General features: G+C 70.3%; 97 protein-coding genes and 6 pseudogenes (1 of these 103 cut by a window edge). 58 read left to right on the top strand and 45 right to left on the bottom strand.

The window, feature by feature from the left end:
- Positions 1–80, top strand: partial view of a mucoidy inhibitor MuiA family protein gene (locus ABT170_RS26660; protein WP_351871419.1) — the final stretch only. The gene continues 1480 nt to the left of window position 1, outside the view; the window shows 80 of its 1560 coding nt (coding positions 1481–1560); its start codon lies beyond the left edge, outside the window; the stop codon is at positions 78–80.
- Positions 81–155: 75 nt separating this feature from the next.
- On the opposite strand, the gene ABT170_RS26655 is transcribed toward ABT170_RS26660, so the two are convergent.
- Positions 156–563, bottom strand: coding sequence for a hypothetical protein (locus ABT170_RS26655; protein WP_329943538.1), 408 nt, complete (start codon positions 561–563; stop codon positions 156–158).
- A 220-nt stretch (positions 564–783) separates the two neighbouring features.
- The gene (locus ABT170_RS26650) at positions 784–1542 is read right to left on the bottom strand and encodes a TioE family transcriptional regulator (protein WP_351871416.1); all 759 of its coding nucleotides are present in this window, start codon (positions 1540–1542) and stop codon (positions 784–786) included.
- Positions 1543–1600: 58 nt separating this feature from the next.
- Between ABT170_RS26650 and ABT170_RS26645 the strand changes: the two genes are divergently transcribed.
- Positions 1601–2803, top strand: a complete 1203-nt coding sequence (locus ABT170_RS26645; protein WP_329943540.1) for an erythromycin esterase family protein — start codon at positions 1601–1603, stop codon at positions 2801–2803.
- A gap of 37 nt (positions 2804–2840) precedes the next feature.
- Here the strand turns inward: ABT170_RS26645 and ABT170_RS26640 are convergent, their stop codons facing one another.
- Positions 2841–3206: an iron chaperone gene (locus ABT170_RS26640; RefSeq protein WP_351871413.1), complete on the bottom strand. Its 366-nt coding sequence runs from the start codon at positions 3204–3206 to the stop codon at positions 2841–2843.
- 45 nt (positions 3207–3251) lie between these two features.
- Positions 3252–3842, bottom strand: a complete 591-nt coding sequence (locus tag ABT170_RS26635) for a hypothetical protein (protein WP_351871410.1) — start codon at positions 3840–3842, stop codon at positions 3252–3254.
- 336 nt (positions 3843–4178) lie between these two features.
- On the opposite strand from ABT170_RS26635, the gene ABT170_RS26630 reads away from it, so the two are divergent.
- Positions 4179–5297: a hypothetical protein gene (locus ABT170_RS26630; protein WP_329943543.1), complete on the top strand. Its 1119-nt coding sequence runs from the start codon at positions 4179–4181 to the stop codon at positions 5295–5297.
- Between the two features lie 125 nt (positions 5298–5422).
- Here the strand turns inward: ABT170_RS26630 and ABT170_RS26625 are convergent, their stop codons facing one another.
- The 3 genes from ABT170_RS26625 to ABT170_RS26615 form a co-directional block, all read right to left on the bottom strand.
- Positions 5423–6604, bottom strand: coding sequence for a serine hydrolase domain-containing protein (locus ABT170_RS26625; protein ID WP_351871407.1), 1182 nt, complete (start codon positions 6602–6604; stop codon positions 5423–5425).
- 206 nt (positions 6605–6810) lie between these two features.
- Complete coding sequence (locus ABT170_RS26620) at positions 6811–7533, bottom strand: response regulator (protein ID WP_329943545.1); 723 nt, start codon at positions 7531–7533, stop codon at positions 6811–6813.
- Positions 7530–8753: a sensor histidine kinase gene (locus tag ABT170_RS26615; protein WP_329943546.1), complete on the bottom strand. Its 1224-nt coding sequence runs from the start codon at positions 8751–8753 to the stop codon at positions 7530–7532. Before ABT170_RS26615 ends, ABT170_RS26620 begins: the two co-directional genes overlap by 4 nt.
- A gap of 346 nt (positions 8754–9099) precedes the next feature.
- Between ABT170_RS26615 and ABT170_RS26610 the strand changes: the two genes are divergently transcribed.
- The gene (locus ABT170_RS26610) at positions 9100–11331 is read left to right on the top strand and encodes an MMPL family transporter (RefSeq protein ID WP_351871403.1); all 2232 of its coding nucleotides are present in this window, start codon (positions 9100–9102) and stop codon (positions 11329–11331) included.
- 180 nt (positions 11332–11511) lie between these two features.
- On the opposite strand, the gene ABT170_RS26605 is transcribed toward ABT170_RS26610, so the two are convergent.
- From ABT170_RS26605 to ABT170_RS26595, 3 genes are all read right to left on the bottom strand, one after another.
- Positions 11512–11769 (bottom strand): LapA family protein, encoded by a 258-nt coding sequence (locus ABT170_RS26605; RefSeq protein ID WP_329943548.1) that lies wholly within the window; start codon positions 11767–11769, stop codon positions 11512–11514.
- A 199-nt stretch (positions 11770–11968) separates the two neighbouring features.
- Entirely contained in the window at positions 11969–12442 is a 474-nt protein-coding gene (locus tag ABT170_RS26600; RefSeq protein WP_329943549.1) for a hypothetical protein, read from the bottom strand.
- 188 nt (positions 12443–12630) lie between these two features.
- Entirely contained in the window at positions 12631–13167 is a 537-nt protein-coding gene (locus tag ABT170_RS26595) for a GNAT family N-acetyltransferase (RefSeq protein WP_329943550.1), read from the bottom strand.
- A gap of 237 nt (positions 13168–13404) precedes the next feature.
- Here ABT170_RS26595 and ABT170_RS26590 point away from each other — a divergent pair, with 237 nt between their 5' ends.
- The 3 genes from ABT170_RS26590 (at position 13405) to ABT170_RS26580 (ending at position 15662) form a co-directional block, all read left to right on the top strand.
- The gene (locus ABT170_RS26590) at positions 13405–14289 is read left to right on the top strand and encodes a hypothetical protein (protein WP_351871398.1); all 885 of its coding nucleotides are present in this window, start codon (positions 13405–13407) and stop codon (positions 14287–14289) included.
- Between the two features lie 265 nt (positions 14290–14554).
- Positions 14555–15073 (top strand): SMI1/KNR4 family protein, encoded by a 519-nt coding sequence (locus ABT170_RS26585; protein WP_329943552.1) that lies wholly within the window; start codon positions 14555–14557, stop codon positions 15071–15073.
- A gap of 409 nt (positions 15074–15482) precedes the next feature.
- Positions 15483–15662, top strand: a complete 180-nt coding sequence (locus ABT170_RS26580) for a hypothetical protein (RefSeq protein WP_266928529.1) — start codon at positions 15483–15485, stop codon at positions 15660–15662.
- 246 nt (positions 15663–15908) lie between these two features.
- On the opposite strand, the gene ABT170_RS26575 is transcribed toward ABT170_RS26580, so the two are convergent.
- Positions 15909–16886: a peptidoglycan-binding protein gene (locus tag ABT170_RS26575; protein WP_502970569.1), complete on the bottom strand. Its 978-nt coding sequence runs from the start codon at positions 16884–16886 to the stop codon at positions 15909–15911.
- 274 nt (positions 16887–17160) lie between these two features.
- On the opposite strand from ABT170_RS26575, the gene ABT170_RS26570 reads away from it, so the two are divergent.
- From ABT170_RS26570 to ABT170_RS26540, 7 genes are all read left to right on the top strand, one after another.
- Positions 17161–18129, top strand: coding sequence for a hypothetical protein (locus ABT170_RS26570; protein ID WP_351871396.1), 969 nt, complete (start codon positions 17161–17163; stop codon positions 18127–18129).
- A 90-nt stretch (positions 18130–18219) separates the two neighbouring features.
- Positions 18220–19173 (top strand): SDR family NAD(P)-dependent oxidoreductase, encoded by a 954-nt coding sequence (locus ABT170_RS26565; RefSeq protein WP_351871393.1) that lies wholly within the window; start codon positions 18220–18222, stop codon positions 19171–19173.
- Between the two features lie 142 nt (positions 19174–19315).
- The gene (locus tag ABT170_RS26560; protein ID WP_329943555.1) at positions 19316–20323 is read left to right on the top strand and encodes an aminoglycoside phosphotransferase family protein; all 1008 of its coding nucleotides are present in this window, start codon (positions 19316–19318) and stop codon (positions 20321–20323) included.
- A gap of 53 nt (positions 20324–20376) precedes the next feature.
- Positions 20377–20505, top strand: coding sequence for a hypothetical protein (locus tag ABT170_RS26555; RefSeq protein WP_351871430.1), 129 nt, complete (start codon positions 20377–20379; stop codon positions 20503–20505).
- Positions 20506–20553: 48 nt separating this feature from the next.
- A complete protein-coding gene (locus ABT170_RS26550) occupies positions 20554–22074 on the top strand; it encodes an AAA family ATPase (RefSeq protein WP_329943556.1) in 1521 nt (506 codons plus the stop codon).
- Between the two features lie 20 nt (positions 22075–22094).
- A complete protein-coding gene (locus tag ABT170_RS26545) occupies positions 22095–22925 on the top strand; it encodes a hypothetical protein (protein ID WP_329943557.1) in 831 nt (276 codons plus the stop codon).
- A 181-nt stretch (positions 22926–23106) separates the two neighbouring features.
- Positions 23107–23943 carry a PhzF family phenazine biosynthesis protein gene (locus ABT170_RS26540; protein WP_329943558.1) on the top strand — a complete coding sequence of 279 codons (837 nt, stop codon included), beginning with the start codon at positions 23107–23109 and terminating at the stop codon, positions 23941–23943.
- A gap of 191 nt (positions 23944–24134) precedes the next feature.
- On the opposite strand, the gene ABT170_RS26535 is transcribed toward ABT170_RS26540, so the two are convergent.
- A complete protein-coding gene (locus ABT170_RS26535) occupies positions 24135–24518 on the bottom strand; it encodes a VOC family protein (protein ID WP_351871389.1) in 384 nt (127 codons plus the stop codon).
- On the opposite strand from ABT170_RS26535, the gene ABT170_RS26530 reads away from it, so the two are divergent.
- The 9 genes from ABT170_RS26530 to ABT170_RS26490 all read left to right on the top strand — a co-directional run bounded on the left by ABT170_RS26530 (position 24517) and on the right by ABT170_RS26490 (position 40321).
- Positions 24517–24759 carry a hypothetical protein gene (locus tag ABT170_RS26530; RefSeq protein WP_351871386.1) on the top strand — a complete coding sequence of 81 codons (243 nt, stop codon included), beginning with the start codon at positions 24517–24519 and terminating at the stop codon, positions 24757–24759. The two genes, ABT170_RS26535 and ABT170_RS26530, sit on opposite strands and share 2 nt — an antisense overlap.
- A complete protein-coding gene (locus tag ABT170_RS26525) occupies positions 24756–25766 on the top strand; it encodes a LacI family DNA-binding transcriptional regulator (protein ID WP_329943559.1) in 1011 nt (336 codons plus the stop codon). The genes ABT170_RS26530 and ABT170_RS26525 overlap by 4 nt, the downstream gene beginning before the upstream one ends.
- Before the next feature lie 474 nt (positions 25767–26240).
- Positions 26241–29624, top strand: a complete 3384-nt coding sequence (locus tag ABT170_RS26520) for a CARDB domain-containing protein (RefSeq protein ID WP_351871382.1) — start codon at positions 26241–26243, stop codon at positions 29622–29624.
- 180 nt (positions 29625–29804) lie between these two features.
- Positions 29805–34091: a discoidin domain-containing protein gene (locus tag ABT170_RS26515; RefSeq protein ID WP_351871379.1), complete on the top strand. Its 4287-nt coding sequence runs from the start codon at positions 29805–29807 to the stop codon at positions 34089–34091.
- A gap of 495 nt (positions 34092–34586) precedes the next feature.
- A complete protein-coding gene (locus ABT170_RS26510) occupies positions 34587–36002 on the top strand; it encodes an extracellular solute-binding protein (RefSeq protein WP_351871376.1) in 1416 nt (471 codons plus the stop codon).
- Between the two features lie 145 nt (positions 36003–36147).
- Entirely contained in the window at positions 36148–37107 is a 960-nt protein-coding gene (locus tag ABT170_RS26505) for a carbohydrate ABC transporter permease (RefSeq protein ID WP_351871373.1), read from the top strand.
- Positions 37108–37122: 15 nt separating this feature from the next.
- Positions 37123–37998: a carbohydrate ABC transporter permease gene (locus tag ABT170_RS26500; RefSeq protein ID WP_329943564.1), complete on the top strand. Its 876-nt coding sequence runs from the start codon at positions 37123–37125 to the stop codon at positions 37996–37998.
- 70 nt (positions 37999–38068) lie between these two features.
- A complete protein-coding gene (locus tag ABT170_RS26495; RefSeq protein ID WP_351871369.1) occupies positions 38069–39718 on the top strand; it encodes a glycoside hydrolase family 13 protein in 1650 nt (549 codons plus the stop codon).
- A 39-nt stretch (positions 39719–39757) separates the two neighbouring features.
- The gene (locus tag ABT170_RS26490; RefSeq protein WP_351871366.1) at positions 39758–40321 is read left to right on the top strand and encodes a cysteine hydrolase family protein; all 564 of its coding nucleotides are present in this window, start codon (positions 39758–39760) and stop codon (positions 40319–40321) included.
- A 180-nt stretch (positions 40322–40501) separates the two neighbouring features.
- Here the strand turns inward: ABT170_RS26490 and ABT170_RS26485 are convergent, their stop codons facing one another.
- The 8 genes from ABT170_RS26485 to ABT170_RS26450 all read right to left on the bottom strand — a co-directional run bounded on the left by ABT170_RS26485 (position 40502) and on the right by ABT170_RS26450 (position 51010).
- On the bottom strand, positions 40502–40801 hold the full coding sequence (locus ABT170_RS26485) for a hypothetical protein (protein ID WP_351871363.1): 300 nt from the start codon (positions 40799–40801) through the stop codon (positions 40502–40504).
- Between the two features lie 67 nt (positions 40802–40868).
- On the bottom strand, positions 40869–42488 hold the full coding sequence (locus tag ABT170_RS26480) for a glycerophosphodiester phosphodiesterase family protein (RefSeq protein ID WP_351871361.1): 1620 nt from the start codon (positions 42486–42488) through the stop codon (positions 40869–40871).
- Complete coding sequence (locus ABT170_RS26475) at positions 42485–45028, bottom strand: S8 family serine peptidase (protein WP_351871358.1); 2544 nt, start codon at positions 45026–45028, stop codon at positions 42485–42487. The genes ABT170_RS26480 and ABT170_RS26475 overlap by 4 nt, the downstream gene beginning before the upstream one ends.
- 48 nt (positions 45029–45076) lie before the next feature.
- Positions 45077–46378: a hypothetical protein gene (locus ABT170_RS26470; RefSeq protein ID WP_351871355.1), complete on the bottom strand. Its 1302-nt coding sequence runs from the start codon at positions 46376–46378 to the stop codon at positions 45077–45079.
- Positions 46371–47579 carry a nucleoside phosphorylase-I family protein gene (locus ABT170_RS26465; protein WP_329943571.1) on the bottom strand — a complete coding sequence of 403 codons (1209 nt, stop codon included), beginning with the start codon at positions 47577–47579 and terminating at the stop codon, positions 46371–46373. Before ABT170_RS26465 ends, ABT170_RS26470 begins: the two co-directional genes overlap by 8 nt.
- 88 nt (positions 47580–47667) lie before the next feature.
- The gene (locus ABT170_RS26460; protein WP_351871352.1) at positions 47668–49338 is read right to left on the bottom strand and encodes a GMC oxidoreductase; all 1671 of its coding nucleotides are present in this window, start codon (positions 49336–49338) and stop codon (positions 47668–47670) included.
- Positions 49335–49859: a gluconate 2-dehydrogenase subunit 3 family protein gene (locus tag ABT170_RS26455; protein WP_329943573.1), complete on the bottom strand. Its 525-nt coding sequence runs from the start codon at positions 49857–49859 to the stop codon at positions 49335–49337. Before ABT170_RS26455 ends, ABT170_RS26460 begins: the two co-directional genes overlap by 4 nt.
- Before the next feature lie 2 nt (positions 49860–49861).
- Complete coding sequence (locus tag ABT170_RS26450; protein ID WP_329943574.1) at positions 49862–51010, bottom strand: HAD family hydrolase; 1149 nt, start codon at positions 51008–51010, stop codon at positions 49862–49864.
- Between the two features lie 745 nt (positions 51011–51755).
- Here ABT170_RS26450 and ABT170_RS26445 point away from each other — a divergent pair.
- Together ABT170_RS26445 and ABT170_RS26440 are read left to right on the top strand one after the other, a co-directional pair.
- Positions 51756–52010: a hypothetical protein gene (locus ABT170_RS26445; protein WP_329943575.1), complete on the top strand. Its 255-nt coding sequence runs from the start codon at positions 51756–51758 to the stop codon at positions 52008–52010.
- Between the two features lie 478 nt (positions 52011–52488).
- Positions 52489–53700 carry an MFS transporter gene (locus ABT170_RS26440; RefSeq protein ID WP_351871347.1) on the top strand — a complete coding sequence of 404 codons (1212 nt, stop codon included), beginning with the start codon at positions 52489–52491 and terminating at the stop codon, positions 53698–53700.
- A 158-nt stretch (positions 53701–53858) separates the two neighbouring features.
- Here ABT170_RS26440 and ABT170_RS26435 read toward each other — a convergent pair whose 3' ends face one another.
- Both ABT170_RS26435 and ABT170_RS26430 read right to left on the bottom strand, forming a co-directional pair.
- A complete protein-coding gene (locus ABT170_RS26435; protein ID WP_351871344.1) occupies positions 53859–54761 on the bottom strand; it encodes a PaaX family transcriptional regulator C-terminal domain-containing protein in 903 nt (300 codons plus the stop codon).
- The gene (locus tag ABT170_RS26430; protein ID WP_329943578.1) at positions 54758–55486 is read right to left on the bottom strand and encodes a GNAT family N-acetyltransferase; all 729 of its coding nucleotides are present in this window, start codon (positions 55484–55486) and stop codon (positions 54758–54760) included. Before ABT170_RS26430 ends, ABT170_RS26435 begins: the two co-directional genes overlap by 4 nt.
- A gap of 118 nt (positions 55487–55604) precedes the next feature.
- Here ABT170_RS26430 and ABT170_RS26425 point away from each other — a divergent pair, with 118 nt between their 5' ends.
- From ABT170_RS26425 to ABT170_RS26415, 3 genes are all read left to right on the top strand, one after another.
- A complete protein-coding gene (locus tag ABT170_RS26425; RefSeq protein WP_329943579.1) occupies positions 55605–56867 on the top strand; it encodes a DUF418 domain-containing protein in 1263 nt (420 codons plus the stop codon).
- Positions 56868–56932: 65 nt separating this feature from the next.
- Complete coding sequence (locus ABT170_RS26420; protein WP_351871340.1) at positions 56933–57679, top strand: YqeB family protein; 747 nt, start codon at positions 56933–56935, stop codon at positions 57677–57679.
- Between the two features lie 221 nt (positions 57680–57900).
- Entirely contained in the window at positions 57901–59562 is a 1662-nt protein-coding gene (locus ABT170_RS26415) for an AMP-binding protein (RefSeq protein ID WP_351871337.1), read from the top strand.
- Between the two features lie 56 nt (positions 59563–59618).
- On the opposite strand, the gene hemC is transcribed toward ABT170_RS26415, so the two are convergent.
- The gene (gene hemC / locus ABT170_RS26410; RefSeq protein WP_351871334.1) at positions 59619–60554 is read right to left on the bottom strand and encodes a hydroxymethylbilane synthase; all 936 of its coding nucleotides are present in this window, start codon (positions 60552–60554) and stop codon (positions 59619–59621) included.
- A 334-nt stretch (positions 60555–60888) separates the two neighbouring features.
- Positions 60889–61470: a GNAT family N-acetyltransferase gene (locus tag ABT170_RS26405; RefSeq protein WP_329943583.1), complete on the bottom strand. Its 582-nt coding sequence runs from the start codon at positions 61468–61470 to the stop codon at positions 60889–60891.
- Between the two features lie 313 nt (positions 61471–61783).
- On the opposite strand from ABT170_RS26405, the gene ABT170_RS26400 reads away from it, so the two are divergent.
- Positions 61784–62764: an Acg family FMN-binding oxidoreductase gene (locus ABT170_RS26400; RefSeq protein WP_351871331.1), complete on the top strand. Its 981-nt coding sequence runs from the start codon at positions 61784–61786 to the stop codon at positions 62762–62764.
- A 217-nt stretch (positions 62765–62981) separates the two neighbouring features.
- Here the strand turns inward: ABT170_RS26400 and ABT170_RS26395 are convergent, their stop codons facing one another.
- Positions 62982–63116, bottom strand: coding sequence for a hypothetical protein (locus ABT170_RS26395; protein ID WP_329943585.1), 135 nt, complete (start codon positions 63114–63116; stop codon positions 62982–62984).
- Between the two features lie 223 nt (positions 63117–63339).
- On the opposite strand from ABT170_RS26395, the gene ABT170_RS26390 reads away from it, so the two are divergent.
- The 8 genes from ABT170_RS26390 (at position 63340) to ABT170_RS26355 (ending at position 73470) form a co-directional block, all read left to right on the top strand.
- Positions 63340–64386, top strand: a complete 1047-nt coding sequence (locus ABT170_RS26390) for an NAD(P)/FAD-dependent oxidoreductase (RefSeq protein ID WP_351871328.1) — start codon at positions 63340–63342, stop codon at positions 64384–64386.
- Positions 64387–64488: 102 nt separating this feature from the next.
- Positions 64489–64830, top strand: a complete 342-nt coding sequence (locus ABT170_RS26385) for a thioredoxin family protein (protein ID WP_329943587.1) — start codon at positions 64489–64491, stop codon at positions 64828–64830.
- Between the two features lie 45 nt (positions 64831–64875).
- A complete protein-coding gene (locus ABT170_RS26380; RefSeq protein ID WP_351871324.1) occupies positions 64876–65760 on the top strand; it encodes a class I SAM-dependent methyltransferase in 885 nt (294 codons plus the stop codon).
- 276 nt (positions 65761–66036) lie between these two features.
- Positions 66037–67098 (top strand): GNAT family N-acetyltransferase, encoded by a 1062-nt coding sequence (locus ABT170_RS26375; protein WP_351871321.1) that lies wholly within the window; start codon positions 66037–66039, stop codon positions 67096–67098.
- A gap of 147 nt (positions 67099–67245) precedes the next feature.
- Positions 67246–67968 carry a GNAT family N-acetyltransferase gene (locus ABT170_RS26370; protein ID WP_351871319.1) on the top strand — a complete coding sequence of 241 codons (723 nt, stop codon included), beginning with the start codon at positions 67246–67248 and terminating at the stop codon, positions 67966–67968.
- Between the two features lie 165 nt (positions 67969–68133).
- On the top strand, positions 68134–70440 hold the full coding sequence (locus ABT170_RS26365) for a M20/M25/M40 family metallo-hydrolase (protein WP_329943591.1): 2307 nt from the start codon (positions 68134–68136) through the stop codon (positions 70438–70440).
- A gap of 324 nt (positions 70441–70764) precedes the next feature.
- Positions 70765–72240 carry an NAD(P)/FAD-dependent oxidoreductase gene (locus tag ABT170_RS26360; RefSeq protein ID WP_329943592.1) on the top strand — a complete coding sequence of 492 codons (1476 nt, stop codon included), beginning with the start codon at positions 70765–70767 and terminating at the stop codon, positions 72238–72240.
- Between the two features lie 246 nt (positions 72241–72486).
- The gene (locus tag ABT170_RS26355; RefSeq protein ID WP_351871315.1) at positions 72487–73470 is read left to right on the top strand and encodes an AraC-like ligand-binding domain-containing protein; all 984 of its coding nucleotides are present in this window, start codon (positions 72487–72489) and stop codon (positions 73468–73470) included.
- Between the two features lie 155 nt (positions 73471–73625).
- On the opposite strand, the gene ABT170_RS26350 is transcribed toward ABT170_RS26355, so the two are convergent.
- Positions 73626–74006, bottom strand: a complete 381-nt coding sequence (locus ABT170_RS26350) for a hypothetical protein (protein WP_329943594.1) — start codon at positions 74004–74006, stop codon at positions 73626–73628.
- Between the two features lie 672 nt (positions 74007–74678).
- On the opposite strand from ABT170_RS26350, the gene ABT170_RS26345 reads away from it, so the two are divergent.
- Positions 74679–75035, top strand: a complete 357-nt coding sequence (locus tag ABT170_RS26345) for a peptidase inhibitor family I36 protein (RefSeq protein WP_329943595.1) — start codon at positions 74679–74681, stop codon at positions 75033–75035.
- A gap of 1458 nt (positions 75036–76493) precedes the next feature.
- The gene (locus ABT170_RS26340; RefSeq protein ID WP_351871310.1) at positions 76494–77255 is read left to right on the top strand and encodes a hypothetical protein; all 762 of its coding nucleotides are present in this window, start codon (positions 76494–76496) and stop codon (positions 77253–77255) included.
- A gap of 95 nt (positions 77256–77350) precedes the next feature.
- Here the strand turns inward: ABT170_RS26340 and ABT170_RS26335 are convergent.
- Together ABT170_RS26335 and ABT170_RS26330 are read right to left on the bottom strand one after the other, a co-directional pair.
- A pseudogene (locus ABT170_RS26335) lies at positions 77351–78218 on the bottom strand (IS5 family transposase).
- Between the two features lie 249 nt (positions 78219–78467).
- A complete protein-coding gene (locus ABT170_RS26330; RefSeq protein ID WP_351871308.1) occupies positions 78468–79205 on the bottom strand; it encodes an alpha/beta hydrolase in 738 nt (245 codons plus the stop codon).
- Between the two features lie 566 nt (positions 79206–79771).
- Between ABT170_RS26330 and ABT170_RS26325 the strand changes: the two are divergent.
- Positions 79772–80630 (top strand): annotated as a pseudogene (locus ABT170_RS26325) (IS256 family transposase); the annotation flags it as partial.
- A gap of 49 nt (positions 80631–80679) precedes the next feature.
- Positions 80680–80859 (top strand): annotated as a pseudogene (locus tag ABT170_RS26320) (GNAT family N-acetyltransferase); the annotation flags it as partial.
- 8 nt (positions 80860–80867) lie between these two features.
- On the opposite strand, the pseudogene ABT170_RS26315 reads toward ABT170_RS26320, so the two are convergent.
- Positions 80868–81101, bottom strand: a pseudogene (locus ABT170_RS26315) (transposase); the annotation flags it as partial.
- 129 nt (positions 81102–81230) lie between these two features.
- On the bottom strand, positions 81231–81731 hold the full coding sequence (locus ABT170_RS26310) for a hypothetical protein (RefSeq protein ID WP_351871305.1): 501 nt from the start codon (positions 81729–81731) through the stop codon (positions 81231–81233).
- A 368-nt stretch (positions 81732–82099) separates the two neighbouring features.
- Here ABT170_RS26310 and ABT170_RS26305 point away from each other — a divergent pair, with 368 nt between their 5' ends.
- On the top strand, positions 82100–82297 hold the full coding sequence (locus tag ABT170_RS26305; RefSeq protein ID WP_329943599.1) for an XRE family transcriptional regulator: 198 nt from the start codon (positions 82100–82102) through the stop codon (positions 82295–82297).
- 38 nt (positions 82298–82335) lie between these two features.
- Here ABT170_RS26305 and ABT170_RS26300 read toward each other — a convergent pair whose 3' ends face one another.
- The 3 genes from ABT170_RS26300 to ABT170_RS26285 form a co-directional block, all read right to left on the bottom strand.
- Positions 82336–82587 carry a DUF7660 family protein gene (locus ABT170_RS26300; RefSeq protein ID WP_329943600.1) on the bottom strand — a complete coding sequence of 84 codons (252 nt, stop codon included), beginning with the start codon at positions 82585–82587 and terminating at the stop codon, positions 82336–82338.
- Positions 82588–82908: 321 nt separating this feature from the next.
- Entirely contained in the window at positions 82909–83871 is a 963-nt protein-coding gene (locus ABT170_RS26295; protein ID WP_329943601.1) for a phosphotransferase family protein, read from the bottom strand.
- Positions 83872–84315: 444 nt separating this feature from the next.
- Positions 84316–84738: a MerR family transcriptional regulator gene (locus tag ABT170_RS26285; protein ID WP_329943602.1), complete on the bottom strand. Its 423-nt coding sequence runs from the start codon at positions 84736–84738 to the stop codon at positions 84316–84318.
- A gap of 59 nt (positions 84739–84797) precedes the next feature.
- On the opposite strand from ABT170_RS26285, the gene ABT170_RS26280 reads away from it, so the two are divergent.
- Together ABT170_RS26280 and ABT170_RS26275 are read left to right on the top strand one after the other, a co-directional pair.
- Complete coding sequence (locus ABT170_RS26280; RefSeq protein WP_351871300.1) at positions 84798–85706, top strand: NAD(P)-dependent oxidoreductase; 909 nt, start codon at positions 84798–84800, stop codon at positions 85704–85706.
- A 197-nt stretch (positions 85707–85903) separates the two neighbouring features.
- Positions 85904–86323, top strand: coding sequence for a hypothetical protein (locus ABT170_RS26275; RefSeq protein ID WP_351871297.1), 420 nt, complete (start codon positions 85904–85906; stop codon positions 86321–86323).
- Here the strand turns inward: ABT170_RS26275 and ABT170_RS26270 are convergent.
- Positions 86320–86656, bottom strand: a pseudogene (locus ABT170_RS26270) (NF041680 family putative transposase); the annotation flags it as partial. The gene ABT170_RS26275 and the pseudogene ABT170_RS26270 sit on opposite strands and share 4 nt — an antisense overlap.
- A 157-nt stretch (positions 86657–86813) precedes the next feature.
- On the opposite strand from ABT170_RS26270, the gene ABT170_RS26265 reads away from it, so the two are divergent.
- Complete coding sequence (locus ABT170_RS26265; RefSeq protein WP_329943605.1) at positions 86814–87176, top strand: hypothetical protein; 363 nt, start codon at positions 86814–86816, stop codon at positions 87174–87176.
- Positions 87177–87460: 284 nt separating this feature from the next.
- Here the strand turns inward: ABT170_RS26265 and ABT170_RS26260 are convergent, their stop codons facing one another.
- Entirely contained in the window at positions 87461–88363 is a 903-nt protein-coding gene (locus ABT170_RS26260; RefSeq protein WP_329943606.1) for a LysR family transcriptional regulator, read from the bottom strand.
- Between the two features lie 171 nt (positions 88364–88534).
- On the opposite strand from ABT170_RS26260, the gene ABT170_RS26255 reads away from it, so the two are divergent.
- Complete coding sequence (locus ABT170_RS26255) at positions 88535–89368, top strand: EamA family transporter (RefSeq protein WP_351871424.1); 834 nt, start codon at positions 88535–88537, stop codon at positions 89366–89368.
- A gap of 160 nt (positions 89369–89528) precedes the next feature.
- On the opposite strand, the gene ABT170_RS26250 is transcribed toward ABT170_RS26255, so the two are convergent.
- Positions 89529–90959 carry a hypothetical protein gene (locus ABT170_RS26250; protein WP_351871294.1) on the bottom strand — a complete coding sequence of 477 codons (1431 nt, stop codon included), beginning with the start codon at positions 90957–90959 and terminating at the stop codon, positions 89529–89531.
- A gap of 307 nt (positions 90960–91266) precedes the next feature.
- Here ABT170_RS26250 and ABT170_RS40630 point away from each other — a divergent pair.
- Positions 91267–91706: pseudogene (locus ABT170_RS40630) on the top strand (hypothetical protein); the annotation flags it as partial.
- Positions 91707–91799: 93 nt separating this feature from the next.
- Here the strand turns inward: ABT170_RS40630 and ABT170_RS26240 are convergent.
- Complete coding sequence (locus ABT170_RS26240) at positions 91800–92174, bottom strand: hypothetical protein (protein WP_329943609.1); 375 nt, start codon at positions 92172–92174, stop codon at positions 91800–91802.
- A gap of 733 nt (positions 92175–92907) precedes the next feature.
- On the opposite strand from ABT170_RS26240, the gene ABT170_RS26235 reads away from it, so the two are divergent.
- Both ABT170_RS26235 and ABT170_RS26230 read left to right on the top strand, forming a co-directional pair.
- The gene (locus ABT170_RS26235; protein WP_351871288.1) at positions 92908–93423 is read left to right on the top strand and encodes a GNAT family N-acetyltransferase; all 516 of its coding nucleotides are present in this window, start codon (positions 92908–92910) and stop codon (positions 93421–93423) included.
- A gap of 413 nt (positions 93424–93836) precedes the next feature.
- Complete coding sequence (locus tag ABT170_RS26230; RefSeq protein WP_329943611.1) at positions 93837–94082, top strand: DUF8825 domain-containing protein; 246 nt, start codon at positions 93837–93839, stop codon at positions 94080–94082.
- A 487-nt stretch (positions 94083–94569) separates the two neighbouring features.
- On the opposite strand, the gene ABT170_RS26225 is transcribed toward ABT170_RS26230, so the two are convergent.
- Positions 94570–96930: a glycosyl hydrolase family 18 protein gene (locus ABT170_RS26225; protein ID WP_351871285.1), complete on the bottom strand. Its 2361-nt coding sequence runs from the start codon at positions 96928–96930 to the stop codon at positions 94570–94572.
- 520 nt (positions 96931–97450) lie between these two features.
- Entirely contained in the window at positions 97451–97747 is a 297-nt protein-coding gene (locus tag ABT170_RS26220) for a hypothetical protein (RefSeq protein WP_351871282.1), read from the bottom strand.
- 932 nt (positions 97748–98679) lie between these two features.
- On the opposite strand from ABT170_RS26220, the gene ABT170_RS26215 reads away from it, so the two are divergent.
- From ABT170_RS26215 to ABT170_RS26190, 6 genes are all read left to right on the top strand, one after another.
- Positions 98680–99552 (top strand): ABC transporter substrate-binding protein, encoded by an 873-nt coding sequence (locus ABT170_RS26215; protein WP_329943614.1) that lies wholly within the window; start codon positions 98680–98682, stop codon positions 99550–99552.
- A gap of 2 nt (positions 99553–99554) precedes the next feature.
- Positions 99555–100655, top strand: coding sequence for an amino acid ABC transporter permease (locus ABT170_RS26210; protein ID WP_351871279.1), 1101 nt, complete (start codon positions 99555–99557; stop codon positions 100653–100655).
- A 3-nt stretch (positions 100656–100658) separates the two neighbouring features.
- Positions 100659–101411 carry an amino acid ABC transporter ATP-binding protein gene (locus ABT170_RS26205; RefSeq protein ID WP_329943616.1) on the top strand — a complete coding sequence of 251 codons (753 nt, stop codon included), beginning with the start codon at positions 100659–100661 and terminating at the stop codon, positions 101409–101411.
- A 121-nt stretch (positions 101412–101532) separates the two neighbouring features.
- Positions 101533–102318, top strand: a complete 786-nt coding sequence (locus tag ABT170_RS26200) for an acetoacetate decarboxylase family protein (RefSeq protein ID WP_329943617.1) — start codon at positions 101533–101535, stop codon at positions 102316–102318.
- Positions 102319–102389: 71 nt separating this feature from the next.
- Positions 102390–103079, top strand: coding sequence for a GntR family transcriptional regulator (locus ABT170_RS26195; protein WP_351871275.1), 690 nt, complete (start codon positions 102390–102392; stop codon positions 103077–103079).
- A 44-nt stretch (positions 103080–103123) separates the two neighbouring features.
- Positions 103124–103930, top strand: a complete 807-nt coding sequence (locus ABT170_RS26190) for an SDR family NAD(P)-dependent oxidoreductase (protein ID WP_329943619.1) — start codon at positions 103124–103126, stop codon at positions 103928–103930.
- 239 nt (positions 103931–104169) lie between these two features.
- Here ABT170_RS26190 and ABT170_RS26185 read toward each other — a convergent pair whose 3' ends face one another.
- Positions 104170–105132: a phytanoyl-CoA dioxygenase family protein gene (locus tag ABT170_RS26185; RefSeq protein WP_351871272.1), complete on the bottom strand. Its 963-nt coding sequence runs from the start codon at positions 105130–105132 to the stop codon at positions 104170–104172.
- A gap of 114 nt (positions 105133–105246) precedes the next feature.
- On the opposite strand from ABT170_RS26185, the gene ABT170_RS26180 reads away from it, so the two are divergent.
- A complete protein-coding gene (locus ABT170_RS26180; RefSeq protein ID WP_351871269.1) occupies positions 105247–106221 on the top strand; it encodes a helix-turn-helix transcriptional regulator in 975 nt (324 codons plus the stop codon).
- Positions 106222–106425: 204 nt separating this feature from the next.
- On the opposite strand, the gene ABT170_RS26175 is transcribed toward ABT170_RS26180, so the two are convergent.
- Positions 106426–107031: a CGNR zinc finger domain-containing protein gene (locus ABT170_RS26175; protein ID WP_351871266.1), complete on the bottom strand. Its 606-nt coding sequence runs from the start codon at positions 107029–107031 to the stop codon at positions 106426–106428.
- 111 nt (positions 107032–107142) lie between these two features.
- On the opposite strand from ABT170_RS26175, the gene ABT170_RS26170 reads away from it, so the two are divergent.
- A complete protein-coding gene (locus tag ABT170_RS26170) occupies positions 107143–107934 on the top strand; it encodes an MBL fold metallo-hydrolase (RefSeq protein ID WP_351871263.1) in 792 nt (263 codons plus the stop codon).
- Between the two features lie 216 nt (positions 107935–108150).
- Here the strand turns inward: ABT170_RS26170 and ABT170_RS26165 are convergent, their stop codons facing one another.
- The 4 genes from ABT170_RS26165 to ABT170_RS26150 all read right to left on the bottom strand — a co-directional run bounded on the left by ABT170_RS26165 (position 108151) and on the right by ABT170_RS26150 (position 112175).
- Positions 108151–109425 (bottom strand): MFS transporter, encoded by a 1275-nt coding sequence (locus ABT170_RS26165; protein WP_351871260.1) that lies wholly within the window; start codon positions 109423–109425, stop codon positions 108151–108153.
- A gap of 81 nt (positions 109426–109506) precedes the next feature.
- A complete protein-coding gene (locus ABT170_RS26160) occupies positions 109507–110037 on the bottom strand; it encodes a carboxymuconolactone decarboxylase family protein (RefSeq protein WP_329943625.1) in 531 nt (176 codons plus the stop codon).
- A gap of 93 nt (positions 110038–110130) precedes the next feature.
- Positions 110131–110976, bottom strand: a complete 846-nt coding sequence (locus tag ABT170_RS26155; protein WP_351871257.1) for a DUF8832 domain-containing protein — start codon at positions 110974–110976, stop codon at positions 110131–110133.
- 485 nt (positions 110977–111461) lie between these two features.
- Positions 111462–112175 carry a TetR/AcrR family transcriptional regulator gene (locus tag ABT170_RS26150; RefSeq protein WP_351871254.1) on the bottom strand — a complete coding sequence of 238 codons (714 nt, stop codon included), beginning with the start codon at positions 112173–112175 and terminating at the stop codon, positions 111462–111464.
- A gap of 182 nt (positions 112176–112357) precedes the next feature.
- Here ABT170_RS26150 and ABT170_RS26145 point away from each other — a divergent pair, with 182 nt between their 5' ends.
- Positions 112358–113476 (top strand): serine hydrolase domain-containing protein, encoded by a 1119-nt coding sequence (locus tag ABT170_RS26145; RefSeq protein WP_329943628.1) that lies wholly within the window; start codon positions 112358–112360, stop codon positions 113474–113476.
- Positions 113477–113628: the final 152 nt, after the last annotated feature.

Raw genomic sequence — 113628 nt, 5'->3', positions numbered from 1 at the left:
TCACCCTTCCGCCCGGCAGCCGCCGAACGGTCACCCTGGTCTACGAACTGTCGGCGAGCGCCAAGGTCACCGGTCTGTGAGTCCGGCGGCCCGCTCCACGCCCCCGGGGGCGGGCCGGGCAACTGCGCGGCCCGCGTGATCGATTCCCTCCGGGATCAGTCATCCCGACCGGCACGCCGGAAGCGGAAGGGATCGCCGCCCCGCAGGCCCGTGGGAGTGGCCTCCAGGGTGTCCCCGTCGACCACGACCTCCAGGCTCACCGGAACGTTCACCGTGATGCACGAGGAACTGAACGCTATGCGGTACCGGGCGCCCGCGCCGTCGCCCTTGTCCTCGTCCCTGGCCGTCACCTTCGCGTCCCCGCACAGCCTCGTCGGGGAGGTACCGAGTACGGCCTTGCCCGCCTTGTCGACGCGGATCATCGCCCGGTCCGCGAAGTCGCTGAACCCCGGCGGCTGCGGCCCGTACGCGGCCCACTCCCCGGTGATCGGCTCCGATTCCTCGGAACACCCCACGAGCAGCAGTCCGACGGCGAGGGCGGTCACAGCGAGCGTTCGACGCATTCGGGTCTCCCGGTGACGGACGGCAGGCTGGGCTGCATTCAAGCAGATGCGGTGCGGGGCCGGCACACCTGAACGCGGGCGAGAGCGTCTTGTCCCGTACATGAGCTTCTCGACCACGAGGAGCTCGGACTCGAAGCCGAGGTCATGGAAGACGGCGTTGGTCCCCGGGACACACGTACATCGACGAGGGGTGACGGACCCGTCGTCGGACGGTGTCTCATCAGGTCCCGCTGAGATACGCCTCCAGTTCGGCGGCCCCGGTCAGCATCGCCCGCCCGCGGGTGTTCAGCCGCCCGCGCCAGTCGCACAGTGCTGCCTCCAGAGGCTCCAGCCCGCCGGCCGCGCGCAGTTGGGCGAGCAGCGGGGCGATCTGCTCCAGCGGATAGCCGCCCCGTCTGAGCTGGTGGGCCAGCCGGGCGTCCCGTACATCGTCCGCTCCGTAGACGCGGTACCCGGTCAGCGGGTCGCGACGTGGGCGGACCAGCCCGGCGCGCTCCCAGGCGCGCAGCGTCGCGGGCCGGATCCCCAGCCTCTGCGCCAGCGGCCCGATGAACATGCCGCCGGGCCCGGCCCCGGCTGCTCCGCCAAACCCCGGGCCGGACCCCGGGCCGGGCTCGGACACCGAGGTGGGCTCCAGGTCGCGGAGGGCGCTCTCCACGGCTTGGAGGGTCCGCCGGTCGTCGAGGAGTTGGGCGTGGCTCTCGTCGATGAGGTGGAACGCCCGCTCGACCGCGCCCTGGTTCACAGCCCGCATGATCGACGTCGCCGTCCGGTGACCGTGGCCGGACACCAGGGCGAGGAACGCGCGAAGGGCCCCCCTGTGCAGCGATGTGTAGGTCCGGTAGCCGTGGGGTGTGCGAGCGGCGGGCGGAAGGACGCCGACCGCCTCGTAATTCCTCACCGCCTGGGTGGACAGACCGTGCCCGCGCGCCAGATCAACAGGCCTGAGCCGTTCGGTGCTTTGAAGGTTTTTCCTCATGAGCCTGCCGTTGGCCTGAAAAAGTTTCAACCGAAGGTTCAACGATACCGTTGAAGGCATGGCTACCGACATCAAGGACACCACCCGGGCCGTCGATGCTGCCGCCGTCATGGGGCTGCTCCCGGCCCGGCCTCGGCTGCTCGCCCTCGGCGAGCCCACCCACGGCGAGGACGCGCTGCTCGACCTGCGCAACGAGCTCTTCCGGCAACTCGTCGAGCAGGAGGGCTACCGGACGATCGGGATCGAGAGCGACTGCCTGATGGGCCTGGTCGTGGACGACTACGTCACCTCGGGCACGGGCACCCTCGACGAGGCGATGGAACGCGGATTCAGCCATGGCTGGGGCGCCTCCGCGTCCAACCGCGAGCTTGTGCGCTGGATGCGCGCCCACAACGACGGCCGGCCCGCGTCCGACCGGGTCCGCTTCGCCGGTTTCGACGGCCCGCTGGAGACGGCCGCCGCCGCGAGCCCCCGGCAGGCCCTCACCGCACTCCACGGCCATCTCGCGGCCCGGGTGGACGCGGACCTGCTCCCGTGCACCGCCGGAGCACTCGACCGGCTCCTGGGCACCGACGACCGGTGGACCGATCCCGCCGCGATGAGGGACCCGTCCCGGTCCGTGGGGCAGTCGGCCGAGGCCGGCCGGCTGCGGCTGCTCGCCGACGATCTGGTGGCGCTGCTCGACGCGCACATGCCGCACCTGCTCACGGAGACCTCGCGGGACGAGTGGGACCGGGCGTGCCTGTACGGGCGCACCGCCACCGGTCTGCTGCGCTACCACCACTGGATGGCCGACACCTCACCGGCCCGTATGACCCGGCTGGTGGGCCTGCGGGACCAGATGATGGCCCACAACATCCTCGCCTTCGCCGAACGGGGCCCGGCACTCCTCCACGCCCACAACGCCCACCTCCAGCGGGAGAAGAGCACGATACGGATGGGCGGCGCGCGGCTGGAGTGGTGGAGTGCCGGTGCGCTGGTGAGCGCCCGGCTCGGCGCGGAGTACGCCTTCGTGGCCACGGCCCTCGGCACGATCCGGCACCAGGGAGTGGGCACCCCGGAGCCGGACACCGTCGAAGGACTCCTGTACGCCCTCCCGGAGGACCGCTACGTCGTCGACGCCCCGCGGCTGGCCACGGTCTTCGGCGACGCGCGGCCCGTACCCCGGGTATCGCCCTGGTTCGGCTACGCCCCGCTCGACCCGGAGCATCTGCCGGCCGGGGACGGCATCGTGTTCGTCAAGGACGTTCCGCAGACCTGAGGACTTCGCGGGGGACGGCGGCCACCAGGCGGGGCGGTCAGCGGATCCTGCCCGGCCCGGCCGCCGTGGCCCTGAGCAGATCCCGGAGAAGCGCGAAGTCGATCTTCTCCGGCCTGCGGAAGCGCAGGCAGCTCCTGCCCATGTCCTGATCCGCCAACCGCGCGGCGAATGCCTCGCGGACATCACCGCGCAGCAGATAGAAGGAGATGTACCGCTTCTGGCTCGCGAAGGCGATCTCTTCGACACCGTCGCGCTCGTAGGCGGGCATGCCGTACGCCATCACCTCGGTGAATCCCCGCAGTTCCGTACGGCAGAGCTCCCGCAGCCGGGTCAGGGCCTCTTCGCGTTCCTCGGGCACCTCGGCAAGGTAGCCGTCGACATCCTTCGCCTGACTTCGCACCATGAACCGAGCGTAGGCGACATTGTTCCGGGAACGGGCGGGAGCGCGTCAGCCGGCCGGGTCCGGCGGGGGCTGGGGCATCGCGGGCGGCTGCTGTGCCGTCGGGGCCGTGACCGCCGCTGGCGGGACCGCGGCGGGCGGAAGCACCGGCGCCGGGAAGCCCACCGGAGCCTGCTGCTCGGCCAGGATCAGGGCGCTGGACGGGACGGCGACGCGCAGTTCGTGCAGGCCCAGGAGAGCGGTGTGCAGATGTGCGGTGCCCTCGTACGCGTCGTGGGCCAGAACGAGCCGGGCGCGCGTCTCCAGGATCTGCCAGGCGTAGCGCCTGCGGAGGTTCGTCATGTGACGGGCGTCCGCCCGCAGGAACGTCGACCCGGCCGAGAATCCGGCGGCCAGCAGCGCCAGGACGGCCGCGGGCACCCGCGCCCCGGCGGAGGCCAGACCCGCCGCGCCCGAGATGCCGGCGAGGACCGCCGAGGGGAAACCCAGGCTCAGATAGGTCGCGTGCCAGAGCTTGGCGCGCCGCTGCGCACGCCGCGCACCGACCTGGGCCTCGGTGATGAGTTTCTCGACCTCGGCGCGCAGCGCGAGCAGCCGTGCGTCGCCGGCGGAGGCTTCGGCGGAGGTGCTGTCGGGCATGAATCCCCCGGTCTGGAGCGGTAGTTGGAGGTTCCGGCTCGGATTTTAGGGGCGGTGCCCAGGTGGACGGTAGGGGAAGCACTCGCGCGTTCTCGCGGCCCTCGGCCCAACTGTCCGGCATTCCGGTCCTCATCGCCCGGAGCGGGGAACGAGCCTTTTCGGGTGGGCGCAGAACCGCATCAAGTACCCGACGCGAGAGGTCAGTTGTACCCGAGGGCGTAGGGGCTGTGACTCCGGTCCGCGGCGCGCGTTAGACCTATTGTGTCGAAGACTGTATCGAGCCCCCGCAATGTCAGTGCTGCTCCGGCCGAAGCGCCTCAGCAACTGCCCTTCCTCTTGACGACCCGGCAGGGTGAGGCGGCGCGCGCGCTGCTCAGCTACGTGGCCTCGCTGGGCCTTCCCGACCCCGACGCGCAGCTCATGGCCGTGGTGGTGGCCATCCGGGCCGCGCGGGGCGGCATCGGCAACCTCTCCGGGGCAGACCTGTCCGCCTTGCGGCTGGGCGATGCGCGTGCGGCCGTCGACGCCCTTCGCGGCCTGGGCTGGCAGGTGGACGATGTGCTCCTCGACGGAGATCCGGCGACACCGGTCCCCATCAACGTCCCTGACCTGGTGGACGGAGCGAGCCACCCACTGCCCCTGGGGAAGAACATGCGCTCCCGGGTGTCCGGGTGGTCCACCCGGGCGCTGTCCGCCAAGCCGGTCAAGAAGCTCCCTCCCGCCGCGCGGCTGGCGAGCCTGTTCCTCGCCGCGCACAGTACGTCCCAGCTCCTCGGCCGGATCCCGTCCGAGCTTCCCGAAGCCTGCCGGGCCGCCCTGCCCGACCTTCTGCGGAAGGGCTATCTCGCCGAACTGTCCGAGGACCGTTGCCGCCTGGCCCCCGTGGTACGCCATCTGTCGGGCAGGCGCCCCCCCACCGAGGAGGAAGAGGCGGCGGAGCCCTCGGAGAGCGAAGGCGCCACCGCACCCGTTTCCACGCGGTTCCGGTTCAGCGAGGAGGCATGGGCCCGGTGGAAGGCCTCGGCCTCCCCCGCGCTGCGACGTCACGTCGAGGCTGTCGAGTACTGCGCGGTGTGCGCGCTGGAACCGGAGCGGGTGGCGGAGGCGTTCATGGTTCCCGGCCGCCCTCAGCCCTGCCCCCAGAAGACCAAGACCGCCTACGACGAATGGAAGAGCAGGCACCCGGACCGCGGCATGCTGGCGGCCGAGTTCACCGTGGCCTTCCGGGCCGAGCACGCACACGGCCCCTCGTACACCCAGCTGTGCACGGGCCTGAACTGGAAACTGAAGCGCGCGTTGCGCGGTCTTGTCGTGCGGCGCCTGCTCGCGAACGAGTGGCTGACGGACACGGCCCCCGTGCCGTGGACGTTGCGTCCGGGGCAGGCCGCCCAGGACCAGGGCGTCATGCTGCCCCGGGCGCGGGGCTCAGCGGCCGTCGCCCGCGCCCGGCCGTAGGCGATCGGAGGGGGCGGCCTGGGCTGCCCGGCCCCGCCGGAGTGGGACATCGGCCGTCGCCGGCGTGCACGACGACCCGGACGGGCCCGCGCACGCCGGTCCGTGGCCGTGGGAGTGTGAGCGGATCAGCCCGAGGGGGCCGGGGTGGGGCAGTACTCGGCCTCCATGATGCGGTCCGCAGGCCCCGCACTCCAGTCCCCGTTGCGGTTGTACGCGAGCTGGTGGAGGCCGTCCTCGGTGGTGACGGCCAGTGAGGACGACCCCACCATGCCTCCGCCGTGGCCCCAGACGGCCGGACCGCAGCTCGTCCGGAACCGGGTGAGGCCGAGCCCGTAGGACACATTGGGGCGGCCGGGGGCCGGGGTGGTGGTCTTCATGGCCTTGAGCTGTTCCGGCGGGAGCAGTTCGCCGCGCAGCAGGGAGCTGTAGAACCGGTTCAGGTCACCGGTGGTGGAGATGATGTCTCCGTCCGCCCAGCCCTGCGACCCGTTCATCGCGGTGACGTCGTCGACGCGTTCGGGGTCCGACGCGAACAGCTTGGCGTAGCTCCGGCTGCTGGGCCGGGGCAGGTGAACGCTGTTGCCGGGGTTGGACGTGTTCCTCAGCCCCAGCGGTTCGATGATGCGGTCGCGGACCTCGGCCTCGTACGTCCGCCCGCCCGCCTTCTCGATGATCAGCGCGGCCAGGACGTAGTTGGTGTTGGAGTAGGAGAGCTCGGCACCCGGGGTGAACAGTGGCTGGTGGGAGAGCGCCGCTTTCACCTGCTTCCAGGGCGGCAGGGTGTCGTAGCGGTGCCTGAGGAAGCCCTCGCCCCGCATGTACGTGTCGAGGTAATCCTCGTCGGCCAGGTAGTCGTACAGGCCGCTGGTGTGGTGGAGCAGCTGACGTACGGTGATCCTGCGTCCGTCGTTGCCGTTGCCCCGCACCAGGCCGGGGAGATGGCACTCCACGGTGTCGTCGAGACCGAGCCGCCCCTCCGCTTCCATCTGGAGCAGGACGGTCGCGACGAACGTCTTGGTGATACTGCCGATCCGGAACCGGTCGTTCTTGCCGCGCGGCGCGCCGGTTGTCAGGTCGCCGACGCCCGACGTCGACGTCCAGACGCCGCCGGAGTCGCGTACCTGGGCCGTGATGCCCGGGATGCCTCCCTCGACCTCCGCGTCCATCGCGCGCTGTGTCGCCCCGTGTCCCACGGTCGTGTGGGCGGCGTCCGACGAGGCGGGGGCGGGGACCGCGAAGGCGGCGGCCACCATCGCGGTCGCCGCGAGACCCACCGCGCCGGTCCGTGCGGTCTTCCGTAGCGTCATGCCGTACTCCTCCGGGATGCGGACGTCGGCCGGGGGCTCCCGGCCGGTCTCCAGACCATCACTCGCGGGGGCCGCCGGGCGTCGTGGCAGCGGATGATCCGGACCGGGGCCCCGGGACCCTGCCGGGCCCGTGACCAGGACCCTGGTCCTGGTCCTCGTACGGGCGTCGGCCCTCGTACTCCGCGGAACCGGCGTGCACGTCCCCGCTATCCGGCGTGCCCGTCGCCGGACGGATCGCCGGCTGTCGCGCGGGCGGTGACCAGTCCTGATTCGTAGGCCGCGATGACGGCCTGGGCGCGGTCACGGACGGCCAGCTTGTCGAAGATGCTGGTGATGTAGTTCTTGACCGTGGACAGGCTGATGTCCAGCGCCCGGGAGATCTCGGTGTTGTCGAGGCCGGTGGCCATCAGACGCCACACCTCGACCTCGCGGGGGGTGAGTTCACCCGGGTTGGCCGCGGGGGCGGGCCGAGCACCGCCCGGGGCCCGTACGTAGGTGGAGATCAGCCGGGTGAGCAGGCGCGGCGCGACGGCTGCCTCCCCGGCGTGGACGGTGCGGATCGCCGCGCTCAGGTCCTCCGGCGAGCTGTCCTTGGGCAGGAACCCGTACGCTCCGGCGCGCAGGGCGCCCACGACGTACTCGTCGAGATCGAAGGTGCTGAGGGCCAGGACCCGGCAGCCGGGCAGGGTCGCGGCGAGTTCCCCGGTCGCGCCGACTCCGTCGAGAACGGGCATCCGGATGTCCATCACCACGACGTCGGGGAGCAGCCGGCGGGCGAGGTCGACGGCCTGCGCGCCGTTCCCGGCCTCACCCACCACCTCGAAGGACGGGTCGGGGGAGAGGATCAGCGACAGTCCGCGCCGGACCAGCGGCTGGTCGTCCACGATCAGCACCCTGATCCTCTCCGGCGCCGGTCCGCTCCCGCTCATCGGTGTGCTCCCTCGTGCCGGCCGGCAGTGCCGGCCACCTCGTCGGCGGGCAGCGGCAGGTCGGCCACCACGGTGAACCCTCCGTCGGGCCGTGGGCCGGCGGCGAGGGTGCCACCGTGCAGGGCGACGCGCTCGCGCATGCCCATGAGTCCGTATCCGCCCGAGGCCGTCGGCGCCCCTTCCCGCGGCGCGGCGTTCCCTCCGTCGTCCCGCACCTCGATGGAGACCCGCTCGTGGTGGTACGTCAGCTGTACGGACGCGCGGGCGGACCCCGCGTACCTACGGGTGTTGGTGAGGGCCTCCTGGGCGATTCTGAACACGGTGAGACCGACGGTCGGTGGCAGCGGGCGTTCCGGCCCGCTGACGCCGAACTCGGTCGGAAGCCCGGCGAGGCGGGACTCTGCCACCAGTCGGCCGAGGTCGTCGACGCCGGGCTGGGGAAGCGCGGGGGCACCCTCCGGCTCGTCGCCGGCCCGCAGTACGTCGAGGAGCTGACGCATCTCGCGCAGCGCGAGCCGCCCGGAGGACTCCAGGGTGATCAGGGCGTCCCGGACCACCTCCGGTTCGGCGAGGTTGGCCCGAGCTCCGCCGGCCATCAGCTGCATGGTGGTGATGTGGTGGGCCACGATGTCGTGCAACTCCCGTGCGATACGGCGCCGTTCGTCGGCCACCGCGCGGTCGGCGAGCAGCCTGCGGTTGGCCGCCACCTCCTGCTGCCAGCGGTTGACCGCCAGGGCTCCGGCGACGACGATCAGGGCGGTGAGGGGCGAGTAGACGGCGTCCTGCCAGGCCGGAATCCGTCCGCCGCTCTGGCTCAGCAGTGTCAGTGACACTGTCGCGGCAGTCGCGGCAGCCGTCACCCGGCCGGGGCAGGCCCTGGCGACCGTGTACAGGGCGACGACCAGGACGGCGCCGAAGTGCCTGGGCAGCGGTACGGCCAGGGCGGCTGTCGCGTCGAGCGCCAGTACGGCGGCGAGCGCCACCACCGGGTGGCTGCGCCGGGCGAGCAGCGGCACGGCTGCCAGCGCGACGAGAAGGAACCCGGCCACTGTCACGTCGTGGCGGCCGTCGGGGTCGTCGAAGAACACGTAACTGAGCAGGTTCATCACGCAGGCACCGGCGGTCACGAGTGCGTCGTTACGGGTCCACGGCGGCTCGGCGCCGCCCGCGCGGGGCGCCTTGCGGGCATCGCCGGGGCCGGTGTGTCGGCTGCTGGGCATCTCTGTTTCTCCCTGTGTCCGGCCTCCCGGCCCCCGGGACAGGGTTGCACAGCACCCGCATCGGGCAGCACCGGCGGCGTCGAACCGCTGCCACCGCCCCGGGCGCCACCGGAGTGCCTGCCGGGTCCGCGACCAGGACCAGGGTCCTGGTCACGGACCCGGCAGGGTCCCAGGGCCCCGGTCGGGATCATCCGCTGCCACGACGCCCGGCGGCCCCCGCGAGTGATGGTCTGGAGACCGGCCGGGAGCCCCCGGCCGACGTCTCCGTCGCAGGCACGTCCCTTCCTGGCCGGACCTTCCTGTCCCGGCGGACGTCCGCATCCAAGTCCGTCCACCGGAGGACAGTGTGATTCGCGCCCTGACCGGATATTCCACCCGGCATCCGTGGAAGGTCATCTCGCTCTGGGCGGTGCTGGGTGTCGTGCTGAGCGCCCTGGCCCCGACACTGGTCGCCCACGTCACCCAGCACCGGAGCGGCGACTTCCTGCCCCGCGGCTACGACTCCGCCGCCGCGCTGCGGATCGCCCAGGAGCACTTCGGGGAGAACCCCGACGCCACCACGGTGACGTTGCTGGTCGCGCGATCCGACGGCAAGGCGCTCGGCGCCGCCGACCGGAAGCGGATCGAGGCCGGAGCGGCGGACCTGGCCCAGCGCCGGGTCACCATGCCCAGAGAAGACGACATGCCGGAGTTCCTGGTCCCGGACCGCTCCCAGACGCCCCGGATCGCCCCGGTGATGACGGCGCCCGATCGCAGTTTCGAACTGCTCTCGGTCCAGCTGACCGGGAACCCCTCGGACAAGGGGGTCCAGGGCGTCTACCGGACGTTCCGCGACGCCGCCCGGACGCAGTTCTCCGAGGTGGGGATGCGCACCGGGTTCACCGGCGGTCTCGCCGACACCGTCGACACCACCGATGCCCACGAGACCGCCACGAAGGTCGGGGGCGGTCTCGTCCTGGGGTTCATCGTTCTGCTCAATGTGCTGGCCTTCCGCAGCGTTCTGGCGGCTCTCCTGCCGCTGCTCGCGGTCGCCGTCATCGGCGGCGTGGCGGTGGGAGCCGTCGCGGGGGTCGCGATGATCACCGGGCACCGGCTCGACGCGAGCACTCCGGACCTGATCAACGTGGTCCTGCTCGGCATCGGCATCGACTACCTGCTGTTCCTGCTGTTCCGCTTCCGCGAACAACTGCGCGACCGGCCCGAGCAGCCCGCCCGCGAGGCGGCCGAAGAGGTCTCCGGCCGGGTGGGCACCGCGATCACCTCGGCGGCACTGACCATCGTGGCCGCGTTCGCCACGCTGGGCCTGGCGACCTTCGGACAGTTCCGCTCGCTGGGCCCCGCTGTCGCCGTAGCGGTCCTGGTGATGCTGCTCGGCAGCCTCACCCTGCTGCCGGCACTGCTCGCCGCCGCCGGGCGCAGGATGTTCTGGCCCTCGCGAACCCTGTGCCGGAAGCCGCGCGAAGGCCGTGCCGCCCGACTCGGCGCGCTGGTCACAAGACGACCGCTGATGATGCTGACGGCCTCCGTCGCCCTGCTCGCCGCACTTGCCTGCGGGTTGATCGGCATACGTATGGACTACGGTCAGGGCGACCGTGGCGACCGGACCTCCGCCGCGGACACCGCGGCCGAGATCTCCCGCAGGCTGCCGGCCGGAGTCTCGGACCCGACGAGTGTCCTCGTCACCGCCAAGGACGGCGGGATCCTCACCACGGCCGGACTCGACGGCCTCTCCCGGGCGCTCACCCAGGTCGGCGGCGTGGGCAGAGTCGCACCGACCGTCCTGAACGAGGACCACCGTGCCGCCAGGATCGACCTCTACCCGAACGCCGACCCGCGCAGCCGGCAGGCCCGCGACCTGGCCTCCGGACCGATCCGTGCCGCGGTCGCCCGGCACACACCCGCCGGGACGACGGCGCACGTGGGCGGGACCGCGGCGGTCTCCGCCGACATCTCCACCGCCGTCGACCACGACCTGAAGACCGTCTTCCCGGTCGCGGCCGCCCTCATCGCGCTGATCCTGCTGCTGCTCCTGCGGAGCGTGCTGGCACCTGTGGTGCTGATGCTCGCCGTCGGCCTCGGCTTCGCCGCCACCCTCGGCGCCGCCACCCTGCTGTTCCAGCACGGTCTCGGCGAGCCGGGCGTCAACTTCACCCTGCCCCTCGTGCTGTTCCTGTTCGTCGTGGCACTGGGCACCGACTACAACATCCTGATCGCCGACCGGATCCGGGAGGAGATGCGGCGACCGGGGCCGCCCCGAGCTGCCGTCGCCCGCGCGGTACGGCATACGGCACCGGCCATCGCGACGGCCGGGCTGGTGCTGGCCGGTTCCTTCGCCACGCTCGCCACCTCGCCGGGAAACGAACAGATCGCCTTCGCGTTGACGACCGGCATCATGCTCTCCGCGCTCGTCCTCTCGCTGGTGCTCGTCCCCGCCCTCGCCGCACTCCTCGGCCGGGCCGTCTGGTGGCCGTTCCGCCCGCGCCCCGTCATGCCGGTGGCGCATGAGGCGCCCCGGGACGAGCCGGGTACCGCCTCCGCGGCGCGCGACGGCGCACCCCGGCAACCCGCGTCGCGGTGAGAAGGCGGGTTCTCCGGGGAACGGCCGCGTCGTCCCACCGTCGTGATTCGCGGTGACATGGCGTACGCCCCCGAGCCGGTACTCACCGGTATGTACAGGTACTCACCTGTGTGTACCGGTGCTCACCGGACACGATGCGGGCTCGCGGACGGCCGCCCCGCCGCCCGGATGCCCGTCCGCTCAGCGCTGGGCGCGGCGGCGGGCGAGGTACAGGCCGAGCCCGATACCCACGATGAGGGTGACGGTGAGGATGCTCCAGAGGGGGAGCGTGACCGTCGGGATCCACAGTCGGACGGTGACGGACCCCGTATTCGCCGCGATGAACCAGATGGCCAGAGCAGCGACCACCACGAAACCGATGGTGCGCAACCGCATGTCCCGCCCCTTGACCGTCACGGTCGACGGCTCATGCGGCTTATTCGTCGGATGCTGGGACATATCAATCATTATGTACAGATACTGCCGAATGCTCGACTTATCACTCGATCGGGCACCGCTCCTGGGAGTCGTCGGTCACCGGACCTGACCCGGTGGCCGGCGCGGGGCTCCGGCCGGTGTACCGGGGTCGGAGCCTCCCGGCGGCGGAGACGCTGTGAAGCGACCGGCACGGCGGACCGTACTCCCGAGGGCCACCCGGTCAGCCCGTCGCCAGCTTGTCGGTTCCCATGTCCAGGCGCATGGCGGCTCGGACGCCGGCCAAGGTGTCCATCACCTCCCGGAAGACGCGCTCGCACTCCTCGTCACCGTCCTCCATTCCTGCGGCGGTGGCATCCCTGAGTTTGCGTACGGCCCGGAAGTAGGTGACCGCCGGCTCGACGACCGACGCGGGAGCGAAGACCTCCAGCTGATAGCGCAGTTCGTAGCAACCGGCGAAGGTCTGGCGTGACACGACTGTCCGCTCGGCCGCCGAGAGGGACCGGTCAAGGACGGTGAGCTGCAGATCGCTGCGAACCTGGGCGAGTTTCGCCAGGTAGGTGCCGTACAGCTCGCGCTTGCCGAGTCTCCACTCGGTGGACGTCTCGCGCCGGTCCTTGCGTATCTCCACGAGGACCGCCGACCCCATGGCGATACTCGCGCCGACGAACGTGGCCACCAATGCTGTCCATTCCATCCCCGCAACCTAGATCATTTCTGCGCCCTGGCGTGTCCACCCCGTTGCGTGGCCAACTGAGGTGCGCACCATGCCCACTTCGCCCCGACCTGTATGGGGCATCGGGCTTCCGCCGGCGGGGAGGCGTCCGTTCGGCGTCCCGTCGGGACGCGGCAGTCCCTGGCCGGCGTTTCCGGGCCCGGCGCGCGTCAGCTTTCTGCCTGGCAGTCGCCGGCCTGGCAGAGGCTGAGGTTCCAGTTCTGGCCGACGAGGTCGTGGCCGAAGCTGTGGTGGGGCTCCTGATCGGCGAGTGTGAACCCGAAGTGCTCGTAGATCCTCCTGGCGGACACCAGGACGTCGTTGGTCCACAGCGTCACCTGCCGGTAGCCGGCTTCGCGGGCGAAGGCCAGGCACTCCCCGACGAGCCGGGTGCCGAGACCGAGTCCCCTGGCGGCCGGAGTGACGAGCAGGATGCGCAGCTTGGCCACGCCCGGCCGGGCGCCGGACACCAGGAAGACGCAGCCCGCCCGCTCGCCGTCGACTTCAGCGATCCAGGCCGCCTCCGTGGCCGGGTCGTGCCCGGTGCCGTACTCGGCGACGATCCTGGCCACCAGGGCCTCGAAGTCGGTGTTCCAGCCGAACTGTTGGCCGTAGACCTCGCCGTGGGCCATCACCGCCCAGCCCAGATCGCCCGGACGGTCGGCGCGGCGCACCCTGACGCGCCGCTGGGGCTCTTGCTTCGGCATCGCTCGTCCTTCGGTGACTGTTGGTCACGAACACTGCTGACACGATCGTGCCAGCAGCCTCGGGTCAGGTGTGCACCGGAAGAGGGAAGCGATACATCGCGCAGGTTCCGGAGGGGGACTTCGCGGGCGGTACTTCGCCGGAGGCCGCGCCTCGCCCGGGTGATCGGGGCGGGCATCCGGCGGAGGTGTGGCGGGTGTGACCGTGCCCGGAGCCTACGAGCCGCGCACAGTGGGGCTGTGGACGTCGAAGAGGTGGCTGAGGAGCTGTACGGGCTGAAGCCGGCCGATTTCCTGGCGGCGAGGGATGCGTACGTCGCTCAGGCGCGGAAGGCGAAGGACACGGCCGGGGCGAAGGCCATCGCGGCGTTGCGCCGGCCGGTGCTCGCGGCGTGGGCCGCGAACATCCTGGCCCGTCGGCAGCCGGGGGAGGCGGAGCGGTTTCTGGCGTTGGGGGAGAGCCTGCGGGAGGCCCACCGGGAGCTCGATGCCGGGCAGTTGCGTGCGGCGGGTCGCCGCCAGCATCAGCTGGTGACCGCTCTGGCCCGTACAGCCGCTGATCTGGCCCGCGCGGCCGGGCAGCCGGTGAGCGGCACGGTGCTGCACGAGATCGAGCAGACCCTCCACGCGGTCCTCGCCCACCCGGACCTCGCCGAGCAGTGGTCGAGGGGCCGGCTCGTGAAGGTGCCCGGAGCCGCGGTCGGATTCGCCGACGTCGCCCCCCGGACGGCACCCGCCCGCCCGGACCCCGCTGAGGGACCGACGCCGGAGAAGCAACCGGGGCGGGCGGCGGAGCGGCGGCCGAGCGGCCTCGACCGTGCTCGTACGAAGGCGGAGGAGGCCGACGCGGCGGCCGGCCGGTGCGAGCAGGAGCTCGGCGAGGCCCGTGACAGGCAGGGAAGGGCCGGACACGAGGCCGAAGAGGCAGCCGACCGGGTTCACCGTGCGGAGCATGAGCTGAGGGAGGCCCGGAGGGCCGAGTCCGAGGCCGGGGCGGTCGCGGCGGAGGCCGGTACGGCGGTGGAAGCGGCGGAGCGTGCCCTGCGGGAGGCACGCCGGGCCGCCGGTCAGGCCGCCCGTGCGGTGCGGCGTCTGGAGCAGCGGGGGCGGCACGCCGAGTCGTAGACGGCCGTGCCGCGCCCGGTGGGACGGGCGCGGCACGGCCGGAAGGCGCTACGACCGAAGGCCGCGTTCTCCCCGGGAAGCGCGGGTGATCGGACAGGACCGGGTGAGGGCCGGCCGCCCCGGACCGTGACTCGGGATGATCCTCCGTTGCCAGGGCTTCGTGGCCCGGTCCGACCGTGATGTCGGACCCCGCGGTGGCATGCGTCGCGTCAGCTGCTCCTGTCCGCCCCCTCGCGTTGTCAGTGCCGGGTGGTATCTGTTCTCCATGAACGTTGATCACGGAGATCCCGCGGAGCTGTCCATGCTCCGCGGCGCGCTCAAGGGCGGGGGCCTTCCGCTCGGCTGGGACACGGTGCGGGCCTTCGAGTCCCAGCACGGCATCGTGCTGCCGGAGCCGTACCGTACGTGCGTGGCGGAGATATCCGACGGCTGCGAGCAGGGCCCGCCGGACTACGGGCTCCTGCCGCTGGCCGCGCTGCCCCGGGACTGGGGCGACGCCCGCGATGAACGGCGTCTCGCCCTGCCTTTCCCCCTCACGAAGGCGTGGATGTGGGAGGCGGACGAGGACATGGACCCGGATGAGGGCGTTCCGCGTTCCGTCTTCGATCATGGCTCGATCGTGCTCGGTACCGATGGGTGCGGCATGTACTGGCACCTGATCGTCGCCGGCCCTCAGCGCGGGCACATCTGGTGGATCAGTGGCGAGGGAGCCTACCCGTTCTCCCGGAACGGATCAGGCTTCGCGGCCTGGGTGAGGCACTGGACCAGTGGCGCTGCCTGGTGACCCGAGCACGGGGTGCGGCGACTTCGGATCCTGGCCGCGTGCAGTCCTCGATCATGGGGCGAGCCGGCCGAGAGGCGGGGCCGGGATGCTGATGCCGAGCACGTCGTATCACCGCTTGTCCAGCAAGCGGTGACGGTTCCGCACCGCCCGACCCTATAGATTGTCCGCTCGACGGTGACTGTCGAAGCCGGAAGGAAGGCCTGACGCCGCGTGAATCCGTGGACGGACGGGCGGACCAGGTGCCGCTCCCGCCCGGGATCTCCCGCACCCCATGAACCCAATTCGGCCCGGACCGGGAGCGGCGGCCCACCGGCTCGGTCGTGCCCGGTAGGCCGGTCGCTGTCAGCCTTCCCTGTCCGCAGACGATTTCCGCAGGAAACCTTTCCCTCAGCAGAAAGCAGTTGCGCCCGTGTTCCCGGAGACTCCGATCTACAACCGCCTCATCGCCGAGCAAGGCGACATCCCGGCCCAAGTACGCGGCGAAGCCCAGAGACTGGGACAGGAACTGGAGCGAGTCATGCCGCCGGGGTTCCGGCTCGCCTCGGCCGTGCTGAGACAGGAGAACGCGCACCCCCGACCGCACGCCTGACCACGGCCCCCGGGCCGAGCGGCAGCGTTCCCGCCGCTGAACGGACCGTGCGGCCGTGGGCCGGATCGTTCGGGCGGCGCTGTCCGGCCCGGGGGCTCTCATGGGTCTGACGCGCGACGATGCGTGGGTCCGGGCACCGGGCAGGGGCGACGACAGCGACCGGACCCTTCCCGGCGGCGGGCCGGAGCCAGGGGCATCCGCGACCGCCCTTAGGCGGGTGGACGTGCCCGGGTCCGTCCCCGGCCCTCACCCGGCGAGTGCCTCCCAGGTCTTCGGGCCCGCCAGGCCGTCGACGGTCAGGCGGTTGGCCCCCTGGTAGCCGCGGAGGGCGGAGTCGGTCACCGTACCGAAGGAACCGTCGACGGCGAGTCCGGCGCTGTGCTTGTTCAGCAGCGACTGAAGGCCGCGTACGTGGGATCCCGCATGCCCCCGCCGGAGTGAGTAGACCAGGCTGGGCCAGGTCTTCGGGCCGACCTCACCATCGGCCACCAGGCCCCGGGAGGACTGGAACTTCTTGACCGCGCCGACCGATACCGCCCCGTAGGCGCCGTCGGCGACCAGCGTGGTCCCGCGCTGGGTGATCAGACGCTGTACGGCCGTGACGGTCGCCCCCGCGGCCCCGGGGGCGATGGCCGGCCAGCCGCCGCCCAGGTCCACGCCGCGGGCGGAGAGGTAGGTGACGGGGTCGGTCGTGGACCCCAGCCCTCCGGTGTGCGTCTCGAAGTGGAGGTGAGGGCCGGTCACATTGCCCGTGGCGCCCATGTCGGCGATGCGCTGGCCGACGGTGACCCTGGCGTTGAGGGCCACCCGGAACGCGCTGAGGTGCCCGTAGTAGGTGTACCGCCCGCTGCCGTGCGAGATGACCAGGCCGTACCCGGTGCGCCCGGACAGGACGCCGGTGCCCCGGCGCACCACGGTGCCGGCGGCCGCGGCATGGACGGCCGTACCCGTCGAGTTGGTGACGTCCTGGCCCGCGTGCGGGTAGCCGCCGCGCGGTGCCCCGTAGTGTCCGCCGGAGGGGAAGCGGCCCCGCGCGGGGTTGCACCACCGGCCGTCCTTGAGCGTTGCCGCCGAAGCCGGCGTTGCCAGGGCCGGTATGCCGGTCAGCGCCACCCCGAGTCCGGCGCCGGCGCCGAGCAGCAGTCTCCTGCGTGACGGGCCCGAGGCTCGGAGGTCCGGCGACTCCTCCACCGCACCGCCGACCGGACCGCATTGCTCACACATAACCCGTCCTCCTGGTGTTCCAGCGGAATCTACGCGCGTTGTGTTGACGAGAGCATGCCAGAGAAGGCGTCGGGGCTCCAGAGCCGCGGCGTACCGCGTGCCGTCGCCCCGGTTGCTGTGCCCGAGCCCGCGGATGTGTCCCGCACGGGTGGGCCGGTTGACCCGAGGCCGGCCACGAGTGGGTGAGCGCGTGGCCCGGTGAGCCGCGTACCCGTAGGGCTCCGGCCCATCATGCGAGCAGGCGGAGCGCTTGCGTGTCGGGAAGGAAACGGCGATGGCGGAGGTTTCCGGACTGAGGGCCTTGGTGCGGAGGACCTGGGTGGTCAACCGGCCGCTGGTCGCCGTCGGGGCCGTCTCGGGTCTGATCACGGTGGGCGCCCTGGTGGGACTGGCGGTGGACCCGCGAGAGATCACCGGGCAGCCCGCCTGGGCCAAGCCCGCCCGGTTCGCGTTCTCCTTCGGCCTCTACGGCGTCACCCTCATCTGGCTGCTGACCTTCGTACGCGGCCACGACCGTCTGGTGCGGGTGATGTCCTGGGCGGCGGTCGTCTCGGTGGCCATCGAGGGGGCAGGGGCCTCGTGGGCGGCGGCGGCCGGGACCACCAGCCACTTCAACTTCAGCTCCGTGACCACCGGCACGAGGATCATCGTCATGCTGGTGGCCTCGCTGACGCTGGTGCTGATGGGTGTGGTGACGGTGGGCCTGCTGCTACGCGAACGGGTCGAGCCGCCCGCTCTGGCCTGGGCGATGCGGCTCGGGCTGGTGGTGACCATCACGAGCATGGTCGTCGCCTACCTCATGGTCCGGCCCACGCCCGCGCAGGAGATCGCCGCGGACCGGGGACACGGCATGCCGATCATCGGCGCGCACACCGTCGGCCCGCCCGACGGCGGCCCCGGCATGCCCATCACCAACTTCAGTACCGCAGGCGGGGACTGGCGCGTCCCGCACTTCGTCGGTGTCCACTCCCTCCAGGTTCTGTGCCTGCTGGGCCTGCTGCTCACCCTCGGGCCCCGCACGCTCGGCCCCCGGCACCGGACCGCCCTGGTGTGGATCGCGGCAGGCGCCTGCCTCGCCCTGACCGGCATCCTCACGTGGCAGGCCCACCGGGGCCGGCCCCTCACCTCCCCGGACACCGCGACCGTCGCCATGCTGGCCGTCCTGGTCATCGCCGCCGCGGCGGCCGGTGCCGCCGTCTTCCTTCACGCCCGCGGGTCACAGCGGGCTGTCGGTGATCCGTAGGCGATGTGTCGGTGGCCGCTGGAACCATCGGTGTCACTCGTCCCGACGGAGCCGCCGCGGGCGTCCTCACCAGCAGGGGAGTCCCTCGCCATGCCGCCCACGCCGTCCTCCGCCCCGCCCTGGGATGTCCGACGGCTGCCGCGCGCCGATGACAGTGTCTTCCTGATCACCGGCGGCAACGCCGGCATCGGGTACTTCATCGCGGAGCAGTTGTCGGCAACCGGGGCCACCGTCGTCCTCGGCAGCCGGAATCCCACCAGGGCCGAGGCCGCCATGGCCTCGATCCGTGCGCGTGTCCCCGGAGCACGGCTGCGGGCCGCGCGACTGGACCTCGCCGACCTCTCGTCGCTCGGAACGGCGGTGGAATCACTGGAGGTGGAATCCCTCGACGCGGTGGTCCACAACGCCGGCGTCGCGCTCGACGCCCCGCCGCGCGGGGAGACCGGGGCCGGTCACGAGCTCATGTTCGGCACGAATCACCTGGGGCACTTCGCGTTGACCCAGTGGCTCATGCCGCTGCTGTCGGCCGCGCCGGCAGCCCGCATCGTGACCATGGGCAGCTTCGCCGCCAAGTCCGAGCGGCTCGACCTGGACGACCTGCAGTCCCAGGACGACTACCGGCCCAAGCGCGCCTACGGGCGCTCCAAGCTGGCGCAGATGTACTTCGGCGTCGAACTCGACCGCCGGCTGCGCACCGCCGGCAGCACGGTGGCGAGCGTGGTGGTCCATCCCGGCGGCGCGCTGGACTCCCTCACCCCGTCACGACCGCCGGTCCATGTGCGAACGGCCGGCGCCCGGCTGAGCGCGGCACCCGCGGCCCTCCTCCTCCAGGGCAAGCACGCCGGCGCATGGCCCGCCGTCCGAGCGGTGCTCGACCCGGCCGTACGGGGAGGCCAGCTGTGGGGGCCCCGCGTTTTCGGCCTGCGCGGCGAGCCCCGACGCGAGCCGGTGTGGAACCACCTCGCCGACACCTCCGTCGCGGCGCGGCTGTGGGACGCGAGCTGTGATCTGACCGGCCTCGGCCTCGGTGCCCTCCCCGGATAGTCCGGTCGGCGAATTCGCGGCCTCCCCCCCCCGTTCATGGTGGCCGGTTCGCAGGGGGCATCCCCTCAGCAGGCCGGGTTCCGGCACGGGCCGCGCGAGAAAACCGGTGGCAGCCCGGTGGGCTCCGTGCTGGGATTCTGCGATGCAGCATGATGGATCGATGGTCGTGGACCGGGGGCAGTACCAGGATGCGATGACGCCCTGGGAGCAGGATGCCTGGCGAGATGCGGCCCTCGGATGGGCGGAACATCAGCTCACCGTGCGCGGCCTGCGCGAAACGGGCCGACGGAGAGTCCGGCTACGACCGTGGTCGGTCCTGGTGCGCATGAGCGTCGTAGGCCATGGCGCCGTCTGGTTCAAGGCCAATCCGCCCGCCGGTGCCTTCGAGGCGGCACTCACCTCCGCGCTGTCCCGCTGGGTGCCGGAGCACGTGCTGGAACCACTCGCCGTCGACGTCGACCACGGCTGGTCACTGCTCCCCGACGGTGGTGATCTCTTCAGGGACGTACTCAACCGCGGCCCCGCCGATCCGCGTGCCTGGGAAGAGCCGCTGCGCCAGTACGCGAGCATGCAGCACGCTCTGGTCCCGTACGCCGAGGAGATCGAACTGCTCGGCGTCCCCAGCGCGCGCACGACCGCGCTTCCCGACATCTTCGACCGGGTCATCGCCGAGAACACCGCGCTGCGGCCCGACGATCTCACGAGGCTGCACGAACTCCGGCCGCGCCTGGTGGACTGGTGCACGGAGCTCGCCGACGTGGGCATCGCGGACACACTCGACCACTCCGACCTGCACGACGGTCAGCTCTTCCACTCCGAGGCGGGTCGATACACCTTCTTCGACTGGGGCGACGCCGCGGTCTCCCACCCCTTCTGCAGCTTCCTCGTCCCTGCCCGAGCAGCCGGCGAACGGTACGGCCCCGAGGTGCTGCCCCGACTGCGGGACGCCTATGCGGAACCCTGGACGGGAAACGGCCGAACGGCAGCGGAACTGCGCCGCGCGCTGACCCTCGCCGAACGACTCGGCGCCATCGGCCGTGCCTGTTCCTGGGGCCGCCTCTTCCCCGGGGCGTCCGACACCGCGGACGCCACAGGTGCCGAGGAGAGCGCCAAGTGGCTACGGGAACTCTGCGCGGAGTCAGCGTTCTAGGCGTACCGGACCGCACGGCCGGTGCCTTCGGCCCTGTTGAGGTGCTGTCTTCCGTGGCCCGCGCCGCTGTCTTCGGCTCGACAGCGGTCGCTCCTGAGCTCGGCCCGGTGCTGCACCGCTCCGCCCCCACCGTGGTCCGGTTCCAGCCCGCCGCCCGGTCACCGCACGGGCGCTGCGGCTAGGCTTTCGCCGCCGCGCAGTGTCCCGGCGGTCGTCGGAGAGGGTTGATCATGCAGTTCACCGTGGTGAGGTGGGAGAGCGAGCTGCCCGCCGGCTATGACGGCGCGTACCTGATTCCCGACAACTGGAACGACTACGGTTTCGTGACCATGTTCGAGTTGGGCATCAAGCGACCCTCGACGAAGCCGGTCTCCATCGGTGCCGTTCGGATCGCGCACCAGGACATGGCCCGCAATCCTGGTGACGAATTCTGGCGTACGGATGAGCGATTGCCCCAGCAGTTCGAGGCACTGGGCGAGGAGTACTTCAGCCTGGGGACGCGGGACACGTACTACGAGGCGCTCAACGAGTTCGCCGACGAGACCAGATCGACGATTCTCACCTCGCTGCGCGATATCGCCTACGACTACGGCGTGGACCTCCTCGACCGGGTACGGGGCCTGCGCGTGTACCGCAAGTCCCTGCTGCGCGACGTCACCCACCGAGACGCCGAATTGGAACGTCTCCACCTCATCGCGCATGGCCGCCGGCGCGTTGTCGACTTCCACTGGAGCTATACGCCCACCGCGCCGGCCGGCTCCCACCACGCTCCCTCGACCCTGGACTTCCACGCCAGCCCCACCTCGCTGCCCCCGACGAACGTTCACGCCCTGATCGGACGCAACGGCGTGGGCAAGACCAGCATGATGCGCGGGATGGCGCTGGGTGTGGCCGGCGGGGAGATCGAAGTCGCGCAGTCCGCCGCACAGACCGCCAAGTTCGCACCCAACGTCGTGCTGGTGTCCTTCAGCGCCTTCGACGATCTGCTCAACGATCCCGTCCCCTCACCACACTTCACCTACATAGGCCTGCGCGACGGAAACGACCCCCAGCGTCTCAAGACAGGGGCGGACCTGGCCGAGGAGTTCGCGAGCAGCCTCGCGATCGCCCGCATCGGTGCCCGGCGTGAGCGTTGGGAGAAGGTCATCAGCACCCTCAGCTACCCGGAGTCCGGGTTCCTCGACGACTTCGGCGGCGATCTCGACAGCCTGCTCACAGAGGGCTCCAACCGCCGGTTCCGCGACGAGGCCATCGGCCTCTTCGCACCTCTCAGCTCCGGACACAAGATTGCGCTGCTGACGCTCACCCGGCTCATCACCGAGGTTGCCGAGCGGACGGTCGTGTTCATCGACGAGCCCGAGGCGCACCTTCAGCCCCCGCTGCTCTCCGCCTTCGTCCGAGCGCTGTCGGACTTCCTCTCGGAGCTCAACGGGATGGCCGTGGTCGCCACTCACTCGCCCGTCGTTCTCCAGGAAGTGCCCGCGTCGTGCGTGTACAAGCTGCGCCGCTACGGCGACATCCTCACCGCGGAGCGCCCTCAGGTGGAGACCTACGGTGAGAACGTCAGCGAACTCACCCATGAGGCGTTCGGCCTGGAGGTCACGGCGACAGGCTTCTACGCGGCACTGGCCGATCTGGCCGAGCGTGGCCTGAGCTATCAGGAGATCGTGGAGCGGTTCGACTCACTGGGAACGGAAGCGCGGGGTCTGCTGAGGGTGATGACGCTCCGAAGGGATTCGGCGACCTCATGATTCCCCTGGATCCTCCGAAGATGAGAGTGAAGGACACGCTGGCAGCCAGCTGCGCAGGGATACGGGAAGCCGTCCTCAAGGACAGACTGCTGGGCAGGGAAGCCGACTTGACGGCGGCCGAGGAGAACTACACGGACGCGGGGGCGAGCGGTGGCCTCTATCTCCTCGCTCTCGCCGGGCAAGCCTCCGAGAAGCTGGAACCGGACCCTGACGGAGTCCTCCTGCGGGATGTGTACAGCAAGGGCCTCGTCGCGCGGACGGAGGGACGGGTCAGATACGACGAGCTCAAGGCGAGAGCACCCTTCGGGCGGTGTCTGCTGTGCGGGAACGGTGAAGTCGGCGCTCTGGACCATCACCTGCCGAAGGACTCGCTCCCGCTCTACACCATCTGCCCGGCCAACCTCGTTCCCGCGTGCGGCACATGCAACCTCGCCAAAGGCAACCGCATCGGAGCCTCTCCCGGCGAACGGACGCTCCACCCCTACTACGACCGGCCGGGCACCACGGGCCGCTATCTCCTGGCAGACGTCTCCAACTGGACCGTACAGTTCCGGATTCAGCCGCTGCCCGACTGGGACTCCGAACTCAGGCAGCGCGTCGACCACCACTTCCGGTCGTTCAGGCTGGCGGAACGGTACGCCGAATTCGCCGTCTCGCCGCTCACCTCCCAGCAGTGGCTCCACAGATCCATCTGGCGGGCAGGTGGACCCCAGGCGCTGGCCGCGCACCTGAAGGAGGACGCCGACCATCATGCCCGCACACACGGCCCGAACATGTGGGACACCGCGCTGCGGTACGGCCTCGCGGACAGCGACTGGTATCTCGGCGGCGGCGTGAACCAGAGCCTGTAGCCGGAGACGCCCGAGCCTGCGCGCGTACGAGCCCATGAGCCCGGCGCAGACCGCACACCGCGCACCGCGGACCGCGCACCGCACATCACCGACAGCGGACAGCGGACAGCGGCAGAAAGTCAGTCCACTTATCCGGGATTGGACTTGGCTCAGTCGTGATTGGCGTCGTTATGGTCGCGGCATGCGTATCCATGTCGTAGACGCCTTCACCGACCGGCCCTTCGCCGGCAACCCCGCGGGCGTAGTCCTGCTTGACGCCGGAGACTGGCCTGAAGTCTCCTGGATGCAGCAGGTCGCCGCCGAGATGAACCACTCGGAGACCGCTTTTGTGCGGCCGATTCCCACAGACGAGGGCGCCAAGGACGCCGACTGGGAGATTCGCTGGTTCGCCCCGCTCGTCGAGACCAATCTGTGCGGCCATGCCACATTGGCCACGGTGCACACGCTGCGCAGGGAGCGAGGGGTGGTCGGCGAGCTACGGTTCCGCAGCAGGTTCAGTGGCATCCTCACGGCCCATGCGCACGAGGACGGCAGCATCACCCTGGACTTCCCGGCCGCGCCCGGCACCGAGGCCCCGGTACCGGCGGGCCTCGCGGAGGCCCTGGGGGTGAAGCCGGAGGCGGCCTTCCGTACCGGCGCGCTCGGCGATCTGCTGACCGTCCTGCCCGACGAGGCCACCGTCCGGGCAGTGATCCCCGACCTCGACGCCGTGGCCGACGTGACCCGCCGCGAGAGCCTGCGCGGCATCATCATCACTGCCCCGGCGCCCGGACCGGGCCTTGAGTACGATTTCGTCTCCCGCTTCTTCTCACCCGCCGAGGGCATCCTGGAGGACCCGGTCACCGGCAGCGCCCACACCGCACTGGCCCCGTACTGGTCGGCGCGGCTCGGGCGCAACGGGCTCACCGGCCTGCAGGTCTCCACGCGCACCGGGCTCGTCAGGACCGCCGTGCACGGTGACCGCGTCCATCTCACCGGAAACGCGGTCACCGTCCTTGAGGGAACCCTGCACGTGTGACGCTCCGGCCGAGGATCGTCGACATGCGCGTCCCGGCCGTACCGCTTCGCCCTCTCGGCGGCGGAGGCACGGGACCCCGGCGCCGGCCGGGGTCCCGTGCCTCCGGTCGTGTGCCTCCGGTCGCGTCGCGGCGCTCAGTGAAGAGGTGTGACCCACTGCCGTACGGAAGCGGCCAGGACGGCGCGCGAGCTTCAGGAGTCCGTCGCCGCCCGGTCGGACTCGCTGCGAAGCACGCAGAATTCGTTGCCTTCGGGGTCGGCGAGGACTGCCCAGCCGGAGCCGTCGGGGTTCCGGTGATCGGCGACAAAGGTGGCACCGATCCCCAGCAGCCGTTCCACCTCCTGCTCGCGCGAAGTCTCAGGGCGCACGCACAGATGGATCCGGTTCTTGGTCTTCTTGGGCTCGGGCACCTGGTTGAAGTACAGCATCGGTCCCTCCGCCAGCAGCACCTGCGTCTCCCGATGCCCCGGTTCGTCCTCCGGATGGAGCGGCCGACCCGTCACCCCGCTCCAGAACCGGGCCAGCTCATAGGCATCCGCACAGTCGATCGCCACGTTCTGCAATACCGAAACCATGGGCGCCAGCCTTCCCGACTTCGACGCCGGACGCCACCGAGTTGCGCTCGTGCGCACTCCCGCCGCGTTCGCCGACGCTCTCCACGACACCGAGTCCGAGCATGCGAAGCCCTGTTCCGAGGTCGCCTCACCCGTCGGCGCCGCGTGGACGCGCCGCGCCCAGGCCGCTGTGGTCTCCGCGTTTTCCATGGAGGATCTACGCAACTCGCTTGCGAATCTTGCGATACTCTTGCGTGCATGACGCGACGACTTGCTCAGGTGGCCAAGAAGGTGGGAGTCAGCGAGGCGACGGTCAGTCGTGTCCTGAACGGCAAGCCCGGTGTCTCCGAGGCGACGCGCAAGTCCGTCCTCACGGCGCTGGACGTGCTCGGGTACGAGCGGCCCACGCAGTTGCGCGGCGAGCGGGCGCGGCTCGTCGGCCTCGTGCTGCCGGAGCTGCAGAATCCCATCTTCCCCGCGTTCGCGGAGGTCATCGGCGGGGCGCTGGCGCAGCAGGGACTGACTCCGGTGCTGTGTACGCAGACCAAGGGCGGCGTCTCCGAGGCCGACTACGTGGACCTCCTCCTCCAGCAGGGGGTCTCCGGCGTGATCTTCGCGGGTGGTCTGTTCGCGCAGGAGGACGCCCCGCACGACCACTACCACCAGTTGGCGGAACGCAGCATCCCGGTGGTCCTCATCAACGCCTCGATCGCGGGACTCGACTTCCCCTGTGTCGCCTGTGACGACGCTGTCGCCGTGGAGCAGGCCTGGCGTCACCTCGCTTCCCTCGGCCATGAGCGGATCGGGCTCGTTCTCGGCCCCGGTGACCATGTCCCCTCGCGCCGCAAGCTCGCGGCGGCCCGCGCCGTCGCGGAGGCCGCGGGCACGAAGCTGCCCGACGAGCACGTCGTACGGTCGATCTTCTCGCTCGAAGGGGGTCAGGCCGCGGCCAACCGCCTTCTGGAGCGGGGGGTCACCGGGATCGTGTGCGCCAGCGACCCGCTTGCGCTGGGCGCCATCCGTGCCGCGCGCCGGCGGGGACTCGCCGTTCCGTCGCAGGTCTCGGTCGTCGGTTTCGACGACTCCGCGTTCATGAACTGCACCGAGCCGCCGCTCTCGACCGTGCGTCAGCCCATCGAAGCGATGGGGCGGGCCGCGGTGGAGCTGCTGTGCGCGCAGATCCAGGGCACGCAGACGGACCCCGACGAGCTCCTCTTCGAGCCCGAGCTCGTCGTACGGGGATCGACGGCGCCCCCGCCCGTCGGCTGACGGCCCCATCACTCCCCGTTCCGCCGCTCCCCGCGTCTCCTCCTTCTTCCCCGGCTCCGGCTCCGGGAGGCACACCGCCTCCCGGAGCCGGAGCCGTTCCCATGTGGGGACGCCCCGAACCCTCCTGCGGCAGACCGCTGCCCGCGGTCCGCAGACGGCTGCCCGCCGTCCGCCGCCCCGCGTGGTCGAACTGACCTGCGGGGATGCGTCGCCGCTCGCCCGGTTCTGTCACGGCTGTTGACAAAGCGGTGACCTGCTAGAAACCTGACACCTCGACGACGCAAAAGATTAACTGAAATGCTCAATATGTCGGTAGGGCGTCGTCATTCATCGCCAGAGTCCTGCTGGTTTCCTGGCGAAAGCCGCTGTTGCCGTCCCCCCACCTGCAGCCGGGCGCCGTGCTTGTCGTCATCCTGCTGCGATACGGGGCCGGTACCGGAACGCCGAGCCGTGGCCCAGCGCTTGGAGGCCCATATGAGAGGCAAAAGAGTCCTGAGCCGACGGCTGATGGTCGGCATGCTGGTAGCCGGACTGATCGCTGTCGGACTCCTTCCGGTCCACGCGTACGCGGCAGCCGTACCACCGCCGAACATCGCCCTCGGCACAGCCGCGACGGCCGGCGGCGCCCATGGGGCGTACGTCGCCGGCAACGTCACCGACGGAATCCAGCAGTCCTACTGGGAGGGCCCGGCCGGGGCGTTCCCGCAGTGGGCGCAGCTCGACCTCGGAGGCGGAACCCGGGTCGACCGCGTGGTCCTGAAGCTTCCCACCAGCTGGGAGGCCCGTTCCCAGACCGTCGAGGTGCTCGGCAGTACCGACGGCAGCGCCTTCACCACGCTCGCCGGGTCCCGGTCCCGCGCGTTCGACCCGTCCGAGGCGAACAGCGTCAGCATCGGCCTCACGTCCGCGACGATCAGGTACCTCCGGATCCGGGTGACGGCGAACACCGGCTGGGACGCGGCCCAGCTCTCCGAGGTCGAGGTCTACGGCGAGAACGGTTCCGGGCCGGTCGATCCACCGCCCGCGGGCACCAACCTGGCGCGGAACAAGCCCATCGAGGCGACCTCGACGACGCAGACCTACGTCGCGGCCAACGCCAACGACGACAGCACCGCCACCTACTGGGAGTCCGCCGGATTACCGGCCGGCCTGACGGTGAAGCTCGGCGCCGACGCCGATGTCACGGCTGTCGTCGTCAAGCTCAACCCCGATCAGGTGTGGGGCGCCAGGACGCAGGCGATCGAGGTACTCGGACGCGCGCAGGGCGCTTCCGGCTTCACCTCGCTCAAGGCGCGGGCCGATTACGCGTTCAGCCCCGGTACCGGGCAGAACACCGTCACCATCCCGGTGACCGGCCGCTACGCCGACCTGCGGCTGACCTTCTTCTCCAACACCGGTGCCCCCGGTGCCCAGGTCGCCGAGTTCCAGGTCGTGGGCACGGCGGCACCCGGCCCGGATCTCACCGTCACCGATCTGACCTGGGAACCGTCCTCCCCCTCGGAGACGGATTCCGTGACCGTCAACGCCACGGTACGCAACGCGGGCACCGCCGCGGCCGCCGCCACCAGGGTCGAGGTCGCCGTGGAGGGCACGGTGGCCGGCTCCGGCCCGGTTCCCGCGCTCGCCGCCGGTGCCTCGGCGACCGTCCCGGTCCCGGTCGGCAAACGGCCCACAGGCCAGTACACCGTGTCGGCCGTGGCCGACCCGGCCGACACCGTCCCCGAGCAGGACAACAGCAACAACAGCCGTACGGCCTCGGCGAAACTGGTCGTCGGTCAGAGCCCCGGCCCCGACCTCCGGATCACCGGCATCACCACCAACCCGACCAGCCCGGCCACCGGCTCCGCCGTCACCTTCACCGTCGCGGTCCACAACCGCGGCACCACCGGTGTCCCGGCCGGCACCGTCACCCGGCTGACCGCCGGAAACAGCACCCTCAACGGCACGGCGGGAGCCATCGGCGCCGGCCGGACGGTCGACGTACCGATCTCCGGCAGCTGGACGGCCACCTCCGGAGGGGTCACGCTCGCCGCGACCGCCGACGCCACCGGCACCGTCACCGAGACCGACGAGAGCAACAACGTCTTCACCCGCTCCCTCGTCGTGGGCCGGGGCGCGGCCGTGCCGTACACCGAGTACGAGGCGGAGGACGCCCGCTATCAGGGCACCCTCCTCACCGCCGACCAGAAGCGGACCTTCGGGCACACCAACTTCGCCACCGAGTCCTCCGGGCGGAAGTCGGTCCGTCTCAACTCCACCGGTGAGCACGTGGAGTTCACCTCCACCGGTCCGTCCAACTCCATCGTCGTACGCAACTCCATCCCCGACGCCCCCGGCGGCGGCGGGGCCGAGGCCACCATCAGCCTCTACGCCGACGACGTCTTTGTCCGGAAACTGACTCTGTCGTCCAAGCACAGTTGGCTGTACGGGAGCACCGACGACCCCGAAGGACTCACCAACCGGCCCGGCGGCGACGCCCGGCGCCTGTTCGACGAGTCCCACGCCCTGCTCACCCGGTCGTACCCGGCCGGCACGAGGTTCCGGCTCCAGCGCGACGCCGACGACCGGGCCTCGTACTACATCGTCGACCTGATCGACCTGGAACAGGTCGCGCCACCGGCCGCCAAGCCGGCGAACTGCGCCTCCATCACCGAGTACGGTGCCGTTCCCGACGACGGCATCGACGACACCGACGCGCTCCGGCGCGCGGTGACCGACGACCAGAACGGCCGGATCCCCTGTGTGTGGATCCCCGCGGGCCAGTGGCGCCAGGAGCAGAAGATCCTCACCGACGACCCGCTCGACCGGGGCCAGTTCAACCAGGTGGGGATCCGGGACGTCACCATCCGCGGCGCGGGCATGTGGCACTCCCAGCTGTACACCCTCACCCCGCCGCACGAGGCGGGCGGGATCAACCACCCGCACGAGGGGAACTTCGGCTTCGACATCGACGACAACACACAGATCTCCGACATCGCGATCTTCGGTTCGGGCACGATCCGCGGTGGCGACGGCAACGCCGAGGGCGGCGTCGGCCTCAACGGACGCTTCGGCAAGGACACCAGGATCAGCAATGTGTGGATCGAGCACGCCAACGTCGGCGTCTGGGCCGGCCGGGACTACTCCAACATCCCCGAACTGTGGGGACCCGGAGACGGCCTGGAGTTCACCGGCATGCGCATCCGTAACACGTACGCCGACGGCGTCAACTTCGCCAACGGCACCCGCGAATCGACCGTCTTCAACTCGTCCTTCCGCAACACCGGGGACGACGCCCTCGCCGTCTGGGCCAGCAAGTACGTCAAGGACACCTCGGTCGACGTGGGGCACGACAACCACTTCCGCAACAACACGATCCAACTGCCGTGGCGGGCCAACGGCATCGCCGTCTACGGCGGATACGGCAACACCATCGAGAACAACATCATCTCCGACACCATGAACTACCCCGGCATCATGCTGGCGACCGACCACGACCCGCTTCCCTTCTCCGGGCAGACCCTGATCTCCAACAACGCGCTGCACCGCACCGGGGGCGCCTTCTGGAACGAGGACCAGGAGTTCGGCGCCATCACGCTCTTCGCGCAGGGCCAGGGCATCCCGGGCGTCACCATCCGGGACACCGAGATCCTCGACTCGACGTACGACGGGATCCAGTTCAAGACGGGGGGCGGGGAGATGCCGGACGTCAAGATCACGGACGTCCGCATCGACAAGTCGGTCAACGGCTCGGGAATCCTCGCGATGAGCGGCGCCCGCGGCAGCGCGACGCTGAGCGGTGTGACCATCACGGACTCGGCCGACGGTGACATCCGTATCGAGCCCGGTTCGCAGTTCGTCGTCAACGGGACGGGCTGACACCCCACTCCACCCCTCCCACCCCTTTCCGTCCCCACCCCGCCGGCCACGGCGGCCCGCAGCGGCGGCCCGCAGCGGCGGGCCGCCGTGGCCGGACGCGCCGTCCGACGCAGAGCACTTCCCCGAGCCGTGCCCCGGCGCACCGTCGTGCCCGAGGCCGATATGGAGGACAGAGGTCAGATGAGTATCCACAACTGGAGATCGCGGTGCCTGAGCGCCGTGATCGCGAGCAGCCTCCTGGTACTGGGCGGTCCACTGGTGACCGCGCGGGCCGAGGGCGGCCCGGACATCGCGCTCGGCGACAGCGCGGCGGCCAGCAGCGCCCACGCCGGGCACGACGCCGCGAACATCACCGACGGCGACCAGGGCTCCTACTGGCAGAGCGCCGGCAGCACCCTGCCGCAATGGGTCCAGGCCGACCTCGGTGCCACGACCCGGGTGGACGAGGTCGTCCTGAAACTGCCCGCGGACTGGGAGCGCCGCGACCAGACGGTCTCCGTCCAGGGCAGCGCGGACGGCACCAGCTTCGCCACGCTCAAGAGCTCCGCCTCCTACACCTTCAGTCCCGGTGAGGCCAACACCGTCACCGTCGGCTTCCCCGCCACACAGACCCGGTTCGTACGCGTCACCATCACGGCCAACACCGGTGCGCGGTCCGCCCAGCTCTCCGAGCTGGCGGTGCACACGGCCGACGGCTCCTCCACCAACCTCGCGACCGGGCGCCCCCTGACCGCCGGCAGCCACACCGAGGTGTACACGGCGGCCAACGCCAACGACGGCAACCGTGCCACCTACTGGGAGAGCGCCAACAACGCCCTCCCGCAGTGGATCCAGGCCGACCTCAAAGCGTCCGTCCGCGTCGACCGGGTCGTCCTGCGCCTGCCCGGGGGATGGGGCGCCCGCAGCCAGACCCTCAAGATCCAGGGCAGTACGAACAGCACCGCGTTCACCGACCTGACCGCCGCCCGCGCGTACACCTTCGACGCCGCCGGGGAACAGTCCGCCACGATCACCTTCGACGCGGCGACCACCCGGTACGTCCGTGTCCTGGTGACGGCGAACAGCGTCCAGCCCGCCGCCCAGGTCTCCGAGCTGGAGGTGTACGGACCCGGGAGCGGCGACACCCAGGCGCCGACCGCGCCCGGGAACCTGGCCCTCACCCAGCCGGCCACGGACCGGATCCGGCTCACCTGGACCGAGGCCACCGACAACACGGGTGTGACCGGCTACGACATCTATGCCAACGGCTCCCTGCTGACCGGCGTCGAGGGCGACGTCACCACGTTCACCGACACCAGGCCGGCGAACGAGACGGTGAGCTACCGCGTCCGCGCCAGGGACGCGGCCGGCAACCAGTCGGCCGACAGCAACACCGTCACCCGCACCGGCGACACCGGCGACACCCAGGCCCCCACGGCGCCCGCGAACCTGTCGTTGTCCGAGCCCGCCGCCGGCCGGGTCGAGCTCAGCTGGAACGCGTCCTCGGACAACACCGGCGTCACCGGCTACGAGGTGTACGCCGACAACGTGCTCCTGGCCGTCGTCGCCGGCGGGGTCACCACGTACACCGACACCCGGCCGGCCTCCGCCACCGTCACCTACCGCGTCCGTGCGAAGGACGCGGCGGGCAACCGGTCGCCCGACAGCAACGCGGTGACCCGCAACGGCACCGGCGGCGCGGGCTCCAACCTCGCCGTCGGCAAGAAGATCAACGCCTCCTCCACGGTCCACACCTTCGTCGCGGCCAACGCCAACGACAACAGCACCCACACCTACTGGGAAGGCGCCGGCGGCAGCTACCCGAACACGCTCACCGTCGAGCTGGGCGCCGACGCCGACATCGACCGCCTCGTCCTCGCACTCGTCCCGGACTCCGTCTGGGCATCCCGCGATCAGACCGTCGAGGTCCTCGGGCGTGAACAGAGCGCCTCGGAATTCACCGGTCTCGTCGGCGCGAAGAGCTACTCCTTCGACCCGGCGAGCGGCAACACCGTCACGATCCCCCTCTCCGCCCGGGTCGCCGACGTCCGCCTGAGATTCACCGCCAACTCCGGGTCCGCCGCCGGCCAGCTCGCCGAGTTCCAGGTGATCGGTGTCCCCGCCCCCAACCCGGACCTCGAAGTCACCGGACTGGCCACCACACCCACCGCGCCCGTCGAGTCGGACGCCATCACGGTCCGTGCCACCGTCCGCAACAGCGGACCGGCCGCCGCGCCGTCGAGCAGGGTCGCGCTGCGCCTGGGCGGCACCAGGATCGCCACCGCGCAGACAGGTGCCCTGGCCGCCGGAGCCGAGACCACGGTCAGCGCCTCCATCGGGGCCCGCGACGCAGGGACGTACGAACTGAGTGCCGTCGCCGACGAGGCGGACGCCGTCATCGAGCAGAACGAGTCGAACAACACCTTCACCAGCCCCACCGCCCTGGTGGTCAAGCCGGTCTCCAGCTCCGACCTGGTCGCCGCCTCCGTGACGACCACGCCATCCAGCCCGGCCGCGGGGGACGCGGTGACCTTCGAGGTGGCCCTGAAGAACCAGGGCACCCGGCCCAGCGCGGCGGGCGGCCACGGTGTCACACTCACCGTGCTCGACTCCGGGGGCGCCACGGTCAAGACCCTCACGGGTGCGCACACCGGCACCATCGCCGCCGGAGACACGGCAGACGTCGGCCTCGGCCCCTGGACCGCGGCCAACGGCTCCTACACGGTGAAGACCGTCATCGCCGACGACGCCAACGAACTGCCGGTCAAGCGGGAGAACAACACCTCCGGCCGCCCGCTCTTCGTCGGACGCGGCGCCGACATGCCGTACGACATGTACGAGGCGGAGGACGGCACCGCGGGCGGCGGAGCCACCGTCGCCGGACCCAACCGCACCATCGGCGACATCGCGGGCGAGGCCTCCGGCCGCAAGGCCGTCAGCCTGGACGCGACGGGCGAATACGTCGAGTTCACCACGCGCGCCCCGGCCAACACCCTGGTGACCCGGTTCTCGATCCCGGACGCCCCGGGCGGTGGCGGCATCGACTCCACGATCAACGTCTACGTCGACGGCGTCATGAAGAAGGCTCTCCCGCTGACCTCGAAGTACGCCTGGCTGTACGGGGCCGAGGCCTCACCCGGCAACTCCCCGGGAGCCGGCGCACCGCGCCACATCTACGACGAGGCACACCTCCGGCTCGGCGAGACCGTTCCGGCGGGTTCGAGGATCAGGCTCCAGAAGGACGCGGCCAACACCTCCACGTACGCGATCGACTTCGTGAACCTGGAGCAGGTCGCCCCGGTCGCCAACCCGGACCCGGCCACGTACACGGTGCCCGCAGGCTTCGCCCACCAGGACGTGCAGAACGCGCTCGACAAGGTCCGCATGGACACCACCGGGACGCTCGTCGGTGTCTATCTGCCGCCGGGCGACTACGAGACGTCGAGCAAGTTCCAGGTGTACGGCAAGGCCGTCAAGGTGATCGGCGCCGGCCCCTGGTACACGACGTTCCACGCACCCTCGGCGCAGGACAACACCGACATCGGCTTCCGGGCCGAGGCGGCGGCGAAGGGATCGCTCTTCAAGGGCTTCGCCTACTTCGGCAACTACACCTCGCGCATCGACGGACCGGGCAAGGTCTTCGACTTCTCCCGTGTGTCGGACATCGTGATCGACGACATCTGGAACGAGCACATGGTGTGCCTCTACTGGGGTGCCGACACCGACCGGATCACCATCAAGAACTCCCGCATCCGCAACATGTTCGCCGACGGCGTCAACATGACCAACGGCTCCACGGACAACCTCGTCACCAACAACGACGCGCGGGCGACCGGCGACGACAGCTTCGCGCTGTTCTCCGCGATCGACGCCGGCGGCGCCGACATGAAGAACAACATCTACGAGAACCTCTCCACCACCCTGACCTGGCGAGCGGCCGGGCTGGCCGTGTACGGCGGCTACAACAACACCTTCCGCAACATCCACATCGCCGACACTCTCGTCTACGCGGGAATCACCATCTCCTCCCTGGACTTCGGCTACCCGATGAACGGCTTCGGTACCGATCCCACGACCTTCGAGAACATCTCCATCGTCCGGGCCGGCGGCCACTTCTGGGGCTCCCAGACCTTCCCCGGCATCTGGGTCTTCTCCGCCTCCAAGGTCTTCCAGGGCATCAGGGTGAATGATGTGGACATCATCGACCCCACCTACAGCGGGGTGATGTTCCAGACCAACTACGTGGGCGGCCGGCCACAGTTCCCGATCAAGGACACCGTGTTCACGGACATCTCGATCACGGGCGCGCGCAGGAGCGGTGACGCGTTCGACGCGAAGTCGGGCTTCGGTCTCTGGGCCAACGAGATGCCGGAGTCGGGCCAGGGCCCCGCGGTGGGTGAGGTGACGTTCAACGGGCTCGAACTGAGCGGCAATGCCCTGGACGTCCGCAACACCACATCGACGTTCACGTTCGACATCAACCCGTAACGGCCGGGCACCGGCCTGTGGGGGAGCGAGTCCGGCGCAAGCCGCATCCGCGGCTTGCGCCGGGTGCGTTCCCGCGGTCTGGCGGGGGAGGGCCCCTGGTTGATGCAGGCTTCTTGCGGTTGGCTGTGCTGATCTTGCGTTCATTGTCGTGTCGTTCGCGTGCGACAGGTGACCAGGTGGCTTCCGGTTCGGGCGATGGATGCGGAGGTGGGGAGTCATCCGCGGGTATGGGGCGGGGTGTCGGCCGCAGGCATCGTGGGCCCTTGTCGTCGCCCCTTCGTGCTCCTGCGGCGCACCCCGGTCGCGTGGCGCCCGTTACGTGAACTGTCCTCCGTCTGGCCTGGTTCCGCGCATTCTGTTCTTCTCCCTGTCAGTCAATTACTAAATCAGCACGATATCTTGCGTGCGCTTGGCGGGGGTGGTTGAGTGTGCGGCGCCCCACAACGCACCGGCGATGGGGCGTCCTCCACTTTCATGGCCCGAAGGGGACCACTCATGAGAAGTGCCCGGTTCCGCCGTACCCGCCGCGCCAGCGCGGTCACCCTTGTCCTGGCCCTCACGCTGACGGCTCTCGCCGCCTGCGGTACGAGCAGCAGCGGCAACGGCAGCGCTGGTTCCGAGGGGGGTGGGTCCAGCGACCCCGCTGCCCCGCTGGACCCGAAGACCAAGGTGACACTCACCATCGACTGCATGCCCCCCGCGGCGAAGGCGGCGGAACTGAAGGAGTGGAAGGAGGACGTCGCCGAGTTCAACAAGACGTACCCCCATGTCACCATCGAGGGCCGCTCCACACCCGGTCAGTGCCTGGAGCCGCCCCGCTTCACGGCGATGCTCAAGGCCAAGTCCCAGCCGGACGTGTTCTACACCTACTTCACCGACCTGCCGCAGGTGCTCGACAACGACGGAGCCGCGGACATCACCGCGTACGTCAACGACCGGAGCGTCCCCGCGCTGGGGGACATCGACCCGAACGTTCTCGGTTCGCTCAAGCAGGACGGCAAGCTGTACGGCCTGCCCACCAGCAACTACACCATGGGCCTGCTCATCAACCGCAAGCTCTTCCAGCAGGCGGGCCTGGACCCCGACGCCCCGCCGCGCACCTGGGAGGCCGTCCGCGCCGCCGCCAGGAGGATCGCGGACCTGGGCGAGGGCATCGCGGGCTTCGGCGAGTACAGCGCGGGGAACACGGGCGGCTGGCACTTCACCGCGCAGATGTACAGCGTCGGCGGTGAGGTGGTCGACGCCGGCGGCAGGAAGGCCGCCTTCAACAACGACCTCGGCACGGAGGTCGCCGAGAACCTCCACGCCATGCGGTGGCAGGACGACAGCATGGGCAAGACCCAGCTGCTCAAGTGGGGCGACCTCCAGAAGCAGATAGCCACCGACAAGCTCGGGATGTTCCTCGCCGCGCCCGACGACATCGCGTACATGGTCCAGCAACTCGGCGCGAAGTACGAGAACTTCGGCATGGGCCCGATCCCGGGGGAGCGGAACACCCTCGCCGGGGGCAACAACTACATGGTCAAGAAGGGCATCTCCGGCGACAGGATCAAGGCCGCGATCGCCTGGCTCAACTTCAAGAACCTCACCGTCGGCAAGGGCCAGTTCGACTGGGCCCGTACCAAGGCCGACAGGCTCCCGGTCGGCATCCCGCAGCCCAACTTCTGGCTGAACGCGTCCAAGACCGAGGACGACGCCTCCCGTATCGAACATGCCACGATGCCGGTCGCCAACTTCAAGACGTTCATGGACAACCCCGTCGCCGGCAAGGCCGAGCCGCCGAAGGCGCAGGAGATCTACAAGATCCTCGACAACGTCATGTCGGGCATCCTCACCAACGAGGACGCCGACATCGACAAGCTCCTCGCCACCGCCGAGGCGCAGGTCAACCAGATCCTCGCCGACCGGTGACCGGACCCGGCCGGGGCGCACCGTCCCACAGCCCCGGCCGGGTACCGCCCGCCCGTCCCGACGGACCCGTCCGCCCCCGCGCGGCTCACCCACGTCCGGCCCTCCGCGGGACCGGAACCCGACAGGCCAGCACCGAGGAGTGACGATGTCGGCCCCCAGCCTCACCCCGGGCAAGGCGGGATCCTCCCGCCACTCCCCGCCCCCGACGACCCGCCCCGTACCCGCCGGCGGCCGGTTCTCCAGGAGCCTGCGGCGCAATCTCACCGCCCATGGATTCCTCATCGGCGCGGTCGTCTGCTTCGCGGTGTTCTCGTGGTACCCGATGGTCCGGGAGTTCTTCCTGGCCTTCCAGAAGACCGAGAGCGGCCGGACCAGCTGGGTCGGCCTCGACAACCTGGCGACGGTCCTCAACGACCCGGCGTTCTGGCAGGCATGGCGCAACACGCTCCTGTTCACCGTGCTCGCGCTGGTCCTCGGATTCGCCGTCCCGTTCGCCGTCGCCCTCGTCATCAACGAGTTCCACCACGCCCAGGGATATCTGCGGCTGCTCGTCTACCTGCCCGTGATGCTGCCGCCCGTAGCCTCGGTCCTCCTCTTCAAGTATCTCTACGATCCCGGCTACGGCCTGCTCAACGAGCTGTTCACCTTCCTCCACCTGCCCGCACAGCAATGGCTCCAGGACCCCGCTCTGTCGATGCTCTCCGTCGTCATCGCCTCGACCTGGATGAACATGGGCGGAGCCACCCTCATCTACCTCGCGGCCCTCCAGGGAATTCCCGGGGAGTTGTACGAGGCGGCCGAGCTGGACGGGGCGGGACTGCTGCGCAAGGTCTGGCACGTGACCATCCCGCAGACGCGGCTCATCCTCTCGCTGATGCTCCTGATGCAGGTCATCGCGACCATGCAGGTATTCGTCGAACCGTTCCTGCTCACCGGCGGCGCCGGACCCGAGGGGTCCACGACCACCGTCGTCCACCTCATCTACCAGTACGCCTTCAACTTCAACAACTACGGTGCCGCAGCGGCGCTCGGCCTGCTCCTGCTCGTACTCCTGGCCGGGTTCTCGGCGGCGTACGTGAAGCTCAGCCGCGCCGAGGACGAGTAGGCCGGGAGACCGCACATGTCCACACGCACACTCATCGCACCGGCCCAACTCGCCCGCCCCGGGGGGAAGGCCGTCTACTGGATCGTCTTCGCCGTGGTCGTCGGGGGGTTCTCCCTGGTGTTCCTGGGGCCCCTCTACTGGCTGGTGTCCAGCGGCTTCAAGGACGCCCAGGAAGTGATCCGGACGCCGCCGACCCTCGTCCCCGGGACGTTCGCACCGGAGAACTACAGCCGGGCCTGGGAGGTCATGGACCTCGCGACCCTTCTCCTCAACACCGTCTACTACGCGTTCGGCGCCCTCGCCTTCCAGCTCGTCCTGGACGTCGCGGCCGCCTATTCCCTCTCCAAGCTCCGGCCCGTCCTGGGCAAGGCCATTCTCGGCATGATGCTGGCGACCCTGATGATCCCGGCCACGGTCCTGGTCGTGCCGCAGTACCTCACGGTCCTCGACGTCCCGATCGTGGAGCGCAACCTGCTCAACACCCCCTGGGCGATCTGGCTCCCGTCCGTCACCAACGCCTTCAACATCTTCCTGCTCAAACGCTTCTTCGACTCGATCCCGAAGGAGACCCTGGACGCCGCGTCCATGGACGGCGCCTCCCCGGTACGGACCCTGTGGTCGATCGTGCTGCCCATCTCGCGGCCGATCCTGGGCGTGGTGTCGATCTTCGCCGTCGTCGGGGTCTGGAAGGACTTCCTCTGGCCGATGCTGACCCTGCCCGACCCCTCCAAACAGACGCTCAACGTCGGCATCTACTCGCTCTCCAACGGTGTTCCCGTGAACGTGCTGATCGCCGCCCTGACGATCGCCTCCCTCCCGACCCTGCTCATCTTCCTGGTCTTCCAGCGCAACATCATGAGCGGCCTCACCGCCGGCGGCCTCAAGGGCTGACCGGCGCATACCGACCCCGGCCACTCGCCCGCCCCCGGAGAACACCCGAACTGCCCGAAAGGACCGTCACGTGGCAGCCCCTCACTCGCATCGCACCGACGACTGGTGGCGCGACGCCGTCATCTACCAGGTGTACCCGCGCAGTTTCGCCGACGGCGACGCGGACGGCACCGGAGACCTCGCGGGTGTCCGGGCGAGACTGCCCTACCTCGCCGAACTAGGCGTCGACGCGGTCTGGTTCACGCCCTGGTACCTCTCCCCGCTGGTGGACGGCGGCTACGACGTCGCCGACTACCGCGCCATCGACCCCGCCTTCGGTACGCTCGCCGAGGCCGAGAAGCTGATCGCCGAAGCCCGGGAGCTCGGCATCCGGGTCATCGTCGACATCGTCCCCAACCACGTCTCCGACCAGCACGCCTGGTTCCGTGCCGCGCTGGAGGCCGGCCCCGGCAGCCCCGAGCGGCAGCTCTTCCACTTCCGGCCCGGCCGCGGGGAGAGCGGAGAGCTCCCGCCCAACACCTGGCCCTCCCAGTTCTCCGGTCAGACCTGGACCCGCGTCGCGGACGGCGAGTGGTACCTGCACCTCTTCACCCCCGAACAGCCGGACCTCAACTGGGCCCACCCGGCGGTCCGCGCGGAACACGAATCCATCCTCCGCTTCTGGTTCGAGCGCGGAGTCGCGGGCGTAAGGATCGACTCGGCCGCCCTGCTCGCCAAGGACCCGGCGCTGGCGGACTTCACCGAGGGCGTCGACCCCCACCCGTACATCGACCAGGACGAACTCCACGACATCTACCGCTCCTGGCGCGCCATAGCCGACGAGTACGACGGTGTCTTCGTCGGCGAGGTCTGGCTGCCGGACTCCGAGCGCTTCGCCCGCTATCTGCGCCCCGACGAGCTCCACACCGCGTTCAACTTCAACTTTCTCGCCTGTCCCTGGGCCGCGGACCGGCTCCGCCGGACCATCGACGACACCCTCGCCGAGCACGCCCCCGTCGGCGCCCCCGCGACCTGGGTCCTGTGCAACCACGACGTGACCCGCACGGTCACCCGCTACGGGCGCGAGGACACCGGCTTCGACTTCGCCACGAAGGCCTTCGGCACGCCCACGGACCTCGGCCTCGGCACCCGGCGCGCCCGCGCCGCAGCGTTGCTGACCCTCGCCCTGCCCGGATCGGTCTACCTCTACCAGGGGGAGGAACTCGGTCTGCCCGAGGCCGACATCCCCCGCGACCGCATCCAGGACCCCATGCACGCCCGCTCCGGTGGCACCGACCCGGGGCGGGACGGCTGCCGTGTCCCGCTGCCCTGGAACGCCGAAGCGCCGTCGTACGGATTCGGCTCGACGTCCGAGCCGTGGCTGCCCCAGCCCCGGGACTGGTCCCGCTACGCCGTCGACCGGCAGCGCGCGGACCCCGGTTCGATGCTCACGCTCTACCGCGAGGCACTCCGGCAGCGCCGTACCGCCGGGGGCTTCGGCGACGGACCGCTGGCCTGGCTCCCGGCCGGCGACGGTGTCCTGGCCTTCACCCGCGCGCGTGGCCTGATGTGCGTCGTCAACCTCTCCGACGAGCCCGCCGCCCTCCCGGCGTACGGGCAACTGATCCTGTCCAGCGGCCCACTGGACGACGGGGGCCGGCTGCCCCGCGACACGGCGGTGTGGCTGCGCTCCCCGGCACCGGGACAGGCGGTGACCGAGGTGACGGGCAGAACTCCGTGATCATGCCGCTGCCCGCGGGGGAGCCGCTACCGTGACCCCATGTCACACGCTTCCGCGCTCCTCGTCATCGACATGCAGAACGGCCCGGTGGCCATCGCCCACCGGGCCGCCGAGACCGTCGCCGTGATCGCCGGCCTGCGTGAACGCGCCACAGCCGCCGGCATACCGGTCGTCACGATCCAGGACCGGGGTGCCGGGCTGGAGGCCGGGACCGAGGGCTGGCGGATCGTGCCCGAACTCGCGCCCGCCGCCGGCGAGAGCGTCGTCCACAAGAGCAGCCCGGACAGCTTCCTGGGCACAGACCTCGACACGGTCCTGAAGGCGCGGGGCATCACCGAGGTGATCGTCACCGGGTTCGCGACCGAGATCTGTGTGGACACCACGGCGCGACAGGCGCTGAGCCATGAGTACGACCTGGTGCTGGTCGCCGACGGACACACCACGTCCGTCCGGCCCGACAGCGGCGAGTACGCCGCGCCGGGGCGGTCGATCGCGCACCACAACGAGATCTTCCGGCACCTCGGCTTCCCCGGGAGGAGCATCCGCGTGCTCCCCGCGTCCGAAGTGACCTTCGCCGCGGCTGAGGAACTGGACAGCCCTTAGGGCGTGTGCCGACAGTGGCGCCGTGCGCCCGAAGGGCGGGGCTCACGCTGTCGGGTGCGTGCGATCACGAGGCGGAGGAGTGGTCCCCCTCGGGGGGGCTTCCACCACTGTCCGCCGCACCGACCCGTTTGCCGGGTCTCCCGCTCGCCGTATCCACTCGTTCATGAGCGGGGAACGCGATTACTCCGTCGCCCGGGGGCCGCTGCTCCCCGGCCGGGGACGCGGTCGGCGGAGCATGATCATCAGGAACGCGGACACGGCGAGCGCGGTCCCCAGTACGACGGCCGTACGGGCCGTGATGTCGATGACGTGCCACATGGTGCTGGTCTCCGGCCGGCATGTCGGGTCGCAGTTCCAGGACGTCGCCCAATGCCCCGTCGCGGACCAGCCGGCGGCCAGGCCGAGCCCGAACAGCGCCGCACCGGACCAGAACATCCTGCGGGCCGCGAGCAGGTATCCGCGCGAGTGGGTGTCGACCATGGGGCCACGGTCCCAGGCGCCGGGGCCGTGAGGCAATACGACGAAAGTACGCCCGGAGCCGGCGTGTTCAGGGGTAGCTCGTGATGCGCAGGTCCCGGAAGACGAACTCATTGGCCCGTATCGGTACGTAGCGCGTCGGATCGGCCGCGTCCTCCTGGCGCCACCGCTTCCCGGAACACCGCAGGTGCACGGTCTCGTTCATGGAGTCGTTGCGCACCGTCCCCACGCACACCCAGTCGTGGGCGTCGACGTCGTTGCGGGTGTACGCGGCGAAGCAGGCGCCGCGCCGCTCCAGCCGCAGCCTGGCCGCGAGTACGCGCCCGTCGCCGACGGGCGGACCGTACTGGTTGGTGTCGTAGAGCGTCCCCAGGTTCCAGTTGATCCGGTAGCCGTCGTCCTCGTCGTGCTCGGCGCCGACGAACGGCGGTGCGCCGTGGGGGTCGTAGAAGGCGTCCTTGTCCCGGAAGGAGCGCGGGAACCACGGCGAGCCGTCGTCGTTGTACGGCGGGCGGTGTGTGCCGGGGTCCGCGTTGACCACCGCCATCTCGCACATGGTGGCCTGGGCCGCCACGGCCGACTCGACCCGCACCTCGGCGGCGAAGTCGCCGCGCAGACCGTGGACCACGCCGAAGCCGCCGCCGCTGTAGAACGGCCAGTCGCCGAGGGCGTCCCAGGTGCGCTCCTCCAGCTCGGCGAGGCGGCGCTCGACCGGGTCGGCGGGCCGGGGCGGCTGGGGGTCGCCCGTGTAGGGGGTGATGCGAACGTGGATGCCGTCGTCCTGGAAGACATGGCAGTACGCATTGGCCTTGGCGTAGCCGAGCGCGAAGCGGCGGGTGTCGATGTGAGTGCCGGCGAAGGTCTCGTCGAGCCGGCGGGTACCGGGGCGAAGGGTTTCGGCGGTGTCGAAGGTGGACTCCGTACCGACGGCCCACGTATACGGCTGCGCGGCGGCGAGCGCGAAGTCGTCGCTGCCCCGGTCGGCCCGGGGCAGAACCAGGACGCCGAGCCGTACGTCCCCCGCGTGGCGGGCCTCGCCGATTCGGAGGCCGAGGCCGGTGGGCCCGCCGTCGGGGCCGACCAGATCGTCGAGGCCGGCGAGGACCAGGTCGAGAGACCCGGCCCGGAGCGCCGCGTCCAGCACGCCCGGGTCGGGGCCGGTACCGGCCCCGTGCATCGTGGGTCCGGTCAGCGCGGTGCCCACACCGAGGTCGAGCCCACGCGCGTGGCGCAGCAGAGCGGGGTCGGACGCGGCGACGACGAGACGTGCGGTGGCGGCCCGGCGGGTGAAGACGTCCATGACGGCGGCGACGGTGTCCGCGCCGCCGGTACTCACCCGCACCACATAGGTGATGTCGTCGGGCAGGGCGTCGAGGAGGTCGTCGAGGGCCTCGGCGCGCACCGGCGCGTGGCCCCGGGGCCGGTAGCGGAAGTGCGGGGAGCCGCGCGGTCTGAAGGCCGCGCTCAGGTCGAGCGCGCGCAGTCGGGTGAACGTGAGTTCGCCGACGGTGGCCGTGGAGCCGGCCTGACGGGGCAGCCCCTGATCGGAGCCGGGTACGACACGTCCGTCCGCGGTCACGGCGACGTCGAAGACGAGGATGTCGGCGCCCTGGACGTAGGCGGACGTCAGCGCGGTACGGGTGTGGGGCGGGGCGTGCACGGCGTTGCCGCCGACCGCGGCGATCCTCATGGTGTCGTCAGCTCCTCTTCGCCGATCGGGCCGGCGGCGCACACCGCGTACCCCTGTGGAGGGAAGGGCGTGTTCTGCGCGAACACCTTGATCGAGTAGGTGCCGGGCGCCGGGTTGCCGATCCGGACGGCTTCGACCGTGTTGGCGCGGTCGAGCGGGAGGCCGGTGAGCTGCGCCACGGCGTTGCGGTCGAAGCCGGGGACCTTGTTGTAGGTGTGCTCCTCGTTGCCGACATGGATGGTGCCGTCGGGTGTGGTCACCGCGAGGTCGAGGTTGTTCTGCACGGCGTTGCCGGGGCGGTCGGTCCAGGCCAGGACGACTCTCAGGTCGTCGGTGTGGGGGCCGTCCGGCACGGTGAGGCGGTAGGTGCGGCTGCCGCGGCGGGTGCCCTCCGGGTCCGCGAACGCTTCGAGCGCGCCGGGGTCGGCGTCGGACAGATCGGCCCATACGAGCCGGCGGTCCGCCGGCGCGTCGGGGGTGGGCAGGACGATGGTCAGGTCCAGCCGTCCGAAGCCCTGGTCGAAGTCGGGGTAGCCGAGATCCTGTGGGGTGTGCGGCGTACGCAGCGAGGGCAGGCGGCGGGTCGCGGCGATGAGGACGGCCTTCATGAGCGCGGCGGAGGGCGACGTGAGCCGGCGGACCTCGCGCAGGTACTGCCGGAGGACGGCGGCGGCACCGGCGACGACGGGAGCGGCCATGCTGGTGCCGCCGATGTACATGTAGTGCCCGTCGTGGTCGGGGTAGTCACGCCAGGGCAGCCGCGGGTCCATCCGCGCGCTGCTGCTGCGGGCCGAGAGCACGAAGGTGCCCGGGGCGAGCAGGTGCGGCACGACACTGCCGTAGTCGCTGGGGCCCCGGCTGCTGATCGCGGCAGGCAGGTCGGGGTTGCCGCACACATGCTCGCCGCCCGCCGGCGGCAGCGGGAACTGGGGCTGACGGAAGCGGTTCCAGGTCAGGTCGGCGAGGCCGTCGTTGTCGCGGTCGGTGGTGCACGCGCCGACGGTGAGCGCGTTCTTGGCGGTGGCGGGGGTGCCGCAGGTGTTGAACTCGTGGGTTCCCTTGGGAGCGACACCGCTGTTGCCGGCCGCGACGATGACGAGGACGTCGGGATGCTCGGCGACGAAACGGTCCACGGCCAGCGAGTACTGGTCGTAGGTGCCCGACAGCGGGTTGCCCCAGCTGAGGTTGATGATGTGGGCTCCCGCGTCGACGGCACGGGTGAGCATCGGGCCCAGACTGGGGCCCACGTGCAGTCGGTTGTCCTCGTCGAAGACGCGGAACACGGCCAGCCGGGCGCCGGGGGCGACACCGGTGATCAGGCCACCGCTGGCCGCGCCGGAGCCGGCGACGATGCCGGCCACATGGGTGCCGTGGCCGCAGAAGTCGAACGCCTCGCCGCCGACCAGGGATTCGTTGACGACGACGCGGTCGGCGAGGTCGGGGTGGGTGCCGTCGACGCCGCTGTCGAACACGCCGACGATCTCGTCCGTCCCGGTCCAGGGCACCGGGGCCGGCGGCTCGGCGGCGTCGGCCCGCGGGCCGACGCGGTCCACGCCGACCAGCCGGCGGGCATGGTCGGCATAGAGCAGCGGCGGCCGATAGGGGGAGACCTGACGGGTTTCGTCCCGGGCGGCGACGACGGCGAGCAGGTCGCGCCGCTGGTCCCCGGTCAGGTCGGTGCGAAAGCGCAGCATGACATCGACGGCGGCGAGCACCTCGACGCCGGGCGTGGCTTCGAGAACGGGCCGGAGCGTGGCGAGGTCGAGGGGATCGTGCACAAGAACGTCGAACGTATCGAGGTGGGGGTCCGGAGCGGCGACGCCCTCGTCGGCGAGCAGCCGCGGACCGGCGGCACGGGGGGCGTCCGCGGCGAGCGCGTCGTCGAGCGCGGGCGTGACCGTGTCGGCGAGGCCCCACGGGCGCACCGCGGTCACCCACGGCAGGCCGGCGACCAGGTCGCGTTGCCCGGGGGTGAGGCGGAGCCGGTAGGTTCCGGGCGGCTGAAACTGGATGACGTGGGCGCCGATCCCGGCGAGGACGGCGCGGCGCGTCCGGTCCAGCGGTCCTCGCAGACGTACCAGATAGGTGTTGTGGTCCGGCTCGCCCGACGGGACGGGAAGGGGCACCGCGCCCTCCGTACCGGCCGCGTCCTGGGCGTACGCGTCCACGGCACGTTCGGTGAGGTCCGCCACGAACTCCGGGTCCGGTGCCACCCGGTCGGTGGTGCCGGAGGAGGCCGCCCCGCGCGGAGGCAGCATGCTCTGCGGGCCGTCACTGCCGGGCGGGGCGTCCGCCGCGGTGGGCTCGTTCCGGGCCGCGAGTTCGGCTGTGAGGTCGGCGCGGACGTCGACGATGCGGCCGGCGGCGCGAAGCCGGGCGATCCGCTCCCCGGAGGTCTCGGCGAGGACGACCCCCTGGTAGCGGTGCGTCCGGTCCCCGAGGATCTCCTCGATGCGCTCGGCCTCCGGGTCGGTGTCGAAGTAGACGGTGATGCGGTACTGCCTGTCGGGGGCTCCCTCGGGGTCGGCTCTGCCGGACATCGTGGTCTCGCTTTCGGAGGGTGGTGGCGCTGACGGGGCGTTTCGGTGTCAGTCCTCCCGGTCGTCGGTGTGTGCCCAGACCTCGGCGACGGGCGCCGCCCGCTCGGTGATCCCGTCGAGCAGCCGCAGCTGGGTGCGTTTCTCCGCCCCGACGGGCGCCGTTGTGCCGGCGAGCAGGGCGGGGCCGCCGCCCGGGAGCGGTGTGAGCACCTCGGCGTACGGGCACGGGCCGATGTCGAGCAGAGGACAGAAGGAGCACGAGCCGCGGGGGCGCGTCAGGTGCCCGATGCGTTCGTCGTGAGCCAGCCGGCCGGAGCGGGCCTCGTGCAGGAGCTGTTCGACGAGCAGCGGCCGGGCCCGCGCGTAGTCGTCGGGGTGTCCGGTGGGATGCGGGGCGAAGAGCACCCGGGCGTCGAGTTCCTCGCCGTCGTCGAGAGTGCCGTAGGTGAGCCGGATCTCGGTCGCCATCAGCTGCGCCATGGGGGTGTCCGGAGCCGGTACGGGCGTCAGGCGGTCGCCGAGTTCGCCGGTGAACGCGTTCGCGGTGCTCTGCCCGAGCACGAGGATCACGGCCGGCAGCGACTGGAACATCTGGCGCAGCAGATGGCGGCGGGTGCGGAAGCACTCACCGACGATCCCGACGCGCTGGTCTTCGGTCATCGGCGGAAGACCGGGGTCGTCCGGATCGCCGCGGGTGGTCCACTTGGCCGAGGCGCAGGCGACCATGTTGCCGTACGACAGATCCTCGCCGACGGCGAGCGTGCCCCGGTCGAGGCCCAGTTCGGCGCCGAGGGCGTCCAGCAGCCGCTGGTAGACGAGGTACATGCGCTGGGGCTGCTCGCGGACCGGGATCCCCCGGCGGCCCCGCGCGTCCTTCGGAACGCTCAGCGGGACCCCGGCCAGGGGGTCGTCGTCGGGGCCGCCGCCGAAGGCGCGGTACGCGTCCTCGGGCAGTTCGGGCTTGAACACCCCTCGGTGCCGGAAGTAGTGCGCGTACTGGCGCACGGAGTCGAAGTCGGGGGTGAGCGAGCCGTGGCTGTCGGGCCACCAGCCCGGGAGGTTGGGGTTGATGCCGACGGCGAGGATCGGGGCCTTGCGGCAACCGGACAGCGGTTCCGGCAGCGGGGTCATCCGGCCCGTGTAGTGCGAGGGCCGCACGATCGAGGCGTCCGGCGGTGGCCCGTCGGCGTCGTAGTCGTACGAGTGATACGTACCCCACGAGCGGAAGTACGCGCACGGATGTGCTCCTGGTCCGGCGTACTGCGAGGTGCGCAGCGCATTGCACGGCATGAGCTCGAACAGCAGCTCGACCTCGATGGGGAGCCGGGTGACGGCCGGCGGGTCAGGCATCGTCGAAGCCCGTCTCGGAGAGTCCCGCGAGCAGGCCCCAGGTGGTGAGCGCGCCGCAGACGCTGGTCCAGTAGCCGTACGACTCGTAGTAGGCCACCGCCCACATGGTCTGCTGGTTGAGGCGGAACTCGCGAGTGGGGAGTTCGCCGTTGATCTGGGGGTCGGACATGTTGCGGACCACCACCCAGTCGGGCACGTGGTCCGAACCCGCGTCGGTGAGGTCGGCGCAGGCCAGTCCGAGCGCCGCGTCGCCCATCTCGACGGCCGCTCCCTCGTGTTCCAGCCCGTTCGTGGACGTGCCGTACTCGAAGTAGTCGGTGGTCAGGATCGGGTGGAACTCGGGCATGTCCCGCGCGCCCTGCTCGATGCGGACGGTCGGCTCGTTGTCGGGCGGCACGAGCAGTGGACCGACGAAGGGGAAACGGGTGGACGGCGGGCCGAACGGCGGTTCGGTGAGCCGGTCGGAGAAGCCGCGCATCAGTTTCTGCGCCTCGTCGATGCGGCCGAGCGGGAGGGCCCAGTCGCACTGGAAGGCGCGGCCGTTGAACTCATCGTTGCGAAACTCCTTCTGGCAGCGGAACTTCGCCGCGCGGGTGACCACCACATCGCCCAGGGGGAACTCTCCGAAGACGCTGCCCGAGGTGCCGATGGTGGCGATCACCCGCGGCCGGACCTCCTCGATGATCTGCTCGAAGAAGTCCCGGACGGGCAGGGTGGCGGTGCCTTCACCGGTCTTGAGACCGTCCTGGTTGAGGTGGAGTTCGGACTTCACGCACAGCACGTCCAGGTCGCCGAGCTTGACGGGGAAGTACGAGCCCAGGCGCGGTGGGCGGGCGGAGAGCGAGGGCGCTCCGCCTCTGATGAGGGGCCGGTAGTGCTCCTCGAAGCGGCGTGTGTACCGATACCAGCGCAACCGCCCGAATCCCTGGGTGAACACATCGGCGAGCGCGTTCTGTTCGGCGACGGTCCAGGTGATCACGACGATGTCCGCGCGAGGCAGCGCGGCATCGGGGGACGGCTCGACGTCGAACGGCTGGGGGACGGGCGCGAGCCCGTCGGGGAAGACGATCCCGAGATCGGCGGCGAGGACGGGGCCTTCCGGCGCCGCGGCCAGGTCGGGCGACAGTTCGAGATCCGCCTGGGTGACCCCGGCGGACAGCAGTGCGCGGGCGATGTCGACTCGCTCGTCGAGGGTGTCCATGATGCTGCCTTTCGAATCGTTTCCCGGTTCGTCGGGAGTCGGTGCGCGGGTCGCTCGGTGTGCCGGTGGCTCGTCGGGGACCTGCGCCTCAGCCGGGGTCCGGGAGCTGCTCGCACACCCGGTAGGCGTTGGCGAGGAGCGTCAGGGTGGGGTTCGAGGCGCCGGCGGTCGGCATGAACGCGCAGTCGAGGACATACAGTCCGGAGACGGTGTGCGACTGGCAGTTCTCGTCGAGTACGGAGGCGTCGGGATCGGTGCCGGCGCGCAGCGTGCCCTGTACGTGCCCGTAGCCGGGGTTCTCCGCGCCGGGAACGTCGTAGCCGCGCAGCTCGCCGCCCGCCTCCCCCATCACCCGCACCACACGATCGATGGCGTAGCGGGCCGCGGCCAGATCGTAGCCGTGGTGGCGGTACCAGATCCGGGCGGCGGGCATGCCCCACGGATCGGTGACGTCGGGGTCGAGTTCGACCCGGTTGTCGTACAGGGAGAGCGCCTCGCCCGTGAAGGAGAAGTAGACGCCGCCCTGGTGACGCAGTTCGTCGAGGTAGGTGTAGAGATCCTCGCCCCACAGGCCGCCGCGGTCGGGTCCGAGCGCGGCGCCCTTCACGAGCCGGACCGGCGGCACACAGGTGTAGGGGTCGTACACGGAGAACTTGCCGGCCTTGGTGACCGGGGTGGCGGGGTCGTCGACCACGTACAGGTCGCGCAGCTGAAGGGAGCCGATCGCGGTGGAGGGCTGTCGGTCACCGCCGCCGGTCCACACGGGCTGGAGGGGGAGGGTGAGTTCGGCGCTCCCGTGGGTGTGATACGTCAGATAGTGGCCGATCATCCGGTTGGGGTCGGGCACCTGCGACACGAGGAACAGCCGCGCCGACTCGATGGTCTGGATGGACACCACCACCTGGGACGCCCCCAGGAACCGTTCGGGCCCGCCCGGCTCGGTGCGGTACATCACGCCGCGCACCCGCCCGCCCTCATGGACGAGCCGGGTCACGCAGTGTCCGGTCAGCAGGTCGCACCGGCCGGTGGCCAAGGCCCGCTGGAGCACGGTGTTCAGCGCCGAGGCCCGTGAGTTCAGACCGCACCCGAAGAACTGGTTGAAGCCGCAGAACGAGCAGGCCGGACGGCCGTCGTGGACCCGGGAGTTGATGGCGCGGGGCCCGAGGTAGGGCCGCATTCCGGCACGGCCGAACGCCTCGGTCAGGAACGGCACGGCCGCGTGCGGGCGCAGCGGCGGCATCGCGTAGTCGTAACCGGCCCGGATGGGTTCCTGAGCGGGGGACTGGCGGGCCCGCCCCGAGACGCCCCATTCGTACTCGGCCCGCTCGAACCACGGCTCGAACTCGCGATAGCTCCAAGGCCAGTTCACCATGTCCGCGTCGGGCGGCACATCATGCAGGTGGTCCAGGACGCGGAAGTCCTCCTCGGTGTAGCGGGGCACGTTGGCGTCCCACACGTTCGTCGCCCCGCCGGCCATATTGATGTTCCACCAGCGCTCGACGCGGGTGGGCCGGTCCTGGGCCGGGCCGGCCATATAGATGTTGGGGTCGGTGTCGCGGTGCGGGATGAGCGTCTTGTGCGTATGGAAGTGGAGTTCGTCGTACGGAAGGAAATCGTCGGAGGCCGGGAGCGGGCCCTTCTCCAGCACGGCGACCCGGCGTCCTCGCGCGGTGAGCACGCGGGCCGCGGTGCCGCCGCCCGCGCCGGCTCCCACGACGATCACGTCGTATGCGCCGGGTGCGTCGGTCGTGGCGGTCATGAGCCCTCCCCGGGCCGGCCGGCGGTCATGATGGTGGGGCGGGTGAAGGGTTCGGCCGGTGTGAGGTAGCCGTACCAGCGCCAGATCACCCCATCGTGGTTGCCGCCCCAGCGCGGGTCCCCGAAGCAGCCCTCGATGCAGTGGGCCCGCAGCAGGGCGAACGCGGCCGGCTGGGCGAGAGCGTCCGCGGGCCAGGCGGGCAGGGTCCCCGCGGCCAGGTCGCGCAGCAGCACGGTGGCCTCGGCCCGGTCGAGCGCGGCGACGCCGCGTCCGGCGTGCGCCTGTCGCGCGGCGGTGTCGAGAGCGGCGAGCAGCACCGGGTAGGCCAGGCGCCACGCCGGAATCTCCGGATGGGTCCCGGGGCCCATGGCCAGGAGCCGGTCGACGTATTCGGCGGCATCGGCGTCGGCCGCGCCGGGCCGTCGGGGGCCGCCGGGCAGGATCGCGTCGAAGAGCACCTCCACGGCCTGCCGCTGGTCCGTGTCGAATCCGCTGGTGTCGGGCGGTCGAAGGATCCACATGGTCAGCCCTTTCCGGCGATCGGGGTCGCCCCGTCCGCCCGGTCCGCCCCGTCGGCCCCGTCCGTGTCGTCCGCGCTGTCCGCGTTGTCGAGGGCTTCTTCCGCCGCGCTGACGATCGCCGCGTAGGGTCCGATGTCCGACGGGCCGGTGTGGCGGACGATGCCGAGCACGGTCGCGTCGTCCGCGTCGGTGAGGTAGCGGCCCAGCTCCGGATACAACTCGTCGTTCTCGCGCACCGCGTGCGACCGGAAGAGCAGGACGAAGCCCTCCGTACAGCGGCGGAAGTCGGAGATCGCGTAGGAGATGTCGCCGGGGTCGTCGTTCTGGATCCGTTGCCAGGCGACGCGGATCGCCTCCCAGTAGGCGCGGGCCTGCTCGTGCTGGTCGAACATCCAGCGGGCACGGTCGGGCGGCATACCGCGTGCGACGGCCAGTGGCACGATCGCTTCCTCGGCCTTCAGGTGCGCCTGGTCCGCGAAGTCGGTGAGCGTGCAGACGAACATCCCCATCGCGGTGCGTACGTGCGGCGGGATGTCCTGTGCCCGGTGCGCCGAGTCGAGCGCGCGGACGATGCGGCTGCCGCACACGAGGATGCGTTCGCCCAGCAGATGCTCCTGTTCGAGGAACTCCTCGAAAGCCCGGCCGCTGTCGCGGACCGACATCCCGTGCCGCGTGATCACCGCGGGCTGGAACTCCTTGCCGGGTGGCGACGGTTTGAGCATGCCCCGCATGCCGGCCGCCTGGGCGGCGAGGACCTCGATGAGGTTCTCCCCGACGAACAGACACCGCTCGATCGGCACGCGCATCTGATCGGCCGCGAACCGGTAGATGGCGGGATCGGGCTTGTCCAGTTTGGCCTCGTGATTGATCACGATGCCTTGAGGGTCCAGGATGTCGGCGAGGTGGACGACGCTGCCGTTGCGTTCGGTGACGACGGCCTCGGCGATCATCCGATGTCCCTGCTCGGCGCTGACCTCCGTGGGCAGGTTGGTGATCACACCGACCCGCAGTCCCACCAGATCCCGCACGGCGTCGAGCAGCTTCTCGGTGCTGGGCCGATACAGCGCCAGATGACCGGGCCGGTCGACGTCTCCGAGGGTGTCGCGCAGGTCGAAGAAGACCACGTCGCAGTCGACGCTGGTGACAGGCATGAGTCGGCCCCTTCCCTGGCGCTGTACATGCGACCCGGACGCGACATCGTGGGGCGGCGTGCCGGGGGCGCGTTCCGGAGCATGGGGCGCATCGCGTCTTCCGGGCGCCCCGGCCGAGGACGCCATGGCTGCCCCAACGCGCTGTGCCGGCGCGCGACATGCCCGTATGCGACACGTGCGTACGCGACACGTGCGTACGTCGGAGTCCCGCGCCGGGCACCGAGCAGATGCGAGGGCGTTCGGTTGCCGGCGCTCCAGCCTCGTCGACCGCCTCGATACGCGGCGGCTCATGGGACGCGCAAGCAGGCGCCGGTGGCCGCGAGTTGAGGGCCGCTCACCCTCCTGGGGGCTGCCGGCCGACGGCTGCTCCGCCGGAGCGCTGTCGGTGAGGATCCGCCCGAATTCTTTGCTCAGATCTCCGGACCAGGAGATGAGTACCTTCATGGCGTCATCCCCTCATCCATGGTCGCCCTCGACCGGCGCCGCCGCCACTTGGCCGGGGGAGCGGCGAGGCCGCGCCGCGTCACCGCCCTGAGCGCGTCGGGTTTCCCCTCCCCGGGCGCGGAGCGCGCCCACCGCGCGGGATCGTGCGGGAACCCTCGGGCCGCGAGGCCCCAGGGACCAGCCGAAGGTGTGGTTTGTATCCGGTCGCCGGGGATGCGGGTGTGCGAACGTCCGACTCTGGTGTGGGCAGCACAGCAGTCCTTCCAACCGTGCTGGCCGAACCGAGGAGCAAGGAGCGGACATGGCTACGTACGAGACCGAGATTCACACCGGCGGGGGTGGCTGGCAGCCGGACGAGCCGCTCACGCTCTCCCTGGCCAACCGCGGGGAGGTCGTTCCCGAGGACGGTGCTCCCTCCACCGGCACGACCGTCACCTGGTCCAGCGACGCGGGGAACGGCAGCGTCACCTTCTTCGACGACGGCAGCTCGTTCCAGGGGGCCGCCCAGTTCCCCGGCGAGGGGCCGGTGGGCTACCGGGGGACGCGGGTCGAGTGACCCGCTGATCCGGCAGATGTGCGGGGCGGGCCCTGCCGGACACCCTGGCAGGGCCCGCGCGTCTCCACCGTCGCCGGCACCGCTCGCCGAACGCGCCGTGTCCCACCGCGCCGTTGCCGCCGCGGTGTGCGGCTCGCGTCGGTCCGGCGGTGGCCGCCGCAGCACCACGGAGGCGGGGTTCGCCGGCGGACGGGGTCACGGGCGGGGAATCGCCCCGGTCGGCCCGGACATCGCCCCGCGTGGGGCACGGTCATCGCCCCGCGTGGGGCACGGTCACGAGGATCGCCCCGGGGCGGCGCGGAGAGCGCCTGCTAGCCTCTTGGGATGTTCATCGTGATGTTCATCTGACGGTCCTGGGTCTCTCCCGCCCAGGTTCTGATCCGTCGAGGGTGTGGTTCTCCATGCCCTCCGGACCTCGGCAACCGTCGGATCCCGGCGACCGCGCACGACGCCGGTCGCGCATCATCGGAGCTTCTTCGTGCTCACAGTTCTTCTCCTTCCCGGCGCGCTTCGCGCCTTCCTCCCCGCCCTGATCGGCCGGTCCGCCCTCGCGATGGGCGGTCTGGCGCTCCTCCTCGCGGTCCAGGACAGTACGGGTTCGTACACACAGGCCGGTTTCGCGACAGCCGTGTTCGGGATCGCCAATGTCGTCGCCGCCCCCTGGCGCGCTCGGGCCGTCGACCGTTTCGGCCAGCGCACCGCGCTCACCACCATGGCGTCGGGACAGGCCGCGGGGTTCGCCGCTCTCGCGCTCATCGCGGATGCGGAGGGAATCAACGCTGTCTGGTTCCTCGTTCTCAGCGCGGTGGTCGGGCTGACGGCGCCGCCTCTGGGAGCGGCGATGCGCATGATCTGGGCATCGCTCACCACGGCCGGTGACCAGCGGACAAAGGCGTTCAGTATCGACGCGGTGTGCGAGGAGCTGCTCTTCGTCGGTGGTCCCGTCATCATCACCGCGGTCATCGTGGCCGGCTCGCCCGGCGTCGGGCTCTGGGTGACCGCGGCAGCGGTTCTCCTGGGCACCGCGGCGATGACGTCCAGCGCGTCGTCGGGGGCCCTGCGGGGGACAGGAGGAGGCGGGGCGCGCGGTGATCGTCCGCTGCGCCGACCGGGGTTCGCCAGGGTGCTGATCGTTCTGCTGGGCGTCGGCGGTGTACTCGGTGTCGCGGAGATCGCGGCGCCGGCGGTCGCCGCGCAGCATGACGCCGTCCCGGCCTCGGGCTGGCTCCTGGCGGCCCTCGCCGGGGGAAGCGCTGTCGGCGGGGTCCTCTACGGGCAGCTGAAGCTCAAGTCGGGAATCGCGAAGAGGCTGTTCGTCCTGTGCGTCGGCATGGGACTCGCGGCGATGTTCGTGTCCCGGCTGGACACACTCGTTCTCTTCGGCGCGGGCCTCGCCCTTCTCGGCCTCTGCCTCGCGCCGTCGCTCATCACCGGGTACCTCATCGCCGACACCATCGTCCCGGAAGCCGGCCGGACGGAGGCGTCGACCTGGATCAACACCTCCGTGAACCTCGGAGCATCGCTCGCGTCGGCGGCGGCCGGAATCGTCATCGACGACTCCGGCGCCTGGCTCGCCCTCCTGCTCGTGGGAGTGATCGCCCTCGCGCTCGCCTCCGCCGTGCCGTTCACAGCGCTGCGCGGGATCGAGCTGTCGGCGGTTCCCGCTCCCGATCGCTGCGAGAAGGGCTGATCAGCGGTGTTACGGGCCGGGGGCGGGAGTGAGGCCCCCGGCCCGTACCGCGACGGCCCAACGCAACCGGCCGCTTACGCACGCGCCCCGGCACGCGCCCCGGCCGCGCCCATGATGCCCGCGGTCGCCGAGTTCGCCCTCGGGCTCGGTGCCGCGTATCACTGCCCGGCGGGCGGAGCGATCGCGTCGCCGTAGATACGGAACAGACGAAGCGGCGACGTGGGAGCGTCCTGGGCCGTGGGCAGGGCGCGCAAAGCGGTCCAGCACTCCTGGGCGAGCCGGCGGGCCCGACTGCCGGGCCAGGGCCGGGGCAGCAGTTCCGGGGGCAGGAGCGGGTCGGGTGTCATGGCGCGGGTGAATTCCGCGGCGAGTTCCACGGCCAGGGTGAGCTGCTCGGTCCCCGACAAACTCCCTGCCCGTGACAGGTGGCCGGCCGATGCGCGGGCGAAGTCGGCGAGGCGTTCGTGCCGGCCGGCGATCTCGTCCAGGGGCCATATGGCGGCTGCCAGAAGCCGGGGATCGTCGGTGTCACCGATGCGCAGGTCGGTGCTGGTGAGGAAGGTGACCGAATCGAGTACGCCGAGGTGTCGGGCGTGGGCCTCGACCAGTTCGGCGATGGGGTTGGCGCTGACGTACAGACCGCCCTGGACGGGCGCCGCGCCCAGATGCAGCAGGGCCTCCCGCAGGGCGTCGCGGGCGGTGCGGCGGGACTCCGGAACGGCGAAGGCGAACAGGTGCCAGGTGCCGTCCCAGGGGGCGAGACCGTGGTCCTGACGGTAGGCGTGGCGCACATGGTCGGCGTCGGGGGCGATGGCCCCGGTCGCTCCGGCGGCCACGGCCCGCAGTACGGCCTTGCGTCCCCGGCCCTCCTGGGTGAACCGGCCCTCGGTGACCAGGCGTTTGACGCACAGCCTGACCTGCTGGTCGGTCATGCCCAGGAGTCCGGCGACGGCGTAGAGCTCACCGGTGTCGACGGTGCCGTCCTCGCGGACCAGGGCATGCACCAGCAGCCGCGTCGGGATCTCCGGGCGGTCCGTCTCCGGTGTGTCCCTGTGATTCATCGAGTGCTTCCTTCGTTCGGGCCGTCGTGGCCGTCGTGGCCGTCGTGGCCGTCGTGGCGGTCCGCGTCGTCCGCGCCGTCTGGGTCTTTCAGGTCCTTCGGGGTGACAGGACGATGCATGGTGGTCACCGCGCCGAAGCCCATCAGTGTCCGCAGGAACGGGGTCCGCTGCGTGCGTACCGCGGTGAAGCCGTGGCGTTCGTACAGGGCCTTGGCGCGCGGGTTGACATCGACGACATCGAGCCGGACCCGGGAGCAGCCCTGTTCGGCGGCCACGGCGGCGACCTCGCGCAGCAGCATGCCGCCGATGCCGAGACCGCGGTGCGACGCCGCCACGCAGATGCCGTCCATCACGAGCTCGTCCTCGGCGGGCTTCCGCGTGAGAACGGCCAGGAGGGCCAGCCGCGGCACCCCTCGGAGCGGTCCGTAGCCGGACAGGACGTCACGCGCCGATCCGCCGGTCAGGGCACGGCCCGCGAGGTCGTATCCGGCGATGCCGACGACCCGGCCCTCGCTGTCGAGTGCGGTGATGCCCCGGTCATGGTGCAGATGGGACGCGAGGAACGCCTGACCCCTCAGAGGCGGTCCGAGGGCGATGCCGAGCTTGCGGCCGAACGCCTCCCAGTACAGAGCGGCTACCTGTTGTTCGGTTCCCGGGGGGACTTCCCGGCGCAGACGGGGGGTGCCACGGCCTCCCCGGCCCGTCGACTTCTGTGGTTCGCCCACGGTCGTCCCTTTCTCTCGGTGAAGGCCGTCGTGCGCTTTTCCATGCCCGACCCCTACCGCTGACTATAGTACGCTCGTCGCGAGAACGATCGTTTTGGTTTCGATAGTTTGGAGTCCCATGAGAGCCCGGTCGCGTACGGAGAACCCCTCGCGCTCCGTCCCCACGGCAGCGGAGCGGAAGCAGAGCGGCGGCGTGAGACTGGCGCAGGTCGACGCGCTGCGAGGCTTCGCGCTGTTCGGCATCCTGATGGTCAACATCACCTACATGGCCTCCGCCTACCACGGCACCGGCCTGGAGGACCCCGGTCTCGGCGGCCCGTCGAGCGACGTCGTCCGCGGGCTGGTGGCGGTCTTCTTCGAGGCCAAGTTCTTCCTGCTGTTCTCGTTCCTCTTCGGCTACAGCTTCACGTTGCAGATCGACTCGGCCGAACGGCGCGGCGCCCGGTTCGCACCGCGCTTCCTGCGCCGCCTGACCGGCCTGTTCGCGATCGGCGTCGTACACGCCGTCGTGCTCTTTCCCGGCGACATCCTCACCCTGTACGCCGTCCTCGGCCTGATCCTGTTCGCGCTGCGCCGTGTCCGGCCCCGCACGGCGGTGCGGATCGCCATCGCGTTGCTGTCCGTCACCGCCCTCGGATACGGGCTCCTCGCGCTCGCCGTCGGTCAGACGGGCGGGGGCGGCATTTCCCCGTCCACGGCCTCCGCCGCGGCACAGGCGACCGAGGCCCTGCGCGGCGGACCGGTATCCGTCATAGGTGCGCACCTGGAACAACTGCCGGACGTCGTCTTCCTGCTGGCCTTCTTCCAGGCGCCGTCCGCGCTCGCCGCCTTCCTGCTGGGCCTGGCGGCCGGGCGCCGACGGGCCCTCGCGGACCCCGAACGTCACCTGAAGCTCCTGCGCCGACTCCAGTGGGCCGGTTTCACGGTCGGGCTGCTCGGCGGCATCGTCTACGCGGACGCGAGCCTGAACCACCCCGAGACCGCGTACCAGCTCTTCGCCCTCGGCCTCGACGTCATCACCGCCCCGCTGCTCGCCGCCGCCTACGCGGCGACCGTGCTGCGCCTCGCTCATGGCCGCTACGGCCGGGCCGTGGTCACCACGCTCGCGCCGGCGGGACGGATGTCACTGACCAACTACCTCGGCCAGTCCCTGGTCTGCGCCCTGGTCTTCACCGGCTTCGGGGCCGCGCTGGTCGGCCGCGTCGCACCCATCGGCGTCGCGGGTATCGCCCTGGTGCTGTTCGCCGCGCAGACGGTCGCCAGCCGATGGTGGCTGCGACACCACGCCTACGGCCCGCTGGAGTGGCTGCTGCGCGCCTGGACGACGCTGTCGGTGCCGGCGTGGCGCGCGCGGGGCGCGGCCGGGTCATCCCGCCCGTGATTCTCCCGCCCATTGATTCCCGACCCGTCGCGAGAGGAAAGGTGCCCGGCATGACCGGCACGGACATGACGACTGTGATTCGGCAGAGAACGCTGGACCGGGTTCTGGTGGCGGCAGGATTCCCGGTCCTGGGGGCGATGGCCGGATGGCTGCTGAAACTCCTGGCGAACCGGGCGGCTTCCTGGCCCTGGATTCCGTGGGAGGGACCGGTCGAGCTCATCGACAACGCCCCCGAGCCTGCGGTGACGATCGTGCTCATGCTGATCGGGGCCCTGGCCGGAGGGATGGTCGTCCTGCTGGCCGAGCACGGCTATGTGACCGTCACCATCCAGAACGACCAGGTCACAACGGAACGCGGTGACTCCAGGCAGAGCGTCCCCCGGACCGCGGTCGACGCGGTGTTCCTCGACGGCAAGCGGCTGGTGGTGCTCGGCAGGAGGGGTGAGGAACTGGCCGTCGAGAGCAAGAACGAGGGCGCGGACCTGCCCGCCGCCAAGCGGCTCGCGGAGGGTTTTCGGAGCCACGGATATCCGTGGCTCCCGGACGGTGACCCCTACCGGGACGCGTACAGGCGGTGGGTCGAGGACATGCCGGGCCTCCCGGCCGGCGGAGATGCGCTGTTCAGGGCACGGGCCAAGGCTCTGGAGAAGGATGACGAGAAGAACATCGCGGAACTGCGGAAGGAACTGGCCGAACTCGGCGTGGTCGTGCGCGACGCGGACAAGAGACAGTGGTGGCGCCGCGTCCGTCGGACGGAGGGTGAGGTGAGCCGCGACGACCGCGATCAGCACCCGGACCGAGGCGCGGCCTGAGTTCGCCGCGCACCCCACACCGGCCGCGTCACGCCGCCGGGATTCGGCCGGATCACTTTCACGGGGTACGGGTGAACGGGTGATCCACCGAGCCGAAGTCCTTCGGCGGGCGGTGTCGCCGGCCGGCGCATGGGTTCGGCCTGAGTGAATGGGCACCCATCCGGACAGGGGAGCCGTCCGCGCTTCCGGGGCGAGCGAATGACGAAGCCTGGGGTTGTTCTGTGAGAGCTGCGTTGGATGCGGTCGGGCCGGACCCGGAGACCGCCCGCCGCTACCGTGAACAGGGCTGGTGGCGCGGTACGACCTTCTCCGACAGTCTGCGCGACGCCGCACGGCAGGACCCCGGAGCCACCGCCCTGCTCACCTGGCGGCGCCGCGAGAACCGGCTGATCAGCCTGACGTTCGCGGAGTTCGACGTGCGGGCCGACGCTGTCGCCGAGGCGCTGCGCGGACTCGGGGTACGGCGCGGCGATGTGGTGGCCTGCCGGCTTCCGTCCTGGTGGGAGACGGCGGTGCTGATGGTCGCCTGTCTGCGGGCGGGCGCGGTCGTGGCGCCGTTGCCGCTGCTGTTCGGCCCGTACGAGACGGAGCGGGTACTCGCCGCCACCGGAGCGGTCGCGTGTGCCGTACCGGACGAGTGGGGTGGTGTCGCCCACGCACGCGTGCTTGCCGAACAGTCGGGCCGGCTCCCGCGGTTGCGGCACCGTATCGTCATCGGAGACGCGGCCGACACCGGTGCGGTGAGCCTGCGGGGGAGCTTCGACGGTGAGCGCACGGCGGCCGAGCCCGGCGAACCGCTCGCGCCCGACGACGTGTGCGCGCTGCTGTTCAGCTCGGGAACCACCGGCCGGAGCCACGTGGTCGCGCACAGCTCGAACACGCTCCTGGCAGGTCTGTACGACCGGGGGCAGGTCTGCGCCTCCGGTCCTCCCGTATGCGCGACGACCGGAGGGCTGAACCACTCCAGCGGGTTCCGCCAGCTCATGCGCACCCTCGATCTGCGGACACCGGCCCTCTACAGCGACTGCCGGGACCCGGGCCGGTGGCTCGACCTCATCGCGGAGACCGGTGTCACCCACGTGCGGACCTCGCCCAGGAAGCTGCGCACCCTCACCGACGAACAGCGCCGCCGCCCGCGCGACCTGTCCCGGCTGCGCGTCGTCCACAGCCTGGCCGGCCCACTGCCGCCCCTGCTCCTGGCGGCGGCACGGGAGACGCTCTGTCCGGTGGTACTCAACACCTGGGGGATGACGGAGACCAGCAGCCTCATCTCCACCGGCCCGGCCGATCCTCCGCACAGGGCGGGCCGCAGCATCGGGGTGCCTCACGCATCGGCGGAGATCCGGCTGAGACCCGCACACGGGACCGGCGCCGGAACCGGGGCCGTTTCAGGGGAAGAAGGGGCGCGGCATGTCTTCCGGCTGGAGGTGCGCGGGCCGCAGGTGTGCCTGGCCACCCTCGACCGGGACACCCGCCGGGTGCTCTGGTCGCCGACGTGTGCCGACGGCTGGCTGGACACCGGTGACCTGGTGGGCCACGACGGTGAGGGCGGTCTGCGCTTCGTGGGGCGGGTCGCCGAACGCATCGGCGACCGGTGGCTGATCCCGGTCGCCGACGTGGAGCACGCGCTGCTCACGTACCCCGGAGTCCGGGACGCGGTGCTGGTGCCCTGGACGGACGCCGACGGCCACGAGGTACCGTGCGCCGTCGTCGTCGCTTCCGTCCTTCCCGATCTGCGTGCCCTGCGCGGCCATCTGACGGCCCGATACGGATTTCACGAGTCGTACCTGCCCGTCAGGGTCGAGAGGGTCACCGCCCTTCCCCTGACCGAACTGGGCAAAGTACGCCGCGGAGTCCTGGCGGACCGGCTGAGGACGGCATAGGCGTACGCCGCCGGACGACCTCGGCGGCGTGCGCCCGTGTGCGGCGAAGGGGCGGGTCAGTGGGCGATGCTGTCGATCAGGTCCCGTGCGCCCTGGCGCAGCAGCGCGACGGCGACGGACGTGCCCAGCGTGGCCGGGTCGAGCTGGCCGGCCCATTCGTGGGCGTTGAGGACGGTCTTGCCGTCCGGGGTGAAGACGCTGGCACGCAGGGAGAGATCCCCGTTGCGGTGGGAGGTGGCGTAGCCGGCGACGGGACTGTTGCAGTGTCCCTGGAGGATGTGGAGGAGCATGCGCTCCGCCGTGGTCTCGCGGAAGGTCCGGGGGTCGTTGAGGCCGCCGACCGCCTCGATGGTGGCGGAGTCGTCCTCACGGCACTGCAGGGCGAGGACCCCCGCGCCGATGGGCGGACACATCGTCTCGGGGGACAGGATCTCGGTGATCACGTCGGTACGGCCGATGCGCTGCAGGCCGCAGACGGACAGCAGCAGCGCGTCCGCCTCGCCCGCCGTGAGCTTGTCCAGGCGGCGGTTGGCGTTGCCCCGCAGCGGTACGCAGCGCAGGTGCGGGTGCGAGGCCGCGAGCTGCGCGACGCGGCGGACCGACGAGGTCCCGATCGTGGTGCCCGGAGGGAGTTCGTTCAGGGGGAGGCCGCCGGGATGGACGAGGGCGTCGCGCATGTCGTCGCGCTTGAGGAACCCGGTGATGACCATGCCCTCGGGCAGTGGCCGATCGGCGGGGATGTCCTTGGCGCAGTGGACCGCGAGGTCGGCCTCGCCTTCCAGTACGGCCGCGTCGACCTCCTTGGTGAACGCGCCCTTGCCCTCGACCTCGGAGAGGTCGCTGAGCCAGGTGTCGCCCGTCGTGGTGACCGGAATGAGTTCGGTCGTGAGGTCAGGGGCCAGCGAGGCCAGTCCGCTGCGCACGCGTTCCGCCTGGGCCAGGGCCATCGGCGAGTCACGGGTGGCGATACGGATCAGTTTGGGGAGTGACATGACGCTCACGATAAGGATCCATATCCGCAATTGAGCGCCAAATCCGGCTGGTCATTCGGGTGGTGTCCGGCCACCGCCCCTGTCCGCCCGCTGCCCTGCCTGCCTGCCCGGCCGCCCGCCTGCCTGCCTGCCGGTCGAGCATCCCGCGCCCCGGGCGGATCTTCCGGGTTCACGACCCGCGGGAACTGTTCGGGCTGCCCACCGGCGACCCCCGATCGACGTCACCCGCTCCCGCCCGGGAGGACCGGTCCGTCAGGGACTGCTCGACCGACCCGGACGCGGCCCCTGCCGAACGCGGCCCCTACCGGGCGTGGCCGTTACCGGAAGCGGACTGTTACCGCACTTCGTGGGGCGGCATCGGCACAGCCGACGGCCGCCACTCCCGCCTGATCAACCCGAACACCCACGAGTCGGATACCTCGCCGTTCACGACGCAGTCCTCCCGCAACGTCCCTTCACGCACGAATCCGATCTTCTCCAGGACCCGGGCAGACGCCACGTTGCGCGTATCGGTCTCAGCCTGAACCCGATTCAGGTCCAGTGCGTCGAATGCCCATGTCAGCACGGCATGCGCGCTCTCCGTCGCGAAGCCGTTGCCCCACATCGCATCGTCGAAGCAGTAGCCCAACGACGCGCTGCGGTAGTCCGGGTTCCATCCGGTCAGACCGCACCAGCCGACGAAGGCCCCGTCGGAAGCACGGTCGATGGCCACCCGCGCCCCGGTGCCCTCGTCCGCCACCTTTCGGCACATCGCGATGAAGCGCGCGGCGCGGGCCTGTTCGTTCCACGGCGGGGAGTCCCAATAGCGCATCACATGGGTGCTGCTGTGCAGCGCGAAGAGGGAGTCCGCGTCGGCGTCGGTGAAGGGGCGCAGTCGCAGGCGGGCGGTGCGCAGCGTGGGGGTGGCCAGAGTCATGCGCACCATCTTGTGTCCTCATGGGCGGGCAGAAAACCGAATATCCGATCCCGGTCCGGCCCTCACGGCCGAGGCACCGCCTACCAGCGGATCTGGCACGCCTTCGACCAGCGAACCGGCCAGGCATTCGGGGTCCGTGAACGGCACGACTCCGGCCTGCCGTCGACGGTCCGGACAGGGACGTCACCCGCGGCCGTCCCGGACGCCAGGACTTTCTCACCCGACCCGGAACGGGCCACTACGGGAACGGACCTGACGCCCTCTGGGTGCCCTTCGGATGGCGGCGGAGCGCAGCCGGCCACATGGTGGGTTCATGGATTCCGAGGGGTGGCCCGATGCCGCGCTGGGTCTGGTCGGGACGGCTGTGCGTGCGCCGTCCTCACACAACACCCAGCCGTGGGCTTTCCGTTTCCGGGGTGACGCTCTCCTGCTGTACGCGGACCGTACCCGCAGGTTGCCGGTCAACGATCCGCATGACCGGGAACTGCACATCAGCTGTGGCGCCGCCCTGTTCAACCTCCGGCTGGCTGCCGCGTACCGGCGTCTGACCGCGGATGTCACCCTGATGCCCGAGCCCGCCGATCCCGGCCTGCTCGCCCGCATCGCGCTGGTGCCCGCCACGGTCCAGGGGCCGCAGCGGGATGTCCCGCTGTACGCGGAGATCGGCCGACGCCGCACCGTCCGCTCCGGCTTCACGGCACGGCCGGTGCCGGCCTCCGCGCTGGCAGCGGCCAGGGACGCGGCGGTCGGCGAAGGAGCCGGGCTGGCCTTCCTGGAGCCGGGTTCCGCTCGCCGGTCGGCCGCCGCCGCGGTGGGGGAGGCCGGCCGGCGGCAGTTCGCGGACCGGGCCTGGCGCCGGGAACTGGCCTCGTGGACCCGGCCCGCGGACACGGGGGACGGCCTCACCGTCCGCGTACCCATGGCAGCTGCCGGCGCTGCCCGGACCCTGCTCCGCGCGCTCGACATCGGGCCCTTCTACGGCCGGCGCCAGGGCCAACTGCTGAGGGACGCCCCCGCCGTCGCCGTCATCGGCACCGACGGCGATGAACCCCGTGCCTGGCTCATCGCCGGCCAGGCACTGCAACGCACCCTGCTGACCCTGACGGGCCACGGTCTCGCCGCGGCGTTCGCCAACCAGCCCTGCCAGCTCGGCGGCCCGCCGCGTACCCGACTCCACGACGCGGTCGATGGCGCGTGCGGGAACCGGCCGCAACTCATGATGCGCATCGGCTACCCCCGTACCGCCCCAACTGCCGCTCCGCGCCGCCCCGTCGCCGACGTCCTGCTCCCCTGACACCTCCGGGACGGCGGAGCGGCCACCCGACCTCGCCTTGTCCGGTGGCTACAACATCCCCCGGACGGCAGCCAGTCCGGTCGCCGTTGCGGGTGGTGAAGGCTCGCCCGGACTCGGCCACAGGCCACGGGGCGACCACGAACCGCTCGCCCGGAGCCACGCGGGTGGACGTCCCTCCGCAGTGAGGGGACGCGCAAAGGGACACCCACCTCACCTCCTAGTGGGTGGAGAACGCGACCGCCGTGAAGTGGGTCGAGTAGATGTACTGCGCGGTCGGCGGGATGTCCGCGCCGCCCTCCTCCACATCGAGGTCGAACATGTCATCCACCTGATCCATGCTGTCTGCACTCATGGTGACTACCTCCAGTGAGCTGTGCTCCGGCCGGGCCGGGATTGCACCGGTCATCACATGATTCCCCCGCAACAGGGCCCGGTAAGGCACATGTCACTCGGAAGAGACGGATCAGGAGAGGAGCCGATCGCGGGGGCAGGGGGGCGACAGGATTTGCGAAAACGGCAAAGCTTTTTGTTGGCCTCCTGATCGGAGGTACACGCTCGTGGCGGAGGTGATCGCCATGAGCGATACGAAGAACAATGCGCAGCACCGTACGACGAACGATGCGCAGCACCGTACGAAGAGCGCCACTCCTGACGAGGGCGTGTACGACGTGGTGGTTGTGGGCGCGGGAGCGTCAGGACTGAGTACAGCCCTGGTTCTGGCCAGGGCCCGTCGACGGGTCGCGGTGGTGGACGCGGGCGAGCCGCGCAACGCTCCTGCCGCGCACATGCACGGCTTCCTGTCCCGGGACGGGATGTCCGCGGCCGACCTGCTGGCGGTGGGCCGGGCCGAGGTCGCCGGCTACGGGGTGGATCTGTTCGAGAGCCGCGTGGATCAGATCGACCCCGGCTTCCTCGTCCGTCTGGACGGCGGTGCGGTTCTCGGCGCCCGTCGGATCGTGGTGGCCACCGGACTGCGGGACGAGCTCCCCGCGATCCCCGGCGTACGGGAACGGTGGGGCAAGGACCTGCTGTTCTGCCCCTACTGCCACGCGTACGAGGTACGCGACCAGCCCATAGGGGTGCTGGGTACCCACCCCGGCGCGGTGCGGCACGCGTTGCTGCTGCGGCAGTGGTCGCACGACGTCGTGTTCTTCTCGCACACCCTGGACCTCGGCGCGGAGGAGCGCGAGCAGTTGGCCGCCCGCGGCATCGTCGTCGCCGACGGGACCGTCAAGCGCCTGGTGACAGAAGGCGACCGGTTGCGCGGCGTCGAACTGGCCGAGGGGCATGTCGTCCCCCGCTCCGCGGTCTTCGTCTTCCCCCGGATGGTGCCCCACGACACCCTGCTCACCGGCCTGGGGTGCGAGCGGGACCACAACGGCTGGGTGACCACCGACAACGCGGGCCGGACCAGCGTGCACGGGGTGTGGGCGGTCGGCAACGTATCCGACGCGAAAGCGCTCGTGATCACCGCTGCGGGGCAGGGGGCGGCGGCCGCGTTCGCCCTCAACCACGACCTGGTCGCGGAGGACGTCGAGCGGGCGGTGAAGGACGCCGGCTCTTCGTCCCGGGAGCCGCAGTACTTGCCGCGGCCGGCCCCGCGAGGCGCAGTGTCCGGCTGACCCACGGTCGTTGGGCCGGCCGGCTGCCGGCAGATACGGGCCCGGTCGTCCGGGAGCCGTGCACATGCAATCACGAACACACCGACAAGGGAGAGTTTCACCATGGCGGCAAAGCCCGCAGGTTCCGTGGACAGCGTCACCGAGCAGACATTTCCCACGCGCGTGCTCCAGGCGAGTCGCCCCGTCCTGGTCCAGTTCTGGGCCGAGTGGTGCGGGCCGTGCATCAGGGTCACGCCCGTCGTCGAGCAGATCGCCGCCGAGCACGCGGGCGTCCTGGACGTCGTCAAGGTCAACGTCGATGAGGAGCCCGTGCTGGCGGACCGGCACGGCATCTCCTCGATCCCCGCCTTCGTCGTCTACGCCGACGGTGCTCCTGCCAAGGCGTGGACGGGCGCCGCCCCGAAGCCCCTGCTGGAACGGAGCCTCGGCCCCTTCCTTCGCTGAGCCCAGGTGGTGTCCACCGCCCGTGCCGCTGGAAATGGAGGACTCATGAACTCACATCACGATCAGGACATCGAGTGGGACGTGCTGGGTGTGCACCGGGAGCGCGAGGCGGGTCTGCACGCTTCCGCCCTCGCGCGGACGATGGACTGGTTGCGGGATCTGTTGCGGACCACCGGTGGCGGACGCACACCCGTCCACCGGGTGCTGGACATCGGCAGCGGGCCGGGGGTGGTCACGTGTCTGCTGGCACAGGCCTTTCCGGACGCCGAGGTTGTCGCTGTGGACTGGTCGCCCGGCATCCTGGAGAGGGTCCGCTCGCGTGCGGCGGCCCAGGGAATGGGCAGCCGCGTCGTCACCCAACTGAGGAAAAACCCGGGTGAGTTCGGATCGCCGGACTCCGCGGATCTGATCTGGATCCGAAACGGCTTCCATCGCATCGGCGACCAGGAAGCGGCATTGCGCTCTCTGGCCGGCTGCTTGCGGCCCGGCGGGCTCCTTGCCGTCGCGGGAAGCGGGCTGCCCCCGCGATTTCTGCCGCGTGACATCGGCATGGGGCGTCCAGGCCTGCAAGCCCGCCTGGACGCCGCCTCGGAGGACGCCTTCGGCGATATGCGCGACCAATTGCCCGGTTCGGTGAGGACGGTGGAGGACTGGCCGGCCATGCTGGCCCGCGCGGGGCTCATCCCCAGCGGGACACGCAGCTTCTTCACCGACCTCCCGTCACCCCTCGGAATGCCGGCGCGCGAGCATCTGCAGATGCACCTGACCCGGCTGCGCGATCAGATCGGCGACCGACTGGAGCCGGAGGACCGCGCGACTCTGGAGCGTCTGGCGGACAGCGACACCTGCACCGGCATCCTCGGCCGTCCGGATGTCTTCTATCTCACGGCCACCACTGTCCACACGGCCCGCTCATGCCGCGGCTTCTAGCACTGCGGCCGGAGGCCGGTCGTAATACCGGACCACGCGACGGTTCCGCCGGGTCCGGGTGGCCCGCCGTCCGCAGCGCGGCGGACGAAGTCATGGTCGGCGGAGCTGGTGTCGCCGGCGCCATGGCCGCCCGCTTCCGTGCCCGCGTGTTCCACACCATCGTCTTTCCCAGTTCCTACCTCGCGACGGCCGTCGCTTCTCTCGGACTCGTCCTCGCCCGACCATCGCCACAGCAGCCCCGGAACGGGTGCACTCAGCACCGAGAAAGGACCTCCCGTGAGTGGGACCGCACGTCATCACCCCGGACTCGGCGCACTGCGCGACCGGGTGACCGCCCCGTCAACCGTCGAGCTGCCCACCGCCGGCGACGGGCTCACCTGGAGACCTGCCACCCCCGGTGACATCGGCCTGATCCTCGACCTGGCGCATGCCGCCGGAAGGATCGACCATCCCCGCTCGCTGGTGACGAGGGACGAGCTGGAGGCGGAATTCAGCAGCGAAGTCTTCGACCCCGAGCGCGACGCGGTGATCGCCGTGGACGCCACCGGCCGCGCTGTCGCCTTCGGCTCGGCCACGGCCCCGGCGGCCCAGGAGCCGATCGTCCGGGTGGAACTGGCCGGAACGGTGGCTCCGGACCGCCGTGGTGAAGGCATCGGAACAGCGCTGCTGGCATGGCAGGAGGCCCGGGGTCTTCAGCATCTCGCGGCGAGCGACGCGACCCTGCCCGGCTGGCTCGCCGCCGGCGCGCAGGACCACGCCACTCCCGCGATCCGGCTCCTGGAGGAGCACGGCTACGAACGTGTCCGGTGGTGGCTGGAGCTGGAGCGTGATCTCGGGGCGCCGGTGGCCGAGCCGCCGCCCGCCCAGGGAGTGCGGCTCGTGCCCTACGGCGAGGAGTGGACGGAGCGGGCCAGATCCGCGATGAACGACTCCTTCCGGGACCACTGGGGCAGCCGGCCGGTGACCGCCGCCGAATGGGCCTCCGGTGACCGGCTCACAGCGTTCCGTTCCGACCTGTCCCTGCTCGCCGTCACCCCGGACACCCACGAGGGCGAACGCGTCGTCGGGTTCGTCTTCGTCGAGGTGGAGCCGGACGAGTGGCCGCTGCGTGGCGTCTCGTTCGGTTACCTCACGGCCGTCGGCGTACGGCGGGACGCGCGGGGACGAGGACTGGCCCGCACCCTGCTGGCCCATGTGCTGAGGGCGCTGCGGGCGGAGGGCCTCGACCACGCCGTACTCGACGTCGACGCCGAAAGCCCCACCGGCGCCCTCGGCCTCTACCAGAGCCTCGGCTTCACCGTCACCGACCGCTCGGTCAGTCTCGTCAAACGCTTCTGACCCACCCCGCACCAATCCCATCAGGACTGACCCCAGGGGCTGTTGACGCGCAGCAGTCGGCAACTCCACACCGGGACCTCCCCTCCCGGTACGACGTGTGGCACATCGCCAGGCCGCCCGACCCACGACGAGCAGGAAGCACCCGACATGTTCCCCTCCGCCATCACCGACTTCTGGCTGGTACCTTCCCCCACGAGCCGGCTCCTCCATGGCGACAGCGCCTTCAGCGTCACCGCCGACACCGCGCTCGACGAGGACGAACGGCTCACGATCCTCACGACGACCGAGGGAAGGACGCGCGTCCTGCTCACCCCCGCGGTCGCCGAGGCGGTGGGCCTGCAAGACGGTCGGCCGGTCGACGAAACCGGCTTCCGGCAGCGGCTGGAGAAGTCCGGAATCTCACTGCACGGCGCCGACAACCTGTTCTACTTCACCCATGAGGCCCGGGAGGATCTGCTCGGCGAACCGGACAGCCCCTCGATCCGCCCACTCACCGATGCCGACGCGGACGTGTTCCGACAGTTCGAGGAAGCGGCGTCCGATCAGGATCTCGACGACGCGTCCGTCGAGCTGGACCACTGGGCGGTCCACGGGGCGTTCGAGGACGGGCAGTTGGTGTGCGTGGCGAGTATGTACCCGTGGCACGGTGCGCCGCTGGCCGATCTCGGAGTGCTGACGCTCCCCTCGTACCGGGGCAAGGGACACGCCCGCCGCCTCGTGCGCGCGATCTCCCGGCACGCCCTCGCACGGGGCCACGAGCCCCAGTACCGCTGTCAGCTCGACAACCACGCCTCGGTGGCGGCGGCCGGATCGGCGGGCCTGACCCTGTTCGGAACCTGGGACGTCGTCTCCCCGGAATCTGCCGTGTAGCGCCGTCCGTCTCCCTGGCGCGGAGCGACGTCCGCGTACACGAAGTCGGAGCGAACCCTGGAATCCACGGACCATCAGGGGAAGAGCCCGGCAACGGCACATCTCGGCATCCCGGTGCACACCGGCCCCACGACCGTCCTCCCACTCCAGCTATGAGGTTGATCCGTGCAGCTCCTGACCAAGATACGCGGACGGATACCGGCCCTGTCCGCTCTCCTGCTGCTGCTCCTCACCGCTTTCGCGGCCACACTGCCGTTGCGCACCTCCGAGCCCCGGCCGGTCTCCGCCCCCGCCGGCGACTTCTCGGCGTCCCGTGCCGTTGCCCTGCTCGACGGAATCGCGACGGTGCCGCACCCGGCGGGTTCGGCCGCGCAGGCGGACGTACGGGAGTATCTCGTCGGTGAGCTGCGGAAGCGGGGTCTGCGGCCCGAGGTCCAGAGCCGGGTGGCTCCTTCGGACGTCGACGAGGCGCCGGCCGTGGTCGGTTCGGTCTCCAACATCCACGCCACGATTCCCGGCAGGAAGCCCACCGGCCGAGTCCTCCTCGTCGCCCACTACGACTCCGTGCCGATCGCCCCGGGCGCCGCGGACGACGGTGCGAACGTCGCCGCGATCCTGGAGATCGCCCGCCTCCTCAAGGCCGGACCGCAGCTCCGCAACGACATCGAGATCCTCTTCACCGACGGGGAGGAACAAGGGCTGCTCGGCGCACAGGCCTTCGTCGACGCGGAGGCCGGCTCGCCCCGGACCACTGACCCCCGGCAGACCGTCGTGGTGAACATGGAGGGCAGGGGTCCCTCCGGGCCCGTCATGATGTTCCAGATGGCGGGCACCGGTCTCACCTCCGCCGTACGCGCCTCCGGCGCACTCACCACGTCTCTCTCCGCCGCGATCTACGACCGGCTGCCCAACGACACCGATCTGACCGTCTTCGACGAGGCCGGGATGCGCGGTCTCAACTTCGCCTTCATGGACGGCTCCGCGCACTACCACACCGCCCACGACACCATCTCCCGGCTCGATGCCGCGAGTGTGCAGGACATGGGCGACGCGGCCCTCGGAGCGGTCCGCCGGCTCGGCGGCACGGACCTCTCGCAGAGCGGTCCGGACGCCACGTACTTCTCCCTGTTCGGCACGGTCGTGTCCTACCCGGCATGGCTGACCCTGCCGCTCGCACTGGCTGCCGCGCTGGGCGTACCCCTGATGCTGTGGTTCGGCCGACGCCGTGGGCTGTCCCTCGGCGGCACCGGACGGGCCGCCGTGACCTTCCCGCTCACGCTCATCGGCGCCGCCGTCATCGGGCGGGCCGGGTGGTGGGCGCTGAGCCTGGCCCGGCCGGACTTCGCGCTCAGTGAGGGCAGCGTCCACCACCTCGCCCGGTACGCGTGGGGTGAGGCACTGCTCCTCCTGGTGCTGCTCCTCGCCTGGTACCGCTGGGCCCGCCGCAAGGCGTCGCCGCTGGACATCGTGGCGGGTGTGCTCGGCTGGTCCGCGCTGCTCGCCGTGGTCTGCGCCGTGCTGCTGCCCGGGGGCGCCTACCTCTTCACCTGGCCGGCACTGCTCGGACTGGCGGTTCTCGCGGTGACGCTGAGGTGCACACGGGCGGATTCCCCCTGGCGGGCGGTGGCCGGAGCGGTGACGGCCCTGCCGGTCGTGGCGCTCGTCCTGCCGGTCGTACTCCTGCTGCTGCCCGCTCTGGGGCTGACGCTCACCGCGGCCCCGCTGGTCCTCGCGGTGCTGCTCGTGGCGTTGTCGCTGCCACTCCTGGAGCCTCTTCCCCCGCGCCGGGCATGCACCGTCGCCATGCTCGCGACAGCGGTGGCGGGCGCGGGCACGCTGGTCGTGGGCACGGTCCTCGACGGCTACAGCGCCGACGAACCCCGGCCGGTCAGCCTGGGCTACGTCCTTGAGTCCGACACGGGCAAGGCCACCTGGGTCGGCCTCGGCGACTCCTCCCGGCCCGCGGTCCGCAAGCTCCTCACGGGTGATCCGGCACGTTACGACGACCGCGTTCCTCCGCTGGGCGTTGCCGCGCTCGCGAACGGCGCGGCCGAGGCCGCGCCCCTGGACACTCCGCTGACCAAGAACGCCTCGGCCGTCGAGACCGGCGGTGTCCGTACGATCCGGGTCCGTATCCAGGCCCCCGCCGGCGCGCACAGCATCGACATCCACGCCGCCACCGGCACCCACCAGATCCTCGGCGCCACCGTCGAGGGCGCGAGGATCGCCGGCGGGCCCGAGCACCCGGAGGGCGGCTGGGGCTGGAGTCTCAGCTACGCGGCCCCGCCCGCCGACGGCATCGACCTCGTCATCCGCACCCGCGGCAAGGGCCCCCTGCCGCTACGCGTGGTGTCCACCGCGGTCGGCCTGCCGCACGGGGTCGATGCGCCCGTTCTGGCCGCCGACGAGGGCTGGGCGAGCTGGCCGTCGGTCGCCGGACAGACCTTCGTCGTACGGACCTTCCGGCTCTGACCCCATCCCGCCGGGGCCGTCCGGAATTTCCCTCCGTTCAGGCTGCGACCGGGAGGCGGCGTGCGTCGTCCGGGGTGAACGGATTCGTGCCCCGGCGACCGCACGGGAAGCCCCTGTTGATCGCGCCGCGCCCCGGCCCGCATACCGGGGGAGCCGCACGGGTGGATCTGGGAGGGGCGGTCGGGAGTCGTCTTGATCGAGCCGCGCCGCGGTGGCTGGATGACACGTGCGCCCAGGTCCGGACCGTGCGGTCACCACCCACCGTGGTCCCGCGTGCGAGGCCCCGGGGCGTGGCCCGGCTGGACAACGCGAAGGAGTGCGGGCGTGGCTGTGCAGGGTGTCGATGTGCTGGTGATCGGTGCGGGGGCGGTGGGCCGGTCGCTGGCCTTCGCGCTCACCGCGGCGGAGCCGTCAATCCGCGTGGTGCTGGCCGGCGAAGCCGATAGCGGTAGTGGGGCGGCGTCGAGTGCGGCAGGGGCGATGCTCGGCGCGTCGGGGGAAGTCACCGATCTGGGGGTGCGGACACCCCACGGCCGGCTCCGTATCGAACTCGCGGTCGCCGCGGCCGGGAGGTGGCCGGCCTGGCGGGAGCAGGTCCGCGCACGCGCGGGGGCCATGGCTCCGGAACAGGATGGGTACAGGACCGGCACGTTCATGGTCCTGAACGCGGTCTCCTCCGGTCTGGACGACGCTTCGTTCGCCGCCGTCGCCCGTTCCGCGGCCGAGCACGGTCTCGCCTGCCACGACACCGACCCGGCGGACATCCCGGGCTACCGGCCGTTGGACAACGACCGTGCGCTGCGCGCCTGGCATCTGCCCGAGGAGGGTTTCCTCGACGCCCGGGTCTGGCTCGCCACCCTGGACGCGGCACTCACGGCCCCGTCCGGCATGATCCGCGTTCCGACGGGCACGCTCACCGCGGCTCCGGGCGGCGGCTACCTCCTCGACACGCCCACGGGTGTCTTCCGGGCCCCGCGCGCGGTTGTCGCGGCCGGGGCCTGGACCACCCCGATCCTCGACGCCCTCGATCCCGACCTGCCGGTCGTACCCGTGCTGGCCGCGGCCGGGACCGCGGTGACGGTGACCGGTCCCGAGCAGTGGCCTTCGGTGGTTCGGACCCCCAACCGGGCGTACGCGTGCGGCCTGCACGCCGTCCCGCAGGCCGACGGGACCCTCTACCTCGGTGCCAGTGCCCACCCGGCCCTGGCTCCCACTGCCCATCCCACTGCCGGCGCCCTGCGTTTCCTTCTCGACGCCGCGCTCAGCCAGCTCGACCACCGCCTCGCCGGCGCCGGGGTCGTACGCACACATCACGGCAACCGCCCCCTGACCCTGGACGGTCATCCCGTCATCGGCCCCACCCTCCGTGAGGGCTTGTGGGTGGCGTCGGGTACGCACCGCGACGGCCTGCACGCCTCCCCGCTGATCGCCACCCTGCTCGCCGACGCCCTCCTCGCTCCCACGGGACCGGCCGTCCCGCTGCCGGGACCACTGGGCGCGTTCGCGCCGTGCCGGAAGCTCATCGCCGACCTCACCATGAAGGAAGCGGCGGCGGAAGCGGCCTCGCATCACGCGGCGCTCGCCGCGGAGGCCCGGATGAGGCCACCGTTGACCGGCGCCTGGCCCCAAGCGCTGGCCGACTCCTACGACGGCCTCATGGACCGCGCCTACGCGGCCATGCCCGACGGCTACGTCCCGCCCCCGGACCTCGCCCCACTCGCCTACGAGACCACTGGTCAGGCTCTCGCCGAACTGGCGGCCTCGCACACGGCCCGCCGCGAGCGCGCCCACGCCCCGTAAGCCTGCCCCGTCCCGGAACGGCGGCACCGTCCCGGAACGGCGGCGCCCCTCCCGCGCCCCGGCGGAGTCTTCCCGCCGTATGCCAACGGCGCCGACAGCTGTGCCCGGGTGCCCGGCTGCGCCGCTTCATTGTGAGGTCCTCGGGCCGCTGGCGCGCCTGCGGTCCCTTGTGTTCGGGACCTCTTGAGGATTTGCTGGAGGTGCTGTCCCGCAACGATGCGATGCTCGCCAGGCCGGGGGGAACAGATGATCGAGGCGGTGTTCCGCTGGGAGACGCTGTCCGAGGCCGACCGATTCGAGTGCTGGCGGGAGATGGCGTGTGAGAGCCACGCGCCCAACGAGGTCGATTCGGATCAGGCCGACGACTTCCGGGCGACGCTGAGGGTGCTGGGCCTGGGGCCGGTGAGGGTGTCCGTCCTCGACTGCCCGCCGCTTCGCTCGCACCGTACTCCGAGACTGATCCGGCAGTCCGATCCGGAGCTGTACAACCTCACCTTCACCCAGCGGGGGAGTGCCGGGGCCGTCCATGCCGACCGGGAGGTACGGCTGGGCGCAGGCGATCTGATGCTGTCGACCACGTCGCTCCCGCTGCACAGCAGGATGGCGACCGACCACGACACGGTCGCGATGGTTGAGGTGCTCTTTCCCCAGGCACTGCTGCCCCTGCCCCGAGGAGCCGCGGACCGGCTGCTCGCGCTGCCCGTCTCCGGACGGAACGGTATGGGCGTACTGCTCGCCCAGTTCCTCACCCGCCTGGCCAACGAATCCGCCGCCTACGGGCAGGCCGACGCAGAACGTCTCGGCGTGGTGACTCTCGACCTGGCCGCAGCACTGCTCGCCCATCACCTCGGCGACGAGACCCCACCCGAGGCTCACCCCGACGCGCTCGTCACACGTATCCAGAGCTTCGTCCGCCGGAACCTGAGCGATCCTGAATTGACCCCACGTCAGATCGCCGACGCCCATCACATCTCCCTGCGCACCCTGCACCGGGTCTTCCAGCGCCAGGACGCCACGGTCACCGCCTGGATCCGCCGGCAACGGCTCGACGGCGCCCGCCGCGACCTCACGAACCCCACACTGGCCGCACGCCCCATCCATGTCATCGCCGCCGCGTGGGGCTTCACCCGCGCCGCCGACTTCACCCACGTCTTCCGCGCCATGTACGGCATGCCACCCAGCGAATACCGTCATATGGCGATGCCTGGCAGGGACGACGCTCGTTCATAGGAGGGGCTCACGGCCGGGCCGGGTTTCCGCACGTGGTCCCTCACCCTTGTCGGATGAGGGACCACACGCGGGTCGGCGTCACCGCGGCGCTGTTGGCGGATGCGGTGGATACGGCAGTGCCGTGGCGCCCCAGGAGACGCCGACACCCGAGCTGATCAGTCCGCGATCCACCCGCTGTTGGTGCTCACACCGTCGAACTGCAGGTAGTACTCGGCGCCAGGGGTCGAGTTCTTGAAGATGACCGTCCAGACGCCCTTCGTGGCCTTGACCCACCCGTGACACTTGTTGTGCGTGCAGACCCTGACCGAGCGGGTGGAATTGGTCTTGATGTTGATGTCGTTGCAGTAGCCCGCGACGCTGGCCCAGCGGCCGCGGTTGGGCCAGTGCGCGTTGTCGCCCGGACCGGAACCCGCTTCGGCCGAGTACGAGCCGGCGCTGCCGTAGCAGGACACCGCCTCTGTGCCGTTGCCGACGGTATCGGCGGCCTGGGCAGGGATGGTGAGGGCCGTGAGGGCCGCGGCGGCGCTGACCATCATCGCTGCGACACGCCTGTTCGTGGTGGTGATGACTTCCTCCTGTTGGGAGCGCGCGTCCCGTGAACCAGTCGCGGACGCGGGAGGCGCGGGCCGATGTGTGTTGCTGCTCAGGTACGGACGATGCCAGGGGCCGTACCGCGAAGCCTTGGTTCTCCGTGCCAGGTGCTTGGGTCCGGGTGCCACGTTTTCCCACGCCTCGCATGCGGAGTGGGCGACGGGTACGGCGGCAGAGCCGGTCCGAGACCGGCACGGCGTGGAGACGGCTCCGGCGACGGCGCGGCGACCGCTTCGGCCACGGCGGCGACAGCGGCTCGATCAGCACACAGGTAATGATCATCCAGCACACATCGAAAGATTCACCTGACGAATCGTCAACTGTGCTTGCTTCACTGCCGGGTAGGGCTCTCCTGCCTGCCTCCACCCGAACACGCCACGCGGTATCCGCTCGGCGACGCTTCTCCCGCGTCCCGTCAGCTTCTGTGACCGATGGCCTTCGTTTGGCCGTGTGGGCAGCGGGGCGGGGATCCTGATCGGAGGCTTCGGGTGTCCTGGCCGATTTCCCCGCGCGAGGGACTGGTTCTGTACGTGTGGCGGGCATCCAGGTGGGGATTCGTAGAGTGATCGATTCCGCACTGTGCGGAGTCGGCCTCGGTAGAGGGAGTTTCCATGCGCATGGCCTTCGCTGCACGACGTTTCGTGATCGCGGGTATGGGTGCGGCGGCCGCGCTGGCTCTGACGGCTGCGGCCCCGGCGTCCAGTACGGTCAAGGCGAGCGGGCCGGATGACTGTTATGCGGGCTGGGTGTGCTTCTGGCCGGAGGCCAACTTCGGCGGGACCATGGACGCCTATCAGAACCCGCAGATCCATTCGTGCGACAGCGTTCCCGGAGGCACGGTCCGCTCCATCGTCAACCGCGACGACCAGGACTGGACGGTCAGTCAGAGCTGGATCTGCAACGGCTACAGCAAGAAGGTCCCCGCCGGCGAGGTCAACCCGGACCTCGGCGACAACTACGGCTACTGGAAGTAAGCGATACCGTGCCCCGCCTCAGCGGGGCACGGCCTTACCTGCTCGTAGCACCACGGGGCCGGGAGTCCGTGAGCGATGCACCGGATCGGCGCCGGTGGATTGTCCGGCTGCGCACGTCGGCAATCATGGCCAGGACACCACCTTCGTATCGTTGGCGTCATTTCTGTCGACGTGCATCCGTCAGATGGCGAGCCGCTGAGCTGACCTGGTCGAGGCCGCACCGGCATGGTGAAGGCTCTCGCCGACACGCCCGCTCCGGCCCGAAACTTCACGGCGAAATGCCGTATCGCCATGGGTACTTATGCCGACACCGCCGATCCGGATGCATCACCGCTTCTGTCGGGACAATCACAGTCCGCAGCGGCATCCCCGCCTCGACATGGCCCAAGTGTCCAACCTCCCCTACTCGCAAGGGTTGTAAGTGCATGAGTATGTGTACTCATGCGTTGTGAATCTCCGCGCGCCACACTGTCTGCTCCATCGGGCCTTCCAGGGAGCAGACGTGACAGGTGCGGGAAAGATCATGGTTGTGGCGGTAGCGGCGGCAATTGCTCTGGCGGGTGCGGGGGCTGTACCGGCCGCCGCCGCTGGGGGACTGCTTCCGCACCCCGGGCCGGAAGGTCTGGTGTGGGTGGAGGAGATGAGAGGCGATGGTGGTGTCGCCTCAGGAGGTGCTTGGGAGGGGCTGCCGACTGTCCTCACGGTTGCTTGTGAGGGAGGCGGGAACGTGCAAGTGACCATGGAGTCGCAGCGGTTGCAGGTGGCCGAGTTCACAGTGGACTGTCCGGTCGGAAGTGCGGGGGTGGGGTCGGTGACGATGGATCCGGGAGTCGTACGGTCGGGTTCCTTCTCGATCGGCGTTGACGCCTCGGCGCAGGACATCCGGTGGGCGCTGACGGTGACGCAACCGGAGTAGAGACTCACACCCCTCATGGTGGCCCAAGTCGGTTTGTGGTAGGGCGACTTGGGCCACCTGGGGCGTGTATCGAAAGTAGATCTTGAGCATTGGGCGATCGTGCTTTGTCCGGGCAGGCCTCGAACCCGGCCGGTGGGTACGGGCAGACGAGGCGTATGCGTCCCGCCGCAATCGCACCTACCTGCGCAGGGCGCGGCATTCGTTGCATCATCCAGGACACGGCCGACCAGGCCCGCAACCGCGATAAGCGGGGTCCCGGGGTGGTCGTCCTCCGGCGTTCGACCCCGTCGACCATCGCGCGTGCCACGCGGTCGAGTGCGGGATCAACCGACTCAAGAGCAACCGGACCATGGCCACAACCTTTGGGGCTTGTTGCGAAAGTGGATCGTGTACGTAGATCGTCACAGCTGTCACACCTTGCTGACGCAGAGCCGCGGCGCCCGCGAAGTGGCCGGCGCCGTTGGCGTTGGGCTGCAACATGCGTATGCGGTTACGTGGATCTACCGATGATTCCGCCGCTCTGCATCCGATAGGTTCGGATGATGGTCAGCTCCTCTTCCCCGTTTCTCTGGCAGCCTGCGGCTTTCCCGCTTGCGGCACAGCAGGTCAAGGACGCGTACGCCCGCGTCAGGGCATCGCTCCTGGATGACGCACTGTTCATCCAGGACGCAGCCCAGTACGGCGTCACGGTCGACGAGCTCGACCGGAGAATGCAGCAGCCGCCCGCCCAGCTGGACAGCGGATCGTCGTGGGACTGGCTCGACGGTCCGGAGCACTACCGACGCGCTGTGCTGCGGGTCCTGGTAGAGGCGTATGGATCAGCCGACGGGCACGAACTCGCGGGACCCGTCGAAGTGCCCGGGGACGCGGTCCATGTGGTCGCAGCCGACGTTCACGTCGATGGGGACCTCGTGCTGGAGGAACAGGCGGTGCTGTTTGTCCTGGGCAAGCTCTCGGTGAGTGGGGCGCTGGTAGGCAGGCCGGGCTACTCCGTGGCCGCCGCGAGGGAAATCGAGTGTGCCGACGGTGCCACCGGAGGCGAGGTATTGGCGCTGGGCGGCATCCGGTGTCCGGGCACCTTCTACTTCGGTCACAATGATTGCTCCGCACGTGCGGCGTGGTACGACGGCGGCATCCTCGTCGACTTCGAGCGCTACAACGCATTCGGCCGTGTCGCCGTCCGGACGCGGGTCACCGACTGGGACTTCCCAGCTGCGGCCCGCGCCCTGGGGCTCCCCAACGATGAGGGCGACTTGCTGGGCGCGTACACGGAGAAGCTGCTGAGCGGGCAAGGCAGGGCATGACCGCAGGGCGCACAGACCGCCGGCCATCCAGAGCGTGATGGCCTGGGGCTGGGCATGAGAGGGTCCTCGGTGTCCGACGATGGGTGGATGCGTGTTCACAGCCACTCGGCAAGGACTGCGACCAGTACGGTCGCCTCGTAGCGCACAGCGAGCTTGTCATACCTCGCGGCCACGGTCCGGTGACGCCTGAGGCGATTGATCCCGCACTCGACGGCATGCCGCTCGCGGTAGTCGGACTTGTCGAACTTCGGCGGCCGACCAGCCTGGGAGCCGAGTCTCCGGCGGTTGCGGACCCGGTCGGCCGGAACAGGGATGGTCGCCTTGATGCCGCGTCTTCGCGAGTAGGCGCGGGTTACGGCGGGAGTCGTACGACTTGTCCGCCCGCACCCGTTCCGGTCTGCTGCGAGGCCGGCCAGGGCCGATCCGCGGCACCCGGATCGCGTCCAGGACCGTCACGAACTGCGGCGCGTCTCCTCGCTGCCCGGCTGTGATCACGACGGACAGCGGCTTCTGCCCCTGCTCAACGGCAAGATGGATCTTGGTGGTCAGCCCACCCCGGAGCGCCCGAGGCCGTGGTCGGCGGGCTCGGTGAAGATGCCGCCGGTCGGCTTCTTCCGAGGATCCCCCTTTTCGACGCACCGGCAGCGTGCTGGTGGGCCCGGCAGACCGTGGAGTCGACGTTCACCTCCCAGGTGATCAGGCCCCTCGTGTCGGCCCTGGTATGCAACAAGGTGAGGATCCGGGCCCAGACACCCTCGCGCGGCCATCAGGGAAAGTGTCGGTGCACGGTCTGCCAAGGCCCGTACTTGTGCGGCAGATCCCGCCACGGAGCACCGGTCCGAACCTGTCACCGAATCCCATTGATCAACCGCCGCCAGCGCCGGAACTGTGGCTCACGCCTGCCGCAGGCAGCAACGACTCCAGCACCGACCACTGCTCATCAGAGAGATCCCCACGCCTCACACCGTGATCATCACGGCATGAGGCGCGGGATGGAACACCGATCTTGTGACTGAGCTCTTCAGTTGGCGAGTTGGGTGTCTGCCTACCGGTCACGACGCCGTCGTGACCGGGCCGGACCCGTGATCGTTGCCGCCCCGACCGGCCGGTACCGCCGATGGCCGGTACTGCCGTGATCGGGGCGGTTGCGCATCTGCCGGCCACCGGCATCGAGGATGGCCGGGGCCTGTCCTCGATGGCGGTGGCCCGGCCTCACTTCAGGTGCCGGGCGAAGAACCGGGCCCCGGCGTCGAGCTCGAACCGCGGGACGCCGGTGTGCCCGCCCATGTTGGCGTGCAGCGTCTTCTCCTTGGAACCGAAGGCGTCGAACAGGTCCAGGGCCGCCCGCCTGTCGTTCCCTTCGTCGTCCCATTGCAGCAGGACCTGCAGCGGAATGGTGACCTGGCGGGCTTCCTCGAACATGGAGCGAGGCACGAAACTCCCGGCGAAGAAGCCGGCGGCCGAGATGCGCGGCTCGACCACCGCCAGCCGGACGCCGATGGAGATCACTCCCCCCTCGTATCCGACCGGGCCGCCGATCTCGGGCAGCGACAGGAGGGCGTCCAGGGTGGCCTGCCATTCCGGGACCGACTTTTCGACGAGCGGGAGGACGAGGGCGTCGATGATCTCGTCGCCGACCGGTTCGCCGGCCTCCATGGCCCGCCGCAGGTCGGCGCGGGCCTGCTCGGCGGCGGCCCATCGAGGCCGGTCACCGCTCCCGGGGAGCTCGATGGTGGCCGCGGCGAAGCCGTACTTCGCCGCGTAGTACCGGGCCCGCCCCGCCAGCCGGGGGTACATCTTGCGCAGGCCGAGGGGCGGTGGGCTGATCAGGATCAGCGGCGCCGGTGCGGATGCGGACGCGGGCGTCCACAGGATGCCGGGGATCTCACCGAGGGTGAACTCGCGTTCGAGGACGCCGTCGTCGAGGCGCTGCTCAGAAGTGAATCGCATGGTCGTGCCTTTCGGGAGTGCTCGTGAACGGCGCTCCCGGACGACCTATCGCCCGACCGTGACCCCGGAGGGGAGCACCCATGTCGATACTGCGTTCACGGGTACCACCTCCTCGTTCTCTCGCACGGCCTCCGGGAAAGTAGCAGTGGTCGCCGCGGTCCGCCAACAGGTTATCGCGGAGACGCCTGGGCCCACCGTGAAGGCGGTCACGCTCAACCCGCCAACTGAAGCGCTCAGTCGCAGATCCGAAACACGGCCAAGTCGGCTGTCCGCTACGAAGTGACGGTGCTGGTCGCGGCCATCTACGAGTGGCTGTGACCGAAGGCCCCACCAAAGCACCTACTCGTCAGCTGATCGTGGCTCACGAAGCAGGGCCCGACTCCGCCCTCCAGCGTCGTTGTCCTTCGAGCCGGTGCACATAGCGTGGAGAGGAGCCGCGCAGGTCGATGCTGAGTGGGTAGGAGCCGTACTCGTCCAGGAGCAGCTTGCGGAGGAACGAGCAATGCTCATGACCTGTGGATCGGCCTCGGGACGGACGCGAAGGGCGTACCTTCCCGAGAGATCGTCTTCTGCAGTTCCTCGGCTCCTCGGCCGGGCTGTCCCCGGCCACCGTCACGCGGCTCACCCAGCGATGGCCGGCCGACCACCAGGCATTCGGCGAGCGCGACCTGTCCGCCACGGGCTACGTCTACATCTGGGCCGACGGCATCCATCTGCGGATACGTCCGGAGCAGGCGAAGGCGGCGGTCCTGGTCGTGATGGGCGTGCGCGCGGACGGCACCAAGGAGCTGATCGCCATGGCGGATGGCTACCGCGAGTCGTCGGAGTCCTGGGCCGGCCTGCTGCGAGACTGCCAGCGGCGCGGCATACGCGCTCCGGTCCTCGCCGTCGGAGACGGTGCCCTCGGCTTCTGGAACGCGATCAACGAGGTCTTTCCCGAAACCCGCCACCAAAGGTGCTGGGTTCACAAAACGGCCAACTGCCTCGCCAGCCTCCCGAAGTCGGCCCAGCCCGCGGCGAAGAAGGCCATCCAGGACATCTACAACGCCGAAGACCGCGAGCACGCGGCCAAGGCCATCGCCGCGTTCGCCAGACAGTACGGCGCGAAGTTCCCCAAGGCCGTCAAGAAGATCACCGATGACGAGGACGAACTACTGGCCTTCTACGACTTCCCCGCCGAGCACTGGGTCCACCTGAGGACGACCAACCCGATCGAGTCGACCTTCGCGACCGTCCGGCTGCGGACCAAGGTCACCAAAGGGGCCGGCTCACGAGCGGCCGCACTTGCGATGGTGTTCAAGCTCGTCGAGTCCGCCCAGACCCGCTGGCGCCGTGAAAGCACCCCACCTCGTCGCCCTCGTCCGAGTCGGAGCCCACTTCGAACGCGGCTACCTCGTGGAACGGCCGCAGACGACCGCAGCATGAATCATGAACAGGGTGGCGGACCTGCCTCAAAGTTCGAGATCATCCGATCATGTCGGATGACACGCCAGGACAGGACCTCCCCGCCGGCTTCGGGTTCCGGCCGTATTGGGGCGACGTGGACCACGGCCCCATGGCCGCGGCGCGGCTGGAATGTGTCGAACGGGACCGGGTCGACGCCCGTTCGGTTGTGGAAGGGCTCCCGACAGCCGCCGAGATCGCCGAGGCCTCTGTGATCCCCCACTCGTCGCGGCGGTTGCGGATCGTGGTGGCCGAGCAGGTGGAGTCCGCGATCGCTTCGTAGGAGCAGCCGAACCGGAGGATCTGGAGCAGTTTGCCGAAGACGAGCCGGTCGCCGATCCGGCGCCGGTGGCAGCCCAACGGGTGGCTCTGATCAAACTCGGGCCGCTGCGGCAACAGGCCGGCCAATTGGTCCCAGAGCGGTTCAGTCAGCCATGATGGCAGTACAGGCACAGGTCTCCTCAGTGATCACAGAGCGTCGCAACTCCATGATCACGAATCTGTGCCTGTGCCGTCTGCCAACTGGCCCCGCCTGCTGACGATCTGCGCGGCCTCCGGGGTCGCGATGCCACAACAAGCGGCTCATTGCTCGTCCTCGAGGCCCTGAACGTCGACAGGCTGCGTGCCGTTGAAGGTCACCAGGATTCCGTAGGGGTCCGCCAGCCGGAACCTGCTCTCCGTGAACCGGATTGCCCAGGTCTGGTCGGCCCACACCACTGCTTCGGGAACTGCCAACGGCAACTCTGGAAGATCCAGCCAGCTCAGTTCCTCGGGTGTGAGTTCAAAGTGCCGCTCCCGGAGCCGGGTCCGGCAGTACCGTACGGCCTGGTCGACGAAGACGTCGAAACGGCTCACAACGTCGTGAGCGAGTTGGAGGGTGACCTCTTCAGGCAGCGCGGCCGGCTCAATCACCAGACTGATAGCCGCCGCGTTGCCGCCTGCCGACTCCGGGAAGCAGCCGGTCCAGCAGGCCAAAGACGGAGGGCTCTCCGTCCGTTTCAACGCAAGCCCGGCGACACGCAGCGTTGCGGGCAGGTCCACACCAATGTCCGAGATACTTGGCAGTTCGCCGTCGTCCGACATCGGCTCAGCATATGCCAAGCCGCATCACGCCGATTACCCGACAGTCGAGACACACGGTGACCGCGCGACCACTCTCCACTCCCGAACCGAGCCCTATCTGCGCGACCTCCAAGCCATCGCACGCCTTCGTCCCACCGGCGACGGACCGTGTGTCGCCCTCCCGACCGCGCTCAAGATGCCCGTCCGGCCGGGGCCAGGCTCTGACCGCGGAAGGCTCTGACCGCGGAACGCGACGCCCTCACCGCAGTTCTGGACATCGTCGCCACCGAGCGTAACCCTGCCCTGCGCGCCGCGTTCGGTGTGGGTCCCGACACCGCAGCCCAGATCCTGGTGACCGTCGGCGGCAGCCCGGACCCCTACGCAGGGAGATGTCCTTCGCGGTTCTCTGCGGCGTCGCGGCTGTCCCTGCCTTCACGGTCCCGGACGTCTCCGACCTCCGGCCCGCACGCCAGGCCGAGAACATCATCCTGACCACCGTCGTCGAGCACTTCGGCGTCCGGTCGGCAGTGATCTCCTGCTTCGAACACGGCACACGCCGCGACGACGGCCTCGCCAGTGCCTACTGAGACTGGCTCACTGCGACCCGACCGCACCAGAAGCGGATTCACTCATAGACGGAGGCCGCTCGAAGAGCTCTGGCCAGGAAGGTCCAGTTTCCTTCCTCGGGGAGCTGCTTCCCGAAGTTTCGATACCAGTCCGGCGAGTCATCCATCCACGCCGCGAGGGCCTCAAGGAAGTGATCAAGGCTCTGGTTCTCCCATTCGTGCCCCCGGCGGAGGTAGTCCTGATGCAGTTCTCGGACGAAGGCGACCAGCTCGTCGCGGCTGCGGACCTCGCTGTCGGGAGTAAGTGACATGGAGCGAAGGTACCTTGCGCCTGCGAGCGCCTCTCCGCGCTCGACGATCAATAGGAGCGTCGGGGCGGCCTCATGCCTGTGGTGGTCGGGGTGCGCGGTGACGGGCCGGAGTTCGTGACCATCCCTCGCATTCGAACGGTGCCGTCCCCCTCCGTATGATCCGCAAGATCCGTGCCGGATCCCGGACTCGGCTCCGGCGCAGATCTTGGGGAGCAGTTGCGGCAAGTGCCGCAGAGCTGTCGGCCATACTCGGGTGCGGGTGTGAGATCGGCTCAACCGGCCCCCGTGATCACTGCCGACCGGCGCCCCGGACTGCTCGGCTCAGCCCAGCGTGTCCATCAGAGCGGTGACATAGGCATCCAGCCGCTGCTCCACAGCTCGCGTCGTCAGCTCTGTTCTCCCGGCGTTCCGCCATGGCTGCGCGACCTGCTGCACTTCTTCTGAGCATGCCAGCCCGTCCCGCACGTGCCAGTACAGCCGCTCGCTCGCTGCTGTGGCCAGCACCCCGCCGGCCTCTTCGTACGCCTCGGAGAACCGCAGGCCCCAGGCCGGGCCGTGCAGCAGTGCGAGCATGGTGGAGCAGTGCGCCACATCGAGATCCGCCGGGCCCCAGGAGCTCGCCGCCCAGTCGACGACGCCGGTGATCCGGGCACCTGCCGGGTTCGGGGGCGGTACGTCGAACAGTACGTTGCCGGGTTGGAAATCCCGGTGAAGGAATCGCCCTTCATAAGGTGGCGCCGGCCTGCGGATCACGTCGATCGCCGCGGTCCATACCGCCGCGTCGGCGCCCTTTGGAACCACGACGGTGTCGGCGGTCGTCAACGCCACGTACTTTCCGGGCCGCTCGACGGGTCGCAACGCGTGGATCGCCACGAGTTGACGGGCCAGCAGAGGCACGCGTGTCTCGATTCCCTCGTCGTCGAGGACCGTCCGGCCCGTCAGATGTGTCATGAGGAGCGAGGGAAACTCGCAATACGCTGCGGTCGGATCCACCGCGACCAGTTCAGGAGCCCGCACGCCGGTCCCCGCGAGCAGGGTCAGGGCGCCGGTCTCCCTGTTCAGCCAGTCTTCGGCGTGCTCCACGGAGAATAGGTCGACAAAACTCCGCAGCACCAGGTCACGGGTGCCTCCGTCCCGCGTGCCGATGATCAGCTTTCGCATTTCGGCAGTGATACCGCCGTGCAGCGCCTCGGTCCTGACGATCCGTTCGCCGACTTCCAGATGCCGGCTCACCCAAGCCAGTGTCAACGGTCTGACAGCCGCCACTTCATCGTGCTTGGTCATCGTGCCACCTCATCATCCGGACGGCAGCACGCGCAAAGAGAATTCACGGAGCTGACGGCAACACCGCTCTGTTCCTGTCGTGTTGCCGCAGGTGCCGGATCTCCGGTGCAGGATGAGACCGGCTGTGGCAACGGCGAAGTGGCGACGTGGGTGGCATACGAAGCCGGTGCGGGTGTCCGAGCCGTACTGTGGCAGCGTGGTGCCAGGTGCGCCGGTTCCCTCCGCCGCCGAACTCCTCCTGGCTGAACCGCTTTGAGGGCCGGTTCACGGCACTGTGCGTACCGCACGCTCGACGGAACGGGCCACACCGACCGCAAGGAGCGGCGCAGCAGGATCCGCCGGTGCATTGTCTGGCGAAACCGCCCCGGACGGGCGCCTGCGCACCGTCGTCGACCGGGCAACGTTGCCTGATGTGATGCCAGGCCAGACAGGTGTGCCGAGTGGTTACGCGGCGGCGTCACCGGGCCGTTCTTCGCCACCGGCCGCGTAGCAGGCTTCCGGATCGTCGCCTTCGGCCGGAGCCGTGGCGGCGATGACGGCGTCCAGCGTGTCCCGTGCGGCCAGCAGGCCCGCCACAGCCTCGTTGATGCGTTCACGTTCCCGGTTCAGGTCGGGCAGCATGCCGGAACAGGCCGGCGCCAGGGTCTGTCCGTCGTGGACCATGCAGGGCATCAGTTCGGCGATCGTGGCGGTGTTGAGACCGGCGCCGAGCAGCATGCGGATACCCCGGACAGTCGCTATGTCCTCTTCCGTGAACTCGCGGTATCCGCTTGGCCGCCGCGATGGCTTGAGCAGCTCCTGCTCCTCGTAATAGCGCAGCAGGCGTTGGCTGACACCTGTTCGCCGGGAGAACTCACCCATGCGCATGTGACGATCACCACGTTCAGTTGACTCTCACATTGATGTGAGACAGCAGTCTATTCCGCATGACGAACCAGCAATCAGCAAGCCCGCAGCACCAGTCCGTCACCGTCGTCGGCCTCGGGCCCATGGGCCTGGCCCTCGCCGGGACACTTCTGGAACACGGCCACCCCACAACCGTCTGGAACCGCACTCCGGAGAAAGCCGACACCCTCGTCACCAAGGGCGCCCACCGCGCGGAGACCATCGCTGAGGCGGTGTACGCGAGTCCTGTCACGATCATGTGTCTCAAGGACTACGAGACCATGTACGCGGTTCTCGGCTCCGCTGGTGACGCCTTGAGGGGCCGCGTACTGGTCAACCTCAACTCCGGTACCCCGAGTGAGGCGCATGCCGCGGCCGGCTGGGCAACCGAGCGGGGGGCCGACTACCTGGACGGCGCGATCATGGTGCCGCCGCCCCTTGTCGGGCACCCCGAGTCCGTCTTCCTCTACAGCGGGTCACGCGATGTCTTCGACGCGCACCGGACGACGCTGGCGAGCATGGGCGACCCCCGGTACCTCGGCTCCGACCCCGGCCTGTCGGTGCTGTACAACGCGGCACTGCTCAACATGATGTACACGACCATGAACGGCTTCCTGCACGCCACGGCGCTGGTCGGGACGGCGAACGTATCGGCCGTCACGTTCGCCGAACTCGCACTCGGCTGGTTCATGCCCTCGGTGATGGACTCAACCCTCACCGAGCAGGCTCCCGACCTGGACAGCGGCAACTATCCCGGCGACCTGGGCACCATGGAGATGAACCTCAACGCGCTTGAGCACATCACCCGCACCTGCGTGGAGCAGGGCATCCACTCCGATCAGCCGCGGCTGATGCAGGTGATCGCCGAGCAGGCGATTGCCGAGGGCTACAGCGGCAAGAACTACCTGGCCGTGTTCGAAGTGTTCAAGAAGGCGACACGGACTCCGTGACCTCATTCCAGGCTGTACACACGGACGGTTTGCTGCAACCGGCCCTGGGGGAAAGGTCAGCGCCGGGAGGCCACCGTGCCCTCGGCCTGGATCACGGCCGTACGGGCGTCCAGGTCGATACCCATGCGTGACGGTGCGCTGTCCAACGTGTTGTCCTTGAGCTTGTCGTTCAGCCTCGTCTTCGTTGGGGGGTAGGGATGGAACAGGCGGTTCTCGAATCCGTCAGGTACTCCGCCGAGTGCCAGGACTGCGGTGCGGAGCTGGAGTGCTGGGGAGTTCAGACACTGGTGGGCGGCCAGTTGCGATGGGACGTTGAATTGGCCTGTTCCGCCTGTGGATTCGCGGTAGCCGTGTGCGGTGGCGACGTGCCGGCCGAGCGGCGGGAGCAGATGCTCTCCGAGCATGGAGCCGCGAGGCTTCAGGTGGGCAGTACACCGACGAAGAGCGTCGCCATCATGCGTGTGCTGCGGGCTGAGCTCGGTATTGACCTGAAGAACGCCAAGGCTGTGCTGCGCCGTGTGCTGGACGGTGACTACTCAGGGACGCTTCCCGAGATGGAACACCTGGCCCGCGCACTTCGGGAGTCCGGCATCGCTGCCGCCGCTACTCGCCCTTAGGGCGTCTGATCCGGTAGCTCCGTGACGGTTCGCCTGGGCGGGGTGCCCTTCCTGTGGTCAGCGGGCCGGCTGTACGCCTGGCAGTAGCGAGGAAGCGGGCCGCTTCGTGCCGGGTGGCCGGGCGGGGTTCTTCGAGCCTGCCGGCCTTCCGGTGGCCGGCCGTGAGGGTTTCGGTGCACAGGCCGGGGAGCCGGTCTTCGTGCGCAGGTTCCTGAATTCCTTGCGGACCCGAGTGGGCGTGAGCTTGTCCGGCGGAGCGGGTTTCTCCCAGGGCCGCCGGAGACCGGTGGTCGGCGAACGGGCGGGCCGGAGCCGGGCGTAGGTGGCGATCACGGTCCCCCTGATGCCGAACGCGAACGATGTGGGCGCGAGTTGCACGGAGGCGCGCCGGAGGTTCACTCGCCCGAGTGATTGTTACGCTGTGCGCATGGGCGGACACTCGAAGTATTCGAGGGGGCTCATGGGGGCTCCCGGCGTGAGAGGAAAAGTCATGGCCGCAGTCGAGTCTTCCGCCACTGAGGTGCCGCGGATCGCGAGTAGTTCGCAGGCCGCCGACAGGGACCAGGGCCTCGCGGCGATCGGCGGCAACGTCGGCGCCGTGTGGCGGGCGTGGTGGACGTGGACCCCGGGGAACGGAACGTTCAACCTCCAGCTCCCCTGGAATGTCATCGGGATCAACTCGACGGTCGTCATCACGGCCTCCGAGATCGACGGCAACGGGAACCGGTTCGTCGGTGGGGCGCCGTTCCAGGTGTCGAGCATCGCACCCAGCAACGGACTGGTGACGTTCAAGATCAACATCGGCTGGAGCAGCCCACTGCCGATGCGCACCGACGTCCTGGTCTTCAACTGAGCACCGCTCCCCGTCCGCCCGGTCACACAGGCCGAGGACCGCGCTGATCCGCCGACCCTTGCCCGCTCGCGACGCTGACCCCTGTCAGTTCCATGGATTCGTAGCCGGACATGGGAACGACAGCACGAGACCCCGGGCGGGATGATGCCCGGGGTCTCTGTGCAGTGCTGTTCCGCCCGGTTCACCCGACGTACCTCGCGCAACATGTGATTCCCGGGTCTTGCCCAACCGCTGACCGGTGGGCTCGATCGTTTCCGGGACTCCGGAGGGCTTTTCGCACCGACTCATGTCCGCAAGCTCGGGGGCCTGCCCTTCCCGTGGTAGAGGTCGAGGGCGAGTGCGACGGCGGCGTGGGTGGCGGGGTGGGGGTCCTGACGTCGCCAGATGAGGTGGACGGGGACAGGGGAGGCATTGCGCAGGGGGCGGTAGGTGATGCCGTCGCGGCGGTACTGGGCGGCGGTGGCCCGGGGGGTGACGCCGACACTGCGGCTGGTGGCGATGGCGGCGAGCCAGTCGTCGATGTCGTGGGTGTACTCGACGTCGGGGCATTCGTCTGCGGGCCACAAGTCCAGAGTGGTGGTGCCGGTGCGTCGGTCGATGACGAGGGTGCGGGCCGGGATCTCGTCCAGGCGGACGCTGCGCCGACGGGCCCAGGGGTCGTCGGAGGCGAGCGCGACGACGCGGTGCTCGTGGCCCACCAGGGCATGCGACCAGGGCTTCAGATCGAGTGGGGCGCGGACGACAGCCAGATCGCACATCCCTTCGGCCAGCCCGCCGGTGGGGGAGTTGTGACGGACGAGCCGGAGCTCGATCTCGGGGTGGCTCTCGTGCCAGCGGCGCTGGAACTCGGTGGTGTGGGAGCCGAAGGCGGACCAGGCGTGGCCGATATGGAGCCGGGCATGTCCGCCGGTCGCCTCCGCGACGAGATCGTGGGCGCCGGCGAGCAGGACGCGTGCGCGCGCGAGGGCCCGCACGCCCGCGGACGTGGGCGCGACCGTGCGGCTGGTGCGGTGCAGCAGCCGCACGCCGAGGAACTGCTCCAGGGCGCGCAGGTTGCGGGAGACAGCCGCCTGGGAGATGCCCAGTTCAAGGCCTGCGTCGGTGAAGCTACCTGTGTCGACGATGGCAACCAGGCAGCGCAGGTGTTTGAGCTCCAGGTCGGCGGTGTTCCATCGTCGCTCTTCCATACGCTCAGCGTATCAATGGCCTGGTGGATGCATTTTGCGTATTGCTGCGCGGGGACCACGGTGAAGGGCATGGTGCTGGAGAATTCTCACGAGGGTGCCGGACGTGTTTCCGGCGCCGCCCACAGCGGTGGCACCGGCCAGGACGGCAAGCGCCTGACCGGGGTGGCGCTGATGCTGGGCAGCGGCCTGTCCAACCAGGCCGGAGCGTCGGTGGCGGCGCTGGCGTTCCCGGTGATCGGCCCGGTGGGTGTGGTGGCCGTCCGCCAGTGGATTGCCGCCGCGGTGCTGTGGGCGGTCGGCAGGCCACGGCTGGGGTCGTTCACCGCGGCACAGTGGCGGCCGGTCCTGGGGCTCGCTTTGGTGTTCGCCGCGATGAACCTGTCCTTGTACATGGCCATCGACCGGATCGGGCTCGGGCTGGCCGTCACGCTGGAGTTCCTCGGCCCGCTCGCTGTGGCCCTCGCCGGCTCGCGCCGCCGCGTCGACGCCTTGTGCGCGGTGGCCGCCGCGGGTGCGGTGGTCGTCCTGGCCCGTCCCTCGCCCTCCACCGACTACGTGGGCATCGCCCTGGCTCTGCTCGCCGCGGTGTGCTGGGGCAGCTACATCCTCCTCAACCGAGTCGTCGGCCACCGCCTGCCCGGACTGGAGGGTTCGGCTGCCGCCGCCGCGGTCTCGGGTGCGCTCTACATTCCCGTCGGCGTCCTGGCGTTGTGGCTGCGTCCCCCGACCGCGGTCGCCATGGCCTGCGCGCTGGCGGCCGGCGTGCTGTCCTCCGCCGTGCCCTTCCTGGCGGATCTGCTGGCACTGCGGCGAGTGCCCACGCGGTTCTTCGGCGTCTTCATGAGCGTCAATCCGGTCTTCGCCGCACTGATCGGTCTCGTCGTACTCGGCCAGCACCTCGACGCGGCGGCCTGGCTCGCCATGCTGGTGATCGTCGGCGCGAACGCGGTCGCCGTCACCACGGCTTCTCCCACTGTCACCACCACCGACGGGAGCGTCTCGTGAAGATCTTCACCGTCCACGCCCAGGCTGTGGCAATCGGTCGGCACTCGACATTGCCGCTGGTCAGCAGAGGGAGCCTGGAGGACACCGCTGCCTCGCGTCCGGGCGGCCGAAAGCGCCCAGGACAGGAGGACGGAGATGTATCGGCGGATTCGGGAGCTCGTTAGAGCCGGGTTGCGTTCGCCTCCGTCCCCGTGCCCCGCACCACTTCCAGCAACATCCCCGCCACCGCGCTCAACCGGCGCTTGCGGAGGTCCAGGACAGGAGTCGGGTTCGAGAGGCCGTGGGATGCCAGCAGGTTCATCAAGGCCCAGATCGCGTCAGGGCGTCCCGTCAAGGGGAGTTCCTGACCGTCGGGGGCGATGATCTTGGCCGCGGTGGTGCCGGCGAGGAGGTTGGTGCGGGCCCAGTCGATGACGTACGACCTGCCGTTCGGGTCGGCGTGGAGGACGGCCTCCCTGGTGCGGTGCAGGACCGCGAGGTAGTCCATCGGCACTGTCAGCCGCCGGGCGGCGTCGAACGGGGGTGTCCCGTCCGCGGGACGGATACGCAGCACCGTGTCGAGGACCGGGCCGTGGCCCTGGAAGGTGTGCGTGACGCGCATGTGCAGGAACCGGGCACGCACCAGAACGCCACCGCGGCGCGACCATCGGCTGCCGACCGAGCCGAACGCCGCCGACTCACCCGGGAGGTGGTCCACGATCCACCGGGACTCCTCGCCCGGCTCGGTCACCGGCGCCCGGTCCTCGGGGAGATCGCGGTCCCGGGCGATCAAGGCGGTGTAACGCGCCGCCGTGTGCGCGTCCAGGCGCCGGAGGTCGATCGTGTCGCCGACCATCTCGATACCACCGGCTTCCCGGGCGATCCGCATCTGTTGCAGTAGCCGGCCGGGGCGCCGGGTCGCATCGGTCCACCGGCCCTCAAGGTCGATCATTCTGCTGGTTCTCGTGCCCGCCATCAGGGCGCTGCGGGGCCAATGCGGGGTGACCTTGCGTGGAGCCTTCGGATCGGCGCGGCTACCAGGAGTGGCCGGGTCGACGAGGACGGCCAGGCGGCCCGCCGTGACCGCCGACAGACACAGGGACGGTACCCGCCACTCGTCCGTGATCTCGAACCAGGCGGATTCATCAGCCCCATCGGGCTCCTCGGCGTGATGCACCCGCAGCTTCAGCCTGATCAACGGCGTGAACTCGTCGGGGGCGTAGTCGCCGAAGCAGGTCGTGAAGGTCGCCTCGCCGTCGGGGCTGTACCGTACGAGTGACGCTTCCAGGACATCCGCCCGCGCCAACCGCGCCTGTGTCGAGCCTTGTTCGGACCGTGGCGCCCACATCACGAAGGTGTCGTCCCCGTAGGAGACGCTCTCGTGCTTCACCCGGTCCCTGCGCGTGATCCGGGGGAATTGCCTCCGCGCGTCTTTGAGGGCCATGACAGGGATCAAGACCGAGCCGACCAGTCCGATGAGGAGCGCGATCCAGGCCCAGTCCTCCCCCTCGTCCCAGGCGGCATATCCCACGATGAGGGCCAGGGGGACCGGGAAGCAGCAGACCGTGGCGAAAACCAGTTTGCCGATCAACACACTGGTATAGCTACGCATGGCCCCACCTCATGCTCGTCCCCGTACCCCGCGCCACGAATCGTCGCCTGGGGTTACCGCCCGCTGCCCCCATGGTCCCGTTGCCCTCGCCCCAGCACCACCCTGCCGGAAGGGCCGGTCCACTTCCCGGGCCGGAGACGCGTCATCGCTCGTCTGTCAGAGCTCGGAGCAGCATGGATACGCGCTCCAACTAGGGGCGCGTATTGAGTCGTGAACGATCTGCGGGTTCTGCCATTCCGGCGACGCCTGGACGGGTACACCTTGATGCCTTACGCAAGCGCAACTGGCGGTCGTGGAGCGGTAGTTCATCGGGCCTTACCTGCCGATCGGCAGGTAAGGCCCGTATTCCGAGCGGGTGCGGCAGCAGTTCGAGGGCGTGATCAGTAGCGTGACTCCGGGGTCTTCGAGGCCCTGCTGGAGGGCCTCGATCGCCGAAGCGGCGAGGCGCGGCGAAGCGGGGCGAGGCGGACGTGTCCCTGCCCGGCGTGGACTCCACCACCGCCCGGACCTACCACGATGCCGCCGGGATGCACCTGGACGAGGGCGTCCGGACGCCCTGGCGGAAGCCGCCGCCGAGGAGGAGAAGGCCCGGCAAAAAAGGGGGGGCGAGGCGGAAGGCCAAGGCGGGCGATCCGCCGACCGTGGTCCCGCCCACGAAGAGCGACGACGTATCCGACGCCGACACAAACACCGGCTGAGGGCCGAAACCCGATCGGGCGCTTGCGGGGCGGGCATACCAGCAAGGTCCAGCGCCCTAACCCGATCGGGTGCTGGAGCAGTTCTCCGTACCACCCGGCAACCGACTCCACGGCTGCCGGGCGTTCGGAAGGGAACGGGTTGTCAGAGGCGGAACCAGGGGCCGCAGGCGGTGTCTGCTCCGGCCCTGCCGGTGCAGACCTGATAGCTGAGGGCGGGTGCGGACGCGGCCATGTTCTGTTCGCCGCAGCCGGCCGTGACACCGTTCGCGTCGTCGATGGTGCGGGTGGCGGTGCCCCCGGTGCTGTTCTGGTACGTGTAGTGGGTGCGTACACCCCAGTTGTCGGCGAAGGTGTCGCAGGCATACACCCGCAGACCGTTGTCGTCGGCCCCGCCGTATCCGCGGCTCTGGCCCTCGGCCTGGACGGGGTACTCGCTCGCCGAGGCGGTGGTCGCGGTGAGCAGGACGGCACTGGTGGCCGTGACGGCGGCCAGCAGGACCCGAATCGTGTGTCGCATGGTCAACTCCCGTGTGGATTCCGGACTCTCCCAGCAGTCCACCGGCCCGACACGGCCCGTCGGCGGTCGGGACGTCCCGACAGGGCACGAGGCGCGAGAGCGGGGAGGCGCCCCGGCATTGTCCGCCGCAGCGCCTCCCGGGCCGACAGGCTCATGGGGAGGAATGGCCCTCGGGAACGCCTCCCAAGCCTGCACGCGGGGCATGTCCCTCTGAAGAGCTACCGACGGGACATGCGCCTTAATTCCTGTTCTCTGCCAACTGCCTCCCGAGCAGGTACGGGGCCGCGCCTTGGGCATCCAGCGACGCGCATCATGGGGGAGAGGAGAAGCGGCCGGCACTCTCGGTCCGCGCGGTGGGTGACACGGGTGCCGCCGCCCCAAGAGCCCGACCCTGATACCGGAATCACCCGCCCGCGGTGGTGAGCCTGTCGCCGTTCGCGAACCCACCGCCTCGCGGCCACCCGCGAGCCGATGGCGGCAACGCTCGCGCGATCTCCCGCGGTCCATCCGGAACGATCCGCCCCCACTGCCCCGGCTGAGGGGCATGCCGATCGCGGCGGGGTCATCCACTTGCTCCACAGCCACCGTCGGCGAGCCCCGGATGCCGTCGCGTGAGAATGAAGTGATCATGGCTTCCCCCTGCCGCGCCGACGTGCCTGCGAGAAGAGCCGGACGGCAGTGGCAGCGGGATGAGGCGGTTCGGTCCGAGGCCCTGTGGCCCTACGGTGGCGCGATGGTGCGTGTGCGACACATGGATGGGGCTGATGTCGATGCCGTCTCGACGATCAGGGTCAAGGGGTGGCAGACGGCGTACGCCGGCATCGTCCCCCAGGCGTACTTGGACGCGATGACGGTCGAGGGCGATGCCGACCAGCGGCGGCGGTTGCTCTCTCGACCCCGCCGGAAGTCGCGAGACCTCGTGGCGCTCGATGACCGGGGTCCGGTGGGGTGGATCTGCTTCGGGCCGTGCCGTAGCGAGGTGCCCGGCGTGCAGCGGATGGGTGAGGTCTACGCCCTGTACGTCTTGCCGGACCTGATCGGCCGGGGCATCGGCCGGAGGCTCCTGGACGAGGCTCACACCCAGATGAAGAGCCACGGTTTCGAGGCGTCGGCCTTGTGGGTTCTCGGTGACAACCACCAGGCCAGGCGCTTCTACGAGCGGGCGGGCTATCAAGCCGACGGTGCGGTTCAGGACGACGTCTACGATGAGATCACGCTCTCCGAACTCCGCTACCAGCGTGCGCTCTGACACTCCGGGGCACCCGCAGCAGGGGCGACAGCGCACTCGTGGCGCCCCGGCTCGCCCTGACCGGAGCTGCGGAAATCCGGTTCACCGTGGCGACCAGGACCGTGCCCCTGCTGGACCGGTACGGTGCCGACCAGCCGCTGTGGCCGCAGAGGAACAGCGAGACCCGCGACGGCCCGCGCAGCCGGCGGGCCCGGCATTCCCGTCGGAGGCCTGTGGCCACGGCACGTCGCCCATCCGGTCCCACTGGCCGGGTCGTCGGGACGGGGCCGTCGCGGTCGTTTCCGTACACCTGTCGCCACGGTGGCTCGGTCATGCGATCAGGCAGTCATCGGCCTGCCGGGAGCGTCATCCGTTCGGGCGGAGTGCCCCGAATCGAGTCGCATCTAAAATCGAACAGGTGATCTAATCGAAGTATGACCTTTCCCTTCCCCGATGATCTGGTCCGGGCCCAGCGTGAGTGGCTCGCCACCTACCGGCAGCTCGCCGCGCCGCGATCCCGCCACACCACCGCCCTGCGTCGCCGCCTCCTGGACCTGTCCGCCAGGATTCTGTGGCATCCGTTCTGGTCCACCCCGTCCGGGCGTACCCCCGCGGCCCGGGTCGAGCTCCGGCGGCTTGCTCACCGCCAGGAGCAGAAGTGCGGGACGAGAGCGGCATGACCCGCCGGACGTCCTGCATCGAAGCCTGCGGGCTGATCGTTCGCACCGGCTGCCACAGGCGCTCCTGCCGTCCCGGCTCCTGAGCCGGCGGGCTGTCTGCCGCTGCGTACGAGCACGATGACCAGGAGAAACCGGCGCGGGCTCCCCAGCCCCGGCCCCAGCCTTGGCCCCAGTCTTGGCCCACGGAGGCAGACGGCGGAGGCGGGCGCTCGCGATGTGGCGGCGGCCGGGGGGGGCCTGCTGGCCCTGTTGGGTATCGGATCTGACGGTGCGCGTCGGCCGCCGTGACGTGTCACGCCGTGTCACGCCGTGACGTGACGGGACGCGAACGGAGGCGCGGTGCGTCGGAATGCCGGGCCCTGAGCGCGAGCCGTGGACCGGATCGCCGGGCGGGGGTGAGTGGGGAACGACCCGGGCGGGAGTCCGTCGACCGCGCCCGGGTCCGGTGCACGGCCCGGCGGGATCCGGGCCGTGCCGCGTCACTCCATTACTTCAGCCCGCTGTCCAGCGCGGTCATCAGCTGACCGTTCGGGGTGTCGCCGGACATCTCCCAGACGAAGCCGCCCAGCAGTCCCTTGGACTTGACCCAGGCGGTCTTCCTGGCGATGGACCAGGTGTCGTCGAAGGACCACCACTGGCCGTTGGTCCCGGTGTAGCCGTACGTCGACACGGACTGCTCGTCATGACGGATGGTCATGTTCGGGAAGCTGGTGATCAGGTTGTTGTAGCCCCTGACGCCGGCTTCGGTGTCGAACTGGCCGGGTGCGGCGCCGTTCGCGCTCTGCCACTCACCGTTGACGCCGCCTTCGGCGACGCCCTGCCAGCCGCGCCCGTAGAAGGGGAAGCCCACGGTCAGCTTGCGGGGGTTGACCCCGGCGCCGAGGTAGGCGTTGATGGCGTTCTCGACGCTGAAGTGGAACGAGTACGGGTCCTGTTCGTCCGTGTAGAGGTTGGACGCGTGGCCGGTGCGGTTCGGCTCCCAGGAGTTGTCGCTGCCCGCACCGTGGAAGTCGTAGCCCTGCACGTTGGCGTAGTCGAGGGACTCGAAGATGCGGCTGAGGTCCCAGCCGGCCTCGATCTTCGCCGGGTCGGCCGGGGTGAACGCGGTGAGCAGCTTGTGCTCGCCGCCGAGCGCGTCGAGCTGCCGGCGGAATTCCGCGAGCAGGGCGGTCAGGTTGTTCTTGTCCTGCGGGCCGTAGTGGTTGCCCGGGTGGCCCTCGGAGCCCGGCCACTCCCAGTCGATGTCGATGCCGTCGAAGATGCCGGCCCCGGTGCCCGGCCCGCCCGCGCCGTTGTAGAGAGGCAGGTCACCCTTGATCCACACGTCGATGCAGGACTTGACGAACTTCTCCCGGGACTGCTGCGTGGCGGCGGCGTCCGAGAAGAACTTCGAGTACGTCCACCCGCCGAGCGACACGACGACCTTCAGCTTGGGATACTTGGCCTTCAGCTTCTTCAACTGGTTGAAGTTGCCGCGCAGTTTGCCCCAGCCGTCGTCCGCGACACCGTCCACGGACTGGGCGGCGGACATGGGGCGTGCGTAGTCGGCGTCCGCGTCACCGGCGCCGGTGCCCTCGTCCGGGTCCTGCGGGTCGGCGGAGACACCCTTGGTCACACCCGCCTGGCAGGTCAGGTTCTTCGGGTCGATGTTCTCGAACGAGTAATTGATGACGTCCAGCTTGGCCGCGGCGCCGGAGGTGTCGAGGTTCTTCACGAAGTACTGGCGTCCGTAGATGCCCCACTGCGCGTAGTAGCCGACCTTGAGCTGCTTGCCCGCCCCGGCCACGTCGTCGGTGGTGACGGTCAGGGCGTCGGTGGCGGGCGACGGGTTGTCGGCGGTGTCCCGGGCCTTGACCGTGAAGGTGTACGGGGTGGCCGGGGAGAGCCCCTCCACGGTGGCGGTCAGGGTATCCGCGCCGACGGACTTGACCAGCGTGCCGCCGCGGTAGACGTCGTAGGCGGCCACGGCGACGTTGTCGGTGGACTTGTCCCACGCCAGGCCGACGGTGGAGGCGGTTCTACCGGTGGATCGGAGATTGCCCGGCGCTGTCGGCGGCGTCGGGTCGGTCGCCGGGTCCACCGTCTTGACCGACAGCGGGCCACTGGCGGGCCCGACGTTGCCGCGGGTGTCCTTGGCCCGGACGGTGAAGGTGTGGTCGGTTGCCGGAGTCAGGCCGCTGACGGTCGCGGAGGTTCCGGTCACCGCGGCGACCGTTTCCGTGCCGCTGAGCACCTCGTACCCGGCCACGGGGTGGTCGCCGCCGCCGGCCGCGGCCCAGCTCAGCGAGACCGTGCGCGCGGTGATCGCGGTGGCCTTCGGCGTTCCGGGGGCGGTCGGGGGGACGTCGGGGCTGCCGTCGCACTTGTCGCCGTTGATCGTGCAGCCGGTCGGGGTGCCTGGGGTGCCGTTCGCCGTGAACCAGTAGCTGTACGGCTCGGTGCTGCCGCCGGCCGCGACGTTGGCGTTGTAGAAGGCGTTCTTGACGGTCACATGGCTGCCGGAGACGGTCACTTCGCCGTTGTAGTTGCCGGACAGAGTCACCCCGGCCGGCAGGTTGAACTCCAGGGTCCAGCCGTTGACCGCGGCCGTGCCGGTGTTGCGGACGATGTACGTCCCTTTCCACCAGGAGCCGTTGTCCTGCGTGGTGAAGGACGCGGTCAGGGTACCGGCCGCGTGGGCGGGTGCCGCGAGGGCGGTGAGCCCCGCGAGCGGCAGCAGCAGGGCGGTGCCGAGGACCGCGAAGCGTCGCCGCAGCCGTCGTGCGCTGCCGGAGCGGTGCGGATGTGCCGCTGCCCTCGTACCGGGAAGCGGTCTCTGTCCGGAAAATGGTCTGCGCCTGTGGAACATGGTTCTCCCTGTGGTGGTGGGGTGGTACAGGGGTGAGATGAACCGTGCGCTTGCGCCTGCGGGTGACCGGACGAAGGCAGGCGGGTGTGCGAGGCGGAGCCGGACCGCGGACCGGGTGCCGCCTTCGGCCAGGACGCCCCACAACGTAGAAGGTCTGGACCAATGCGTCAATAGGTCCAGACCATGAATGGATCGCCCGGTACGCCCTGGGGTGAGCATGGGTGAGATCCACCCGTTGATGATCACGCGAACCGTGATGGGGGCGGAGCGGCGGACCGGCCCGGCGGCCTGCTCCCAGGGTGCCTCCGTGGGTCCTGCGCCGTGCCAACGAACAGGAACGGGCCGCGCGGGCCTGAGTCCCTGAGTGCCTGAGTCCCTGAGTGCCGACGGGTGAAGCGCGGCGCACACGCGGCGCGCCTTCGGTCACCGGCCTCGGCTGCCCGTGGGGACGCGTGCTCGGATGCCTGAGGCTGCCCCTGCCCCTGCCCTGCCCGCCCGGCCGGCCGTTCCGCCGGTGTTGTCACTCGGTGTGTGTGGTGTGGGTGGTGATGTGGATGTACTGGACGTCGAGTTGGTTGGCGATGTTGTCGAGGACGTCGGCGAGGGAGCGGACGGTCACGGGCTCCAGGCTGATTCCTGGGCCGTCCTCCGTGTCCAGTACGGGGATGCCGTCGTGCGCGCCGGCTTGCCAGGAGCGGGCGATGGACCGCAGGAGCGCGGTGACGTGTTCCGCGGGAACGGTCAGGCGCCCATCGGGCTCGACATTGACCTCGGGTGCCGCGAGCCGCGCTTCGTGTCCGTCGTCCTGTGAACTCATACCGTCCATTCCACACCCGACTCGACGAGGGCGTCGCGCGGTACCCGGGGGAGTCGGTCGCGGCGGGTTCTTCGTGTTCTCCCACATCCTCCCTGGCCGTGCCCATGACGATGCCCCGAGCCGTTGTCCCGGCTTTCGGTTCGCTCGACGTAACGGCCAAGGGCTCCACGCCCTCCCTCGCACAGCACCTGGGACCCCGGGAGATGGGCGAGGCCGGCGTCGGGCTCCCGGAGATTCGCACGGCTCGGTCCGACAGAACGGTGACGTGAGACGGCGTGCGACCGGTGTGCCGGGACCGGGGCGGGCGGGGCCGGGCGCGTCCGTTGTGCTGCCGCACGGTCGGGCCGGCTGCTCCGGTGGGCGGGAGGCGATGGCCCGGCGCCTGACCTCCGGGTGCCGAGCCGTCGCGGTCGGCCAACGCGGGCACGGCGCCGGCGAACGCCGTCCGCGGGACGTCTCCCGCGCTGCCTGCGTCACTGGTGCCGTCAACTGCTGTCGATCGGTTGGAGCTTCGACGGCCTGTCGTGGTCGGTCAGTCTCCGGGCGGACACACTGACCGGCCGAACCGCCCCTGCCCGCCGTCCCCGCCGACGTCCGCCGCCGAGCCTGCCGGCTGCCGAAGAGGCGCGGATCCGAAGCGCGCGCCGGTATCGCCCTCGCGCGGGACGGAACGCCGACCGGGCGCGACACCTGTCGGGCACCGTGCGCCGTTGCCGGTGCCGTTCTCGTACGGAGCCTGCCCGCCCGCCGTTGCCGCAGGCCGGATATCTCCGTGCGCCAAAGGTATGGCCAAAAACACGCCCTCGCGTATAAGGTGCGTCCCACATCACTGAAATATCAATGATGTTCCAGGGTTCGCGCGGCAGTGCATGGCGTGGACTCGGGCTGCTCCTCTCCTCGTACTCCGAGGTCATTCTCCCTAGAGGTCGCACATGAAGAAGTCACTGAGAATCAGCGGCGCAGTGGGCATTGCCACCGTCCTCGCCCTGCTCACAGCCTGTTCCGGCGGGACCGGGGCGGGCTCCGCGCACCGGGCGAAACCGTTCGGAGACTGCGAGGTCACCAAGAGCCCTCAGATCCACGAGCTGAAGACGAAGAAGGCGGGTGAACTCACCGTCGCCGCCTCGCTGCCCTTCCCCGCGGGATACCGGGGCAACACCTTGGACACCGTCGACGGCGGCTACATGTACTGCCTCGACGCGGAGATCGCCAACCGGGCGGGCCTGAAGAAGATCACCCTGGTCAACGCCTCCTTCGAGGCGCTGGTGACAGCCAAGTCGTCGAACTTCGACTTCGCGGTGTGGGACATCCTCGTCACTCCGGAACGGCGCAGGGCCGTCGACTTCTCGACCCGCTACAACACCTACGAGACCGGTGTCCTCGCCAAGAGCGGTTCGGGACTCTCCCCGTCCACCATCAAGAACGCGACTGTCGGCGTCCTGGCCGGATCGCTCCAGCTGAAGTTCGCCAACGACACCCTGAAGCCCAAGCATGTCCGGGTGTTCAGCTCCAACGACGACCTCTTCAACGCCCTGCTCGCCGGTCAGCTCGACGCCGCGCTGAACGACACCGCGACCGTCATGCCGCGCGCCGCCAAGTCCGACGGAAAGCTCGAAGTCATCGGCAGGTACCCGGTCGGCGGCGATGTCGCCCCGCTGTTCCCCAAGGGATCGCCGAACGTCGAGGTGGTGAACGAGATCCTCGCCGACATGGAGAAGGACGGCACGCTGAAGTCGATCATGGATAAGTGGCTCAACCCGATCCTCGGCGGCGACCCGCAGGCACTCCCCGACTGGAGCGCCTGACCATGGCTGCCCGAACGCTCCACAAGGAGTCCACGGACAGACCCGCGCCCGACGAAGAGACCTTCGTCCCGGCTCGCCCGCTGCGTACCTCCGGGTACCTCGGCGGGGCCGCGGTGCTCGCACTGCTGACCGTTGTGCTGTGCCACCAGTTCGCCGGAACCCTGACTTCCGGACAGCTGCCCCGGCTCGTGTTCGGAGTCGTGCTGCCGGTGATCGTCCTCGGCTGCCCGCTCCTGCTGGCCTACCAGCGCAACAGGCTCTCGGACGAGGAGTGGGAGGCCGGGCGCTACACCGAGTCGCGCGTCGCGGCCGCCCGTTCCAGGAACGCATCGGTGTCCTCGTTGGGCCTGACGGGTTTCGTCGCCGTCGTGGCAGTCGCCGGCCTGCTCGTCCTCACGAACGACGGCGCGGTGCAGAAGACCTTCTTCAACGTGCCGTTCATGACGGAGAGCCTGGGAGACGTCTTCAAGGCTCTCGTCATCAACATCGAGATCGCTGTCGGCGCGCAGATCCTGGCCATGCTCTTCGGGCTGGCTCTCGCCGTGGCACGGCTGCTGCCGGGCAAGGGTTTCTGGCCGGTTCGGGTGCTGGCGATCGCGTACATCGACGTGTTCCGCGGCATCCCGTCCGTGGTGCTGATCTACCTGGTCTGCTTCGGACTTCCCCTGACCGAGGTGCCCGTACTCAGCGAGGGCGATCCGATCGTCTACGCCATCGCCGCCCTGGCGCTCACCTACAGCGCCTACAACGCCGAGCTCTACCGCGCCGGCATCGAGTCCATCAACCAGGGGCAGACCTCGGCGGCGCTCTCCATGGGTCTCTCGCAGCCGGACGTGCTCAGGTTCGTCATCCTGCCGCAGATGTCCCGGAACATCGCCGCCCCCATGCTCAGCCAGTTCATCGGGCTGCAGAAGGACACGGCGCTGGTCATCGTCGTCGGCATCATCGACGCCTTCAGCCAGGCGAAGATCTACTCCGCCAACGACTTCAACCTCTCCGCGGTGACCGCCGTGTGCTTCGTCTTCGTTCTCGTCACCATCCCGCAGACCCGCTTCGTCGACTACCTGCTGGCCCGTTCCGGGACAAAGCTGAAGAGAGCCTGAACCATGACGACAACCGCACACGTGGCCCTGGAGCAGGTCACCAAGAAGTACGGCGACACCACGGTCCTCGATCGTGTCGATCTCGGCGTCGAACGCAACGAGGTCGTCACCCTCATCGGCGCGTCCGGGTCGGGGAAGTCGACCCTCCTGCGCTGCGTCAACGGACTCGAAGCGATTCAGGGCGGACAGATCCTGCTCAACGGCGATGTCGTCTCCGGCGACGGGGTCGATCTGGTCAGGCTGCGTCGCAAGGTCGGCATCGTGTTCCAGAGCTTCAACCTCTTCCCGCACATGACGGTCCTGCGGAACTGCACCCTCACTCCGGTCCGTGCCGGAGTGTCCTCGAAGGCCCAGGCGGAAGCCGACGCACGCGTCATGCTCGAACGTGTGGGGCTCAAGGACAAAGCGGATGCCTATCCCGAACAGCTCTCGGGCGGACAGCAGCAGCGCGTGGCGATCGCGCGGGCCATGCTGATGCGCCCCGAGGTCCTGCTGCTGGACGAGATCACCTCGGCCCTCGACCCGGAGCTGGTGATCGAGGTGCTCAACCTGGTACGTGAACTGGCGGACGACGGCATCACCATGATGATGACCACGCATGAGCTGCCCTTCGCCAGGGAGATCTCGTCCCAGCTCTGCTTCCTGCACAAGGGAACCATCCTTGAGCAGGGGCCGCCCGAACAGATCTTCAGCGAGCCGCGCACACCCGAACTGAAGACGTTCCTCCGGCGGATTCACGAAGCGGGAAGAAACTAGTCCCCCCTGCGGCAGGCTCCGCCGTGCCGCCGCGTTCCCTCCCCGGGCCGGAGGCCTGCGGGACACCTGTACCGGACCACCGAGATCGAACCAAGAGCCCTATCCCATACAGGAGTTGACGATGTCTCAGAACTACGATGTGAAGAACTTCTTCACGTACCTCGGCTACCCCGGCGGCGACCAGCCGTACTGGTCGCAGGACCTTCGCACGCTCTCGGTCTACTGCCGGGGAGACGCCGCGAACCTCGCCTCCCTGCTGGAGCCGACGCCCTTCGAGCCGGCCGACGACCGGTTCGTCGTCCAGATCGCGGACTTCGGCAACGCGACCGCGGGCGCCTTCTACGATTCCGGAGTCGTCATCCCGGTCCGCTACAAGGACACGACGGCGGTGACCTACTTCTTCGAGTTCGAGGACCAGCCCTGGAGTGTGGCCTTCGGCCGCGAGGTCTGGGGATACCCCAAGCAGTACGCCGAGATCGAGCTGACGGACGACGAGAGCGGCGCCCGCGGGACGGTCACACGCGCGGGCTCCCGGATCTTCCGCATCGCGATGTCGGCGCAGGACGGGTACGCCGCTGATTCCTGGTCGGACATGCGGCTGTATCCGCACCTTCAGGTCCACGCGCTCCCCGAGGCGAACGGGCCGGGTTTCAAGACCTTCGAGATCATCTCGCGCGACACCTCCAAGGACTTCGTCCTGAAGCACAAGACCTTCGGCCCGGCGGAGGTCGAGCTGTCCTCGGCCCTCGCCGTGAACGGCGTCGAGCTCAAGCTCGTGGAAGTCCTCGGCGGGGAATACTCCGTGGGCGACTACGCCTGCACGGTCGAGAACGGCATATCCACCGTGATCGACGATCTGCTCGCGGACCCAGGGGCGTCCGGCGCCGCCCCAGTGGTGAACGCGTAGCCTGCTCACAGTCAACTGCCCACGGCGTCAATGGTCCTGCCGTTGACGCCCCCACAATGAGAGGTCGCCCGGTGCGTTCTGTAACAGTCGTCGGCGATTCAACGGCCGACGGCGAGGCATCCGCTCCGAATCTGCTCAGCGCCTCGGCCTACAACACCCTGTGCTCGCGCCTCGTGCTCTGCGAGATCATGCCCGGGGAACGACTCAGCGAGCCGGAACTGCGCAGCAGCCTCGGCTTCGGGACGACGCCCGTGCGCGAGGCGATCAGACGGCTCACCTTCGAGCGGCTCGTGGTGGTCTACCCCCGCAGCGGAACCTACGCCACCGACATCGCCCTCAAGAACTCCCGGTCCGTGACCGAGCTACGGCTGGAACTTGAGGGGCTCGCCGCGACCCTGGCCTGCCGAAGGGGATCGGACGCGGAGAAACAGCACCTGCTGGCCCTCGCCGAGCAGCAGGCGGAGACCACCGACCTCCAGGAGTGCATCGACCTGGACGCCACGTTCCACCGGGCGATGTACGCGATGACCCGCAACGAGGACCTGTCGGCCACCGCCGAGATCCACTTCAACCTCGCGCTGCGGCAGTGGTACTTCTGCTCGAAGGTCGTGAAGTCTCCCGGCGGTACCGCCGTCGACCACCGACCGCTGGCCGAGGCCATCATCCGGCAGGACACCGAGGCCGCTTCCGCGCACATCCGTGACCACGTACTGCACGACTCCCAGAAGGTCGTGCGGATCCTGACCGACTACGGGCTGTAGCCGGCTGCCACCGTCTCGCCCGGTCCCAAGCGAGGAGTGCCTCCATGCCGGCCGATCACACCGCCCTCCCCTCCGTCGCCCCGTTCAGCTGCTTCTCACTGGCCGGACAGACCGCCCTCGTCACCGGTGCCGCCGGCGGACTGGGCCGTGCCCAGTGCCTCGCACTGGGCACGGCGGGCGCCCGAGTCATCGTCTCCGACCTCGACCCCGAGGCTGCCGAGGAGACGTGCGCGTCCCTCAGGGAGCAGGCGATCGACTGTTCCCCGCTGACACTCGACGCCGCGGAACCGAGCAGCATCGATGCCGCGTTCGACGCTTTGGAGGCCTGCGGGGACAGCCCGGACGTCCTGGTGAACAACGCGGGCGTCTCCTTGCGCAACAGCGCGCTGGAGGCCACCTTCGGAGAGTTCGACACCACGCTCTCCGTCAATCTGCGCGGCACCTACTTCACCGCGCAACGCGCGGCGCGCGTCATGCGGGAGCGCGGAGGCGGACGGATCATCAACCTCGCTTCCATCGGCGGCCTCGTGGTCGACGGTGAACGCTCCTCCGTGTACGACGCGTCCAAAGCCGCCGTTGTCCAGGTCACCAAGAACATGGCCTACGAATGGGGGCGGTACGGCATCAGGGTCAATGCCATCGCACCCGGCTACATGCGTACCGCCATGACCACGGACCTCCTGCCCGATCAGGCGGAGGAACACCGGCTCGTGGACACCCACATCCCGCTCGGGCGCATCGGTGAACCCGGTGATCTCGGTGGTGCCGTGGTCTACCTGGCTTCGGAGGCGTCCGCGTACGTCACCGGCCATACGCTGACGGTCGACGGCGGCTGGGTGGTGGCGCTCTAGCGGTGCGTCACCGGTCCGCCGCGCCCGGACAGCCGTCGGCTCCCGGGACCTGGTTGCGGTCCCGGGAGCCGACAGCACGTTCGCCCGGGACTCGGTGGATGCCCCGGGGCCGAGGCCGATGCGAACCGGTCGTGGCGGCTCCTGGCGCGGCCGACGCGGCGGTCCGACATGGCCGCACCACCGTCGGCGCGTTCCGGGCATCCATGGATTCCTGGATTCCCCGCACGGCGTTCATACCGTCAGGTCCCGCACCCGCCTTCACCGCTGGGGCGGACATGGGCGGTCGTGAGGTCCTCCGTGCCCTTCCAGGCGTACGGATCGCTGCCGGCGACGAGCACGATGTCCCGGTAGTCGTGCCTGGCCACCCATTCCCCCTCGGGCAGGGCGCCCCAGGGCAGCAGCGACGAGGCGGACATGTAGTGGTTGACCAGGGCCCGGCGGAAGCCCCGCTCGGCCGAGTTGGGCAGCGAGCGGTGCAGCAGATAGCCGTTGAAGAGTACGACGGTGCCGGCGGGCACCTCCACGGGGACCGCGTCCTCCTCCTGGTAGGGGAAGCCGTACGCCTCGTCGGAGCAGTCGAAGCGGGCGTCCTGCTGTGCGCGGGCCGGGTGGATGACGCCGCGTCGGTGGGAGCCGGGCAGCACCCAGAGGCACCCGTTGCGGACGGTGGCGTCGTCCAGCGCGATCCAGGCGGCGGTCAGGGAGCCGTCCCGGGTGGGTATGAAGTACTCGTCCTGGTGCCAGGCCTGGCCGGGCTTCCCCTCGGACTTGATGAACAGCATCGACTGCATGGCCTTGACGTCCGGCCCGATCACGCCGGTGAGAGCGGAGACCACAGCCGGGAGGGAGAGGGCGGAGCGCAGGACGGACGAGACCTTGTGCGGCTGGTGGATGCAGAGGAAGTCCCGCATGGTGTCCGCGTCGCGCTCCTCCGGGGTCCGGGGGCCGGAGGCGGCGTCGGACAGCCGCGTCTCCATCCTCTTCTCAGGAACTCCGGGCAGCGGTCCGCGCTCTCCGCGGCAGACGGCTGCCGCCTCGGCACGCAGCTCGCGGATGCCGTCCTCGTCCAGGACATCGGGGAGCACGGCGAAGCCGTTCTCGGCGTAGTGCGACAGGTCGTAGCGGGCCGGATCGGCACAGGAGCCGGAGTGGGCGCTGGATTCGGGAGGCGCGAGGTGCTGGTCGCGGAAAGCTGTTGTCATACACAGCAGCATCCGATGGCCGGGGGCCGAGATCCATGCCCCGTCGCGCCTTGGGGATGACCGATCCGGACATGGAGCCCCGCGCGACGCCACCGCGCCTGACACAATCGGCGCATGCCGCCCGCAGCGACCGCACCCCTCGACCACCACCGCGACGAGTCCCGGGTCACGGTGCTCTTCGGCGGACTGGCCGACTATCCGCCCGGAGCCTCCTTCGGTCCGCGACGGCTGGCCGAATGGGAGCTGGTGTGGGTGCTGAGCGGTGGCGCGGAGTGGCGGCGCGGCCCTGTCCGGGTCGGCCTGGAACCGGGGCGCCTGCTGTTGCTGCCGCCCGGTCCGCCGGACGTCTTCGACTGGTCCCGGCACGGCCCCACCCGCCACGGCTATCTGCACTTCCGCATAACCGATCCGGACCTCGCCGGCCGGATCGGCCCCCGGCCACTGCTGCGGGAGCTGACAGATCACGATCCGCTGCGTGCCCTTGCCCAGTACCTGCTGGCTCTGACCCCCGGCTCGGGTCCGTCGGAATGGCCGGAGCGGGCGGGCCGGGCGCTGGAGCTGCTGCTGGAGATCATGCTGGACGGGCCACTGCCCGGTACCCCGGAGGATCTCCGGTTGCCTGCCCCGGTGCTGGACGCGGCGGAGGCGGTGGCCGCCCAATGGTGCCGGGACGGCAGCCCCGGAGTGGTGCGGCTCGAACAGCTCGCCGCGGCCGCCGGACTCTCGGAACGCCAGCTGGGCCGGGTGTTCCGGCAACGGTTCGGCGAGGGGCCGGTGAAGGCCTTCGAGGTGGTCCGGCTGTCGCGGGTCGCCGAACTGCTGGCCCGCTCCAACCTGACGCTGGCCGCGGTGGCCCACAGTTGCGGCTATGCCAGCCCCTACCACCTCTCGCGGCGCTTCCGCGCCGAGTACGGGGTCCCGCCGCGGGAGTACCGGCTCAGGGCAGGCGGGGAGGACGCGGGCGGGGGTGGCGCGTCCTCCGTCCGGCCGGACCCGGTCGCCGGACGAGGGCTCACCGCCCTGGCCCGGGTCGTCGCCCAGGCCGAGGACCGGCGGCGCGGCAGCACGGCCGGTCCGGCGACTTCCTGATCGGCCGTAACGGCGGCCTGTCCACGCGGCTGCCCCGGCAGGTGGCCCGAGCGCGGCGCTGCGCGGCGGAGTACGGCTTCGCGGTGGCGGCCATCGACGCCCCCTGGCACGGTGACCGCCCCTGTGGGGGGCGGGCGCGAACCCTGTGATGCCGGACGGTGCCGAATACGCCGAGTCGCTGGTGACTCGTGGTCGTGTGTCCGGTCAGGAGGGGGTGTTGGCGCGTCGGGCGTAGGCGCGGGCGGCGCGGGCGCGGTCGCCGCAGCGGGTGGAGCACCAGTGGCGGCGGCCGTGCCGGAGCAGGTAGCGGTTGCAGGGTGGGGAGCCGCAGGCGGTGAGGCGTTCGGCGTCGGGGGAGGTGAGCAGGTCGGCGGCGTCGGCGGCGAGGGTCGCGAGCGCGTGGTCGACGATCTGTGTGGTGGGGTGCGGGGCGGCGCGATAGGGGCCCGCCTTGTCGTCCCACCGCAGCAGGGGCGCGGTGGGGACTCTGATCAGTGCGTCGTTGACGGCGCCCAGGGCCGTGGGGAGGGCGGGCAGTCCGTCGACGCGGGAGGCGAGCAGCGACCTGATCTGTTCGCGCAGGGAGCGCAGCTGTGTCGCGCACATGTCCCGCATCCCGATCTCGACGGGGGCGAGGCCGCGTTCGGTCAGCCACTCGTTCGCGCCCGCGGGGGTGCCGAGCTGGTCGGTGTAGTGCCCGCCGGGCAGTGCGACGGCGCTGTTGGCGAGGGCGAGGGCGGGGTACTGCTCCGCGCCGGGTGCGGGCGGCAGGCCGGATTCGGGGGGCGCGGTCTCTTCCATGACCCTCATGGTACAAGCTTCATTCATCCATGACTCTCACGGTTGGGGTTGAACTTATCCGTGATGACTGGCTAGGGTGATCTCACGGTTCAATCAAAGCTATCCGTGAGGTCTGTTCTGATGTCTTCCCCCACCGCAAATACCGCGCAGTTTCCCGTCCGCGTCTTCGGCGGCCCGACCGCTCTCTTCGAGTACGGCGGCCTGCGCTTCCTGACCGACCCGACCTTCGACGGCCCCGGCGACTACCCTTCGGCCGGCGGCCCGACTCTGACCAAGACCCACCCCTCCCTCGTCGGCCCGGCCGACCTCGGCCCCGTCGACGTCGTGCTCCTCTCCCACGACGAGCACGCCGACAACCTCGACGCCTCCGGACGCGCCCTGCTCGCCGATGTCCCGCTCACCCTCACCACCCCCGGTGGCGGACAGCGCCTCGGGGACAGGGCCCAGGGGCTGGCCGACTGGGAATCCGTCGAGCTGGACCGCCCGGCCGGCGGCACGGTCACGGTGACCGGGGTGCCGGCCGTTCACGGGCCCGGGACGCGCGAGGAGGTCGAACCGTTCGCCGGCGAGGTCGTCGGCTTCGTCCTGACCGGCACCGGCCTGCCCACCGTCTACGTCAGCGGTGACAACGCCTCGCTCGGCCTGGTCGGGCAGATCGCCGAACGGTTCGGCCCCGTGGACACCGCCGTCCTCTTCGCGGGCGCGCCCCGCTTCCCCGTTCTCTTCGACGGCCGGTGCATCGTCCTCGACAGCGCCCAGGCCGCCGAGGCCGCTCAGCTTCTCGGCGCCCGCCGCGTGGTGCCCGTCCACTACGACAGCTGGGCCCACTTCACCGAGGGCCGCGACGACCTGACGGCCGCCTTCACCGCGGCGGGGCTGGCCGACCGCCTGGACTGGGGCCACCGGGGCTGACCCGGCCGACGCGGCCGTCCCGCGGGGACACCGGCGGCATCGAGCGGCGACCCGGTCGGCCGCCGAGGACACGGCGGGAGCGGCGGCGGCCGGACGGGTACGGCATCGGGGGGCCGGGACTGCTGTGCGCCGCTGACCCGCGCTGTCCGCCCACGGCTCTGTCGGGTGATACCGAACAAGAGCGCGTGCGCGAGCGCCGCGAGCCGGCGGAGCGTTCTACGCGGCCTTGGACAGGGCGGACCTCTCCGCCCGGGGTGCGGACCGGCCGGCTGCCGACGTTGTGGTCACGGCCTGTCGTCCGTCGTGGCGTGGCCACAGGAGGAGGGCGCCGATGGCTCCCGCCCCGGCGAGGACCGCGAGGGCGGACCAGGCGGGAGTGAACCCGGCGTTCGTACCGAGCCATCCCGCGATGGGGTAGGTGATCAGCCAGGCCAGGTGCGACAGCGAGAACTGGGCGGCGAAGGTCTCGGGGATCGCGTTCGGTCCGACGGAGGCCCGCAGGACACTGCCGGTCGGTGTGATGATCAGCGCCATGCCGATACCGATCACGGCCCAGACGACCGCCGTACCGGGCCAGGTGGTCACACCGGTCGCGGTGAGGGCGACCGCGGCGATCGTGGCGGCGACGAGGACTCCGGCACCGGTCACCATGACGGTGCGGGCGGCGATCCGGTCGAGTACGCGGGGCAGCGCGAGGGCGGCCAGGAGGGTTCCGCTGCCGGAGGCGGCGAGCATCCACGCGACGTCCGACTGCGAGCCGCTGAGCTCGTCACGGACGTAATTGACGGTGTTGACGACGACGATCGACCCTGCCGCCGCGACCACCAGGTTGAGTGCCAGGACGCCGCGGAGCCGCGGTGTCCTGAGGAAGGTCCTGATTCCTGATGCCGCCTTGTCCCATGCCTTGGTGTGGGGGCTGGGACGGGCGTCCGGGACGCGCGTCGACAGGACGAGCAGAGCGGAGAGGAGGAATCCGGCGGAGGTGCCCAGGAACAGCCGGTCGAAGCTCATGAACGCCAGCGCGACCGCCGCCAGTACGGGGCTGAGCAGGCTCTCCATGGTGGAGGCGACCTGGGAGGCGGACAGGGCGCGCGTGTAGTCGGACCCATCGGTGACGATATCGGGGATGACGGCCTGGAACGTCGGGGTGAACGCCGCGGACGCGGCTTGGAGCAGGCCGATCAGGACGTAGATGTGCCAGACCTCGGTGACGAGCGGCAGTGCCAGCACCACCGCGGCGCGCACCACGTCGAGGAGGACCAGGAGGGTCCTTCTGGGGAAGCGGTCGACGTAGGCGGCGGTGAGGGGAGCGATGACCACGTACATGACCATCTTCACGGTCAGGGCGGTGCCGAGGACCGTGCCGGCGCGCGGGCCGGCGAGGTCGTAGGCGAGCAGGCCGAGGGCCACTGTTGTCAGCCCGGTACCGAACAGGGCGATGATCTGGGCGCTGAACAGGTGGCGGTAGTCGCGGATGGCGAACAGGCGCATGGCGTGTTCCTTCCGTGTCCGTGCGGCGGGGCACGGCCCCGGGGCGGAGGCCGTGCCCCGCGGAGGGGGCCGGGGATGTCCCTACACACCGGCGTCGGCCTCCGGCGCGAGGCCGGCGAGCAGGTTGAAGGAGCCGGTGAGGATGTTGAGTGCGACGACGCCGACGACGTCGGCTATCGCGCGGTCGCTGTAGCCGTGCTCGCGCAACGCGATGACCTGTTCGTCGGTGATCGACGTCGGCTCGCGGTAGATCTGGAGGGCGAGGGCGATGATCGCCGCGATCGCGGGATCGGCCGAGGTGCCCGCACGGGCCCGCTCGATCTCCTCCTCGTCCACTCCTCTCGCGCGGGCGGCGCTGACATGCGCGTCGAGACACAGCCCGCAGCCCTGCTGTACCTGGAGGGCGATCGAGATCCGTTCGCTGGTCCCACGGTCGAGTTTGGCCCGTCCCATGGACCGGCTGAGCTGGAGATAGCCGCCCAGAACGGCGGGTGAGTGCGCCATCGTGGAGACCATGTCGCCGATCCGGCCGTGACGGGAGACCAGCTCGGTGAGGAGTTCGCGCGAGGCGCCGACCGCTGTGTCGGGCGTGAGCCGGGTGAGGCGGGGCATGACGGTCCTTCCGGTGCGGAGATTGTGGTGGGGGCGGCGGGACGCTCGACGGGCCGAGCGTCCCGTGACCGCGCCGTGGGTCGCGGCAGTCGGTCAGTGATGTGCATGAGGTGCGTGGTCGCCGTGACCCGTGTGCTCGGGTGCGGCCTGGGATACCGCGTCCGGGCGGTGGGCGGCCCCGGTGGTCCGTACCGTGAACTCGGCCGTGCGGACGACGTCGTCGTGCTGGAAGTCCAGGTAGAGGCGGTAGGTGCCGCCGGACGGCGCGGCTGCCATGAAGGTGATCTCGGGCCCCGGCTCGGTGGTGCCGTCACCGGGCTCGCCCTCCGGGTGGACGTGGAGGTAGCCCAGGTCGCCGACCCGCAGCGCCACCAGGTGCCCGTACGCGCCCAGGTAGGGCTGCAGGTCGGTGACGGGCCGCCCGTTCCGGCTGACGGTGAGCGTCAGGTCGCTGGCCTCACCGGGCACGAGCTCGCCGTCGAGGGTGACGGTGTAGTCGCCGACCTGAGCGGTGCGGGTGTCCTCGGAGAGTGGCTGCGGGTCGTACTGCCCGGCGACCGAGGCGTCGATCCCCAGCGTCATGGCCGAGTGGTGGCCGGCCGGGTGGATGTCGGCGAAGAACCTCCAGTCTCCCGGCCGCAGGGTCAGTCCGACGCTCCAGGTGCCCTCCTCGTCCCTCACGGGGTGCACGTGCTGGAACCCGGTCGTGTCGCGCCGGACGGCGATGAAGTGGAGATCCTTCTCGTGCTCGGGCACGTACTCGCTCACCGGCCGTCCATCGGGACCGGTCACCCGGAAGGTGACCGTCCGCGCACCGGTGGAAAGGATCGTCGAGTCGAATTCGAGGGTGTACCCGTTCTCGGAGACCGACAGCCCGCCGGGACGTGCTCCGCCGTGGCCGCCGTGGCTGGTCATGTAGTGGCCTGCATTGCTCTTCATCGTGTCTCCACCTGTGTGATGCGTGACGTGTGCTGCGTCTTCCGGCGTTGTCCGTATCCCGGACACCTGCCATAACTGTATACCCCTGGGGGGTATTCCCGCACGGGATGTCCGGACGGGTGGCGTGTCGTCGGGGGATCCCGCGCGGGCCGCGGCGCCGTGTCCGCGCCGCACGGGTCCGCGCGGAGTGCTGTGGCCAGCCCGTCCGGCCGTGTGCGTGCTCATCGCGGCGCGGGGGAGCACGTCCGGAAGCGGGGCGCGGCCGGCATTCCTGGCAGGCGGGTGCCTGGCGGAAGGTGAATGACCTCTTCTGGGCCGGCCGCCGGGGCTGACGGGCGGGAGCCGGGACAGCGTGTCAGGCGCCGACGGTCAGCCGGCTGCGGGACGGAACCCGAGGGCGGTCGCGCCGGTCGGCCTTTGATGTGCCGTGTTCGTGTGGCAGGCGGCGGGTGGGACCGGGTCCGGGAGTGTGCGGCTCTTCGTGATCACAGGTGTGTGTCGGTACGCGGTGGACCGTCGACGCCCCCGGTGCCGGTCGGCCGGCTCGGGCTGATCGCGGCCTCGATGTGGGCGAGCTGAGCGGCGAGCAGTTCTTCGAAAGCGGCCCGGCGGTCCGCTGTGAGGGGGCGGACGTCGCGGGCGAAGTGGGCCAGGGCCGGGAAGCGTTCGGGGTCTGCGCCGAGTACCGCGACGCGGAACAGTTCCCTGCCCTGTTCGCGCTCTTCGGGGGTGACGGTGCCGACCCCGGCCTCGGAGGCGATCAGCGCCGCGATGAGGACGGCGATCCGGTGGTAGCGCGCCGGGATCTCCGCGTCGGGGAGTCCCGACGCCCGCAGGGCCTGCAGCATCTCTTCCATGACCAGCCGGGAACCGGTGCCGCTGGAGGCGCGGCGTCCCCACGTGGCGGCGAGCTGGGGATGCTGGGCGAACGCCTCTCTCACGCGCATGGCCAGGGCCGTGATGCGCTGCTTCCAGTCGCCCCCGGGGCGGTAGCCGTCCATGGCGGCCAGGAGGATGCGGTCGGCGACGGCCCGCAGCAGCTCGGTCTTGCTGCGGAAGTGCCGGTAGAGGCTGGAGGAATCGGTGCCGAGCACCGCCGCGAGCTTGCGCACGCTGAACGAATCGGCGTCGCCCGTACGCAGCAACTCCGCCGCCGCATCCAGGATCTCCTCGGTCGACCAGCGCCTTCTGCCTGTCATTCCGCCCCTCTCGTCGGGATCACCCTAGCTGTGCACTTGGTGTTGCACGCACCGCGTGCATAATGGGGATGTGAGCGTGCTGAGTGGCCCGGCAGCGGTCGTCCGGCGTGTCACTCGTGCCCTTCCACCCGGCCGGGCGACCGACATGGAGCCGGCGTGGGTGCAACGGAAGGACGGATGTCATGAGGAAGCCACTGGATCCCGCGAAGCTCGACGCCGCCATCGCGTACGTGCACCGCGCCGGCATGCCGGGTCTCTTCGCCGAGGTGCGTGACGGTGACCAGGTCTGGCGCGGCGCCGCCGGGGTCGCGGATGTCACCACGGGGCGCCCCGTCACCGCCGGTATGCGCCACCGCGTCGGAAGCATCACCAAGATCTTCACCGCCGCAGCGGTTCTGCAGCAGGTCGAGAGCGGCCGGATCGCCCTCGACGCGCCGATCGGCCGGTATCTCCCCGGGCTGGTTCCCGGAGAACGCGGTGAGGCGATCACGGTCCGGATGCTGATCAACCACACCAGCGGTCTCGCCGAGTACCTCCCGTACGCCTACCCCTCCCTCAAGGCCTTCCCCGCCCTCGCGGACACGGGGCCCCAGAGCCTGGACGACAACCGGTTCACCCGGTTCGACCCCACCGAGCTGATCGCCATGGGGGTCGGCGCGCCTGCCGTCGGCGCCCCGGGCGGCACGCCGGGGGTGTACTCCAACACCAACTACCTGCTCCTCGTCCAGCTCCTGGAACAGGCGACCGGCATCGCGGCGGAGCGCTACATCACCCGCAACATCATTGAGCGGGCAGGGCTCCGCGACACCGAACTCCCCGCCGGACCGTACGTCGACGGGCCGCACTCGCAGATCTACGAGGCGTGGTTCGGCATGATCGACCCGCCGCGCGACTACAGCGTCTACGACATGTCATGGGTCGGGCCGTCGGCCTCACTGATATCGACCGTCACGGACCTCAACCGTTTCCTCGGCATGCTGCTCGCCGGCGAGATCGTCAGCCTGTCGTCGCTGGCACAGATGCAGCGCACCGTCCCGGTCGTCTCCCAGGAGGGCAGGACGATCGACTACGGCCTCGGCCTGCACCCGATGAAGGCTCCAGGTCAGGGCACCTTCTGGGGTCATGGCGGCACGGTCTGGGGCGCCGGAGCGCTGACGATGACCCGTGCCGACGGCGGACGGCAGATGTCCGTCGCGGTGAACCTGCAGAGGTGGAACGCACTCGACTCCACGGGCAGGCCGCAGCCCCACCCCATCGACGACGCGCTCGCTGCTCTCTACCGCGTGGCGATGTACGGCTGACCGGTACGGAGAGGGCCGCGTGCACCGAGCGGCACGGATCCCGGTACGGGAGAGCCGGACGCGCCCGCGCGGATGACCGCCCGCACGTCCGGCGCGGCGACACCACAGGCCGCCGTGCCGCGGGACAGCCCTCAGCAGCCGCTCGGCCGGGA

Source organism: Streptomyces sp. NPDC001787, assembly GCF_040297465.1.
GTDB lineage: Bacteria > Actinomycetota > Actinomycetes > Streptomycetales > Streptomycetaceae > Streptomyces.
Note: the sequence above shows the minus strand (reverse complement) of the source record. Positions and strands in the feature narration are given on the sequence as shown.

Bases quoted from the DNA above. Each gene is read 5' to 3' on its own strand.
- ABT170_RS26655 (WP_329943538.1), bottom strand. From the start codon at position 563: ATGCGTCGAACGCTCGCTGTGACCGCCCTCGCCGTCGGACTGCTGCTC.
- ABT170_RS26650 (WP_351871416.1), bottom strand. From the start codon at position 1,542: ATGAGGAAAAACCTTCAAAGCACCGAACGGCTCAGGCCTGTTGATCTG.
- ABT170_RS26645 (WP_329943540.1), top strand. From the start codon at position 1,601: ATGGCTACCGACATCAAGGACACCACCCGGGCCGTCGATGCTGCCGCC.
- ABT170_RS26640 (WP_351871413.1), bottom strand. From the start codon at position 3,206: ATGGTGCGAAGTCAGGCGAAGGATGTCGACGGCTACCTTGCCGAGGTG.
- ABT170_RS26635 (WP_351871410.1), bottom strand. From the start codon at position 3,842: ATGCCCGACAGCACCTCCGCCGAAGCCTCCGCCGGCGACGCACGGCTG.
- ABT170_RS26625 (WP_351871407.1), bottom strand. From the start codon at position 6,604: ATGACGCTACGGAAGACCGCACGGACCGGCGCGGTGGGTCTCGCGGCG.
- ABT170_RS26620 (WP_329943545.1), bottom strand. From the start codon at position 7,533: ATGAGCGGGAGCGGACCGGCGCCGGAGAGGATCAGGGTGCTGATCGTG.
- ABT170_RS26615 (WP_329943546.1), bottom strand. From the start codon at position 8,753: ATGCCCAGCAGCCGACACACCGGCCCCGGCGATGCCCGCAAGGCGCCC.
- ABT170_RS26605 (WP_329943548.1), bottom strand. From the start codon at position 11,769: ATGTCCCAGCATCCGACGAATAAGCCGCATGAGCCGTCGACCGTGACG.
- ABT170_RS26600 (WP_329943549.1), bottom strand. From the start codon at position 12,442: ATGGAATGGACAGCATTGGTGGCCACGTTCGTCGGCGCGAGTATCGCC.
- ABT170_RS26595 (WP_329943550.1), bottom strand. From the start codon at position 13,167: ATGCCGAAGCAAGAGCCCCAGCGGCGCGTCAGGGTGCGCCGCGCCGAC.
- ABT170_RS26585 (WP_329943552.1), top strand. From the start codon at position 14,555: ATGAACGTTGATCACGGAGATCCCGCGGAGCTGTCCATGCTCCGCGGC.
- ABT170_RS26575 (WP_502970569.1), bottom strand. From the start codon at position 16,886: ATGTGTGAGCAATGCGGTCCGGTCGGCGGTGCGGTGGAGGAGTCGCCG.
- ABT170_RS26570 (WP_351871396.1), top strand. From the start codon at position 17,161: ATGGCGGAGGTTTCCGGACTGAGGGCCTTGGTGCGGAGGACCTGGGTG.
- ABT170_RS26565 (WP_351871393.1), top strand. From the start codon at position 18,220: ATGCCGCCCACGCCGTCCTCCGCCCCGCCCTGGGATGTCCGACGGCTG.
- ABT170_RS26560 (WP_329943555.1), top strand. From the start codon at position 19,316: ATGCAGCATGATGGATCGATGGTCGTGGACCGGGGGCAGTACCAGGAT.
- ABT170_RS26550 (WP_329943556.1), top strand. From the start codon at position 20,554: ATGCAGTTCACCGTGGTGAGGTGGGAGAGCGAGCTGCCCGCCGGCTAT.
- ABT170_RS26545 (WP_329943557.1), top strand. From the start codon at position 22,095: ATGAGAGTGAAGGACACGCTGGCAGCCAGCTGCGCAGGGATACGGGAA.
- ABT170_RS26540 (WP_329943558.1), top strand. From the start codon at position 23,107: ATGCGTATCCATGTCGTAGACGCCTTCACCGACCGGCCCTTCGCCGGC.
- ABT170_RS26530 (WP_351871386.1), top strand. From the start codon at position 24,517: ATGGGCGCCAGCCTTCCCGACTTCGACGCCGGACGCCACCGAGTTGCG.
- ABT170_RS26535 (WP_351871389.1), bottom strand. From the start codon at position 24,518: ATGGTTTCGGTATTGCAGAACGTGGCGATCGACTGTGCGGATGCCTAT.
- ABT170_RS26525 (WP_329943559.1), top strand. From the start codon at position 24,756: ATGACGCGACGACTTGCTCAGGTGGCCAAGAAGGTGGGAGTCAGCGAG.
- ABT170_RS26520 (WP_351871382.1), top strand. From the start codon at position 26,241: ATGAGAGGCAAAAGAGTCCTGAGCCGACGGCTGATGGTCGGCATGCTG.
- ABT170_RS26515 (WP_351871379.1), top strand. From the start codon at position 29,805: ATGAGTATCCACAACTGGAGATCGCGGTGCCTGAGCGCCGTGATCGCG.
- ABT170_RS26510 (WP_351871376.1), top strand. From the start codon at position 34,587: ATGAGAAGTGCCCGGTTCCGCCGTACCCGCCGCGCCAGCGCGGTCACC.
- ABT170_RS26505 (WP_351871373.1), top strand. From the start codon at position 36,148: ATGTCGGCCCCCAGCCTCACCCCGGGCAAGGCGGGATCCTCCCGCCAC.
- ABT170_RS26500 (WP_329943564.1), top strand. From the start codon at position 37,123: ATGTCCACACGCACACTCATCGCACCGGCCCAACTCGCCCGCCCCGGG.
- ABT170_RS26490 (WP_351871366.1), top strand. From the start codon at position 39,758: ATGTCACACGCTTCCGCGCTCCTCGTCATCGACATGCAGAACGGCCCG.
- ABT170_RS26485 (WP_351871363.1), bottom strand. From the start codon at position 40,801: ATGGTCGACACCCACTCGCGCGGATACCTGCTCGCGGCCCGCAGGATG.
- ABT170_RS26480 (WP_351871361.1), bottom strand. From the start codon at position 42,488: ATGAGGATCGCCGCGGTCGGCGGCAACGCCGTGCACGCCCCGCCCCAC.
- ABT170_RS26475 (WP_351871358.1), bottom strand. From the start codon at position 45,028: ATGTCCGGCAGAGCCGACCCCGAGGGAGCCCCCGACAGGCAGTACCGC.
- ABT170_RS26470 (WP_351871355.1), bottom strand. From the start codon at position 46,378: ATGCCTGACCCGCCGGCCGTCACCCGGCTCCCCATCGAGGTCGAGCTG.
- ABT170_RS26465 (WP_329943571.1), bottom strand. From the start codon at position 47,579: ATGGACACCCTCGACGAGCGAGTCGACATCGCCCGCGCACTGCTGTCC.
- ABT170_RS26460 (WP_351871352.1), bottom strand. From the start codon at position 49,338: ATGACCGCCACGACCGACGCACCCGGCGCATACGACGTGATCGTCGTG.
- ABT170_RS26455 (WP_329943573.1), bottom strand. From the start codon at position 49,859: ATGTGGATCCTTCGACCGCCCGACACCAGCGGATTCGACACGGACCAG.
- ABT170_RS26450 (WP_329943574.1), bottom strand. From the start codon at position 51,010: ATGCCTGTCACCAGCGTCGACTGCGACGTGGTCTTCTTCGACCTGCGC.
- ABT170_RS26445 (WP_329943575.1), top strand. From the start codon at position 51,756: ATGGCTACGTACGAGACCGAGATTCACACCGGCGGGGGTGGCTGGCAG.
- ABT170_RS26435 (WP_351871344.1), bottom strand. From the start codon at position 54,761: ATGAATCACAGGGACACACCGGAGACGGACCGCCCGGAGATCCCGACG.
- ABT170_RS26425 (WP_329943579.1), top strand. From the start codon at position 55,605: ATGAGAGCCCGGTCGCGTACGGAGAACCCCTCGCGCTCCGTCCCCACG.
- ABT170_RS26420 (WP_351871340.1), top strand. From the start codon at position 56,933: ATGACGACTGTGATTCGGCAGAGAACGCTGGACCGGGTTCTGGTGGCG.
- hemC (WP_351871334.1), bottom strand. From the start codon at position 60,554: ATGTCACTCCCCAAACTGATCCGTATCGCCACCCGTGACTCGCCGATG.
- ABT170_RS26405 (WP_329943583.1), bottom strand. From the start codon at position 61,470: ATGACTCTGGCCACCCCCACGCTGCGCACCGCCCGCCTGCGACTGCGC.
- ABT170_RS26400 (WP_351871331.1), top strand. From the start codon at position 61,784: ATGGATTCCGAGGGGTGGCCCGATGCCGCGCTGGGTCTGGTCGGGACG.
- ABT170_RS26395 (WP_329943585.1), bottom strand. From the start codon at position 63,116: ATGAGTGCAGACAGCATGGATCAGGTGGATGACATGTTCGACCTCGAT.
- ABT170_RS26390 (WP_351871328.1), top strand. From the start codon at position 63,340: ATGAGCGATACGAAGAACAATGCGCAGCACCGTACGACGAACGATGCG.
- ABT170_RS26385 (WP_329943587.1), top strand. From the start codon at position 64,489: ATGGCGGCAAAGCCCGCAGGTTCCGTGGACAGCGTCACCGAGCAGACA.
- ABT170_RS26380 (WP_351871324.1), top strand. From the start codon at position 64,876: ATGAACTCACATCACGATCAGGACATCGAGTGGGACGTGCTGGGTGTG.
- ABT170_RS26370 (WP_351871319.1), top strand. From the start codon at position 67,246: ATGTTCCCCTCCGCCATCACCGACTTCTGGCTGGTACCTTCCCCCACG.
- ABT170_RS26355 (WP_351871315.1), top strand. From the start codon at position 72,487: ATGATCGAGGCGGTGTTCCGCTGGGAGACGCTGTCCGAGGCCGACCGA.
- ABT170_RS26350 (WP_329943594.1), bottom strand. From the start codon at position 74,006: ATGATGGTCAGCGCCGCCGCGGCCCTCACGGCCCTCACCATCCCTGCC.
- ABT170_RS26345 (WP_329943595.1), top strand. From the start codon at position 74,679: ATGGCCTTCGCTGCACGACGTTTCGTGATCGCGGGTATGGGTGCGGCG.
- ABT170_RS26340 (WP_351871310.1), top strand. From the start codon at position 76,494: ATGGTCAGCTCCTCTTCCCCGTTTCTCTGGCAGCCTGCGGCTTTCCCG.
- ABT170_RS26330 (WP_351871308.1), bottom strand. From the start codon at position 79,205: ATGCGATTCACTTCTGAGCAGCGCCTCGACGACGGCGTCCTCGAACGC.
- ABT170_RS26310 (WP_351871305.1), bottom strand. From the start codon at position 81,731: ATGTCGGACGACGGCGAACTGCCAAGTATCTCGGACATTGGTGTGGAC.
- ABT170_RS26305 (WP_329943599.1), top strand. From the start codon at position 82,100: ATGTCCTTCGCGGTTCTCTGCGGCGTCGCGGCTGTCCCTGCCTTCACG.
- ABT170_RS26300 (WP_329943600.1), bottom strand. From the start codon at position 82,587: ATGTCACTTACTCCCGACAGCGAGGTCCGCAGCCGCGACGAGCTGGTC.
- ABT170_RS26295 (WP_329943601.1), bottom strand. From the start codon at position 83,871: ATGACCAAGCACGATGAAGTGGCGGCTGTCAGACCGTTGACACTGGCT.
- ABT170_RS26285 (WP_329943602.1), bottom strand. From the start codon at position 84,738: ATGCGCATGGGTGAGTTCTCCCGGCGAACAGGTGTCAGCCAACGCCTG.
- ABT170_RS26280 (WP_351871300.1), top strand. From the start codon at position 84,798: ATGACGAACCAGCAATCAGCAAGCCCGCAGCACCAGTCCGTCACCGTC.
- ABT170_RS26275 (WP_351871297.1), top strand. From the start codon at position 85,904: ATGGAACAGGCGGTTCTCGAATCCGTCAGGTACTCCGCCGAGTGCCAG.
- ABT170_RS26265 (WP_329943605.1), top strand. From the start codon at position 86,814: ATGGCCGCAGTCGAGTCTTCCGCCACTGAGGTGCCGCGGATCGCGAGT.
- ABT170_RS26260 (WP_329943606.1), bottom strand. From the start codon at position 88,363: ATGGAAGAGCGACGATGGAACACCGCCGACCTGGAGCTCAAACACCTG.
- ABT170_RS26255 (WP_351871424.1), top strand. From the start codon at position 88,535: ATGCTGGGCAGCGGCCTGTCCAACCAGGCCGGAGCGTCGGTGGCGGCG.
- ABT170_RS26250 (WP_351871294.1), bottom strand. From the start codon at position 90,959: ATGCGTAGCTATACCAGTGTGTTGATCGGCAAACTGGTTTTCGCCACG.
- ABT170_RS26240 (WP_329943609.1), bottom strand. From the start codon at position 92,174: ATGCGACACACGATTCGGGTCCTGCTGGCCGCCGTCACGGCCACCAGT.
- ABT170_RS26235 (WP_351871288.1), top strand. From the start codon at position 92,908: ATGGTGCGTGTGCGACACATGGATGGGGCTGATGTCGATGCCGTCTCG.
- ABT170_RS26230 (WP_329943611.1), top strand. From the start codon at position 93,837: ATGACCTTTCCCTTCCCCGATGATCTGGTCCGGGCCCAGCGTGAGTGG.
- ABT170_RS26225 (WP_351871285.1), bottom strand. From the start codon at position 96,930: ATGTTCCACAGGCGCAGACCATTTTCCGGACAGAGACCGCTTCCCGGT.
- ABT170_RS26220 (WP_351871282.1), bottom strand. From the start codon at position 97,747: ATGAGTTCACAGGACGACGGACACGAAGCGCGGCTCGCGGCACCCGAG.
- ABT170_RS26215 (WP_329943614.1), top strand. From the start codon at position 98,680: ATGAAGAAGTCACTGAGAATCAGCGGCGCAGTGGGCATTGCCACCGTC.
- ABT170_RS26210 (WP_351871279.1), top strand. From the start codon at position 99,555: ATGGCTGCCCGAACGCTCCACAAGGAGTCCACGGACAGACCCGCGCCC.
- ABT170_RS26205 (WP_329943616.1), top strand. From the start codon at position 100,659: ATGACGACAACCGCACACGTGGCCCTGGAGCAGGTCACCAAGAAGTAC.
- ABT170_RS26200 (WP_329943617.1), top strand. From the start codon at position 101,533: ATGTCTCAGAACTACGATGTGAAGAACTTCTTCACGTACCTCGGCTAC.
- ABT170_RS26190 (WP_329943619.1), top strand. From the start codon at position 103,124: ATGCCGGCCGATCACACCGCCCTCCCCTCCGTCGCCCCGTTCAGCTGC.
- ABT170_RS26185 (WP_351871272.1), bottom strand. From the start codon at position 105,132: ATGACAACAGCTTTCCGCGACCAGCACCTCGCGCCTCCCGAATCCAGC.
- ABT170_RS26180 (WP_351871269.1), top strand. From the start codon at position 105,247: ATGCCGCCCGCAGCGACCGCACCCCTCGACCACCACCGCGACGAGTCC.
- ABT170_RS26175 (WP_351871266.1), bottom strand. From the start codon at position 107,031: ATGAGGGTCATGGAAGAGACCGCGCCCCCCGAATCCGGCCTGCCGCCC.
- ABT170_RS26170 (WP_351871263.1), top strand. From the start codon at position 107,143: ATGTCTTCCCCCACCGCAAATACCGCGCAGTTTCCCGTCCGCGTCTTC.
- ABT170_RS26165 (WP_351871260.1), bottom strand. From the start codon at position 109,425: ATGCGCCTGTTCGCCATCCGCGACTACCGCCACCTGTTCAGCGCCCAG.
- ABT170_RS26160 (WP_329943625.1), bottom strand. From the start codon at position 110,037: ATGCCCCGCCTCACCCGGCTCACGCCCGACACAGCGGTCGGCGCCTCG.
- ABT170_RS26155 (WP_351871257.1), bottom strand. From the start codon at position 110,976: ATGAAGAGCAATGCAGGCCACTACATGACCAGCCACGGCGGCCACGGC.
- ABT170_RS26150 (WP_351871254.1), bottom strand. From the start codon at position 112,175: ATGACAGGCAGAAGGCGCTGGTCGACCGAGGAGATCCTGGATGCGGCG.
- ABT170_RS26145 (WP_329943628.1), top strand. From the start codon at position 112,358: ATGAGGAAGCCACTGGATCCCGCGAAGCTCGACGCCGCCATCGCGTAC.